The organism is Streptomyces changchenzhani (assembly GCF_039766235.1).
In the GTDB taxonomy this organism is placed as follows: Bacteria; Actinomycetota; Actinomycetes; order Streptomycetales; family Streptomycetaceae; genus Streptomyces.
On the sequence record NZ_JBDHNH010000008.1, the window covers coordinates 277,793 to 388,991 of the forward strand.

Below are 111,199 nucleotides of genomic sequence, written 5' to 3' on the forward strand. Positions count from 1 at the left end.
ATCCGCTCCGCCTCCGCCACCGAGGGCCGCTCCGCCGGCTCCTTGCGCAGCAGCGCGGTGATCACCGGGCCGAGGGCGCCCGCGTGGCGGGTGGGCAACGGCTCTTCGGCGACCACCGCCTGGAGGGTGCTGATGGGCGACGTACGCCGGAAGGGCGATCGTTCCTCCACCGCCGTGTAGAGCGTCGCGCCGAGCGCCCACAGGTCGGAGGCGGGGCCGGGGTCGGCGCCGCGTACCCGCTCGGGCGCCAGATAGTCGATGGAGCCGATGAGTTCACCGGTCCTGGTGATCGTCGCGTCGCCTTCGATCGCGGCGATCCCGAAATCTGTGAGCAGCACACGGCCGTCCTTCGCGAGAAGTACGTTGCCGGGCTTGACGTCACGGTGCAGCACCCCGGCGGCGTGCGCGGCGCGCAGGGCGCCGAGTACGTGCAGGCCGACGCGGGCGGCCTCGGCCGGTGCCATCCGGCCGCTCGCCTTGGCCGCGTCGGCGAGCGAGGGCCCGTCGACGTACTCCATGACGATCCATGGTCGGTCGTCGTGCTCCAGCACGTCGTGGACGGTGACGACGCCGGGGTGGTTGATGCGGGCGGCCGCCCGCGCCTCCTTCTGGGCGCGCGCGTGCAGAATCACCCGGTCCGCCTCCGCCACATACAGACCGGCCGTCAGCTCCTTCACCGCGACGGTCCTGTGCAGCACCTCGTCGTGAGCGCGCCACACGCGTCCCATGCCACCGCTGCCGATGCTCTCGCCCAGCCGGTAGCGTCCCGCGAGAAGCAGGCCCGCCGCTATGCCCTGTGAGTGATCCACGTCCCTGCCCGCCCCGTGTCTACGGCTGCCAGATTACGGAGCGGAATACGGTCATGGAACCTCGGGATGCTCACGATTGGACACGACGGTCCGATCGTCCGGCCGGCCACGAGCCGGTGGCCGGCTCTCAGCCCGTCACCCGGTAGGACTCCGAGGCCTGTTCGTAGATCTTGGTGATCTCGTCGCGCTGCGCCTCGGGACCGATCACCTGGACGACGTGATAGCGGCCACCGACGATCATCGCGAGGTTCCGTACGTACACATCGCGGCCACTGCTGTCCTTCCAGGTGAACTGCCCCTCGGCCATGGACTGCCGGCCCACCTCGATGCGGCGCAGCCCGCTGGACGTCGCCCAGGAGGAGTCGCGGACGGCCTGCAGCTCCCGCTCCTCCTTCAGCTGGTAGTCCATCGGGTCGCTGCCACCGTCCTTGACGGAGTCCCGGCCGGGGACGATCAGCAGCTCGAAGTCACCGCCCTGGTACCGCACTTGCCCGGCGTCGTTGACCGGGCGCCGCCGCCAGTCCTTGTCGACGGCTATCTGGAATCCCTCGGCGTCCTTGCGCAGCGCGTACCCCCCGGCGATGTCACCGGCGGGGACGGAGGTCTGCGGCTGCTGCGCGGTGGGGGTCTTCTTCGGGGACGCGGCGGGTGGCGGCGCCGAGGCCGTGCCGCCGGACGCACCCGGGGTGTTGGGCGCGGAGGTGCGCCTGCCCTCGTCCTTGCCCGCGCTCCGCGGGTCCTTCTCGCCGGACTTGGGCATGAAGACCATCGCGTACACGAGCGCGGCGACCAGGCCGAGGAGGATCACCACAAGCAGCGTGCGGCCGAGCGAACCGGCACCGCCGCGCTGCTTCTTCTGGATCCGCGGCTCCTTTATCCGCGGCTCCCTGGGTGGCCGCGGGGCCCTCGGCGGGGCCTGCGGCCTGCTCTCCTGACGGCTCTCCTGCCTGAGGTCCTGCCTGCTCTCCTTCTTGGACAGCCTGGTGGGCCGGGCCGCGTTCGTCGCTTTGACCGGCTTGACCGACTTCGCCGGCTTGGCCGACTTGGACTTCTTGTGGCGGTGGCGGCCGTGGTTCGAGTCGGCGGACGAGCCGGGCCGACGCCTGCGTACGAGCTCGCCCCGGCGGCGTACGACGGGCAGCCGGGTGCTGTCGGCGGCGGGCAGCGGCACCACGGCCGTGCCGGCCTCCGGCTCGGGCGCCGAGCGCACGAGGGAGCGCAGCCAGCCGCGCAGCTCCTCGAAGTCCGGGCGCTCGGTGGGGTCCTGGCGGAGCAGAGACTCGACGACGGGGCGCAGCGGGCCGCACTCCTCGGCGAAGGCGGGCGGCTCGGCGCAGACGAGCTGCACCAGCTCTATGGCGCTCTCCTCCGGGTACGGGGCGTGCCCCTGCACCGTACGGAAGAGCAGCGCGCCCAGGGCCCAGAGGTCCGTCGAAGGGCCGATGGGCGGCGCCAGCTGCCAGTTGCTGTGGACGGACCCCGCCTGCTCGGGCGCCCAGCGCTCGGTGACGGCGCCGATGAGGGAGATACGGGCCTGCCTGGCGCGCTCGGCGGCGAGCGGGGTGGCGGGGCCCCGGTACGCGGGGAGCCCGCCGCCCGCGACGTACTCGTCCCACCGCCCGGTGGCGGCGGGCGCGGCCTGCGGTGCGGGGGCCGGGGCCTGGTGGCGCAGGCCGTCGGCGCGCAGCCCGTCCCCGGCGGCCCCGACGCGCGGCACCGCCCCGTGCCAGCTGCCCTCGGAACGCCCGGCGTCGGCCTCCCGGCCGAGCCCTGCCCCGCCCGCGTCCCCGGCGCCGCGCGGGGTCTCGCCGCTGCGGGCGGCTCCGGACCCGCGCCGGGTCCCGGTCGTCCGGGCCGCGCCGGGGCCGAAGGTCCCGGTGGCACCGGTCGCGCCCGCTTTCCCGGGCTCGGGCGCGTCCTGCCAGGTCCCGGCCAGCTCGGACCGGCGCGGCGGCACGGCGGGGCGGGGGCCGGGATGAGGATCGGCGTCGGAGCCGTAGCCATAGCCGGGGTCCGTATAGGCATCCGTATCGCCGTCGGCATCCGCATCCGCATCCGCGTCCGGATCGGCAGCGGGGCCGCGGCCGGGGCGGGCACCGAAGTCGAAGCCAAAGCCGGAGTCGCGGCCAGGCCCGGCGCCACGGCCGTAGTCGGCATCACGGCCGTAGTCGGCGTCGGCGTCGCGACCGGGACCGGCGCCGAGTTCGTGTCCGGCGCCAAGTTCATGTCCGGGGACGAAGTCGGACCCGGGACCGAAGTCGGACCGGGCGTCAGCATCGCCGCCCGCCCCCGCCCCGGGCCCGGCCACCGGCAGGAAATCGCCGTAGGGCGTGCGCTCCGAGCCACCACCATCGCCGTAGGACGCGCGCCCGCCCACCCCGTCCCCGTATGACGTGCGCTCCGGGTCGGGCTCCCCGTACGGGCTGATCGCCCGGGGTCCACCGACCGGCCGTGGCGCGGGGCGCTGCACGGGGAAGGGCCCGGTGTCGGCCGGGCGCCGCTCCTCGCCGACCCGGGCCGCCGCGCGGGCACCGGCGCGGTACGCCGCTATGGCCCCGGCGCGCGCCGCCCGCACATCCGCGGCCGCACCCGCACCCGCACCCGACGGCAGCGCGACGCGGCCACCCGACGGAGTGCCGCCGTACGGGCCTTCGCCCCCGGCGTCCGACGCCGGCCGCGCCGAACCGCCGGCCGCCTGCGCTTCGTACCCGGTGGGTCCGGCGCTTTCCGAGTTGTCACCGGGGCCGGGCTCACTGCCCGGACCCGGCCCGCCCCAACTGCCGCCGCCATCGGTCTCGTCGTCGTCCGCGTCGGGCGACACCGGCACCGGCGCGTACCCGCAGAGCGCCTCCTCCGCGGCCCCCGCCGCCAGCCCCGTCAGCACAACACGGCCGTCGTCGCAGACGAGCACCGTGCGCGTGGTGATGTTGCGGTGGGTCCAGCCGTGCGCGTGCAGCACCCGCAGTGCGGTGAGCACGTCGGAGCCGATCTCGGCCGCCCGGTACGGGGTCAGCGGCTGCTCCGCGAGCAGCGCAGCCAGCGGCCGCGCCGCCACCAACTCGCTCACCACCCACAGCGAACCGCCCTCGGCGAACACGTCGAAGACCTGGTCGAGCCTGGGGTGGTCGGGAATCTGCGCGGCGGCCTGGGCCGCCTCGATCGCGCGCCGCACCGCCGGATCCGTGGGCCGACGCGTCGTCCGCCCGGCGGCCCGTCGCTGCGCGGCCGTCCCGCCGCCCTCGCCGTCGAGGAACTCCGCGTCCACGACTTCCGGCAACGGCACCTGGCGGACCAGGACTTCCTGCCCGCTGTAGGTGTCGAAGGCGCGCGTCTCCACCAGGTCGTACTCGTCGGACGGGGGCAGGGGGAGGCGATAGCGGTCGGCAAGAACCCGTCCCGCATAGTCGTCCACGACGCCTCCCCAGAGCGCGCTGTCCCCCGGCCCAGGACCGCACCAACCCGTCATTTCTGGTCGGTTTCCGTACAGCTACCGCCCATTGCGGCTGCGTACGGTCCACAACTTCTCACGATACGTGGCAGGACCCGGTCGCGCGGCCGGTCACCGCAACCGGGTCGCCCGCCCCTGCCGTTCTGCCCGTCAGTCCTTGGGCTTGAACGTGTCGAACGCGGCCTTGCGCAGGGTCCGGCACTCGTCGCCGTTCCATTCGCTCGCCTTGCAGCTGACCATGATCGAGTAGCCGTGCCCGGCATCCACCTTGAAGCCGCGGTTCAGCACATGCACCTGCTGACCCTGCTGCTCCCGCTCGAACTCCCAGTCGGCGGTGGTGGGATACCCGTTGTAGTCGACGGGCCTTATGCCGAGGTGCTTGTAGTTGTTGCTGCTGGCGGCGACACCGAGCCTGGCGGCCTCCCAGGCAGCGCGGGCGTCACCCCCGGGAGTGGCCGTGAAGTCGACCTGGACCCGCGGGAATCCGCCGTTCTTGTTGTATATGCCGCCGGAGTTCTGACCGGCTATGTCGTTGCGCTTGAAGTCCTTGGGCAGCGCCATGGTGAAGTGGAAGCGGCTGTCGCTGACCGTCTTGTACCCGGCGGGCACAGCGCCGTCCTTCGACGCCCCGCCGGTGTCCTTGCCCTTGCCCTTGTCCTTGCCGGAGTCCGTGCCCTTGTCCGGGTCGTCGCTCTGCCCCGCACCCGCGCCCTGGCCCTCGCTCTGGCCCTGCTTGTCGTTCTTGCCGTCGTTCTTCTTGCCCTCGTCGGCCGTGGCACCGCTGGACGCGGACGCACCGGCCTTCGGCTTGTCCTTGTCGCCGCCGCCGTCGCCTTCGTCGCCACCGGCCAGCGCGACACCCAGCAACGTGCCGACCACGGCAAGCGCGGCGAACACCGCGATGATGACCAGCGTACGGCGGGGCACCACATCGGTGAGCGAGGCCCGCGGCGGCTTCGGCCCGGCCGCGGACGGCGACTGAGCCTGGGACTGGGACCGCGCCGACGCCTGCGCCTGCTGCGGCCGTTGCTCCGACCTGGCGGCCTGGGCCGCCGCCGCCGCACCGCGTGCCGACTTCAGCGCGCCGCGCATCCGGTCCGCCGCGCCGCCCTCGGCCTTGGGAGCGGCCTCGGGCACGGGCGGCAGCGCCACCACCCGCGTCGCCTCCGGCGACGGCTCGTCCGGCGTCTCGGGCCGGTGGATCACGTCGTTGAGCAGCGCACGCGCGGCGGGCTCGTCGAGCCGCTGCGCGGGGTCCTTGGCGAGCAGGCCGTAGATGACCTCTTCCAGCTCTCCCGCGTTCTTCGGCGGGTCGAGCGGCTCGGTCATCACGGCCGTCAGGGTCGCGATGGCCGACCCCTTGTCGTACGGAGGCATGCCTTCGACCGCCGCGTACAGCAGACCGCCGAGCGACCACAGGTCGGCGGCGGGGCCCGGCTTGTGACCACGGGCCCGCTCGGGCGAGATGTACGAGGGGGCGCCGACGAGCATGCCCGTCGAGGTGACCGACGGGTCGCCCTCCACCTGGGCGATGCCGAAGTCGGTCAGCACGACCCGTCCCTCGTCGGAGATCAGCACGTTGGACGGCTTCACATCGCGGTGCAGGATGCCCACGCGGTGCGCGGCGCGCAGTACGTCGAGGATGGCCAGGCCCACCTCGGCGGCACGATGCGGCGTCAGCAGCCCGTCCTCGCGCACCGCGTCGGCCAGCGACTTGCCCTCGATCAGCTCCATGACGATCCACGGGCGGTCGTCCTCGTCGACCACGTCGTAGACGGTCACCGCGCCGTTGTTACGGATCCGGGCGATCGCCTTGGCCTCACGCAGGGTGCGCGTGATGAGCCGACGCTTCTCCTCCTCGTCGATGCTGGTGGGGAAGCGCAGCTCCTTCACCGCGACGGTGCGGCCCAGCGTCTCGTCGACAGCGCGCCAGACCGTGCCCATGCCGCCCCGGCCGAGCACCTCGCCGAGCCGGTACCGCCCAGCGAGAAGACGTCCCTCGGTGTCCTTGGACTTCTCCGCCTCCGACATGCGTCCCCTCTGCGATCCCTGATCTTCGCCCGCGATGGCTGCGTCCAGGGTGATGCAGTAACCCGCCCTGGCAGAGCCTTCATTGTCCCTCACCCCGGGACCGATCGTGGTCCCGGGTCGGCCGGCCCGTTCCACAAGGCCGACGAATGGGACCCTGCCCAGGTCACAGCACCGCCGGGGGAACCGGATCCGTACCGCGAACGAACCTGCCCGCGCCGGACCCGAGTTCCCCCTTCTCCTGACGTCATGCATGACGTCACCCGCCCAACCACCCCCCGGGCCCCGCCGGACCCACCCGTCCCGCGGACCGCTATTGGATCGGCGGCACGATGTCCGGCGCGCCGAGCCTGGCCGCGTCCGCCGTCAGGTCGTCCGGCTGCCGCTGCGACTCCCGTTCCGCCTCGACCCGCTTCTCGTAGTGCTCGACCTCTTTCTCGATCTGCTCCTTCTCCCAGCCGAGCACCGGCGCCATCAACTCCGCGCACTCCCGCGCGCTGCGTGTCCCCCGGTCGAAGGTCTCGATCGAGATCCGGGTACGACGCGTCAGTACGTCGTCGAGGTGACGGGCACCCTCGTGCGAGGCGGCGTACACGATCTCCGCCCGCAGATAGTCGTCCGCCGCGGCCAGCGGCTCCCCCAGCGTGAGGTCGGCCGCGATCAGCTCAAGCAGCTCCTCGGCCAGCGAGCCGTACCGGTTCAACAGATGCTCCACGCGCACCACATGGAGGCCGGTCCGCGCCGCGATCCGCGCACGGGCGTTCCACATGGCCCGGTAGCCCTCGGCCCCGACGAGCGGCACGTCCTCGGTCACGCACTCGGCGACCCGCTGGTCCAGCGCGTGCACCGCCTCGTCCACGGCGTCCTTCGCCATCACGCGGTACGTCGTGTACTTGCCGCCCGCGACGACCACCAGCCCGGGTACCGGATGCGCGACCGTGTGCTCCCGCGAGAGCTTGCTGGTGGCGTCCGACTCGCCGGCCAGGAGCGGCCGAAGGCCGGCGTACACGCCCTGCACGTCGTCGCGGGTGAGCGGCACCGAGAGCACCGAATTCACATGCTCAAGCAGGTAGTCGATGTCGGCGCTGGACGCCGCCGGATGGGCCTTGTCGAGGTCCCAGTCGGTGTCCGTCGTCCCGACGATCCAGTGCCTGCCCCACGGGATGACGAACAGCACGGACTTCTCGGTCCGCAGGATCAGCCCGGTCGAGGAGTGGATCCGATCCTTGGGCACAACGAGGTGAATGCCCTTGGACGCCCGCACATGGAACTGCCCGCGCTCCCCGATCAGGGCCTGGGTGTCGTCCGTCCACACCCCGGTGGCGTTCACCACCTGCTTGGCCCGGATCTCGTACTCGCCGCCGCCCTCCACGTCCTGCACCCGCGCGCCGACGACGCGCTCGCCCTCCCGCAGGAAGCCGATGGCCCGCGCCCGGTTGGCGACCCGGGCGCCGTACTGCGACGCCGTACGCACCAGCGTCGCCACATAGCGCGCGTCGTCCACCTGCGCGTCGTAGTACTGCAGGGCCCCGACCAGCGCGTCCTTCTTCAACGCGGGCGCGACCCGCAGGGCGTGCTTGCGCGTCAGATGCCGGTGCAGGGGCAGCCCGCGCCCGTGCTTCGACAACATCGACATCCCGTCGTAGAGCGCCACGCCCGAACCGGCGTAGAACCGCTCCCAGCCCTTGTGCTGCAAGGGATAAAGAAAGGCCACGGGCTTGACGAGATGTGGCGCGAGACGCTCCAGGAGCAGCCCGCGCTCCTTGAGTGCCTCGCGTACGAGTGTGAAGTCGAGCATCTCCAGATAGCGCAGGCCGCCATGGATCAGCTTGCTCGACCGGCTCGACGTGCCCGAGGCCCAGTCACTCGCTTCGACCAGTCCGGTGGCGAGCCCACGGGTGGCGGCGTCGAGAGCCGTCCCCGCACCGACCACTCCGGCGCCCACGACCAGCACGTCCAGTTCACGCTCGGCCATCGCTGCGAGCGCTTCGGCGCGCTCCGCAGGTCCCAGTGTCGCTGTCCTCACTGCTGCCTCCCGTAGTGCTCGGGGTGGTCGGGGTGGTCGGGATCAAGTCCCCACCCCTTGATTCTGTCCGTGCTCCCCGTCTTCAGCCACCGCCTGTGGACAACACTCCCGCACCCCACCTTCCCGCAATGCGGCATAACGGTCATATTTACGCCTAGTCTGACATTGCGCTCGCTCGAATTGTCCACAGGGCTTGCGCGTTGCCTCCCCTCCGGCTATTGGGAAGGACGGCCCACCACCGTGCCCGCAGATCTCGCCGTCATCGGACTCGGCCACCTCGGCCTGCCCCTCGCCCAGGCCGCCGTCGCCGCCGGCATCAGCACCATCGGCTACGACACCGACCCGCGCGCCCTCGCCGAGCTCGCCGCGGGGCGCATCCCGGGCGGCTCCCTCACCGCGGCCGAGCTGCGCCGCATGCTCGCCGGAGGATTCCGGACCGTGACGAATCCGGCGGAGCTCGGCCGGGTCCGTACCGCCGTCATCTGCGCCCCCACTCCGCTCGGCGCGGACCGCACGCTCGATCTGAGCGCCGTCGGCGACGCGGCCCGCGCCCTCGCGGCGCATCTGCGCCCGCACACCACCGTGCTGCTGGAATCCGCCGCGTACCCCGGCACCACGGATGAATACCTGCGCCCGATCCTCGAAGAGGGATCACGGCTGCGCGCGGGACGCGACTTCCACCTCGCGTACTCGCCCAACCGCATCGACCCCGGCAACCGGCTGCACGGCTACGCCAGCACCCCCAAGGTCATCGGTGGCCTCACCCCCGCCTGCACCGAGTCGGCCGCCGCGTTCTACGGGCGCCTCACCGACAAGGTGGTCCGCGCCCGGGGCCCGCGCGAGGCGGAGACCGTCGGCGTACTCGAAACGAACTACCGGCACGTCAACATCGCCCTGGTCAACGAGATGGCCGTGCTCTGCCACGACCTCGGCGTCGACCTCTGGGACGTCGTCCGCTGCGCCGAGACCAAGTCCTTCGGCTTCCAGGCCTTCCGGCCAGGACCCGGCGTCGGCGGCCACGGCGTCCCGGTCGACCCGAACTACATCCCGCACAGCAGCCGCACCCCCGGCCACCCCCTGCGCATGGTGGGGCTCGCCCAGGAGATCAACGGCCGCATGCCGCAGTACGTCATCCAGCGCTGCGCCACCCTGCTCAACGAGCACGGCAAATCCGCCCGGGGCGCCCGCGTCCTGCTCCTCGGCGTCACCTACAAGCCGGACCTCGCCGACCAGCAGGGTTCCCCGGCCCAGGAGATCGCCACCCGCCTGATGGACCTGGGCGCCCAGGTCGGCTACCACGACCCGTACGTCCTGGACTGGCGCGTGCGAGACGTACCGGTCCCCCGCGCGGACTCCCTCTACGAGGCCGCGGCCAATGCCGACCTGACCGTCCTGCTCCAGCAGCACCGTACGTACGACCTTCAGGGCCTCGCCGTGAAGGCGCAGCTCCTGCTGGACACCCGCGGCGCATCCCCGACGGGCACCACCCACCGCCTCTGAGACCCGAATTCCCGGGCCCCTGTCGTACCGGACTGCTAGCCTGCGGCGTTACTTATCGCACATCCGTACGCACAAGTCCCTCGGGGGAATTCTCACCATGACCCAGCCCATTCAACCGCCGCCGTCCGGCAACCCCTTCGCCGACGGCGCGTACCCGAACGCCCCGGCCCCCGCCCCGGTCCGCGACAACCTCGGCCTCGGCCTCGCGGCGGCCTTCGGTGTCGCGCTGGTCAGCGCCGGGATCTACGGTGCGATCGTCGGAGCCACCGAGTACCAGATCGGCTTCGCGGCCGTCGGCGTCGGCTACCTGGTCGGCTTCGTCGCGGGCAAGGTCGGCGGCCGCAACCCGGCGCTGCCGGTGGTGGCCGCGATCCTGTCACTGGGAGCGGTCTACATCGGCCAGCTGCTCGGTATCGCGATCTTCCTCGCCGACAGGGCCGACGCAACGGTGTCGGAGCTCTTCTTCGAAAACCTCGACGTCCTGATGGAGGCCTGGAAGTTGGAGGCAGGCGCGATGACCTTCGTCTTCCTGGCCATCGGCGCCTTCGCCGCCTTTTCGGCCGCGAAGAAATCCGCCGCCTAAGCACCGCCGGTATACGCGAGGGGGCCCGGATCACATTGTGGTCCGGGCCCCCTCGCGCACCTGTCACTGCACGCGTCAGCGCTTGTGCTCCGACGGCGAGACCGTCACCTCGACGCGCTGGAACTCCTTGAGCTCGCTGTAGCCCGTCGTCGCCATCGAGCGGCGCAGCGCGCCGAAGAGGTTCATCGAGCCGTCCGGGGTGTGCGACGGGCCGAGGAGGATCTCCTCGGTCGTGCCGACCGCGCCCAGGTCCATGCGCTTTCCGCGCGGCACGTCCTCGTGCACGGCCTCCATGCCCCAGTGGTGACCGCGGCCGGGCGCGTCCGTCGCGCGGGCCAGCGGGGAGCCCATCATCACGGCGTCCGCGCCGCAGGCGACGGCCTTGGGGATGTCGCCGGACCAGCCGACACCGCCGTCGGCGATGACGTGCACGTAACGGCCGCCGGACTCGTCCATGTAGTCGCGGCGGGCCGCGGCCACATCGGCGACCGCGGTCGCCATCGGCACCTGGATGCCGAGCACGTTGCGCGTGGTGTGCGCGGCGCCGCCGCCGAAGCCGACGAGCACGCCCGCCGCGCCGGTGCGCATCAGGTGCAACGAGGCGGTGTACGTCGCGCAGCCGCCCACGATGACCGGGACGTCGAGCTCGTAGATGAACTGCTTGAGGTTGAGCGGCTCGGCGGCGCCCGACACGTGCTCGGCGGAGACCGTGGTCCCGCGGATCACGAAGATGTCGACACCCGCGTCGACAACGGCCTTGGAGAACTCGGCCGTGCGCTGCGGCGACAGCGCGGCGGCGGTGACCACACCGGAGTCACGCACCTCCTTGATGCGCTGCCCGATCAGGTCCGCCTTGATCGGGGCGGCGTAGATCTCCTGGAGGCGGCGGGTCGCGGTCTCCCCGTCCAGCTCGGCGATCTCCTGGAGCAGCGGCTCCGGGTCCTCGTACCGGGTCCACAGACCTTCGAGGTTCAGCACTCCGAGGCCGCCGAGCTCACCGATGCGGATCGCGGTCTTCGGAGAGACCACCGAGTCCATCGGAGCGGCCAGGAACGGCAGCTCGAAGCGGTAGGCGTCGATCTGCCAGGCGATCGAGACCTCCTTCGGGTCCCGGGTGCGCCGGCTCGGCACAATGGCGATGTCGTCGAACGCGTACGCCCTGCGGCCGCGCTTGCCGCGCCCGATCTCGATCTCAGTCACGTGTGGTGGCCTTTCCCTCTTGGTCTGCGCGTCCAGTATCCCCGACACGCGGCAGAGGGGCGGTCCCGGTCACCCGGGCCCGCCCCTCAGTCGGGACTACGTTACTTCCTGCTGTAATTCGGTGCCTCGACCGTCATCTGAATGTCGTGCGGGTGGCTCTCCTTGAGGCCCGCCGAGGTGATCCGGACGAACCGGCCGTTCTCCTGGAGCTCCGGGATCGTCCGGCCGCCGACGTAGAACATCGACTGGCGCAGACCGCCCGCGAGCTGGTGCACGACGGCGGACAGCGGGCCGCGGTACGGCACCTGGCCCTCGATGCCCTCCGGCACGAGCTTGTCGTCGGCGCCCACGCCCTCCTGGAAGTACCGGTCCTTGGAGTACGAGACGCTCTGGCCGCGGGACTGCATCGCGCCCAGCGAGCCCATGCCGCGGTACGACTTGAACTGCTTGCCGTTGATGAAGAGCAGCTCGCCCGGCGACTCCTCGCAGCCCGCGAGCAGCGAGCCGAGCATCACGGTGTCCGCGCCGGCCACGAGGGCCTTCGCGATGTCGCCGCTGTACTGGAGGCCGCCGTCGCCGATGACCGGCACCCCGGCCGGCTTCGCGGCGAGCGAGGCCTCGTAGATCGCGGTGACCTGCGGGACGCCGATGCCGGCGACGACTCGCGTCGTACAGATGGAACCGGGTCCGACACCGACCTTGATGCCGTCGACACCGGCGTCGATCAGCGCCTGGGCGCCGTCACGCGTGGCGACATTGCCGCCGATGACGTCGACTCCGGACGCGTTCGACTTGATCTTGGCGACCATGTCGCCGACCAGCCGGGAGTGCCCGTGCGCCGTGTCGACGACGACGAAGTCCACGCCGGCCTCGATGAGCGCCTGGGCGCGCTCGTACGCGTCACCCGCGACACCGACGGCCGCGCCGACGAGCAGGCGGCCTTCCCTGTCCTTGGCTGCGTTCGGGTACTTCTCGGCCTTGACGAAGTCCTTGACCGTGATGAGGCCCTTGAGGATGCCCGCGTCGTCGACCAGCGGAAGCTTCTCGATCTTGTGGCGGCGCAGCAGCTGGACCGCGTCCACGCTGGAGATGCCGACCTTGCCCGTGACGAGCGGCATCGGCGTCATGATCTCGCGGACCTGGCGCCTGCGGTCCGTCTCGAAGGCCATGTCGCGGTTGGTGACGATGCCGAGCAGCTTGCCCGCCGCGTCCGTCACCGGCACACCGCTGATGCGGAACTTCGCGCACAGCTGGTCGGCGTCGGCGAGGGTGGCGTCGGGGCGCACGGTGATCGGGTCGGTGACCATGCCCGACTCGGAGCGCTTGACCAGGTCGACCTGGTTGGCCTGGTCGGCAATTGACAGGTTGCGGTGGAGCACGCCGACACCGCCCTGGCGGGCCATCGCGATGGCCATGCGGGCCTCGGTGACCTTGTCCATCGCGGCCGACAGCAGCGGGACGTTCACCCGTACGTTCTTGGAGATGTACGAGCCGGTGTCGATCTGGTCGGGGGCCATGTCCGACGCGCCAGGCAGCAGCAGCACGTCGTCGTAAGTCAGCCCGAGCATCGCGAATTTAGCGGGCACTCCATCGACGTTGGCAGTCATGACACCTTCCCAAATGGTCTTGCTCGGCGCGGATGTCCATGCTAACGGGACTCCAGGGTGTCTCATTCCACGATCAAGATCACCAAGTGGGCCTGTACGTTCACACAGCCGCGCCACCGCACCACCGCCGGGCCACCGCACCACCACCGCCGGGCCACCGCACCACCACCGCCGCGCCACCGCCCTCACCGGCGTCCGCCCGCCTACTGGCCGGCGAGCGCCCGCAACCGGCTGAGCGCCCGGTGCTGCGCCACCCGAACGGCGCCGGGCGACATCCCCAGCATCTGCCCGGTCTCCTCGGCGGTCAGCCCGACCGCCACCCGCAGCACCAGCAACTCGCGCTGGGCCTGGGGAAGATTTGCCAGAAGTTTCTTGGCCCACTCGGCGTCGCTGCTGAGCAGCGCCCGCTCCTCGGGCCCCAGCGAGTCGTCCGGCCGCTCCGGCATCTCGTCGGAGGGCACGGCCGTCGAGCCGGGGTGGCGCATGGCCGCCCGCTGGAGATCGGCGACCTTGTGCGCGGCGATGGCGGAGACGAAGGCCTCGAAGGGCCTGCCGGTGTCCTTGTAGCGCGGCAGCGCCATGAGGACCGCGACACAGACTTCCTGCGCCAGGTCCTCCACGAAGTGACGGGCATCACCGGGCAGCCGGCTCAGCCGGGTGCGGCAATACCGCAGGGCCAGCGGGTGAACGCGGGCCAGAAGGTCGTGGGTAGCCTGCTCGTCCCCTTCGACCGCGCGGCGGACGAGGGCACCGATCACCGTCGTCTCGTCGTCGCGCATCGGTCCATGGTGCCTTGACGCCGAACCATCCGCGCTGCCACGCCCGTAGTTGTGCACTGAAGCGTTATGAGCAGGTACGCCGGAAGTCATCTCCTGCGCCCTCCCCTCCCGCTCGACCGAATCGTCCCCGAGGAACTCCACACCTCAAGGATGCGGCATCGGCGACGGAACGAGTCGCGGACGTCCGCCACCCCGTCCGCCCGATGGCGGACGGGGAACGCCGTACCCGCGCAACTGCGCACGGGACATCCCTCAGCGGACCAGGCCCCAGCGGAATCCGAGCGCCACGGCGTGCGCGCGGTCCGAGGCGCCGAGCTTCTTGAAAAGCCGCCTGGCGTGCGTCTTGACCGTGTCCTCGGAGAGGAACAGCTCGCGGCCGATCTCTGCGTTGGAGCGGCCGTGACTCATGCCTTCGAGCACCTGGATCTCACGCGCAGTGAGCGTCGGCGCCGCACCCATCTCGGCAGACCTGAGCCGGCGCGGGGCGAGCCGCCAGGTCGGGTCGGCCAGCGCCTGGGTGACGGTCGCACGCAGCTCGGCGCGTGAGGCGTCCTTGTGCAGATAGCCCCGAGCACCCGCGGCGACCGCGAGCGCGACCCCGTCGAGGTCCTCGGCGACCGTGAGCATGATGATTCGGGCGCCCGGGTCTGCGGAGAGCAGCCGGCGCACGGTCTCGACGCCGCCCAGACCGGGCATGCGTACGTCCATCAGAATCAGGTCCGAGCGGTCGGCGCCCCACCGGCGGAGGACTTCCTCACCGTTGGCCGCTGTCGTCACACGCTCGACACCGGGCACGGTCGCAACCGCGCGGCGGAGCGCCTCTCGGGCAAGCGGGGAGTCGTCGCAGACGAGGACGGATGTCATGACCGTCCTCCGCAGCTGATGCGCGTCACCTTGGGCCTCCAGGCTGGTACATATTTCGTCACCTGTGCGGTTGACACTCTCGGACAACTGCCCGATCGCTTGTTCTTTCAACCGCCTCGCACATTCAACGACGGTCACCCGAAAGAGTTACGGGTCGGACGAACGCCTTCAGCACTCTACGTAAGGGAACCGTCGCGCAGAAGCGCGCCACCGTCTGCCACGCCGCCGAAGTAAAGCTATGCCCCATTCGGCGGCTTTTCTTCCGTTTTGCTGGTGTCTGTGACTAGATTCGACATCAGTCATATTTACATCTACTTGCACAAGCGGATGAAAGCTCAGTCCGGCGCGACCAGACGCAAGGGGACAAGCAATGGCAGATTTCTCCCGCCTTCCCGGACCCAACGCCGATCTGTGGGACTGGCAGCTGCTCGCGGCCTGCCGCGGAGTGGACAGCTCGCTCTTCTTCCACCCGGAGGGGGAGCGCGGCGCGGCCAGGAGTGCGCGCGAGACCTCGGCGAAGGAGGTCTGCATGAGATGCCCGGTACGCGCGGAGTGCGCGGCGCACGCCCTCGCGGTGCGTGAGCCCTACGGCGTGTGGGGCGGACTGACCGAGGACGAGCGCGAGGAGCTCATGGGGCGGGCACGCAACCGCCTGATCTCGGCGTCGCCGGCCACAGCGGCGGCGACGAGGGCCGCGAGCATGAGGTCCGGCCCGACGGCGACCGCGACCACGGCCACGGCCAGGTGGCTGCAGTAACGTTTCTGCACCCCGCAGCCGCCCGACGCCTCAGCGGCGCCCAGTGCCGCTCAGCGGGCGGCGGCCAGCGCGAGCTGGTCGAGCGTGGCCGCGACCGCCGGGACCTGGGCCAGGTCGGGAAGGGTGAGCGCCACGATCTCGCGCAGCACGGCCGGCTCCACCGTCACGGTGCGTGCACCCTTGGGCCGTACGGACTCCATGGCCAGCTCCGGCAGGACCGCGACCCCGAGCCCGGCCGCGACCAGGCCGATCACGGCCGGATAGTCGTCGGTCGCGAAATCGATGCGCGGTACGAAGCCCGCGCTCTCGCACACCTCGATCAACTGCCTGCGACAGCGCGGGCAGCCGGCGATCCACGCCTCGTCGGCCAGCTCGCCGATGCCGACCTGGCCGGCGTCGGCGAGCCGGTGCCCCTCGGGGACCAGGCCGACGAGACGGTCGGTCAGCAGGGGGCGTACGACCAGGTCGTCCCAGTCCTCGGTGGCGCCACCGGGACCATAACGGAAGGCCAGCGCCACATCGCAGTCGCCCTCGCGCAGCATCTCCACCGAGCGCGGGGGCTCCGCGTCGACCAGCGAGACACGCGTGCCGGGGTGGGCGGCGCGCAGGGCGGCCAGCGCGGTGGGGACCAGCGTCGAACTGCCGCTGGGGAAGGAGACCAGGCGCACCCGGCCGGCCCGCAGGCCCGCGATGGCGGCAACCTCCTCCTCGGCTGCGGTCAGCCCGGCGAGAATGCCCGCCGCGTGCCGCACCAGGACCTCGCCGGCCTGGGTGAGGCGCATCTCGCGGCCCAGCCGGACGAGGAGCGTGGTGCCCGCGGAGCTTTCGAGTGCCTTCATCTGCTGGCTGACGGCCGGCTGGGTGCAGCCCAGTTCGCGCGCGGCGGCGGAGAAGGAGCCGGTGGACGCGACGGCGCGCAGGACACGGAGATGACGGGCCTCGATCATGCTCCGAGCATAAGTGACGCTTGGGGTAGGCGGGCAAAATCGAGTAGATACTTTGAATGTCGGGCCATTAGCGTTCCCTCATGAAAGTCATGAGGGTCATGCAGGTCTTGAAGGTCCTGAACGTCGTGGACGTCACGGGGGTCGTGAACGGCGCGAGGGGCATGAAGGCATGAAGGTTCTGACAGTGAACGCGGGGCCGGCGAGGACCGTCGGGTACACCGACGCCCCGGGCGGCAGGTCCGGGATCGACAAGCGGCCGGTCGACGGGCCGGTACGGGTGTTCGTGCCCGGCACCGCAGGGGCGGGAGGCAGCGGCGTCGAGGGTGACACGGTGTGCGACGCGCGGTTCCACGGCGGCGCGGACCGGGCCGTGTACGCCTTCGCCCGCGAGGACCTCGATGAGTGGGAGCGGGAGCTCGGGCGCCCGCTCACCAACGGCTCGTTCGGCGAGAACCTCACCACCGCCGGTCTTGATGTGACCAACGCGCTCGTGGGCGAGCGCTGGCGCGTCGGCCCCGACGTGGTGCTCGAAGTCACCGGCGGACGCATCCCCTGTCGTACGTTCGCGGGCTTCCTCGGCGAGAAGGGCTGGGTCAGGCGCTTCACGCGGGCCGGGGCGACCGGCGCACTGCTGCGGGTCATCGAGCCCGGCGTGCTCCGCGCGGGAGACCCGGTCGAGATCGTGCACCGTCCTGACCACGACATCACGAACGCGCTGTTGTTCAGGGCCGCGACGACCGACCGGGAGCTGCTGCCGAGCACCCTGGTGGCGGCCGATTGGATGGAGTCAGGACTGCTGCGCGTGGCGCGGGACTACACCGCCAAGTACGGCGCCTGAACCGGGGCTTGGAGCCGGTCGGTTCGCGGTCGCGGAGAAGTGCGGGAGAAGCGGCGCCCGGCGAGGTCGGGCGGGCGACCTAGACGCTCACCCGGGGCACTAACGTGCCCCCTATGACGACAGCATTGATTACCGGAGCCACAGCGGGCATCGGCGCCGCCTTCGCGCGGCGCCTCGCCACGGACGGGCACAACCTGGTGCTGGTGGCCCGTGACGCCAAGCGGCTCCACGAGCAGGCGACCGAGCTGCACGACCGGCACGGCATCGAGGCGGAGGTGCTGACCGCCGACCTGTCCACGGAGGACGGGATCGCAGCGGTCGAGGCGCGCCTGTCGGACCGTAAGCAGCCGGTGGATCTGCTGGTCAACAACGCCGGGTTCGGCAACAAGGGGCGCTTCCTCGAAGTACCCATGGCCGACGAACTGACCATGCTCAAGGTGCACTGCGAGGCCGTGCTGCGGCTGACCGCGGCGGCTTGCGTCGGCATGAAGGAGCGGGGCAGGGGCGGAGTCGTCAATGTCGCGTCGGTCGCGGCCTTCGTACCGCGCGGGACTTACGGCGCGTCGAAGTCGTGGGTCGTGCAGTTCACCCAGGGCGTGGCGCGTGACCTGTCCGGGTCGGGCGTGCGGCTGATGGCGCTGTGCCCCGGTTTCGTACGGACGGAGTTCCACGAGCGGGCCGGGATGGGGACGGACAACATCCCGGACTGGATGTGGCTCGACGCGGACAAGCTGGTGTCCTCGGCGATGGGCGACCTGGCGCGCGGGAAGACCCTGTCGGTGCCCGACCCCCGGTACAAGGCACTGATGGGCGCGGTGAAGCTGGCGCCGCGTGGCCTGCTCGGTGGGATCAGCTCCAGGACCGGCCGCAAGTACGGACCTCAGTAGCCCCTGGCCCCCCTCCCCACACTCTGCCCGCCCATGGGTGGCCATGGGCGTCGAATGATCGAAAATACCTGCGGGGCCGGTCATCGGGCTGCTGGCCCCCTCCGCCACGTACTACTTCGCCGAGGTGATCCGGGGGGCGCACGAGGCCGCGGCGCGCGCCGGGGCGCGGCTGATCCTGCGGATCTCCGACTACCGCCCCGAGGAGGACCGTTCGGGCGCCGAGGGGCTGCTGGCAGCGGGCGCGGAGGGGCTGCTGGTCGCGCCCGGCTGGCGGAGTCCCGACGACCCCGCCGAGACCCCGAAATCAGACGGGGAAACCATGTCATCCACCACCTGCACGCGCACTTGATGTTCGTCACCAAGTACCGGCGCGAGGTCTTCAACAGCGAGATGCTGACGCGCTGCGAGACGATCATGCACGACGTGTGCGAGAGCTTCGGCACGGAGCTGCGCGAGTTCAACGGCGAAGGTGACCACGTGCACCTGCTCGTCCACTACCCGCCCAAGGTCGCCCTGTCCAAGCTGGTCAACAGCCTCAAGGGCGTCAGCTCGCGGTACCTGCGGGCGGAGTACACCGGCCGGATCAACCAGATCGGCATGGGCCCTGTGTTCTGGTCCCCGTCGTACTTCGCAGGGTCCTGCGGCGGCGCACCGCTGGGACCGCGGCCTCGCCGTGACGTCGGCCGCCGCCGCCAACGCCCTGCCCGTCGCCGAGTACACGCTCGCCGCGATCCTCTTCGCCGGCAAACGCGTCCTGCGCTCCGCCTACCGCTACCGCGCCCTGCGCACCGACCACGACTGGCACCACGAACTCGAAGACGCGGGCAACTACCGCCGCACCGTGGGCATCGTCGGCGCCTCCCGCATCGGCCGCCGCGTCATCGAGCTGCTGCGCCCCTTCGACCTGCGGGTTCTGCTGTACGACCCGTACGTCACCCCCGCCGAGGCCGCGGCTCTGGGCGTCGAGCTCACCGGCCTCGACGACCTGTGCGCCCGCAGCTCCGTCGTATCGGTCCACGCCCCCCAGCTCCCGGCGACCCACCACATGATCAGCGCCGGCCGGCTCGCCGCCATGCCGACCGGCGCAACCCTGATCAACACCGCCCGCGGCTCCCTCATCGACGAGTCCGCCCTGCTCCCCGAACTCGTCCCCGGCCGCCTGAACGCCGTACTGGACGTGACGGACCCCGAGCTGCCGCCGCCCGACTCACCGTTGTACGAGCTCCCGAACGTCCTTCTGACCCCCCACATCGCGGGCTCGCTCGGCGACGAGCTCCACCGCATGGCCGACCGGTCCCTGGACGAGCTGGAGCGTTACGCCGCTGGACTTCCCTTCGCCGACCCCGTGCACCCCGCGGCCCTGGATCACTCTGCGTAACCTACCCACGCGGGTGCATTCTTCACTAAAATGGGCATATCACCTCCACCACCGGGAGACACCATGAAATTCGTACAGATTGTCGACTACAAGACCGAGCGGTTCGACGGCATGAACCAGCTCATGGACCGGTGGGTCGAACAGACCAAAGGCAAGCGGACCGCCACCCACAGCGTCATAGGCAAGGACCGCTCCGACGGTTCCCACTTCGTCGAGATCGTCGAGTTCCCGTCGTACGAAGAGGCAATGAAGAACTCCCAGCTGCCGGAGACCGACCAGATCTTCCAGGAGATGGTGGCGCTCTGTGACGGGATGCCGTCGTTCACCGACCTCGACGTGGTCCGCGACGAGCAGCTGAACACTGCGGCCTCCCGCCGCTTCTTCCACGAGGTGGCCGTCGGAGGCAACCTCGACGTCATCGACGAGCTGTTCGCGGCCGACTACAAGGACCACGACATCATGAAGGAAGAGGAGACCGTGGTCGGGTCCGACGTCATCCGCAGCGACGTGACCGGCTGGCGCGAAGCCTTCGACTTCACCTTCAACCTCGACAGGCAGATCGCTGAAGGCGACGACGTAGTGACGTTGTGGACCTGGGTCGGCACCCACAGGGGCACCTTCATGGGCATCGCCCCCACCGGCCAGCAGTGCAAGATGACCGGCACCACGGTCTTCCGCTTCCACGACGGAATGATCCAGGAAGGCTGGTGGCACTTCGACGCCGTGGGCCTGATGCGGCAGCTCGGCGCGCTGGGCTGAAACGGAAATGCAGGAAGCCCCTGTTCCCGCCGCCGAGCGGCAGGAACAGGGGCTTTCGTACGACGCGTCAGACGTCAGACGTCACAGACGTCAGTGGGAGTGGCCGTGACCGGCGTCGCCCTCGTCGTCGGCAGGCTTCTCGACGACCAGGGTCTCGGTCGTGAGCAGCAGCGACGCGATGGACGCGGCGTTCTCCAGCGCGGAGCGGGTGACCTTGACCGGGTCGATGACGCCGGCCTTCACCAGGTCGCCGTACTCGCCGGTCGCGGCGTTGAAGCCCTGGCCCTTTTCGAGGTCGGCGACCTTGGAGGTGATGACGTAACCCTCAAGACCGGCGTTCTCGGCGATCCAGCGCAGCGGCTCGACAGCGGCGCGGCGGACGACCGCCACACCGGTGGCCTCGTCGCCGGTCTTGCCGAGGTTGCCCTCAAGGATCTTGACGGCGTGCACCAGAGCGGAGCCACCACCGGAGACAATGCCCTCCTCGACCGCGGCGCGGGTCGCGGAGATGGCGTCCTCCAGACGGTGCTTCTTCTCCTTGAGCTCCACCTCGGTGGCTGCGCCGACCTGGATCACGCACACGCCGCCGGCCAGCTTCGCAAGGCGCTCCTGGAGCTTCTCGCGGTCCCAGTCGGAGTCCGTGGACTCGATCTCGGCCTTGATCTGGTTGATCCGGCCGGTCACGTCCTCGCTCTTGCCGCCACCGTCGACGATCGTGGTGTCGTCCTTGGTGACGGTCACGCGACGGGCGGAACCGAGCACGTCCAGGCCAGCCTGGTCGATCTTGAGGCCGACCTCCTCGGCGATGACCGTGGCGCCGGTCAGCGTCGCGATGTCACCGAGCATGGCCTTGCGGCGGTCGCCGAAGCCGGGGGCCTTCACCGCGACCGCGTTGAAGGTGCCACGGATCTTGTTGACGACGAGGGTGGAGAGCGCCTCGCCCTCGACATCCTCGGCGATGATCAGCAGCGGCTTGGAGCCACCCGCCTGGATGACCTTCTCCAGGAGCGGCAGCAGGTCCTGGATCGAGCCGATCTTGCCCTGGTGGACGAGGATGTACGGGTCGTCGAGGACGGCCTCCATACGCTCCTGGTCGGTCACCATGTACGGCGAGAGGTAGCCCTTGTCGAAGGCCATGCCCTCGGTGAAGTCGAGCTCCAGGCCGAAGGTGTTGGACTCCTCGACGGTGATGACACCGTCCTTGCCGACCTTGTCCATCGCCTCGGCGATGAGCTCGCCGACCTGCGGGTCCTGGGCGGAGAGCCCGGCCACAGCGGCGATGTCGGCCTTGTCCTCGATCGGACGGGCGGTCGCGAGGAGCTCCTCGGACACGGCCTTGACCGCGGCGTCGATGCCCTTCTTCAGGGCGGCCGGGGAGGCGCCGGCGGCGACGTTACGCAGGCCCTCGCGGACCAGCGCCTGCGCCAGCACGGTGGCGGTGGTGGTGCCGTCACCAGCTACGTCGTTGGTCTTGGTCGCCACCTCCTTCACGAGCTGGGCGCCCAGGTTCTCGAACGGGTCGTCGAGCTCGACCTCGCGGGCGATCGTGACACCGTCGTTGGTGATGGTGGGGGCGCCGAACTTCTTGTCGATGACGACGTTGCGGCCCTTGGGGCCGATCGTCACCTTCACCGTGTCGGCAAGCTTGTTGACGCCGCGCTCAAGGGCACGACGGGCGTCCTCGTCGAACTTCAGGATCTTCGCCATGGGAGCTGTTCATTCCTCTCAAACGTCACACGAACTGCGCCCCGGACCGCCCGGCAATTGCAGGGAGGCCAGGGGCGCAGATCAAAAGGCGATGCTTCGGTGAATTACTTCTCGATGATCGCGAGCACGTCGCGAGCCGAGAGGACGAGGTACTCCTCGCCGTTGTACTTCACCTCGGTGCCGCCGTACTTGCTGTAGAGCACGACATCGCCGACGGTGACGTCGAGCGGGAGGCGGTTACCGTCCTCGAAGCGGCCCGGGCCCACGGCCAGGACGACGCCCTCCTGGGGCTTCTCCTTGGCTGTGTCCGGAATGACCAGGCCGGAGGCCGTGGTCTGCTCGGCATCGAGCGGCTGGACCACAATGCGGTCCTCAAGCGGCTTGATGGCAACCTTGGAACTGGCTGTCGTCACGATCCGGTCTCCCCCTTCGGAGATCTCACGGGGTTAACAAATTTGGGGTGGCGACCAGGTGGGCCCGTCGTCGCGGGAAGCCGGACCTGCCAGTCGCACTGTTGGCACTCACCATCGGAGAGTGCCAGAACTGAGACTATGACGCGGTTAGCACTCGGTCAAGCGGAGTGCCAATCAAGAGCCGCCGAGCGGGGTCCGGCCGGGGCCGGATACGGGCTGCGGGCGGCAGCCCCGGCCCGCGACCGCACTGCGGTTCGATCTCGGGGCGCGGTGCGAGGTGCGGTTCGAGGCGCGGTATGAGGTGCGGTACGAGACGCGCCGCGATCTCGATATGGACAACGCCCCACAGGAGCGTGCGGTTCCGCAGGACAGTGCGGGCATGTCCGCCGGGAGCTTCCAGCCGGTCGCGGCCCTCGTGAACTGCCTGAATCCGCCTGATCGCGGCCGGCCTGGGGCGCGACGGCTACCGGGAGGGCCGCCCCGAATGACCTGAATCCCCCATGTCCCCGAGTCCACGCCCTCGTACGACCGTGGCGACACCGGCCACCAGTGCCGCAGCGGTGGCGACAGCAGCGGGTGCCAGGACAGCGGCGGCCGGGACTCCCGCCCGGACTCCCACCCCGGCTGCCGCCCGCGGTCCTCGACGGAGGGGCGTGCGGGTTTACCGACCGGGGGCGCGGGGTGCGGAGCAACCGCCCCCGGCGCACCCCAACGCCCGTGCGCCGGGGCGGGGACAGCCGAGGGGGGCGCGTCGGCCCGCGCGGTCGCCTTCGGCGCCACGCTGCGTGCCGCCTTCCTCCCCAGCCGCTCGATCGGGTCCACGGACTGCGCACACCGGTGAGCAGGAGCGCACCGGCCGCCACAAGTCCGGTCAGCAGCCGGTGCGCGTGTCTCACAGGTAGTCCTCCAGTTTGGCCACGGCGTAACCCTTGTCGGTGATTGTCTTCATGACTCGACGGATCATGTCCGGCATTGAGCCCTTCCAGTCTTCGCGGCCCCGGAAGTGGGTGAGGACGATGTCACCGGGGTGCAGGTCCCGGTCCCACTCCCGCCACTCCATCCGGTCGGGAAACGCCTCGGCGGCCCACAGGGGCACGGCCTTGACGCCGCAGGACCGGGCGGCGCGCAGGGTGTCGGCGTTGTAGTTGCCGTACGGCGGCCTGAAGAGCGGGGGCCGCTTGCCGTACTGCTTCTTGATGACGTCCTGCTGACCGCAGATCTCGCGCCTCTGCTGCGCGTAGGAAAGGCCGGGCAGGTAGCGGTGGTTGAGGGTGTGGTTGTGCAGGGAGACACCGCGGTCCTGCATCTTCTTGAAGTAGCCGTAGTCCCCGCGCGCCAGGTAGTCACTGAGGAAGGCGCTGTACGGGATGTCCAGCTCGGTCATCATCCGCAGCAGCTCGGGGTCCTTCTCCGCGCCGTCGTCGATCGTCAGGAAGACGACCCGCTCCTTGACCGGAACGGTGGTGAAGACGGGTGGCAGTCCGGGTCCGGCCCCGAAGCCCTTGCGCGTAGTGATCCGCGGCTTCGTCGCGGGCGGCGCGGGCGCGACCAGCGGGACCTTGTCGAGGCGCCACTTCCTGGCCGCGGCGACCCGCGCGGTCTGGGCGCGCCGGATCGCCTCGGCGTAGTCGGCGATCGAGCGCGCGGGCCCGGCGGGGAGCACCTGTCCCGGCTGGCCGGGGGCGGGCTTGGCCGCCTTCCGGCCCGTTGTCGCCGGGTCGCTGGTGGCGCAGCCGGAGCCGATCGCGGTGACCAGGAGCAGGGCCAGGGCCATCAGGCCCTTACGGCGCCTCGTGCCCCACTTTCTTGTCATTTCTTCTTTTTGTCGTACTAGTTGCATGGCGCTGGATCCTGTCAGCGCGCGGGCCCGCGACCCGGCCGACACCGCGACGCGGCGCGCGCCGTCCCCCGGCTGGCCCACAATTGACCGGGTGAACGCCCTCGATCCCCCCGACGCCCTGGAATCCTTCACCGCCCTGCGCACCGAAGAGGGCCGCGCCCTGCTCACCGCCCTCCGCGACCACAGCCCCGCCGAGGAACTGGCCACCGCGACCCGGCTGCGCCGCGATCATCCGGCCGCGCTGGTCTCGGCGGCGCTGGGCCAGGCACGGCTGCGGCAGCGGGCGGTGGCGAAATTCGGCGCGGAGGACGCGTACCGGATGTTCTTCACGCCGAACGGCGTCGAGCAGGCCACCCGCACCGCCGTCGCGACGTACCGCGCGGAGCGCTTCACCGCGCTGGGCGTGCGGAGCGTGGCCGACCTGTGCTGCGGCATCGGCGGCGACGCGATCGCGCTGGCCCGCGCCGGGATCTCGGTGCTGGCCGTCGACCGCGACCCGCTGACGGCCGAGGTCGCCCGCGAGAACGCGGCGGCGCTCGGCCTGTCCGCCCTGATCGAGGTCAGGTGCGCGGACGTCACCGGCATCGACACCTCCCCGTACGACGCGGTCTTCGTCGACCCGGCGCGACGCGGCGGCCGGGGCCGCATCTTCGACCCCGAGGCGTACTCCCCGCCGCTGTCCTGGGCGATCGAGGCGGCCCGTACGCCCGCGCACGCCGCACTCAAGATCGCTCCGGGCGTTCCGCACGAGGCGGTCCCCGACGACGCGGAGGCCGAGTGGATCTCGGACGGCGGGGACGTGAAGGAGGCAGTGCTCTGGTTCGGCACGGCCCCCAGGACGATCCGGGCCACCCTCCTCCCCGGCCCGCACACCCTCACCGGCACCGGCCTGCCCGACCCGGCACCGGGCCCGGTCGGCCGCTACCTCTACGAGCCGGACGGCGCGGTCGTGCGCTCCCATCTGGTGGCGGAGGTCGCCGAGCAGGTCGACGGGCGCCTGATCGACGAGACGATCGCGTACATCACGGCGGACGGCCTGCATCCGACGCCGTACGCCACGGCCTACGAGATCACCGACCAGCTCCCCTTCGGCCTGAAGAGGCTGAAGGCGTTGCTGCGGGAGCGGCAGGTCGGGATTCTGACGGTGAAGAAACGGGGGTCGGCGGTCGAGCCGGAGGAGCTGCGGCGCCGGATGAAGCTTCAGGGGCGGAATTCCGCGACGGTGTTCCTGACAAGGGTGGCGGGCGCCCCGACGATCCTGATCGGGCATCCGGTGACGGCGGGCGGCTAGTGCGTTGGCCACGAACGTGTGCCGGGTCTGGTCATGCGGCCTTGGGGCGTGGGTGGCCCCAGCGTTGCTGGCGTTCGCTGCGGACCTTGGCGCGTTCGCGGCGCTGGGCGGCCAGGACGTCGGGGTGCCGCGCGTTGGCGTTGCGCCACCGCAGGTAGTCCTGGAGCTTGCGGGCGAGGACGGTGTGGTTGGGGTGGTTCGAGTTGGCCATGACGAAGTTGCGCAGGGGCCCGAACTGCGCCTCGATCGGGTTGGCCCACGACGCGCTCGTCGGCGTCAGGCACAACTCGACCTTGTTCTTCTTCGCCCAGGTCCGGATGGTCGGGGTCTTGTTCGCCGACAGGTTGTCCATGATCACGTAGACAGGGGCGCCGTCGGGGCGAGCGGCCCGGATCGACTTCAGCGCCGAGAGGCTGTGGTCACCGCCCTTGCGGCGGCGGGTCACTCCCCACAGCTGGTCGTCGCCCAGGGAATAGCAGCCGTGGAAGTACCGGATGCCGTGGGTGCGGTGATAGGTGGCCGGCAGCCGGTCCGGTTTCTTCTCCTGGGCCCAGCCGGAGCCGTGGCAGGGGCGGATCGACAGCGGGCCGAACTGGTCGAAGGCGAAACACCGGTCCGGGAAACGACTGGTCACGTGCTCGATGCGGTCGAGTTTGGTGTCCTTGTCGGGATCCTTGGACTCCTTCCAGGTGCGGGTCCGCTGGAAGGAGATCCCGTTCTCGCGCAAGATCTGCCGCAGCCGTTCCCGGCCGATCTTCACCGTCCTCACCCGGTTGCGGGCCAGGTAGTCGGTGAGCTTGCGAAGGCTCCAGTGCGTGAAGGGACGTCCCAGCGTGACCGGGCGGGTCCGGGCCGTCGCGATGATGAACTCGCGTTCGTCATCGCTGATCAGGCGGGGACGGCCTCCCGCCCACCGAGGGTCCAGCGCGGCCAGGCCCTCCTCGTTGAACGCGTGGATCACGTCCCGGACTGTGTCCTCGTGCGCGGCGACCAACTGCGCGATCGCCGTCACGGTGGTCCCCGACGCCGACGCCATGATGATCAGTGCCCGACGCACCCGCACGGACTCGTGGCGGCCCCGCCGAACGATCTGCTGCAGCCTCTGCCCCTCTTGATCAGTCAACCGTCGCGCCCTGACCGGCTCTGCCATCTGCGACCTCACTCATCCTCAACAACAACTACGTTGCATCCAGAGTGAAGCCGACCGACCCCAGCACCCTAAACATCGATCAGCGTGTCGCCAGACCCGGCGAACGTTCGTGGCCAACGCACTAGGGATGCGGGCAACCAAGGGCTGCGGGCGCCTGCGGCGGGCTTGTCTCCCACCCGCCCCTTCCCGGAACTGGGGGCCAAGCCCCCAGACCCCCGGACGGGCTGAATAGGGTGCGGCGGCGGCCGACGACGTCGGCGATCCGGCCACCGAGCATGAACCGGCCGCCGAAGGTGAGCGCGTAGGCATTGACCACCCAGGGCAGCCCCTCGTCCGTGAAGCCCGGCAGCACCGGCAGCGGCGGCAGCAGCAGCCAACGCCCTTACTGCACAGCCGAGTTCGTCATGCTCGATGCGATCATCGAGGGAGCCGTGATCAAGCGGCGGGGCTGACCTCGACCGACTCGAAGCGCCACCGGTGCACGGCCCGGCTGATCAAGTGGTCGGCGGGCTCGGGGAGTTCGGGCAGATCCGCGTCGTACGGCGCGTCCCACCAGGTCAGGACCAGCACCCGGTCCTGCGGCGCCCGCAGGTGCTCGCGGCGCACCGGCTCCGCCGCGAGCACCTGGGCGTGCACCCACTCCAGCAGTTCGGGGCCCTTGCCGTCGACGGCGCGGGCCTCCCACATCAGCGCGACGGTCATGAGTACAGGTTGTCCTTACTGATCTCGTGCACGTGATCGTGACTGTGCGCATGGCCGTGACCGTGACCGTGACCATCGCCACCCCCATGCCCACGGCCCGGTACGTGCGGCTCGGTGACCGGCAGCGAAGAGTCCGCCGACAGGTCCCAGTCCGACGGCGCCCGGTTGCGCTTCACCATCTCCGCGCCCAGCGCCGCCACCATCGCCCCGTTGTCCGTGCACAGTCCGGGCCGGGGCACCCGCAGCCGGATGCCGGCCCGCTCGCAGCGCTCCGCCGCGAGCGCCCGCAGCCGCGAGTTGGCGGCGACACCGCCACCAATCATCAGGTGGTCGACGCCCTCGTCCTTGCAGGCCCTGACCGCCTTGCGGGTCAGGACGTCGACGACCGCCTCCTGGAAGGACGCCGCCACATCGCGCACCGGCACGTCCTCGCCCGCCTTGCGCTTCGCCTCGATCCAGCGGGCGACGGACGTCTTGAGCCCCGAGAAGGAGAAGTCGTACGGCGCGTCACGCGGCCCGGTCAGACCGCGCGGGAAGGCGATCGCCTTCGGGTCGCCCTCGCGCGCGAGCCGGTCGATGACGGGACCGCCGGGGAAGCCCAGCTGAAGCACCCGCGCGATCTTGTCGAAGGCCTCGCCCGCCGCGTCGTCGATGGTCGCGCCCAGCGGCCGTACGTCCGAGGTGATGTCGGGGGCAAGGAGCAGCGACGAGTGGCCGCCGCTCACCAGCAGCGCCATCGTCGGCTCGGGCAACGGCCCGTGCTCCAGCTGGTCGACGCAGATGTGCGAGGCCAGATGGTTCACGCCGTACAGCGGCTTGCCGAGGGCGTACGCGTACGCCTTCGCCGCCGAGACGCCCACGAGCAGCGCGCCCGCGAGACCGGGGCCGGACGTGACCGCGATGCCGTCCAGGTCGGAGGCCGCGACCCCGGCCTCCTTCAGCGCGCGCTCGATGGTCGGGACCATCGCCTCCAGATGGGCCCGCGAGGCGACTTCGGGGACCACCCCGCCGAAGCGCGCGTGCTCGTCGACGCTGGACGCGATCGCGTCGGCAAGGAGCGTGTGGCCGCGGACGATGCCGACACCGGTCTCGTCGCAGGAGGTCTCGATGCCGAGGACGAGCGGTTCGTCAGCCATGGTGAATCTCGGTTCCTTGTACGGGGTTCGCCGGGTTTCCCGGGTCGGTGAGTCGCATCACGAGCGCGTCGACGTTGCCCGGCTGGTAGTAGCCGCGCCGGAAGCCGATCGGCTCGAAGCCGAAGCGCTCGTACAGCTTCTGTGCGCGCTTGTTGTCGACGCGTACTTCGAGCAGCACCTCGGTGCACTCGAAGGCGGTCGCGTGGCCCAGCAGATCGGTGAGCAGCCGGGCACCGAGCCCGGTCCCCCACTGGTCGCGGGCGGCAGCGATGGTCTGTACGTCGCCGAGTCCGCCAACGGCGGCAAGACCGGCGTACCCGACGAGCCTGCCGTTCGCGCCGTCCTCGTGGGGCGCCTCCGCGACCACATAGCGGCGGGTCGCCCGCGGCCCGCGCGCATGGGCGAGCTCCGACCAGAACATGCCCGGCGACCATGCGTCGTCCGGGAACAGCTCATGCTCCAGGGCGAGCACCGCGTCGATGTCCCACCAGCGCATCTCGCGCAGCACCGCGGTCACTTCGGGGTGACCACCTTGTAGTTCTTGGGCACCTGCGCGTCGGGCCTGCGCAGATACAGCGGCAGCGGCGGCAGGAACTCCTGCCCCGCCGCCAGCATCCCGGCGGCCAGCGAGGCCAGCGCGCCCGCCGACTGGTGCTCGGGGCCGCGCGCGTCGGGGAAGGAATCGGGGTAGAGGAGCGCCCCCGCGCCGACCACCGGCAGTCCGGCGAGCTCGTCGGCGATGTCGGCGGGCCGGTCCACGGCGGGCTCCGAGACGCGGGTGCGGGCGTCGTCGTACCGCGCCCAGTAGACCTCCTTGCGCCGCGCGTCCGTCGCCACCACGAAGGGCCCGGTCAGCCCCGACGCGTACGCGAGGCCGTCCAGCGTGCACAGCCCGTGCACCGGCACTCCCAGGGCGAGACCGAAGATCTCCGCCGTCGCGAGGCCGACGCGCAGCCCGGTGTACGGGCCGGGTCCGACGCCCACCACCACACCGGTCACGGCAGCGAGTTTCAGACCGGCCTCGGTGAGCACCCGGTCGACGGTGGGCAGCAGCAGCTCCCCGTGCCGGCGCGCGTCGACCTGATCGGCTTCGGCGACGACGGAGCGACCGTCGTGGAGGGCTACGGTGACGGCGGGCGTGGCGGTATCAACGGCGAGCAGGAGCACACAAACAGCCTACGGCCCGCACACGGGTGGGGTGTCCGGCCTGACACCCGTAGCACGGCGTCCCATGGCTCCCGCCGCCTGCTGCTAACGTCACCCCAAAGCCGCGCGCCGTACGAATATGAGCGCGAATACGAGCGCTGGTCGCTCACGAACATGAGGTGGAGCAAGGTGGCAAGGAGCAGCTCGGGAATCGTGGCCGGGCTCACCGCGGCGGCCCTCGCGGCCGTCGGTTTCCTCGCCTACCAGGCGTCGGCGAACGTACCCGCCAACCTCGCGGCGCCCAGCAGCTCCCCGTCGGTCAGCGCCTCCCCCAAGGAGAAGGCCACCGGCAAGGACAAGAGCAAGGGCGCGCTCGCGGTCCCGGCCCAGTCGGGCGCGGGCGTACGGGTCGTCTACGCGCTCGGCGACAAGCGGGTGTGGCTGGTGGGCGAGCCGGGACAGAAGCCGCAGACCTTCGAGGTCATGCCGAGCACGGTCAGCCCGCCGCCCGGCACCTATCGGGTGACCTCACGTTCGGGGGCCGTCACCGGCTCGGACGGGGTGCAGATCGAGCACGTCGTGCGGTTCACGAACGTCGAGAATGTGTCGATCGGCTTCAGCTCGGCGGTCGACGGGACGATGCAGACGCCCAACCCGGCCACCAAGACGGGTGGCGTCCGGATGAAGCGGGCGGACGGCAACGCGATGTGGTCCTTCGCGACCGTGGGCGCCAAGGTCGTCGTCGTACCGTAGTCCGGCCTGCCGGCCTGCCTGGACCGGCTTACGCCGCGTCGCACCGCTCCTCGGCCTGCGTGGCCGGTGCGGGGCGCGGGGCTTCTTCGCTCTCCGCACGCCCGGGTGTCGGCGGGGTGGACACTGCGGTGGCCGCCGCGCACGAGGCGAGCAGGTCACGCATGGACAGAGGCCGTGGCGCTTCGCGATCTGAAGTCGTCATGGATGTCTCCTGGGCTCCGGGAGCAGGCCTGGTTAGGTAGACCTAACCATGTCTCGGTACCCATGTGACCATGCCCGGTGCCGCCGACGCAACATCTTCCCGACGGCTTGTCGGAACGTACGGGAGAATCAGACCCCCAGAGCCGCCAGGTCCTCCCCGGCCCAACGCGCTCCGACGCCGGTCAGCGTCACCTCGCGTACGTCGTCCGAGTCGCTGTCCGGGTCACTGTCCGCGTCACTGTCCGCGTCACTGTCCGCGTCGGTACCCGTGTCGGTACCCGTGTCCCCCATGGCCCGGCCGATGACCACATGCAGCCGGTTCTCGGACAGCTCCTCGACCTTGCCCTCGCCCCACTCCACGACGATCACCGAGTCCGGCAGCGAGATGTCGAGGTCGAGGTCCTCCATCTCGTCGAGCCCGCCGCTCAGCCGGTACGCGTCCACATGCACCAGCGCCGGACCGTCACCGAGCGGCGGGTGGACCCGCGCGATCACAAACGTCGGCGAGGTGACGGCGCCGCGCACGCCGAGCCCCTCGCCGAGGCCGCGCGTCAGCGTCGTCTTGCCCGCGCCGAGCCGGCCGGTGAGCATCACCAGGTCGCCGGGGCGCAGCAGCTTCGCGAGGCTGCGGCCCAACTCCTGCATCCGGTCGGGCGACTTGACGGTGAGGGCGGCGGTGACGGCCGCCGCGTCCGTGGATCCGGCGTCAGCGGCCGGGCTGTGCGGTGGTTCCATACGAACCAACGTTAGCGGCTGCCGGTACGGCGCCCACGCGGGCCAGCAGGTCCGCGAGCCGGTCGGTGACCACCTCGGGATGCTCCAGCATGACGAGGTGCCCGGCGTCCGGGACGATCACCAGCTCGGAGTCGGGCAGCAGGTCCACGATGCCCTCGCTGTGCTCGCTCGGCGTCACCAGGTCCTTGTCGCCCGCCAGCACGAGCACCGGCACCTCGGCGAAGATCTCCAGCGCCTGGGTCTTGTCGTGGTCGAGGAAGGCCGGGTAGAACTCGGCGACCACATCGATCGGCGTCCCCTCGATCAGCCGCTCCGCGAACCGCGCGACCGCCGGGTCGACGTCCTTCGAGCCGAACGAGTAGCGCTTGATCAGGCCCGCGAAGAGGTCGGCGGTGGCCCGCCGGCCGCGCTCGACGATCTCCGCCTGCGCGCCCAGCGCGTTCAATACGCGCGGCAGCACCCGGCGCACGGCGTTCATCCCGGCGACCGGCAGGCCGAAGTTGACCTCGCCGAGTTGCCCCGACGACGTACCGACGAAGGCGACACCGACGACGCGCTCGCGGATCAGCTCGGGGTACTGGTCGGCCAGGGCCATCATCGTCATGCCGCCCATCGAGTGACCCACCAGGACCAGGGGCCCCTCGGGTGCGGCGGCGTCGATGACCGCCTTGAGGTCGCGGCCCAGCTGGTCGATGGTGACCGCCACACCCTGCGCCTGCGCCACACCGCGCGCCGAGCGGCCGTGACTGCGCTGGTCCCAGTGGACCGTACGCACCACTCCGCGCAGCGCGGCACGCTGGAAGTGCCAGGAGTCCTGGCTCAGGCAGTAGCCGTGGCTGAAGACGACCGTGACCGAGGCCGGGTCCTTGCGTCCGAAGAGCCGGCGCTTGCGCGGGGCCGACGCGCCGCCGTCCGGCTCGACCTCGTCCACCTCGTAGTAGATCTCGGTGCCGTCGTCAGCGACGACCCGTCCCGGCATGCCACGCAGCGAGCCGTACGGGCCCGCCGAATCGAGCGCGAGCCGCGCCTTCTTGCGCAGGCCCCGGCCGACGGTCAGCCGCTCGATCGCGACACCGGCCGCGGCGCCCGCCGCGACCACGCCAATCGCGGCGCCGGCGACACCCGCCCGACGCCAGTTGCCGGCGGCGGCAGCGGTGACCGCCTCGACCGCCACCTCCACCACGCTCGGCGCGCTGCTCTCGCCCACGGTGCCGTTCTCCTAGCTCTGGGACCGGCTTTCGGCTGATCCTGTCGACCGACTGCCCGGTCGACCGACTGACTGCCTGGCTGCCTGGCTCTCTAGCTCTCTCTAGCTCTAGCTGGCTCTAGCTGGCTCTAGCTGGCTCTAGCTGGCTCTAGCTGTCGGGGTCCTCATGCACATAGACGCGCGGAACCCGCGATCCGATGCGCGTGACAATTTCGTACGCGATGGTGTCCGCCGCCCGCGCCCAGTCCTCGGCCGTCGGCTCGCCCCGGTCGCCGGGGCCGAACAGCAGGGCCTCGGCGCCCGCCTCCAGCGTGTCGCCGTCCGCACCGAGGTCGACCACGAACTGATCCATCGCCACCCGGCCCGCGATCCGCCGCCACTTGCCGCCGACCAGCACGGGTGCGGTGCCGGACGCGTGACGCGGGATGCCGTCGGCGTACCCGGCGGGGATCAGGGCCAGCGTCGTCGCGCGGTCCGTGACGTAGTGATGCCCGTAACTGACGCCGTGACCCGTCGGAACCTGCTTGACCAGTGCCACGGACGCGGCGAGCGTCATCACGGGCCGCAGCCCGAGGTCGGCGGACGTCCCCAGTTCGGGGCTCGGCGAGACGCCGTACATGGCGATCCCGGTGCGCACGAGGTCGAGGTGTGTCTCGGGGAGCGTGAGCGTGGCCGGGGAGTTGGCGATGTGCCGCACCTCGGGGGTCAGGCCCTCCTTCTCGGCGTACGCCACCATCTCCTGAAACAGGGCCAGTTGGGCGGCGATCGACGGATGGCCCGGCTCGTCGGCGCAGGCGAAGTGCGACCAGAGGCCGGTGACCCTGACCGTGCCTTCCGCCTCGGCGGCGAGGGCGTGGCGCACCAGCTCGGGCCAGTCGGCGGGCTGGCACCCGTTGCGCCCGAGTCCGGTGTCGGCCTTGAGCTGCACCCGCGCCGTACGACCGACCGCGCGCGCGGCGTCCACGGCCTCCGTGAGCGCCCACATCCCGCTGACGGCCACGTCGATCCCCGCTTCGACGGCCGCGCCCCAGGGCCCGCCCGGCGTCCACAGCCAGCACAGCAACGGCCCGTCGAACCCGGCGGCGCGCAGGGCCAGCGCCTCCTGAGGCGTCGCGGTCCCCAGCCAGGTCGCCCCGGCATCGAGGGCCGCCCGCGCGCAGGGCACCGCGCCGTGCCCGTACGCGTCCGACTTCACCACGGCCATGAGCTGGGCATGGGGCGCACGGGCACGCAGAGCACGCACATTGGCGCGCAGCGCGGCCAGGTCGATCTCGGCGCGGACGCGCATGGGGGTCTGGGTCATCGCGGTCATCGCGCCAAGTGTCTCAGAGCCCTACGACACCCCTGCCGACCCGGAGGCCGAGTCTCCCGGCGACCCGCCCCCCCCCTCAGCCCACCACCCCCCGCCACACCCCCGGCAACGCCGCCGCCACATCATGCGCGGCCACCGGCGCCCCGGCCGCCGCCCGCCGGCCCGCCAGCCCGTGCAGATACGCCGCCACCGACCCCGCGTCCACCGCATCCAGCCCCGCCGCCAGCAACGCGCCCGCAAGGCCCGACAGGACGTCACCGCTGCCGGCCGTCGCCAGCCAGGGCGTCCCGGTCGGGTTCACCCGGACCGGCGCGCCCTCCACACCGCCCGCCGGAGCCACCAGCGTCGTCGAGCCCTTGAGCAGCACCGTCGCCCCGTACATCGCGGCCAGCTCCCGCACCGAGACCAGCCGCGCCGACTCCACCTCCTCGCGGGCCACACCGAGCAGCGCCGCCGCCTCCCCCGCGTGCGGAGTGAGCAGCGTCGGCGCGCTGCGGGCCCGCACTGTCGCGGGGTCCAGCGGGCGCAGCCCGTCCGCGTCCACCAGGACGGGCACGTCGGACGCCAGCACATCTCCGACGACGCCCTCCGCGTCGTCACCGAGCCCCGGCCCGACAACCCACGCCTGGACCCGCCCCGACTTCCACGGCGGCCCCGCGTGCACCAGGACCTCGGGGTAACGGGCGATCACCGCGTCCCCGCCGGGCCCCACGTACCGCACGGCCCCCGCCCCGCCGCGCAGTGCCCCGGCCACCGCAAGCACCGCCGCACCGGGATACCGGGCCGACCCGGCCACCACGCCGACGACACCGCGCCGGTACTTGTCGCTCTCCGCACCCGGCGCCGGCAGCAGCGCCGCCACGTCCGCGTGCTGCAACGCCTCCACGTCGGCCTCGACCGGCAGATCGAGCCCGAGGTCGACCAGGTGCGTGGCGCCCGCGTACTCCCGCGCCGGGTCGATCAGCAGCCCCGGCTTGTACGTACCGAAGGTGACCGTCGCGTCGGCCCGCACACACACGCCCCGCACCTGCCCGGTGTCCGCCTCGACCCCGCTCGGCAGGTCGACGGCGACCAGCACCGCGCCCGTACCCCGCGCGGCCTGCGCGGCCCGCACCAGCGCCACCGCGTCCTCGCGCAGCCCGCCCCGCCCGCCGATCCCGGTAATGCCGTCGACGACGAGGTCGGCGCGTGCGAGGGCGGCATACGGATCCCCGGGCACCCGCCCCCCGGCCGCCCGCAGCGCCGCGAGCCCGCCCGCGTGGGCCCGGTCGGGGGCAAGCAGCACGGCCGCCACCCCCGCACCGCGCCGCGCGAGCCGCGCCCCCGCGTACAACGCGTCGCCGCCGTTGTCGCCGCTCCCGACGAGCAGCACGACCCGGGCCCCGTACACCCGCCCAAGCAGCCCCGCGCAGGCCGCGGCGAGCCCGGCCGCGGCCCGCTGCATGAGGGCGCCCTCCGGGAGCCGCGCCATGAGCTCGCGCTCGGCGGTCCGTACGGTCTCCACGCTGTACGCACGACGCATCAGAAACTCACCTCGACAACTCACCCTTCAACGGCCCACTCGACCCACTCGACCCACTCAACGGTCCACGGTCCAACCACCCCGTACCCGCCCGCTCACCCCTCAGCGATCACCACCGCGGAAGCCACCCCCGCGTCATGGCTGAGCGACACATGCCACGACCGCACCCCGAGCGCCTCCGCCCGAGCCGCCACCGTCCCGCACACCCGCAGCCGCGGCTGCCCGCTGTCCTCGACGTACACCTCCGCGTCCGTCCAGTGCAGCCCGGCCGGCGCCCCCAACGCCTTCGCCAGGGCCTCCTTCGCCGCGAACCGCGCGGCGAGCGAGGCGATCCCGCGCCGCTCACCGCTCGGCAGCGTCAACTCCGCCTCCACGAACAGCCGCTGCGCCAACTGCGGCGTGCGCTCCATGGACGCCCGGAACCGCTCGATCTCGGCAACATCGATGCCGACCCCAATAATCACGCGCTCACTCAGCCGTCATGGAAAGGGCAACCGCCATGGAAGGGGCAACCGGCGCAGAAAGGGCAACCGTCATAGAACTGGCCTGATACATCCCGGCAGCCTACGACGCGCCCCGCTCCCCACCGGGGACCCGGACAAGGCGCGACCCCGCCCCCGGCGGAGATGCCGGGACGGGGTCGGTCGCAGTCGAAGCGCACTCGGTCGAGCTTCGCCACCTGCGCGTCGATGACCGTCGTGGGGAACTCCGCCTTGCCCGCACCCACCCACGCACACGACCACGCACACCCACGCACCCACGCACGCACTCACCCACGCCCACACACCCACGTGACCGAGCACACCACCCACTCCGCCCCCGTACCCCCGACAATGTTCCTGTGATCACTTCGGCGCCACGCAACACCCCCCGCCGGGCAGACGCCTCCCCCTATCTGGACCTCAGCCGGGCGGAGTGGAGCGCCCTGCGCGAGAAGACCCCGCTGCCCCTGACCGCCGAGGAGCTGGAGCGGCTGCGCGGGCTCGGTGACGTCATCGACCTGGACGAGGTGCGGGACGTCTACCTCCCGCTGTCCCGGCTGCTCAACCTCTACGTACAGGCCACCTCGGGCCTGCGCGGCGCCCTCAACACCTTCCTCGGCGACGGGGGCAACGGGCACGGCGCGCAGCGCGGCACCCCGTTCGTCATAGGGGTCGCCGGAAGCGTCGCCGTCGGCAAGTCCACCGTGGCCCGCCTCCTCCAGGCGCTGCTGGCCCGCTGGCCCGAGCACCCGCGCGTGGAGCTGGTCACCACCGACGGCTTCCTCCTCCCGATGGAGGAACTGGAGCGGCGCGGCCTGATGGCCCGCAAAGGCTTCCCCGAGTCGTACGACCGCCGCGCCCTCACCCGCTTCGTCGCAGACATCAAGGCGGGCAAGGACGAGGTCACCGCGCCCGTCTACTCGCACCTGAAGTACGACATCCTGCCGGGCGAGCGCCTCACCGTCCGCCGCCCCGACATCCTGATCGTCGAAGGCCTGAACGTCCTGCAGCCCGCCCTCGCCGGCAAGGACGGCCGGACCAGGGTCGGTCTCGCGGACTACTTCGACTTCAGTGTGTACGTCGACGCGCGCCCCGAGGACATTGAGCAGTGGTACCTCAACCGCTTCCGCAAGCTGCGCGCGACGGCCTTCCAGAACCCGTTCTCGTACTTCAGGAAGTACACCGAGGTCTCCGAGGACGAGGCGATGGAGTACGCCCGCAGCACCTGGCGCACCATCAACAAGCCGAACCTCGTGCAGAACGTGGCGCCCACCCGCGGCCGTGCCACTCTGGTGCTGCGCAAGGGCCCCGACCACAAGGTCCAGCGGCTGTCCCTGCGCAAACTCTGAAGCACCCCCAAGCCCACGACCGACTCAAGCCCGGAGCCCGTACGTGCTGCATCTGCGACTGATGATCCCGGCCGACCGCACCGAGGAGGTTGTCGCCCTCGTCGAGTCGACCGTCGGCGCGACCCACCTCGCCGTGATCCCGGGCGCCTCCCGCGACCCCCAGGGCGACCTGGTGTTGTGCGACGTCGCCCGCGAGGCCGGGGACGGGCTCATCGGCGCCCTGCGCGGGATCGGCATCGACGAGAGCGGCTCGATCGCCGTCGAGGACATCGACCTGTCACTGTCGGCCCGCGCCGACCGGGCCGAGGAGGACGCGCCGGGCGAGGGCGCGGACGCGGTGCTGTGGGAGCACCTGGCGGACGCCACCCACGAGGAGTCCACGCTCAGCGCCACCTACCTCGCGTTCCTGGCGCTGGCGACGATGATCGCGGCCTGCGGTGTGGTGCTGGACAACGCGATCCTGGTGGTGGGCGCGATGGCGGTCGGCCCGGAGTTCGGCCCGCTCGCCGGTTTCTGCACGGCGATCGTGCAGCGCGCCCCTCGGCTGGCCCTGCGCTCGATGATCGCCCTGATCGCGGGCTTCGCGGCGGCGATGGCGGTGACGGTCGCGTTCAGCTTCTTCATGGACGCGGTCGGGCTGTTCAGCGAGGCGAAGCTGGACGGCGAGCGGCCCAACACGGGCTTCGTGTACGCCCCGGACTGGTTCTCGTTCGTGGTCGCCGTTCTGGCGGGCGCGGCCGGCATGTTGTCGCTGACCTCGGCCAAGTCCGGCGCCCTGGTCGGCGTCGCCATCTCGGTGACGACGGTGCCCGCCGCGGCCAATGCCGCCGTCGCCCTCAGCTACGGGGACCTGGGCCAGACCTGGGGCTCGTCCCAACAGCTCCTGCTGAACCTGCTGGGCATCGTCGTCGCGGGTACGCTCACGCTGCTCATCCAGAAGTACTTCTGGTCCAGGCAGCGCGAGCGCACGGCGCGCAAAGAGACGAAAATCTAGCCCAGCGCCGACTTCACGACGTCGGCCAGCCGGCCGGCCACCGCCTTCGCCTGCTCGATGTCGGCCGCCTCGACCATGACCCGTACCAGCGGCTCGGTGCCTGAGGACCGCAGCAGCACCCGGCCCGTGGCGCCGAGCTCCCGCTCGGCGTCGGTGACCGCGGCCGCCAGCTCGGCGGAGGTGTTGACGCGCGACTTGTCGACGTCGGGCACGTTGATGAGGATCTGCGGCAGCCGCGTCATGACACCGGCGAGATCGGCGAGCGTACGGCCCGTCGCGGCGATCCGCGCGGCCAGCATCAGCCCGGTCAGCGTGCCGTCACCGGTCGTCGCGTGGTCCAGGACGATCACATGCCCGGACTGCTCGCCGCCCAGTGCGTATCCCTCGGCCTTCATCGACTCAAGGACGTACCGGTCGCCGACGGCCGTCTGCACGAGCGCGATGCCCTCGCGCTCCATGGCGATCTTGAAGCCGAGGTTCGACATGACGGTGCCGACGACGGTGTCCTTGCGCAGCTGCCCGGCCTCGCGCATGGAAAGCGCCAGTACGGCCAGGATCTGGTCGCCGTCGATCTCGTTGCCGTCGGCGTCCACCGCGAGGCAGCGGTCGGCGTCGCCGTCGTGCGCGATGCCGAGGTCCGCGCCGTGCTCGACGACGGCGGCCTGGAGGAGCCCCAGGTGCGTGGAGCCGCAACCGTCGTTGATGTTGAGCCCGTTCGGGTCGGCACCGATGGTGACGATCTCGGCGCCGGCCCGTGCGAAGGCCTCGGGCGAGACACGGGAAGCCGCACCGTGCGCCTCGTCGAGCACGACCTTCAGGCCGTCGAGCCGGTTCGGCAGGATACCGACCAGGTGCGCGATGTACTGGTCGAAGCCCGACGCGTAGTCCGTCACCCGGCCGACGCCGGAGCCGGTCGGCCGCGCCCAGGGAGCGCCGGTGTTGTGCTCCTCGTACAGCGACTCGATGCGGATCTCCAGCTCGTCGGCGAGCTTATGACCGCCGCGCGCGAAGAACTTGATGCCGTTGTCCGGCATCGCGTTGTGGCTGGCCGAGAGCATCACGCCGAGGTCCGCGCCGAGCACACCGGTGAGGTACGCGACCCCGGGTGTGGGCAGTACGCCGACGCGCAGGACGTCCACGCCCGCGCTCGCGAGGCCCGCCACGACGGCGGCCTCCAGGAACTCCCCAGATGCACGGGGGTCACGCCCGACCACTGCTGTCGGCCGATGGCCCTCGAACGTGCCCACCTCGGCGAGTACATGCGCCGCAGCGACCGACAGACCGAGCGCGAGCTCCGCTGTCAGGTCCGCGTTGGCGACACCGCGCACACCGTCCGTGCCGAAGAGTCGTCCCACTGGTGTCCTCCGAAAAGCTCCGAGAAAAAGTCTCTTGGCTGCCCGAAACCGTTGTACGCCGGGCATGCCGATAAACGAACGCCCCGGCAGCACACAATGTGCCGCCGGGGCGAAACGTCTTGATCAGCCGAGCTGGCCAAGTAAGCCAGGCCAGCCGAGCAAATCGAGCAAACGGATTAGCGCTTGCTGTACTGCGGGGCCTTACGGGCCTTCTTGAGACCGGCCTTCTTGCGCTCGACCGCACGGTCGTCACGGCAGAGGAAGCCGGCCTTCTTCAGCGGGGCGCGGTTGTTGTCCACGTCCGCCTCGTTCAGCGAGCGGGCCACACCGAGGCGCAGGGCGCCGGCCTGACCGGAAACGCCGCCACCCGAGATACGGGCGACAACGTCGTAGCGGTTGTCGAGCTCAAGCACCTTGAAGGGCTCGTTGACTGCCTGCTGGTGCACCTTGTTCGGGAAGTAACCCTCAAGGGTGCGACCGTTGATCTTCCACTTGCCGGTGCCCGGAACGATCCGGACGCGGGCAATGGCGTTCTTACGACGGCCCAGACCTGCGGCCGGCTGCGGGTCGCCGAAGCGGCCCGCCAGCGACTCGCTGGTGTACTCGCCCTCGACCGGCACCTCGGACTCGAAGGTGGTGACCTCGGCGAAGGTCTCTTCGACCTCGGCCTCGGTGCCCTCGGCGGGGGTCTCAACAGTGGACTCGGCCACGATGCTCCTCAGAATTCTTTACGTCTTAGGGGGTGTGGCCGGAACTACTGCGCGACCTGGGTGATCTCGTACGGAACAGGCTGCTGAGCAGCGTGCGGGTGCTGATCGCCCGCGTAGATCTTCAGCTTCGAGAGCACCTGGCGACCCAGGGTGTTCTTGGGGATCATGCCCTTGATGGCCTTCTCTACGGCCTTCTCGGGGTTCTTCGCCATGAGCTCGTCATAGCGGACAGAACGCAGACCGCCCGGGTAACCGGAGTGGCGGTAAGCCATCTTCTGGGTCTTCTTGTTGCCGGAGAGGTGGATCTTCTCGGCGTTGATGATGACGACGAAGTCGCCCATGTCCATGTGCGGGGCGTAGATCGCCTTGTGCTTGCCCCGCAGGAGGATGGCGGCGGTCGTCGCCAGACGGCCCAGGACGATGTCCTGCGCGTCGATGATGTGCCACTGGCGCGTGACATCGCCGGGCTTGGGGCTGTACGTACGCACGGTCGTAGCCTTCGCTTCTTCAGAGTGAGGATCCCCGGACTCCGTGAGGAGCATGGGGACGGGTCCTGACAGGTCGCCCGGACGATCACGACAGCCTTGGCCGCATTCGGGGACGCAACCCGTCCGCATGCCGCTGGTCATCGTTCCGGTTAACCGGCGTAAGGGCCCCTCGCGTGAGAACGACCAAGCCAATACGCATAACGAACTGGAAGCTTACCTGGACCACCCGTACGGGTCAAAACGCACCCGGGGCGGCGCCTCCGGAGCCTCTCACGCCCCACCATCGGCGGGCCTCCGTCACCGCGCCCGCTCCACCCGCCGCTCGTCCCACACCGGCTCCGTGGTCTCCCGTACGACCCCGTCCGACCCGAACACCAGATACCGGTCGAAGGCCTTCGCGAACCAGCGGTCATGGGTGACGGCCAGCACAGTCCCGTCGTACGCCTCAAGGCCCTCCTGGAGGGCCTCCGCCGACTCCAGGTCCAGGTTGTCCGTCGGCTCGTCGAGCAGCAGCGCGGTGGTGCCCTCAAGCTCCAGGAGCAGGATCTGGAAGCGCGCCTGCTGCCCGCCCGAGAGCTTCTCGAAAGGCTGGTCGCCCTGCCTCTCCAGCTCGTAGCGCCGCAGCACCGACATCGCACCGCCCCGGTCCTTCGCGTGCTCCGTCCACAGGATGTCGACGAGCGTGCGCCCCAGCAGCTCCGGATGCGCGTGGGTCTGCGCGAAGTGCCCCGGCAGGACCCGCGCGCCCAGCTTCCACGTCCCCCTGTGCTTTACGTCCTCGCCGGCGAGGAGCCGCAGGAAGTGCGACTTCCCCGAGCCGTTCGACCCCAGAACGGCGACGCGCTCGCCGTAGAAGACCTCCAGGTCGAACGGCTTCATCAGACCGACGAGCTCAAGCCCCTCGCAGGTCACCGCCCGCACCCCGGTACGACCGCCCCGCAGCCGCATTTTGATGTCCTGCTCGCGCGGCGGCTCGGGCGGCGGCCCCGCGTCCTCGAACCGCTTGAAGCGGGTCTGCATCGCCTTGTAGCGCGACGCCATGTCGGGGCTGATCGCCGCCTGGTTCCGCAGCCGCAGCACCAGCGCCTTCAGCCGCGCGTGCTCCTCTTCCCAGCGCCGCTTGAGCTCCTCGAACCGCGCGAAGCGCTCCTTGCGCGCCTGGTGGTACGTACCGAACCCGGCGCCGTGCACCCACACATCCGTACCGGCGGGCCCCGGCTCCAGGCTCACGATCTTCTCGGCGGCCCGCGCCAGCAGCTCCCGGTCGTGGGAGACGAAGAGGACCGTCTTACGGGTCTCCTTCAGCTGTCCCTCCAGCCAGCGCTTGCCGGGCACGTCCAGATAGTTGTCGGGCTCGTCGAGCAGCAGTACCTCGTCGGGGCCCCGCAGCAGCGCTTCCAGTACGAGCCGCTTCTGCTCGCCGCCGGACAGCGTCCGCACCTCGCGCCACTGCGCCTGCTCGTAAGGCACCCCGAGCCCGGCCATGGTGCACATGTCCCAGACCGTCTCGGCCTCGTAGCCCTGCGCCTCGGCCCAGTCGCTGAGCGCCTGCGCGTACGCCATCTGCGTGGCTTCGTCGTCCCGCGTCATCATGGCGTGCTCGGCCGCGTCGACCGCGGCGGCAGCCGTCCGGATCCGCGGCTGTGCGACGGAGACCAGCAGGTCACGTACGGTCCGCTCGTCGCGCACCGACCCGACGAACTGCGACATCACGCCGAGCCCGCCGCTCACCGACACCGAGCCGCCGTGCGGCTGGAGCTCCCCCGCGATCATCCGCAGCAACGTCGTCTTGCCGGCGCCGTTCGCGCCCACCAGGGCGACCACCGCGCCCTCCCCCACCCGGAACGAGGCGTCCGCGAGCAGCACCCGCCCGTCGGGGAGGTAGTACTCCAGATGCGCAGCCTCAAGATGTCCCATGCTCCGCATTCTGACCGCCGACCGGCCCATCGCCCAACCGGATTAAGATGCGCAGGATCGCTGTGCCGTCCCGGGGGACACGGGCACAGCACGGAGCGGCACGACACGGCGGGGTGAAGGTCAGTGAGTTTTGGGCAAGGGGGGCCGTCCTGGGGAGGCCCCGAAGGGCAGCGACCCGATCCGTACGCGTCCCAGCAACCCGATCCGTACACATCGCGGACATCGGACGCCGACACCCCGGACTGGGCGGCACTGGCCGACGCGTCGGCCTCGCGCGCCCGGCGCAGGAGATGGATGTACATCGGCGGCGGCGTCCTCGCGACGGCGGTCGTCGGCGCGATCGTCGCGACAGCCGTGGTCTCGGCGGGCAGCGGCTCCACCGACGACAGCAACTCGGCGAGCAGCCTGCCGAGCCCCGAGACCCTGCCCACGGAGAGCGACGGGCCCGGCCCGTCCTTCTCCTCCCAGGCACCGCCTCCCCCGCCCAACCCCAAGGACTTCATCTCCAGCGCGAAGAAGGACAAGGCACCGCTCGGCGCCGACACCCTCTTCCCCGGCGAGAAGCTGACGATGGCCGACAACCGCGTCTACGCCCAGGGCGCAACGAACCGCACCACGAGCTGCCCGGCCGCCACCCAGGGCGCGCTCGGCCCCGTACTCGCCAACAACGGCTGCGACCAGGTCATCCGCGCGACCTACAGCAGGGACGGCGTCGCCGTCACCGTCGGCGTCGCGGTCTTCGACACCGAGGCGCAGGCCCAGAAGGCGAAGCAGCAGGCGAGCGGCGGCCTCGCCTCCCTCCCCGGCTCCGGCGTCCCCACCTTCTGCCGGGGCGGCTCGGTCTGCCGCAAGACCACCAACGCGTACGGCCGCTACGCCTACTTCACCGTCGGCGGCTTCACCAGCGGCAAGAACGTCACCCGCTCCGACAAGGGCGTCTTCACGGCCGGTGACGACATCGCCGAGTTCACCTTCCGTCAGATCCACAAGCGCGGAAGGGCCCAGGCGTCAGCAGCAGCCACCGCTCCCGCCGGGCAGTGAGCGCATGTTGCGGGCCTCGCGGCTGCGCGCGGCCAGCAACTCGTCGGCGGGATAGCCGACTTCCTCCAGCGTGAGGCCGTGCGGGCGTACGACATGGACGGCGGAGTCCCGTACGCCCGCACCAAGCACCTTCCCGGGCCATTCCACCGGCCGGTGCCCGTCGCCGACGAACAGCATCGCGCCGACCAGCGAGCGCACCATGTTGTGGCAGAAGGCGTCGGCCCGCACGGTCGCGGTGATGATCCCGTCCGCGCCCCGCTCCCAACTCAGCTTCTGGAGCGTACGGATGGTCGTCGCGCCCTCGCGCTTCTTGCAGTACGCCGCGAAGTCGTGCTCCCCGAGCAGCCGCTCGGCGGCGGCGTTCATGGCGTCCACGTCCAACGGCCAGTCGTGCCACAGCACATGGCCGCGCAGCAGCGGATCGACGCCGCCCACATGGTCCGTGACCCGGTACGCGTAACGCCGCCAGATCGCCGAGAAGCGCGCGTTGAAGCCCGCGGGGGCCTCGGTCACCCTCCACACCCGTACGTCGTGCGGGAGCCGCCCCGCGAGCCGCCTGGGCAGCTTCTCGCGGTGCTCCTCCCACACGTCGGCCGCCACATCGAACTGCGCGACCTGTCCGCGCGCGTGCACACCCGAGTCGGTGCGCCCGGCGACGGTCAGGGAGACCGGCTCGGGCAGCCGCATCACGGTCTGGAGCGCGGACTCCAACTCGCCCTGGACCGTGCGCCGTTCCCGCTGCTTCGCCCAGCCCGAGAAGTCCTTTCCGTCGTACGAAAGATCCAGCCGTACCCGTACGAAGCCGGGCTCCACGTCATCGCTCACCAGTGAATCCTCTCAACCTCTGCTCAACACAGAACGGGCCCGCACCGCCCCGAAGGGTGGTGCGGGCCCGTCCCAGTGGTCTTCAGAACACCTGAGTGTCCAAGGACTACTTGGACTCCTCGGCGGCCTTGTCGGCCGGCTTGGCGTCCTCGACCTTGGCGTCCTCGACCTTGGCGTCAGCCTTGGTGTCCTCAGCCTTGGTGTCCTCGACAGCCGCGTCCTTCTTGAGGCTGTCTTCCTTCACCGCGCGCTTTGTCGCAGCCTCGGCCTCACCGGTGGCGGCCTGCGCCACGGTCAGGGCCTCGACGAGCTCGATGACAGCCATGGGAGCGTTGTCGCCACGACGGTTACCGATCTTGGTGATGCGCGTGTAACCACCGGGGCGGTTCTCGTAACGCGGGCCGATCTCGGTGAAGAGCGTGTGCACGATGCTCTTGTCCGTGATGGTCTGCAGAACCTGGCGACGGTTGTGGATGTCTCCACGCTTCGCCTTGGTGATCAGACGCTCGGCGACGGGGCGCAGGCGGCGGGCCTTGGCCTCCGTCGTCGTGATGCGACCGTGCTCGAACAGCGCCTTCGCGAGGTTGGCGAGAAGGTGACGCTCGTGCGCAGCGCTGCCGCCCAGACGGGCGCCCTTTGCGGGCTGAGGCATGGTGTTTCTCCTTCATGTCTGCACCGGCCGTATCAGGTACCGATGTCAGTTACCGGCGAACTAATGCGCGCCGGAAGTGTGGAACGTGCTGGAAATCAGTACTGCTCGGTCTCGACGAAGCCCGCGTCCGCGTCGTCGTCGGCGCCGAAGGCGTCGGCGGCGGCGGTCGGGTCGAATCCGGGCGGGCTGTCCTTGAGGGCCAGGCCCATGCCGGCCAGCTTCGCCTTGACCTCGTCGATCGACTTCGCACCGAAGTTGCGGATGTCGAGCAGGTCGGCCTCGGAGCGAGCCACGAGCTCACCCACGGAGTGGATGCCCTCGCGCTTGAGGCAGTTGTACGACCGAACGGTGAGCTCAAGCTCCTCGATCGGCAGGGCGAGATCGGCGGCGAGCGCGGCGTCCGTCGGGGACGGGCCCATGTCGATGCCCTCGGCGTCGATGTTGAGCTCGCGTGCCAGACCGAACAGCTCGACCAGCGTCTTACCGGCGGACGCCATGGCGTCGCGCGGCCGCATGGCCTGCTTGGTCTCGACGTCGACGATCAGCTTGTCGAAGTCGGTGCGCTGCTCGACACGGGTCGCCTCGACCTTGTACGTGACCTTGAGCACCGGCGAGTAGATCGAGTCGATCGGGATGCGCCCGATCTCCTGACCGACCTGCTTGTTCTGGACGGCGGAGACGTAGCCGCGACCGCGCTCGACGGTCAGCTCCATCTCCAGCTTGCCCTTGCCGTTGAGCGTCGCGAGAACGAGGTCCGGGTTGTGGACCTCGACGCCGGCCGGCGGGGCGATGTCAGCAGCGGTGACCAGGCCGGGACCCTGCTTGCGCAGGTACATCACGACCGGCTCGTCGTGCTCCGAGGAGACGACGAGCTGCTTGATGTTCAGGATGAGGTCGGTCACATCCTCCTTGACGCCCGGCACGGTGGTGAACTCGTGCAGGACACCGTCGACCCGGATGCTGGTGACAGCGGCGCCGGGGATCGAGGAGAGGAGCGTACGACGCAGGGAGTTGCCGAGGGTGTAACCGAATCCCGGCTCCAGCGGCTCGATAACGAACCGGGAGCGGTACTCGTCTACGACCTCTTCGGTCAGCGAGGGGCGCTGAGCGATCAGCATGGGAATTCCTCCAGTGTCTTGGCACCCGCTATTTGATGCCAGTTACTACAAGGGTACGGGCGGCACGGCCCAAAGGGGTCGTACCGCCCGTGTGCAACGCGAGAAACGAGAAGGTCGGTCTTCACACTGCCCGCACTGCAACCAGATCAGACGCGGCGACGCTTGGGAGGGCGGCAGCCGTTGTGCGGGGTGGGCGTGACGTCCTGGATGGACCCGACCTCAAGGCCAGTGGCCTGGAGGGAGCGGATCGCGGTCTCACGGCCGGAGCCGGGACCCTTGACGAAGACGTCGACCTTGCGCATGCCGTGCTCCTGCGCGCGACGGCCGGCGGACTCGGCGGCCATCTGTGCGGCGAACGGAGTGGACTTGCGCGAGCCCTTGAAGCCGACATGGCCGGCGGAGGCCCAGGAGATCACGTTGCCCGAGGGGTCCGTGATCGAGACGATGGTGTTGTTGAACGTGCTCTTGATGTGGGCGTGCCCATGAGCGACGTTCTTCTTTTCCTTGCGGCGCACCTTCTTGGTGGCGCCCTGACGGCCCTTAGGAGGCATGTTTTCTCCTGGCGTGGAGGTGATCGGTCCTACAGCGAAGACCGCTGGTTAAGCGTCCGGCTGAGGACTACTTCTTGCCCGGCTTCTTCTTACCGGCGATAGCACGACGCGGACCCTTGCGGGTACGAGCGTTCGTGCTGGTGCGCTGACCGTGCACCGGCAGGCCGCGGCGGTGACGCAGACCCTGGTAGCAGCCGATTTCCACCTTGCGGCGGATGTCGGCCTGGACCTCACGGCGGAGGTCACCTTCGGTCTTGAAGTTGACATCCACGTACTCGCGGAGCTTGACCAGGTCCTCTTCAGGCAGGTCACGCACGCGAACGTTGGGGTCGACACCGGTGGCGGCAAGGGTCTCCTGAGACCGCGTGCGCCCGATGCCGAAGACATAGGTGAGGGCGACCTCAATGCGCTTTTCGCGCGGGAGGTCAACGCCTTCGAGGCGTGCCATGCATGGCTCCTGTTGGTTCGGAGGTCTTCCGCAGAGCCGTTCCGTGGCCGCCGGACGCTCCCCAGAAGGGAGTGGTACGGACCAGGTCCCCGGCCTCCGCCGGAGGTGTCAGCACCCGCTGGGGGCACTGGGCACTGCGTATATACATTTACTTCGCTTGCGTCGCGCGAAGAGCTGCGAGATGCAGGGGGTCGTGCGTCAGCCCTGGCGCTGCTTGTGGCGCAGGTTTTCGCAGATAACCATGACCCGGCCGTGACGGCGGATCACCTTGCACTTGTCGCAGATCTTCTTGACGCTCGGCTTGACCTTCATGAAATGTCAGGTTCTCCGGGTCAGTGCCATCGCCCCGCTGAAACACGAGACGGCAGCAAGATCTACTTGTACCGGTAGACGATCCGGCCACGCGTCAGGTCGTACGGAGAAAGCTCCACGACGACCCGGTCATCCGGGAGGATGCGGATGTAGTGCATACGCATCTTGCCGCTGATGTGCGCGAGGACTTTGTGACCGTTCTGCAGTTCCACCTTGAACATTGCGTTCGGGAGGGACTCGATCACGGTGCCCTCGATCTCGATGGCACCTTGCTTCTTGGCCACGCTTCGCCCTTCGAATCGGCTACCTTGATCGACTCCCGCTCCGCATGCGGACATACGGGTACACGGGAGCCGACGAGTCAGTCTACGTCAGGCCCCTGGAAAAGACGAATCAGGGATGATTGCCCAACAGTCAAGATCATTAAGCGGTTCAGGCGAGTGGATCCGGGGCGGTAGTCACGCCGTACTCCGCCAGCTTCGCCCTGCCCCCGACCCCTTTTTCACGCCGCCCTCGCGGGCTCGGCGCCCAGGGGCGCCTCACAAGCTTCGCGCGGCTGCGCCGGACTCCGACCGGCAGGAGGTCGGCCGGCCCGGCCCTCAGGCCAGCGGGTCCGGCGCCGTCGTCACGCCGTACTCCGCCAGCTTCGCCTTGCCCCCGTCGACCGCGGTCAGTACCAGCGGGCCCTCTTCGGTCAGTGCCACCGAGTGCTCCCAGTGCGAGGACCAGGTGCCGTCCGTGGTGACGACCGTCCAGTTGTCCTCAAGGACGTCCGTGTGGGCCGTGCCGAGGCTCACCATCGGCTCGATGGCGAGGCAGAAGCCGGGAATCAGCTTGGGGCCCTTGCCGCGCTTGCGGGCGACGTAGTTCAGCAGGTGCGGGTCCATGTGCATCTCGGTGCCGATGCCGTGGCCGCCGTAGTCCTCGATGATCCCGTACTTACCCGTCGCCGGACGCGGCTGGCGGCGGATGTAGGACTCGATGGCCCTGGAGATGTCCACCAGCCGGTTGCCCAGCTTCATCGCCGCCAGACCGGCCCACATGGACTCCTCGGTCACCCGGGAGAGCTCCACCAGCTCGGGCGCGTGCCCGGTCCCCACGAACGCGGTGTACGCCGCGTCGCCGTGCCAGCCGTCGATGATCGCGCCGGCGTCGATCGAGATGATGTCGCCGTCCTTCAGGACCGTCTTCTCGTCCGGGATGCCATGGACGACCACCTCGTTGACCGAGGTGCAGATGGTCGCGGGGAAACCGCCGTACCCGAGGAAGTTCGACTTGGCGTCGTGCTCCGCGAGCACCTTGCGGGCGACCTCGTCCAGATCCCGGGTGGTGGCGCCGGGCACCGCTGCCTCGCGGGTGGCCGCATGGACCGCGGCGACGACCAGCCCCGCCTCGCGCATCTTCGCGATCTGCTCGGGGGTCTTGATCTCCACCATCACTGTGCCTTCCACGTTCGCTGTATCTGCCTGCTCAACAGTACGGCCGCGGCGTCTCTCGGACACCGCGGCCGCAACCGTCGTAACTCTTGTCGCTTGATCAGTGCGCGTCGGACTACTTCTTCAGTGCGTCCATCGCGCGCCGGGTCACTTCGTCGACCTTGCCGAGCGAGGAGATCGTGACCACCAGGTTCTGCGCCTTGTAGTGGTCAATGATCGGCTCGGTCTCGCTGTGGTAGACCTCCAGGCGACGGCGGACCGTCTCCTCGCTGTCGTCACCACGCTGGTACAGCTCGCCGCCGCAGGCGTCGCAGACGCCTTCCTTCTTGGGCGGGCTGTACGTCACGTGGAAGACGTGAGCCGAATCGTTGCGGCAGATGCGGCGACCCGCGATCCGCTTCACCACCTCGTCCTCGGAAACCTCAAGGTCCAGCACGGCGTCCAGCTTCTGGCCGTCCGTCTTCAGCGTCTTGTCGAGCGCCACGGCCTGCGAGACGTTCCTCGGGAAGCCGTCAAGGAGGAAGCCGTTCGCGGCGTCCTGCTGGGCCATGCGGTCCTTGGCCATCCCGATGGTGATCTCGTCCGGCACCAGGTTGCCGGCGTCCATGTACGCCTTCGCCTGCTTGCCGAGGGCAGTGCCCCGGCTGATGTTGGCGCGGAAGAGGTCGCCCGTGGAGATGTGCGGGATCGACAGGTTCTTGGCAAGGAACGCAGCCTGCGTTCCCTTGCCGGCACCAGGCGGCCCGACGAGGACGATTCGCATCAGCGGAGGAACCCTTCGTAATTGCGCTGCTGGAGCTGGCTCTCGATCTGCTTCACGGTCTCCAGGCCCACACCCACGATGATGAGGATGCTTGTCCCGCCGAACGGGAAGTCCTGGTTCGCGCCGAAGCCCGCCAACGCCATCGTCGGCACAAGAGCAATCAGGCCCAGATACAGCGAGCCCGGCCAAGTGATCCTGTTGAGCACGTAGCTCAGGTACTCGGCAGTGGGGCGACCTGCCCGGATGCCCGGGACGAAGCCACCATACTTCTTCATGTTGTCGGCAACTTCCTCGGGGTTGAACGAGATCGCCACATAGAAGAAGGCGAAGAACACGATCAACAGGAAGTAGGTGGCGATGTAGATCGGCTTGCCATCAACGAAGTTCGCCTGGATCCACGTGCCCCAGCCGCTTTTTCCACCGCCGCCGAACTGGACGATCAGCGTCGGGATGTAGAGCAGCGACGAGGCGAAGATGACCGGGATCACACCGGCCTGGTTGACCTTCAGCGGGATGTACGTAGACGTACCGCCGTAGGACTTCCGGCCGATCATGCGCTTCGCGTACTGCACCGGGATCCTGCGCTGAGCCTGCTCGACGAAAACCACGAGGCCGACCATGGCGAAACCGACCAGGATCACGATGCCGAACTCGATCCAGCCGTCCGCGAGTTCGCCCTGCTTCTTGATGGCCCACAGCGCACCCGGGAAGCCGGCTGCGATCGAGATGAACATCAGGATCGACATGCCGTTGCCGACGCCGCGGTCGGTGACGAGCTCACCGAGCCACATCACCACGGCAGTTCCGGTGGTCATGGTGACCACCATGACCAGAGTGATGAAGATCGACTTATCGGGCACGATGTTGGCAGCGGCTGGGCAGCCGCTGAACAGTGCGCCGGTACGGGCGGTCGCCACCAGGCCGGTGCCCTGGAGGATGGCGAGCGCCACCGTCAGGTAGCGGGTGTACTGAGTGATCTTCGCTGTACCTGACTGTCCCTCCTTCTTGAGGGCTTCCAGCCGGGGAATCACTACCGTCAGCAGCTGAAGAATGATGCTCGCTGTGATGTACGGCATGATGCCGAGCGCGAAGATCGTGATCTGCAGCAGTGCGCCACCGCTGAACAGATTCGCCAGACCGAGGAGGTTGTTGCCCGACTGGGCCTGGTCAAGGCAGAGCTGCACGCTCTTGTAACTGACCCCGGGGACCGGGATATGGGCGCCGAGCCGATACAGCACGATGATGCCGAGCGTAAAGAGCAGCTTCTTACGCAGGTCGGGGGTCTTGAACGCCCGGGCGAACGCGGTGAGCACGGTGCCTCCTGCCCCTCCCACTTCTTATGTGGAAGGGCTCGTCGAATACAGGGCCACGGCTCTGGGCCGTTGCGCAGCGTCCTGCCACGCACCGCAGCGGACACACACACAGAGGGGCCAGCATAGCCACAACTGATCCTAGGAACTCTAACAACGCCAGGCGCGAACTCCAGCCAGGAGTCGTGAGGCGGTCGGCACACGACCTCATCCCGGGGCCGGGACGGGCAGTTCAGCCGCCGTCCCCACCGAACCACGGGCGACAACAGCGCCCCTGCCACCCCCGCCGCCGGTGAACTCCGGGGCCACCAGGGATCACCCGGCACGGGCGGGGCATCTCGTCATCATTCCGTTGACGGCCGCCCCGCTTTCGCCACTCACCCGCTTTTGCGCGCGGCCGGAAATCAGCGGCCGGGCCCTTACGAGCTGCCGGGAGTTGGGCCCCCGGACGACCGCGATGTCCGGACATCAGCGGCAAGTCCGGCGCGAGTTGCGTACATCACCGATCAGGCCGGCCTCGCGCCCGGCCGGTGAATTTACCGCCGCATTACCCGGGACCGTATTGCGCTTTCACGCCCCGATATCGAGCGGATAACCGACGGAAAGAACCGTGTTTGACGTTCGCCGGGATATACCGCCATTCCCGCAGGGCCGGAAGGGTGCGGGCGCTGAGCCACGTAACGGCAGCGCTCACGGCCTCGCGGTGGCCCCGTGCACCGGTTCGCGGAGGGCATGAAAAAGCCTGGCCGGCTGCCCACCGCAGAGCGGATGGGCAGCCGGCCAGGCTTCAATGCCGTGCTGGTCGGTCGCCGACTAGATGAGCTCGGTGACCGTGCCGCCGGCAGCGGCGACCTTCTCCTTGGCGGAAGCGGAGACGGCGTCAACCGTCACCTGCAGCGCCACGGTGATCTCGCCGGCGCCGAGCACCTTGACGAGCTGGTTCTTGCGCACCGCGCCCTTGGCGACCAGATCGGCCACCGTGACCTCTCCACCCTCGGGGTAGAGAGCGCCGAGCTTCTCCAGGTTCACGACCTGGTACTCGGTGCGGAACGGGTTCTTGAAGCCCTTGAGCTTCGGGAGACGCATGTGGAGGGGCATCTGCCCGCCCTCGAAGCGCTCCGGAACCTGCGTACGGGCCTTCTGGCCCTTGGTGCCACGACCTGCGGTCTTACCCTTGGAGCCTTCGCCACGACCCACACGGGTCTTGGCGGTCTTGGCGCCCGGGGCAGGCCGGAGGTTGTGGACCTTCAGCGGGCTGTTTTCAGCCATGTCAGTCGACCTCCTCAACCGTTACGAGGTGGCGGACGGTGTTAGCCATGCCGCGGAACTCGGGACGGTCCTCCTTGACAACCGTGTCGTTCAGGCGCTTGAGCCCGAGCGAACGCAGGGTGTCGCGGTGGTTCTGCTTGCTACCGATGAACGACTTCGTCTGCGTGATCTTGAGGCGGGCCATTACGCACCCGCTCCCAATGCACGTGCACGAAGCAGAGCCGCGGGGGCGACATCCTCGAGGGGCAGACCACGGCGAGCCGCGATCTCCTCGGGACGCTGCAGACCCTGAAGGGCCGCCACGGTCGCGTGCACGATGTTGATCGGGTTCGACGAACCGAGCGACTTCGACAGAATGTCGTGAACGCCGGCGCACTCGAGCACGGCACGCACCGGGCCACCGGCGATAACGCCGGTACCGGGGGACGCCGGCTTGAGCAGTACGACGCCCGCAGCCTTTTCACCCTGGATCGGGTGGGGGATGGTGCCCTGGATACGCGGAACCTTGAAGAAGGTCTTCTTCGCCTCTTCAACGCCCTTGGCGATGGCCGCGGGAACTTCCTTGGCCTTGCCGTATCCGACACCTACGGTGCCGTCACCGTCGCCCACCACGACCAGCGCGGTGAAGCTGAAGCGGCGACCACCCTTGACAACCTTGGCAACACGGTTGATCGCAACTACGCGCTCAACGTAAGCGGTCTTCTCGGCAGGGCCACCGTCGCGACCCTTCCGGTCCCGCCGCTCGCCGCCACCGGCACCGCTTCCGCGGCGCTGGGGTCCAGCCATTGGATTTACCTCTCTCTGTTACGTCCGTTAGTCCCGGAATCGGGGCTTAGAACTTCAGCCCGGCTTCGCGGGCGGCGTCAGCCAGAGCGGCAATGCGCCCTGCGTACCTGTTGCCACCACGGTCGAACACGACGGTCTCGATGCCCGCAGCCTTCGCACGCTCGGCGACAAGCGCGCCGACCTGCTGAGCCTTGGCGCTCTTGTCCGCCTCGCCACCGCGGATCGAGGAGTCCAGGGTCGACGCCGACGCGAGCGTGTGGCCCGCGATGTCGTCGATGACCTGGGCCACGATGTTGCGGTTGGAGCGTGTCACGACCAGGCGAGGACGTACCGGCGTACCGGAGACGTGCTTGCGGACGCGGATGTGGCGGCGCTTGATGGCGGCGCGCTTGTACGCGTCGCCCTTGGCAATCTTTACACCGTATGCCATGGCTTACTTACCCGCCTTTCCGACCTTGCGGCGGATAACTTCGCCGGCGTACTTGACGCCCTTGGCCTTGTACGGGTCGGGCTTCCGCAGCTTGCGGATGTTAGCGGCGACCTCGCCGACCTTCTGCTTGTCGATGCCCTCGACGCTGAGCTTCGTGGGCGACTCGACCTTGAAGGTGATGCCTTCGGGAGCCTCGATAACGATGGGGTGGCTGTATCCGAGCGCGAACTCCAGGTTGGAGCCCTTCGCCTGGACGCGGTAACCCACACCACTGATTTCGAGCGCCTTGCTGTAACCCGCGGTCACGCCGGTGATCATGTTCGCCACCAGCGTGCGGGACAGGCCGTGGAGGGCCCTGTTCTGACGCTCGTCATTCGGACGAACGACGTTCAGAACGCCGTCCTCGCCCTTGGAGACCTCGATCGGCGCAGCGACGGTGTGCGAGAGGGAACCCTTGGGGCCCTTCACCGCGACCGTGCGGCCATCGATGGTGACGTCCACACCGACGGGAACCTGGATGGGGAGCTTGCCGATTCGCGACATTAGCTTTTCCTCCGTTCCCGACTACCAGACGTAGGCGAGGACTTCCCCACCTACGCCCTTCTTGCCTGCCTGCTGGCCGGTCAGGAGGCCGTGGGAAGTGGAGATGATCGCCACTCCCAGGCCGCCCAGAACCTTCGGCAGACCGGTGGACTTCGCATATACACGCAGACCCGGCTTCGAGATGCGCTTGATGCCGGCAATCGAACGCTCGCGGTTCGGGCCAAACTTCAGCTCAAGAACGAGGTTCTTGCCAACTTCGGCGTCCTCGACCTTCCAGCCGGTGATGAAGCCCTCCTGCTGGAGGATCTCCGCGATGTGCGACTTGATCTTGCTGTGCGGCATACCGACGGTGTCGTGGTACGCCGAGTTCGCGTTACGCAGACGCGTGAGCATGTCTGCGATTGGATCAGTCATGGTCATGTAGTGGCCTTCGGCCTCTCTCGCCGGGGTTTCCTGTATGCGCCATCCCTCTCCCTACTCAGAGGCAGGACGGGTGCGGTGCGGGGACCTACGGCGTAGTAAGTCGGTCAGGGCGGCAGGCGCCCAACCCCACAAGCCTACGGCATGCGGAGGAGGGCTCCCACCGACCAGATACTTACCGAGAGCACGAGGTAATCAGTACGCCCAAAGGGCAGTACTGACTACCAGGAGCTCTTGGTCACGCCCGGCAGCTCGCCACGGTGGGCCATCTCACGAAGGCACACGCGGCACAGGCCGAACTTGCGGTAGACGGAGTGCGGCCGGCCGCAGCGCTGGCAACGCGTGTACGCGCGCACAGCGAACTTGGGCTTGCGGGCCGCCTTAGCGATCAGAGCCTTCTTCGCCACGGTCAGTTCTCCTTGAACGGGAAGCCGAGGTGACGAAGGAGGGCACGGCCCTCGTCGTCATTGGTCGCCGTGGTGACCACGGTGATGTCCATGCCCCGGACCCGGTCGATCTTGTCCTGGTCGATCTCGTGGAACATGACCTGCTCCGTGAGACCGAAGGTGTAGTTGCCACGGCCGTCGAACTGCTTCGGCGACAGACCACGGAAGTCACGGATACGCGGAAGCGCGAGCGACAGCGTACGGTCCAGGAACTCCCACATGCGGTCACCACGGAGGGTGACGTGGCAGCCGATCGGCTGACCCTCGCGCAGCTTGAACTGCGCGATGGACTTCCGGGCCTTGGTGACAGCAGGCTTCTGGCCGGTGATCGTGGTGAGGTCGCGAATGGCGCCATCGATCAACTTGGAGTCGCGGGCTGCGTCGCCCACACCCATGTTGACCACGATCTTGACGAGGCCGGGGATCTGCATGACGTTCTCGTAAGAGAACTCTTCACGCAGCTTGCCCGCGATCTCCTCGCGGTAGCGCAGCTTGAGGCGCGGTGCGGTGGTGGTAGTCATCAGATGTCCTCACCGGTCCGCTTGGCAACGCGGATCTTGTTGCCCTCGTCGTCAAAGCGGAAGCCGACGCGAGTGACGACCTTCTTCCCGTCCTTCTCAACAACCAACTGCACGTTGCTGACATGGACCGGAGCCTCGGTCGTCACAATGCCGCCGGTCTGCGAACCGCGAGCGGTCTGGCCGGCCTTCGTGTGCTTCTTGACCCGGTTGACACCCTCGACCAGGACGCGGCTCTCGCGGGGGATGGCCAGAATGACCTTGCCCTGCTTGCCCTTGTCCTTACCGGTGATGACCTGAACCAGGTCGCCCTTCTTGATCTTCATGCTTACAGCACCTCCGGCGCGAGCGAGATGATCTTCATGAACTTCTTCTCGCGCAGCTCACGGCCCACCGGGCCGAAGATACGGGTGCCGCGAGGGTCGCCGTCGTTCTTCAGAATGACGGCGGCGTTCTCGTCGAAGCGGATGTACGAGCCGTCGGGACGGCGACGCTCCTTGACCGTGCGAACGATGACCGCCTTGACGACGTCACCCTTCTTCACATTGCCACCGGGGATCGCGTCCTTGACGGTGGCGACAATGACGTCGCCGATACCCGCGTAGCGGCGACCCGAGCCACCGAGAACACGGATGGTGAGAATTTCCTTCGCACCCGTGTTGTCGGCGATACGAAGTCGCGACTCCTGCTGGATCACGTCTATCTCCTGATCGTCTGCCGGTTCCCGGCGAGGGGGCCCCTTGCGGGGCGCCCCTCACCGAGCCTGGCGGAACTGACCTGAGCCGAAAAGCTCAGGAATTATTACTTGGCCTTCTCAAGGACCTCGACGATGCGCCAGCGCTTCGTCGCGGACAGCGGCCGGGTCTCCATCAGGAGGACACGGTCACCGATACCCGCGGCGTTGGCCTCGTCGTGTGCCTTGAGCTTGTTCGTACGGCGGATGACCTTGCCGTACAAAGCGTGCTTGACACGGTCCTCAACAGCGACGACGACGGTCTTGTCCATCTTGTCGCTGACCACAAGGCCCTCGCGGGTCTTGCGGAAGCCGCGCTGCTCGTTCGCGTTCGTCTCAGTCACAGTCTTCTCGCTCATCAGGCGCTCTCCACCGTCTCGATGCCCAGCTCGCGCTCACGCATCAGGGTGTAGATCCGGGCGATGTCCTTACGGACGGACTTGAGCCGACCGTGATTTTCGAGCTGCCCGGTCGCCGCCTGGAAGCGGAGGTTGAACAGTTCTTCCTTTGCCTCACGAAGCTTCGCGACGAGGTCCTCGTCGTTCAGCTCGCGCAGCTCAGTCGCCTTCGTACCGGCCACCATCACGACTCACCTGCCTCGCGCCGCACGATCCGGCACTTCATCGGAAGCTTGTGAGCAGCGCGGGTGAGCGCCTCACGAGCAATCTTCTCGTTCGGGTAGGACAACTCGAACATCACACGACCGGGCTTGACGTTCGCGATCCACCACTCGGGAGAACCCTTACCGGAACCCATGCGGGTCTCAGCAGGCTTCTTCGTCAGGGGGCGGTCCGGATAAATGTTGATCCAGACCTTTCCGCCACGCTTGATGTGGCGGGTCATCGCGATACGAGCAGCCTCGATCTGGCGGTTCGTCACGTATGCCGGCGTCAGCGCCTGGATGCCGTACTCACCGAATGCGACCTCAGTGCCACCCTTTGCCATACCGCTGCGCTTGGGGTGGTGCTGCTTGCGGTGCTTGACCCTACGAGGGATCAGCATGTCGGTCAGGCCTCCGTTCCAGTGCTCTCAGCCGGAGCAGCTGCGGCGGGAGCGTCGGCCTTGGGGGCCTCCGCTGCCGGCGCGGACTGCTGCGGCTTGCGGCCGCGGCCGCCACGCTCGCCACCGCGGGCTCCGCCACGGCCACCGGCCGGACGGTCGCCGCCACCGGCGGGACCGCCACCGGTTCCACCACGGGCCGGGCGGTTACCCGCACGGGCCGCGGCGTTCTCGGCGCGGACCTCGGCGATGTTCTTGACGTCGCCCTTGTAGATCCAGACCTTCACGCCGATACGGCCGAAGGTCGTCTTGGCCTCGAAGAAGCCGTAGTCCACGTTCGCGCGCAGGGTGTGCAGGGGCACACGGCCTTCGCGGTAGAACTCCGAGCGGGACATCTCGGCGCCGCCGAGGCGACCGCCGCACTGAATCTTGATGCCCTTGGCGCCGGCCTTCATCGTGCCCTGCATGCTCTTACGCATGGCGCGACGGAAGGAGACACGGGAGGAGAGCTGCTCGGCAACGGCCTGAGCAACCAGCTGCGCGTCCATCTCGGGGTTCTTGACCTCGAGGATGTTCAGCTGCACCTGCTTGCCCGTGAGCTTCTCGAGGTCGCCGCGGATGCGGTCGGCCTCGGCGCCACGGCGGCCGATGACGATGCCCGGACGCGCGGTGTGGATGTCCACACGCACACGGTCACGGGTGCGCTCGATCTCAACCTTCGAGATGCCGGCGCGCTCCATGCCGGACGTCATCATCCTGCGGATGGCGACGTCTTCCTTGACGTAGTCCTTGTACAGCTTGTCGGCGTACCACCGCGACTTGAAGTCCGTGGTGATGCCGAGGCGGAACCCGTGCGGGTTTACCTTCTGGCCCATTACCGGGTTCCTTCCTTGCTGCTGACGACCACGGTGATGTGGCTGGTCCGCTTGCGGATCCGGTAGGCACGGCCCTGCGCACGCGGACGGAACCGCTTCAGGGTCGGGCCCTCGTCCACGTACGCCTCGCTGATAACCAGCGACTTGGCGTCCGTGTGGTCGTAGTTGTGCGCGGCGTTGGCAATGGCGCTGTCAAGCACCTTGCCGACCGGCACGCTCGCGGCCTGCGCGGCGAAACGCAGGACTGCCTGAGCATCCGTGGCATCCATGCCCCGGATAAGGTCCACCACGCGGCGGGCCTTCATGGGCGTGACGCGGATATAGCGCGCCTGGGCCCTGGCTTCCATGGTTGTCCCTTCGGTGTCGTTCATAGTCTTCGCACCCCGCCTTAGCGGCGCTTCGACTTGCGGTCGTCCTTGACGTGGCCGCGGAAGGTGCGGGTCGGCGCAAACTCGCCGAGCTTGTGGCCGACCATGGACTCGGTGACGAACACCGGGATATGGATCTTGCCGTTGTGCACCGCGATGGTGTGACCCAGCATTGCCGGGATGATCATCGAGCGCCGGGACCAGGTCTTGATAACGGTCTTGGTGCCAGCTTCGTTCTGGACGTCCACCTTCTTGATGAGGTGTCCGTCGACGAAGGGCCCCTTCTTGAGACTACGCGGCATCTAAACCCGCTCCTAGCGCTTCTTGTTCGACTTGCGGCGGCGGACGATGTACTTGCTCGATGCCTTCTTCGGCGAGCGAGTACGACCCTCCTTCTGACCCCACGGGCTGACCGGGTGGCGACCACCTGAAGTCTTGCCCTCACCACCACCGTGCGGGTGGTCGACCGGGTTCATCGCCACACCGCGAACGGTCGGGCGAACGCCCTTCCAGCGCATACGGCCGGCCTTGCCCCAGTTGATGTTCGACTGCTCGGCATTGCCGACCTCGCCAATAGTGGCGCGGCAGCGGATGTCGACCAGACGGACCTCGCCCGACGGCATACGAAGGTGCGCCATGGCGCCTTCCTTCGCCAGCAGCTGGACCGAAGAACCCGCAGAACGGGCAATCTTCGCTCCGCCGCCGGGACGCATCTCGATGGCGTGGATGGTCGTACCCACCGGGATGTTGCGCAGCGGCAGGTTGTTACCGGGCTTGATGTCGGCGCCGGCGCCGTTCTCAACCTTGTCGCCCTGCACCATCTTGGCCGGAGCCAGGATGTAGCGCTTCTCGCCGTCTGCGTAGTGCAGCAGCGCGATGCGCGCGGTGCGGTTCGGGTCGTACTCGATGTGCGCGACCTTGGCCGGCACGCCGTCCTTGTCGTGACGACGGAAGTCGATCACTCGGAAGGCACGCTTGTGTCCGCCACCCTGGTGGCGAACGGTGATCCGACCGGCGTTGTTACGGCCGCCCTTGCTGTGCAGCGGGCGAACCAGCGACTTCTCCGGCGTGGACCGCGTGATCTCGACAAAGTCGGCTACGGAGGAGCCACGGCGGCCCGGCGTAGTCGGCTTGTACTTGCGGATTCCCATTTCTCAGTCCTCGTCCGATTCCGGACGACTCGACCTCCGTCAGGAGGTCGGGCCGCCGAAGATGTCGATACGGTCGCCCTCGGCGAGGGTCACGATGGCGCGCTTGGTGTCAGCACGCTTGCCGAAACCGGTCTTGGTCCGCTTGCGCTTACCCTGCCGGTTGATCGTGTTGACCCCGGTGACCTTGACCGAGAAGACCGCCTGAACGGCTTCCTTGATCTGGGTCTTGTTGGTGCCGGGCGAGACGATGAACGTGTACTTGTTCTCGTCCAGGAGCGCGTAGCTCTTCTCGGACACAACCGGCCTGACAAGAATGTCACGCGGGTCCGTGAAGGCCTTGCTCGGCGGGACGGGCTCGGAAGCTACCGTCTCCCGGCGCGCCTTGGCGTTACGGGCAGCCTTGGCAGCCTTGGCAGCCTTGGAAGCAATGCTCGGGTGTCGCGTAGCCATCAGGCTTCGCTCCCTTCGGTCTCAACGGCCTTGGGGCCAGACACGAAGGACTCGAAAGCGGCCTGAGTGAAGACCACGTCGTCCGAGACGAGCACGTCGTACGTGTTCAGCTGGCCCGGCGCCAGGAGGTGCACCTGGGGCAGGTTACGGGCGGACAGCCACGCGGCCCTGTCGGAACGCTCGGCGATCAGGAGCACGTTCTTACGCTCGCTGATCTTGCCCAGCAGTGCCTTGGCGGCCTTCGTGGAAGCCGAACCCTCGACCACGTCGGTGACGATGTGGATACGAGCGTTGCGGGCCCGGTCGGAGAGGGCACCGCGGAGCGCGGCAGCCTTCATCTTCTTGGGGGTCCGCTGCGAGTAGTCACGCGGGTGCGGGCCGTGTACGACGCCACCGCCCACGAACTGCGGCGCACGGGTCGAACCCTGACGGGCTCGGCCGGTGCCCTTCTGGCGGTACGGCTTGCGGCCGCCGCCTCGGACCTCGGCGCGAGTCTTGGTGCTGTGCGTGCCCTGACGGGCAGCTGCCAGCTGTGCGACTACGACCTGGTGGATCAGCGGAATGCTGACCTTGGCGTCGAAAATCTCCGCGGGGAGCTCGACGGTCCCGGTCTTGTCGCCTGCAGGCGAAAGGATGTCAATGGTGCTCATCGGTTCCTCAAACCCCCTTGGCCGCGGTACGGACCAGGACGAGGCCACCGTTGGGACCAGGAACCGCTCCCTTGATCAGGAGCAGGCCCTTCTCCGCGTCAACGGCATGCACGGTCAGGTTCTGGGTGGTGACGCGCTCGTTACCCATACGGCCTGCCATACGCATGCCCTTGAAAACGCGACCCGGGGTGGCGCAGCCACCGATCGAGCCGGGCTTGCGGTGCATGCGGTGGGCACCGTGGGATGCGGGGCCGCCCTTGAAGTTGTGACGCTTCATGACACCGGCGAAGCCCTTGCCCTTGCTCTTGCCCGTGACGTCAACCTTGACGCCGGACTCGAACAGATCGGCAGTGATCTCCTGGCCGAGCGTGTACTCGCTGGCGAAGGAGGTACGGAGCTCCACCATGTGGCGGCGCGGGGTCACATCGGCCTTGGCGAAGTGGCCCTTGAGGGGCTTGTTCACCTTGCGAGGGTCGATCTCGCCGAAGGCGATCTGGACCGACTCATAGCCGTCACGGTCATTCGTGCGGACCTGGGTCACGACATTGGGCCCAGCCTTGACGACGGTCACCGGAACGATCCGGTTGTTCTCGTCCCAGACCTGGGTCATGCCGAGCTTCTCGCCCAGGATTCCCTTAATCTGCTTTGCCATCGTTCCCGCGCCTCTCAGAGCTTGATCTCGATGTCAACGCCGGCCGGAAGGTCCAGGCGCATCAACGAGTCAACGGTCTTGGGCGTCGGGTCGAGGATGTCGATCAGGCGCTTGTGAGTGCGCATCTCGAAATGCTCGCGCGCGTCCTTGTACTTGTGCGGCGACTTGATGACGCAGTACACGTTCTTCTCAGTGGGAAGCGGCACCGGGCCCGCGACTGACGCACCAGTTCGCGTCACCGTCTCGACGATCTTCTTCGCCGAGGAATCGATGACCTCGTGGTCGTAAGCCTTGAGCCGGATGCGGATCTTCTGTCCCGCCATGGCTACTTCGTAGTCCTGTCTTTCGTCACGCCCTGGAGCCCGGGGGGTCTGACGCTCTTCAGAGTCCGTACTCCGAAAACCGCTGTTCTGGACCGACCCACGCGGTCGGGCGTGTCGCATCCCCTCTACGAAAATCTCCCGAAGAAGATCCCAACCAAGGGGGTGCGGGGCCGAAGACCGCGCAGTGCTCAATGAAGAGCGTCGGGGGCAGAACACCCACCGGGAGCCTGGTCTGCACCCCGCAACGCTTCCCGAAAGATTCCCGTACGTCCGCCCCAGCGCTGCCCAGAGGGCAGTTGGGACGACGAGTACTGTGGGACTAGCTTTCAGTTCTCCCGACGAGAGACGCGCAGCATCGGCACTCAACCGAGCAACCTGAACAGTGTGCCATATGGGTCAGTGCGGACGCCAATCGGGGCGATAAAGCGTACCCCATGGTCGATACGGGTCAGGTTTTAGCCGCGTACGGGAGGAACTGGGCCCAGACGGTCGGCGCGAAGGCGAGCGTGAGCCGGGGGCCGGGCGGGTTCTTGGAGTCGCGGACGTGGACCGAGCTGGGGGACGCAGCGACCTCGACGCACTCATTGCTGTTGCTGCTGTCGCTATAACTGCTCTTGAACCACTCCAGCTCGGAGGTGTCCCCGGCAGAGGTCTTGCGGATCATGTCTCTCCCAGCACTTGCTCGATAAAGGCCAGCGATTCCCCTGGTGGGAGCGCCTGAGCCCGGATGATGCCACACCGCAGCTCAATGATCCGGAGTTGTTTCGGATCGGAGACCGGGCGGCTGCCGAAGTCCCCCTCGGAGCGCCCCACCGCCGTACCGTCGCCGAACTTCAGCACCTGCATCTCCCCGCCCATGCCAGCGTGGTCATCCCGGACCGTCGGCATCACCTGGAGCTCAACGTTTCGCAACTGCCCTAGTTCCAAGAGGCGTTCGAGCTGTTGGCGCAACACCATTCTGCCTCCGAGAGAGCGGCGCAGCGTCACCTCTTCCTGAACGAAGCTCAGCTCCGGAGCAGGCGACCGTTCGAAAATGGACTGTCGAGCCACCCGAGCAGCCACCAGCCTCTCCACCTCGTCACGCGAGAAGGCAGGCCGACGCATCCCGAACAACGCCTCCGCGTACTCCCGCGTCTGCAACAGCCCGTGAATGTTGTGGTTCCCGTAGGCCGCCAGCTCAACCGCCTGCGCCTCCAGCTTCGCCAACGCCCGGACCTTCTTCGGGTACCGGGCCTCCGCCACATCCCGTTTCATCGCGGAGAGCTTGCCGTTCGCGCCCAGGACCTCGTCCGCCCTGTCCAGAAACTCGGGGCGGGGAATCCTCTTCCCGCCCTCCACCTTGTAGACCTGGTCCTCGCCGTACCCGATCGCCGTTCCGAACTCCCCCGCGCGCATCCCCGCCGCTTCTCGCCAGACCTTGATCTGGCGGCCCACCGCTGCGACCACGGCCGCTCCCGATTCGTCCTCGGGGTCCACGTCCCAGCCGGGCTCGTCCGCCCCGCCGTCTTCGCGCTCCGTACCGTCCACGCTCATCCCGCGCCCACCTCCGACGTACCGACCCAACCCGTCCTCAACGCCTGTGCGTACCCAACAGGTCACCCCGGACAGCCCGGACAACGCCGGACAAGCACTGGACAGTCACCGTACGCAAGCGCGTCATCACTGTTCACGGTACGCACGCACGGCCACGCTGAGTGACATGAACCGAGAACTCACCCAACCCGGCACCGGCACGCGGCAGTTCGCCATCCAGCTCTCCGCCACCCGCCGGGGCGCCAGGCTCGCGCGGCTGCTCGCGGTCGAGGAGCTGCGCTCCTGGGGGCTCCCCCTGGAGACGCCCGCGCACGTCATCGCCGAGCTGGCGGCGAACGCCGCACTGCACGGGCACCTGCCGGGGCGGGACTTCCGGCTCACGCTGGCCGTCGTGGGCGACGACGTACTGCGTATCGAGGTGATCGATCCGCGCGGCGACCGGCTGCCCGCGCCTGTGCAGGAGCCGGCCGAGGGCGAGTCGGGGCGTGGGCTGCTGCTGGTCGAGGCGCTCGCCGACCGCTGGGGAGTGACTCCGGGGCCCGCGCCCTGCAAGACCGTATGGGCGGAAATCGACCTGCCCACCGGATCGCGACAGCCGCGACCCGGTGGGCCGCGACCCGGGAACCCACGACATGTAGTTCTTTAAATCCCGGAGGGGAAAATACCCTTACCAACCCCTCCAGCCTCCCGTCACCCACACGGGTGATCTGTGGCAACTGGGCTGGATTTCCGGCCGGTTGGCGGGCATATGCTCGGTCCAACAACCACAGACATGCGACGGCCCCCGGCCGGGACTGGCATCCCGATCGAGGGCCTGACCAACAGGAAGTGACACCTTCCCGATGGCTTCAAAGCACTTTAACGCGCCCTCGCGCGCGTCGTCCGCCGTTCCCGGCGGCGGTCCCCGATCCGGTGTTGTTCACGTCAATGTGCGGCACAACAGCCGCTACACCGTGGTCGGCAACCACCTGGCCCAACACCGCGAACTCTCACTCCTCGCGATCGGGCTCGCCGTCCATATCCAGTCGCTGCCGGTCGGCGCGCCGATCGGCATCAAGTCCCTGACGGCCCGCTTCCCGGAGAGCGAGCACCGCATCGCGGGCGCGCTGCGGGAGCTGGAGACGTACGGCTACCTGGAACGCACCCGGGAGCGCCTTCCCAGCGGCAAGGTCGTCACCCGCACGGTGTCGTACAACCAGCCGGGCGCGGAACCCACCGAACCGGCCGCGCCCGAGCCCCCGGCGGCCCAGCCCGCCGCGCAGGAGCCCGCACCCACTGCCCCGGCGCGACCACTCCCCCAGCCCCGCTCCGCCGACCTGGCGCGACACCGCACGGCAATGGACCTGCTCACAGACCTGCACCGGCACGACCCCCGGCTGCTGCTCGCCGAACGGGACGTACGCCGCCTCGCGCCGGGCGTCGAGGCTTGGCTGGAGGCCGGGGCCAGGCCCGGCGCCGTACAGCGAACCCTGACCGCGACCGTCCCGGACAACCTGAAACACGCGGCGGGGCTGCTCGCGTACCGCCTGGCCGAGCTGATGCCGCCGTTCCTGCCGACACCCCCACAGGCGGTACGCCCGGACCCACTCCAGAACTGCGAAACCTGCGACCGCGCGTTCCGAGCCCCCGCACCGGGCCACTGCCGCGACTGCCTCGCTGAGGCGGCCTGATGAGCGGGCGCACACCGCACCGGTATCGGGCTATGCGGGAGTTCGTTCAGTCGATGGACGACACCCTTCCCGGCAAGTTCGAGATCACGAAGGAGGGGATCGTCCACGACCTGATGGCTCCGAATCCTCCCCACGAGCTGACCAGAGCCCGGATCAGCCGCCGCCTGGAGCGGGTCATGCCGGACGGGTTCGTGGCACACACGGGCGCTCCCGACGTGGAAAGCGGGCCGGAAGGCATCATGCGCCTTCCCGACCTCATCGTGATCGCCCTCGCCGACATGGAAGGCCAAGGCTCCTTCGATCCGCGTTCGCTCATCGCCGCCGTCGAAGTCGTGTCCCGTTCCAACCCGGACAACGACTGGGTGAACAAGATGCGGGACTACCCGCTCCTCGGCATCCCCACCTACGCGATCTTCGACCCGCGCACGGGCACAGGCGCGGTCCTCTCCGAGATCCACCCGACGGCGCAAGGGCCGCGCTATGCCACGCGCAAGGACTTCATCTACGGCGAGGACGTCACCGTTGGCGACTGGACGATCTCGACCGAGGGCCTGCCGCGCTACGCGTAGAGCCGGCGGAGATCCCCCTGACCGATGGGTCACCCCAAATGAGTGGTCATATGCCAAAGGCAAGTGCCGGAGGCATTTCTGAACCTAGGTTCCCGTACATGGTCAGTTCATCCCATGAGGCCTCGCACCGGATCTTCCAGGACCGCCCCGAGCTCCTCACGCCCGTCTTCCGAATCCTGGGCGTACCCCTGTCCGACAAGCCATCCGTCGAGGTGCTCACCCCGGATGCCACCGAGATCCGTCCGTTGGAGCGCCGAGTGGACAGCGTGCTGCGCGTTCATCCACCCGGAGAAGACAGATTCCTGCTCGCCATCGAAGCGCAAGGTCGGCGTGACCCGGACAAAGCGTCCAGCTGGACGTACTACCTCGCCTATCTCCAGGCGAAGTACGACATGCCGGCCCTTCTCCTGGTCGTCTGCCAGGACGAGTTGACCGCCGAATGGGCAGCGGGGCCTTTCAGGGTCGGGGTGAAGGGCTGGACAGCCCTGAGCACCCACCCTCTTGTCCTTGGCCCCAACAATGTCCCCAGGATCACCGATCCCGCCGAGGCGGCGCTGGACCTCCCACTGGCGACCTTCTCCGCCATGACGCATGGAAAAGACCCGAACGTCACGGCCATACTGAAGGCGCTGGTGACCGCTTTGGGGCGCTCGAAAACGCGCTCCATCAGGTACTACGCGGAAATGCTGGAAATCGGCCTGGGGGCGACCCCGGCACGGGACATCTGGAGGAACCTGATGAATGAAGCCAGCTACTTCCCTGGTCGCGGGACCCTGGTCGAGGAGACCTACCTCAGGGGCGAAGCTGATGGCGAAGCCAAGGGGAAAGCCGAGGGGAAAGCCGATTCGATCCTGCAGCTACTGGCTGCCCGCAGTGTCCCCGTCTCGGACGCTGCCGCACAGCGGATCACCGACTGCACCGACCTCAACACCCTGAACCGGTGGTTCGGCCGCGCGGTCACCGCCGAAGCCGCCGAGGAACTGTTCACCGAAGCAGACCAGGCGGAGAGCACCGAGTAATGAGAGCGAAGGTGAACGGCAGCTACTTCCCCGGCCACGGCACCCTCGTCGAGGAGACCTACCTCAGGGGCGTAGCCAGCGGTGAAGCCAGGGGCAGGGTCAAGGCGATCCTGCGCCTGTTGAACCACCGCAGCATCCCCGTCCCCGAGGCCCTCGCCCAGCGGATCACCGACTGCACCGACCTCGACACCCTGGACCGCTGGCTCGATCGCGCGGTCACCGCCGACGCCGCCGAGGAACTGTTCGTCGAAGAGGAGACGGCCGCACCCGAGGCCGCCGAGTAGCCCCACTCCCAGGCCGCTCCGCCGGGTCGCCGCAACCGCGACCCGGCGGGTCACCCCAAGCCCCAGCCACGGCGCCCAAGCAACCTCCTCCCCCGAATCTTCGTCAAGCTTCACGGAACGCAGCGAAAGGGACCGGCCGCTGCGGGGGAAGCGGACGGGGCAGTGGCGTTGACCAGCGCGAATGAACAGACGGCAGGCTCTCCTGCGGTGCATACGTCCGGGCCCGCCCGGCGGGCCCTGATCGTCGCCGCCGGTGCCGCCGCCCTTGCCTCGTGCTCCGTGCCCGCGCCGCGCCGTACGACCCCCGCCGCCGATCCCGCGCCCGGGAAGCCGATCGCACGATCGCGGCACGCGCTGGTGTTGCAGATCCTGGCGCACCCGGACGACGACCTGTACTTCATGAACCCGGACACCCAGCACACGCTGGACTCCGGCGTCCCGCTGGTCAGCGTGTATGTGACCGCCGGTGAGTCCAAGGGTGTCAACAGGATCCCCGGTGAGCCGCACCCCGCCGGGGACAAGTCGGCGTACTCCTCCTCCCGGCTCCAGGGGCTGCGGCAGGCGTACGCGACCCTGCTTGGCCTCCCCCGGTTCACGCCATGGAAGCGGTCTGTCATCACACTGCGCGGTGCGCAGCGCGCAGAGCTCAACACGCTTACGCACAACGGGCGTCGGGTCGAGATGATCTTCCTTAATCTGGCCATGTACACCACGTGGGGGCGCCTCGGCCTGCCCAGCCTGTGGGAGTCCCGGGGGCTTTCGCTGCGCACTGTTGTGGCCGACAACTCGCCGCTGCAGAAGGCGAGTTCGTACGCGTACGACGAGCTCATCGACGTACTCGCCGGGCTCCTTGAGCACTACCGGCCCACCCTGGTGCACACCCTCGATCCCGACCCCGACATCCAGCAGAGTGACGAAGCCACCCGGCGCCGGGACGACGAGCAGCGCGGGCACTCCGACCATGCCGACCACACCGCCGTCGCGTCCTTCGCCTGGGCCGCGATGATCCGCCGGGTCGCCGAGGCCACCAAGGACGGGGGTGACGTGCCCGGCTTCGTCGCCACGGCCTTCCGCGGTTACTACAACCATCACTGGCCGAAGAACCTGCCGGGCAAGGTGCTGCGTGAGAAGGCCGCACACCTCGTCTCGTACGGCGGCGATCCCGGCTGGGAGTGCGGGAACGCGGCGGGCTGCGGCGACTACAACGTCGGCGGCGACCGTCCGCTCGCCAGCCGCAAGGGTTGGATCCGCTCCACCCACTACCGCTACCCCGGCGCCCGTCCCGTCGTCTCGACCGAGTCCGACGGGCGGCTGACGGCCTACAGCGTGCTGGGCCTGCGGGTCGCACGGCACCGGGAGAGCGCGCCGGGCAGCGGCGCATGGGGGCCGCCGGACGACTTGGGCGGCGGGCCGCTGGCCCCCGCGCTCGGGGCGGCGGCGCTCGACGACGGCAGGCAGCTGCTGTTCGGGCTGCGGTTCGCCGCGCTGGCCGGCCACGGCGCTGCCAACACCCGCGAGATCGTGCTGCTCGAACAGCGCACGCCCGGTGGGGAGTTCGGCGCCTGGACGGGCCTGGGCAACCCGGAGAAGCGCCCGGACCGAGGCCGTCGTATCGGCTCGCCCGTCGCCGTGGCGGCCCCCGACGGGCGGGTCCATTTCTTCGTACGCAACGCGGATCAGGGCATCAGTACGCGGGTACGGGACACCGCCGGGCACTGGGACGCCTGGCGCGACCTGGGCGGCGGTGAGGTCCAGGACGGGCTGGCGGCGGTGGCTGACGGCGAAGGCCGCGTCCATGTGTTCGCGGCCGGACGCGACGCCGTGCACCACTGGACGCAGGACGCACCGGGCACGCCGGTCCGGTCACGCCCCGCGCCGGGCCTGCCCGCGCCCGGGGACTCCCCCACCGCCCTGGCCGCGCCGGACGGCGGCATCGACCTGGTCTACCGGCGGCCCGCGACGGCCCGGCTCACGAAGGTCCGGGTCGGTGGCGGCAGCCGGGGGCGCCTGCGCTTCGACGGGTACGGGGCCCTGGACGCCGTAACGGCCCCTTCGGGTCCCGTCCTGCTGGGCCGGGACGAGCGGGGGCGGGTTCAGCTGCTTGCGGGGGGACGCCTGGTACGACGTAAAGGAGGGCCTGCCGCCCTGGAGGGAGCCGCGCTGCACCTCGGGCCCCGGGGCCCGGTCGTGGTGGGTATCGGAGCGGACGCGATGCCCTGGCTCTGGCGGCCGTAGAAGCCCGTACATACAACAGAAGGGCCCCTGTACCGCCGCGAACGGCAGTACAGGGGCCCTCCTTGGTGCTCAGATCGAGCAACCAGGTCAGAACACCAAATTACTTGGTGATCTTGGTGACCTGGCCGGCGCCGACGGTCCGGCCACCCTCACGGATGGCGAACTTCAGGCCCTCTTCCATCGCGACGGACTGGATGAGGTTGACGGTCATGATGGTGTTGTCACCAGGCATGACCATCTCGGTGCCCTCGGGAAGGGTCACCACGCCCGTTACGTCCGTGGTGCGGAAGTAGAACTGCGGGCGGTAGTTGTTGAAGAAGGGGGTGTGACGGCCACCCTCGTCCTTCGACAGGATGTAGGCCTGGGCCTCAAACTCGGTGTGCGGCGTGACCGAACCCGGCTTGATGATGACCTGGCCGCGCTCGACGTCCTCGCGCTTGATGCCGCGGAGGAGGAGGCCCACGTTCTCGCCGGCCTGACCCTCGTCGAGCAGCTTGCGGAACATCTCGATACCCGTGACCGTGGTGGTGGTCTTGGTCTCCTTGATGCCCACGATGTCAACAGTCTCGTTGACCTTGAGGATGCCACGCTCGATACGACCGGTGACGACCGTGCCACGACCCGTGATCGTGAAGACGTCCTCGATCGGCATCAGGAACGGCTTGTCGACATCGCGCTCGGGCTGCGGGATCGACTCGTCGACGGCCTTCATGAGGTCGAGAACAGTCTGGCCCCACTCCTTGTCGCCCTCAAGCGCCTTGAGCGCCGAGACCTTGACGACCGGAAGGTCGTCGCCCGCGTACTCGTACTCGGAAAGGAGCTCACGAACCTCAAGCTCAACGAGCTCCAGGATCTCCTCGTCGTCCACCATGTCGGCCTTGTTCAGCGCGACAACGATGTACGGAACGCCGACCTGGCGGGCCAGGAGCACGTGCTCCTTGGTCTGCGGCATCGGGCCGTCGGTCGCGGCGACGACGAGAATGGCGCCGTCCATCTGCGCCGCACCCGTGATCATGTTCTTGATGTAGTCCGCGTGGCCGGGGCAGTCGACGTGCGCGTAGTGACGCGACTCCGTCTGGTACTCCACGTGCGAGATCGAAATCGTGATACCGCGCTGGCGCTCTTCGGGAGCCTTGTCGATCTGGTCGAAGGCCGAGGCCTCGTTCAGATTCGGAAACGCGTCATGCAGCACCTTGGTAATGGCGGCCGTAAGGGTCGTCTTACCGTGGTCGATGTGACCGATGGTGCCGATGTTGACGTGCGGCTTAGTCCGCTCGAACTTTGCCTTCGCCACTGGATCCTCCTGCGGAGTGGTTCTGTACGCCTTGCTTCATCGGCGCCAGGTGATCTTTGCTGGGATGCCGACCGCCGGGGGATCTCCCACACGGTAATGCCGGAAAATCCCGGCGGTCGGTGTCAAGCCTAAAACGGGCACTCGGGGGAGCTACTCGCCCTTGGCCTTCGCAATAATCTCCTCGGCGACGTTCCGCGGAACCTCGGCGTAGGAGTCGAACTGCATCGAGTAGCTTGCGCGACCCGAGGTCTTGCTGCGGAGGTCTCCGACGTAGCCGAACATCTCCGAGAGGGGCACGAGGCCCTTCACGACGCGAGCGCCGCTGCGCTCCTCCATGGCCTGAATCTGGCCACGGCGGGAGTTGAGGTCGCCGATCACATCGCCCATGTAGTCCTCGGGCGTAGTGACCTCGACAGCCATCATCGGCTCAAGGAGCACGGGAGAGGCCCTACGGGCACCCTCCTTGAACGCCTGCGAACCGGCGATCTTGAAGGCCAGCTCCGAAGAGTCGACCTCGTGGTAGCCACCGTCGAGAAGGGTGATGCGAACACCGACCATCTCGTAGCCGGCCAGGATGCCGAACTTCATGGCTTCCTGGGCACCGGCGTCCACCGAGGGGATGTACTCCCTGGGGATGCGGCCACCAGTGACCTTGTTGATGAACTCGTAGGACGCGTCGCCACCCTCGATGGGCTCCATCGAGATCTGCACCTTCGCGAACTGGCCAGTTCCACCAGTCTGCTTCTTGTGCACATAGTCGATGCGGTCGACCTTCTTACGGATCGTCTCGCGGTAGGCGACCTGCGGCTTGCCGACGTTCGCCTCGACGCGGAACTCGCGCTTCATGCGGTCGACGAGCACCTCGAGGTGAAGCTCGCCCATACCACCGATGATGGTCTGGCCGGTCTCCTCGTCGGAGTGAACCTGGAAGGAGGGGTCCTCCTCCGCGAGGCGCTGGATAGCAATACCCAGGCGCTCCTGGTCACCCTTGGACTTCGGCTCGATGGCGACCTGAATGACCGGGGCCGGGAAGTCCATGGACTCCAGGATGACCGGCTTCTTCTCGTCACAGAGCGTCTCACCCGTGGTGGTCTGCTTCAGACCCATGACGGCGACGATGTCGCCGGCGCCCACCGAGGGGATCTCCTCACGCTTGTTCGCGTGCATACGGTAGATCTTCCCGATGCGCTCCTTCTTGCCCTTCACCGAGTTCAGCACCGCAGTGCCGGCCTCAAGGCGGCCCGAGTAAACCCGGACGAAGGTGAGCTTTCCGAGGTGCGGGTCGCTCGCGATCTTGAACGCAAGACCGGAGAACGGCTCGTCGTCGGACGGCTGACGCGAAATGATCTTCTCGGGGTCCTTGACGTCGTGACCCTCAATGGCGTCGACGTCCAGGGGAGAAGGCAGGTAGCGCACAACCGCGTCGAGCAGGGGCTGAACGCCCTTGTTCTTGAACGCGGTACCGCAGAACACCGGGGAAACCGTGATGGAGTCCGCAGTGCCCTTGGAAGCCAGGGTGATACGACGAATCGCGGCGTAAAGCTGGTCCACGGTGGGCTCCTGGCCCTCCAGGTACAGCTCCATCATCTCGTCGTCGTGCTCGGAAACAGCCTCAAGCAGCTTGCCGCGCCACTCGTCAGCTGCCTCGACGTGAGTGTCCGGGATGTCGACTACGTCGTACATCTCGCCCTTGGTGGCTTCGGCCTGCCAGACAAAGGCCTTCATCGTCACGAGGTCGACGACGCCCTTGAAGTCAGCCTCAGCACCAATGGGGAGCTGCATGACCAGCGGCACCGCACCGAGGCGGTCCACGATCATGTCCACACAGCGGTGGAACTCGGCGCCGGTGCGGTCGAGCTTGTTGATGAAGCAGATACGCGGCACGCCGTAGCGGTCCGCCTGACGCCAGACAGTCTCGGACTGCGGCTCGACTCCCGCCACACCGTCGAACACGGTGACAGCACCGTCGAGGACGCGGAGCGAACGCTCCACCTCGACGGTGAAGTCGACGTGACCCGGGGTGTCGATGATGTTGATCGTGTGATCAACCTCATCGAGCGGCCAGTGGCAGGTCGTCGCGGCAGACGTGATCGTGATGCCGCGCTCCTGCTCCTGCTCCATCCAGTCCATCGTCGCTGCGCCGTCGTGGACTTCACCGATCTTGTAGCTCACACCGGTGTAGAAGAGGATCCGCTCGGTGGTGGTCGTCTTACCCGCGTCGATGTGGGCCATGATCCCAATGTTGCGGACCTTGGCCAGGTCAAGCGAAGTGGTGGCCATAAGGCTCAATCTTCTCTCGGTCTCGATGGGGAAAGCGACTACCAGCGGTAGTGCGCGAAGGCCTTGTTCGACTCGGCCATCTTGTGGGTGTCCTCGCGCTTCTTGACAGCAGCGCCAAGACCGTTGGAGGCGTCGAGCAGCTCGTTCATGAGGCGCTCGGTCATGGTCTTCTCACGGCGGGCGCGGGAGTAACCCACGACCCAACGCAGCGCGAGAGTGCCCGCACGACCGGGCTTGACCTCGATCGGCACCTGGTACGTGGCGCCACCGACACGGCGGGACTTGACCTCAAGAGACGGCTTTACGTTCTCAAGGGCACGCTTCAGCGTGATGACCGGGTCGTTACCGGTCTTCTCGCGGAGGCCTTCCATGGCGCCGTACACGATCCGCTCGGCAGTGGAACGCTTGCCGTTGAGCAGGATCTTGTTGATGAGGGAGGTGACAAGAGGAGAGCTGTAGACCGGGTCAATGATGACCGGGCGCTTCGGGGCGGGGCCCTTACGAGGCATTCTTACTTCTCCTTCTTGGCGCCGTAGCGGCTGCGGGCCTGCTTGCGGTTCTTGACACCCTGGGTGTCAAGGGAGCCGCGGATGATCTTGTAACGAACACCCGGCAGGTCCTTCACACGGCCGCCACGCACGAGCACGATCGAGTGCTCCTGCAGGTTGTGTCCCTCACCCGGGATGTAAGCGGTGACTTCGATCCCGCTGGTCAGACGCACACGCGCGACCTTACGCAGGGCCGAGTTCGGCTTCTTCGGGGTGGTCGTGAACACTCGCGTGCAGACGCCACGGCGCTGGGGCGAACCCTCAAGCGCGGGCGTCTTGTTCTTCTCGACCTTGTCTTGCCGGCCCTTGCGGACCAGCTGCTGGATCGTAGGCACTACTTCTCCGGTTTCTGTGTGCCGATCACTGTGAAACTAACCTGGAACACCACCGACCCACGCGGTCGGGTGTGTCGAACACTGCGAACAACCCCGCGGAACAGAGAAGCAGCAGATTGCGGCGAAATCGCCCTGGCTCATGGGACGGACATAGGCACGTCCCAGAGCCCAGGCACACCCCAGGCACAAGGGTTGAGCGTACCTACCTCATCGACTCTGGTCAAAACAAATGCTCCGCACCCAACACGCCGTACTTCCCACGAGGTCGCACGCGGCCGTTAAACGTGATCCTTTACGGCCGGGCACCAACAGCGTGGGAGGAACCGCAGTAAATGCGCCCTGACGCCCTCACAACGCCGCAGGGCGGCCACCCCGTGAAGAGTGACCGCCCCGTGGACGTACTGCTCGTGCTGTCCGGTCCTACTGGTTGTACGGACCGTAGTCGTAGTCCTCCAGCGGAACCGCCTGGCCGGAGCCGGTGCCGAAGGGCGAGTAGTCGATGTCGTCGTAACCGACGGCCGAGTACATCGCTGCCTTGGCCTCCTCGGTCGGCTCGACCCGGATGTTGCGGTAACGGGCGAGGCCCGTACCGGCCGGGATGAGCTTGCCGATGATGACGTTCTCCTTGAGGCCGATCAGGGAGTCCGACTTGGCGTTGATCGCCGCGTCGGTCAGAACCCTGGTCGTCTCCTGGAAGGACGCCGCCGACAGCCACGACTCGGTCGCCAGCGAGGCCTTGGTGATACCCATCAGCTGCGGACGGCCGGAGGCCGGGTGGCCGCCTTCCGTGACCACACGACGGTTCTCGCCCTCGAAGCGACCGCGCTCGACGAGCTCGCCCGGAAGCAGCTCGGCGTCGCCCGACTCGATGATCGTCACGCGGCGCAGCATCTGCCGGATGATGATCTCGATGTGCTTGTCGTGGATCGACACGCCCTGGCTGTTGTAGACCTTCTGGACTTCGCCGACCAGGTGGATCTGGACCGCGCGCTGACCGAGGATCCGCAGGACGTCGTGCGGGTTGGTCGCACCGACGGTGAGCTTCTGGCCCACCTCGACCGCGTCGCCCTCGCCCACCAGCAGACGAGCACGCTTGGAGATCGGGAACGGCGTCTCTTCGCTGCCGTCGTCCGGGACGACGACGAGCTTCTTCGTCTTCTCGGTCTCCTCGATACGGATGCGGCCGACCGCCTCCGAGATCGGGGCGACACCCTTGGGCGTACGAGCCTCGAAGAGCTCGACGACTCGGGGCAGACCCTGCGTGATGTCGTCACCCGCCACACCACCGGTGTGGAAGGTACGCATCGTCAGCTGGGTACCGGGCTCACCGATGGACTGGGCGGCGATGATGCCGACCGCCTCACCGATGTCGACCAGCTTGCCGGTGGCCAGCGAACGGCCGTAGCAGAACGCACAGGTACCGACCGTGGACTCGCAGGTCAGGACCGAGCGGGTCTTGACCTCCACCACACCGTGCAGGATCAGCTGGTCGATGAGCACGTCACCGAGGTCGACATTGGCCGGCGCGATGACCTTGCCGTCGATGACGACATCCTCGGCGAGCATGCGTGCGTACACGCTCGTCTCGACGTCGTCGGTCTTGCGGAGGATGCCGTCGGCACCCTTCTCCGCGATCTTCAGCTTGAGGCCACGGTCGGTACCGCAGTCCTCTTCACGGATGATCACGTCCTGCGAGACGTCCACCAGACGACGGGTCAGGTAACCCGAGTCGGCGGTACGCAGGGCGGTGTCGGCCAGACCCTTACGGGCACCGTGGGTGGAGATGAAGTACTCCAGCACCGACAGGCCCTCACGGAACGACGCCTTGATGGGACGAGGAATCGTCTCGTTCTTGGCGTTCGACACCAGACCACGCATACCGGCGATCTGACGCATCTGCATCATGTTTCCTCGGGCACCCGAGTCAACCATCATGAAGATGGGGTTCGTCTTGGGGAAGTTCGCGTTCATCGCCTCGGCAACCTCATTGGTTGCCTTGGTCCAGATCGCGATGAGCTCCTGAGTGCGCTCTTCCTTGGTGATGAGACCGCGCTCGTACTGCTTCTGGACCTTCTCGTCCTGGGCCTCGTAGCCCTTGACGATGGCCTTCTTGGCCTCCGGGACGACGATGTCCGAAACGGCGACGGTGACGCCGGAACGGGTCGCCCAGTGGAAGCCGGCCGCCTTCAGGTTGTCGAGCGTTGCCGCCACGATGACCTTGGGGTAGCGCTCGGCCAGGTCGTTGACGATCTCGGAGAGCTGCTTCTTGCCCACCGAGTAGTCGACGAACGGGTAGTCCTCGGGCAGCAGCTCGTTGAAGAGCGCGCGACCCAGCGTCGTACGCAGCCGGAAGGCGTCACCCTGCTGCCACTCCGGGTCGCCCTCTTCGCGCACCGGCGGGGTCCAGCCGCGCGGCGGGATGGTGCCCACCGGGAAGCGGATGTCGACCTTCGCCTGGAGCGAGAGCTCACGGTTGTCGAACGCCATGGTGGCCTCGGCGCTGGAGCCGAAGGACCGGCCCACGCCGATGACCTTGCGCTCCTCCTCGTCCGTGGTGAGGAAGAAGAGACCGAGCACCATGTCCTGGGTCGGCATGGTGACGGGACGACCGTCTGCCGGCTTCAGGATGTTGTTCGAGGACAGCATCAGAATGCGGGCCTCGGCCTGTGCCTCTGCCGAAAGCGGCAGGTGCACGGCCATCTGGTCACCGTCGAAGTCCGCGTTGAACGCGGTGCAGACGAGCGGGTGGATCTGGATGGCCTTGCCCTCGACCAGCTGGGGCTCGAAGGCCTGGATGCCGAGGCGGTGCAGCGTCGGCGCACGGTTCAGCAGAACCGGGTGCTCGGCGATGACCTCTTCGAGTACGTCGTAGACGACCGTGCGGCCGCGCTCGACCATGCGCTTCGCCGACTTGATGTTCTGCGCGTGGTTGAGGTCCACCAGGCGCTTCATCACGAACGGCTTGAAGAGCTCCAGCGCCATGGCCTTGGGCAGGCCGCACTGGTGCAGCTTCAGCTGCGGGCCGACGACGATCACGGAACGCGCGGAGTAGTCCACACGCTTACCGAGAAGGTTCTGACGGAAACGACCCTGCTTGCCCTTGAGCATGTCGCTCAGGGACTTCAGCGGGCGGTTACCGGGACCGGTGACCGGGCGACCACGGCGACCGTTGTCGAACAGTGCGTCGACGGCCTCCTGCAGCATCCGCTTCTCGTTGTTCACGATGATCTCGGGGGCACCGAGGTCAAGGAGACGCTTGAGGCGGTTGTTGCGGTTGATCACGCGGCGGTACAGGTCGTTCAGGTCGGAGGTCGCGAAGCGGCCACCGTCCAGCTGCACCATCGGACGCAGGTCCGGCGGGATGACCGGCACGCAGTCCAGCACCATGCCCTTGGGCTTGTTGCTGGTCTGCAGGAACGCGGAGACGACCTTGAGGCGCTTGAGCGCACGGGTCTTCTTCTGGCCCTTGCCACTGCGGATGATCTCGCGGAGGCGCTCGGCCTCCTCTGCGAGGTCGAAGGTCTCCAGACGCTTCTGGAGCGCCGCGGCGCCCATGCAGCCGTCGAAGTACGTGCCGAAACGGTCACGCAGCTCGCGGTAGAGCAGCTCGTCGCCCTCAAGGTCCTGGACCTTGAGGCTCTTGAAGCGGCTCCACACCTCGTCGAGACGGTCGATCTCGCGCTGCGCACGGTCACGCAGCTGCTTCATCTCACGCTCGGCACCTTCGCGCACCTTGCGGCGTACGTCGGCCTTGGCGCCCTCGGCCTCAAGCTCGGCCAGGTCGGTCTCAAGCTTCTTGGCACGGGCTTCGAGGTCCGAGTCGCGACGGTTCTCGACCTGCTGGCGCTCGACGGAGACATGTGCCTCCAGCGAGGGCAGGTCGCGCGTCCGGCGCTCCTCGTCCACGAATGTGATCATGTACGCGGCGAAGTAGATGACCTTTTCGAGGTCCTTCGGCGCGAGGTCGAGCAGGTACCCGAGGCGCGAAGGAACGCCCTTGAAGTACCAGATGTGGGTGACGGGAGCGGCCAGCTCAATGTGGCCCATCCGCTCACGACGCACCTTGGCGCGAGTTACCTCGACGCCGCAGCGCTCGCAGATGATGCCCTTGAAGCGGACACGCTTGTACTTGCCGCAGTAGCACTCCCAGTCCCGGGTAGGACCGAAGATCTTCTCGCAGAAGAGTCCGTCCTTTTCGGGCTTGAGCGTGCGGTAGTTGATGGTCTCCGGCTTCTTCACTTCGCCGTGCGACCAGGTCCGGATGTCGTCCGCGGTGGCGAGGCCAATCCGCAGCTCGTCGAAGAAGTTGACGTCGAGCACTTGTCGTCAATCCCTCTTTCGGGGTCGAGTCTCAATCATGGTCTGAACGGGTCCGGGGAGAGCCGGCCGCCGCGGTGAAGCGGCGACCGGCCAGCCCGTCAGACCTCTTCGACGCTGCTCGGCTCACGCCGGGACAGGTCGATACCGAGCTCCTCCGCTGCGCGGAAGACGTCCTCGTCCGTGTCGCGCATCTCGATGGACATGCCGTCCGAGGACAGCACCTCCACATTGAGACAGAGCGACTGCATTTCCTTGATGAGCACCTTGAAGGACTCAGGAATGCCGGGCTCGGGGATGTTCTCGCCCTTGACGATGGCCTCGTAGACCTTCACGCGGCCGGTCACGTCGTCGGACTTGATGGTCAGCAGTTCCTGGAGGGCGTAAGCGGCGCCATAAGCCTCAAGCGCCCACACCTCCATCTCACCGAATCGCTGGCCACCGAACTGGGCCTTACCACCCAGCGGCTGCTGAGTGATCATCGAGTACGGACCGGTCGAACGGGCGTGGAGCTTGTCGTCGACCAGGTGGTGGAGCTTCAGGATGTACATGTACCCGACCGCGACCGGCTCCGGGAAAGGCTCGCCCGAGCGGCCGTCGAACAGGTTGGCCTTGCCGGACGGCATGACCATCCGGTTGCCGTCGCGGTTCGGGATCGTGTGCTCGAAGAGACCGGAGATCTCGTCCTCGCGCGCACCGTCGAAGACCGGGGTCGCGACGTTGGTGCCGGCGCCGACCTCGTCGGCGCCGATCACCTTCAGACGCTCCATCCAGTCCTCGCTGCCCTCGACCTTCCAGCCCTGACTGGCGAGCCAGCCCAGGTGGATTTCGAGGACCTGTCCCGGGTTCATTCGGGACGGCACACCCAGCGGGTTGAGGATGATGTCGACCGGGGTGCCGTCCTCCATGAACGGCATGTCCTCGATCGGCAGGATCTTCGAGATGACGCCCTTGTTGCCGTGACGGCCGGCAAGCTTGTCACCATCGGTGATCTTGCGCTTCTGCGCGACGTACACGCGAACCAGCTGGTTCACGCCCGGCGGCAGCTCGTCGCCCTCCTCGCGGTCGAAGACCCGCACGCCGATGATCTTGCCGATCTCGCCGTGGGGCACCTTCAGCGAGGTGTCGCGCACTTCGCGCGCCTTCTCGCCGAAGATCGCGCGGAGCAGACGCTCCTCCGGGGTCAGCTCGGTCTCGCCCTTGGGCGTGACCTTGCCGACCAGGATGTCGCCTGCGACAACCTCGGCACCGATACGGATGATGCCGCGCTCGTCGAGGTCCGCGAGGACCTCCTCGGAGACGTTCGGGATGTCCCGGGTGATCTCCTCCGGGCCGAGCTTGGTGTCGCGGGCGTCGACCTCGTGCTCCTCGATGTGAATCGAGGAGAGGACGTCGTCCTGCACCAGACGCTGGCTGAGGATGATCGCGTCTTCGTAGTTGTGGCCCTCCCACGGCATGAATGCCACGAGCAGGTTCTTGCCGAGTGCCATCTCACCCTGCTGGGTGGCGGGACCGTCGGCGAGGACCTGACCCTCTACGACCCGGGCGCCCTCGTCGACGACAACCTTCTGGTTGACCGACGTGCCCTGGTTCGAGCGGGAGAACTTGGCGATGCGGTACGTGGTGTACGTACCGTCGTCGTTGGCGACGGTGATGTAGTCCGCGGAAACCTCCTGGACCACACCCTCCTTCTCCGCCTTGATGACGTCACCGGCGTCGACCGCACAGCGGTATTCCATGCCGGTGCCGACGAGCGGCGCCTCGGACGTGATCAGCGGCACGGCCTGACGCATCATGTTCGCGCCCATGAGCGCGCGGTTTGCGTCGTCGTGCTCAAGGAACGGGATCATCGCGGTCGCGACCGACACCATCTGGCGCGGCGAGACGTCCATGTAGTCGACGTCGTCGCCGGGGATGTAGTCGATCTCGCCGCCGCGGCGGCGGACCAGGACGCGGGACTCCTCGAAGCGCATGTCCTCGGAGAGCGTCGCGTTGGCCTGGGCGATGACGAAGCGGTCTTCCTCGTCGGCCGTCAGGTAGTCGACGTCATCGGTGACGAAGCCGCCGGTGACCCGGCGGTACGGCGTCTCGATGAAGCCGAACGCGTTGACGCGACCGTAGGACGCGAGCGAGCCGATCAGGCCGATGTTCGGGCCTTCGGGGGTCTCGATCGGACACATGCGGCCGTAGTGCGAGGGGTGCACGTCACGGACTTCGAAGCCGGCCCGCTCGCGGGAGAGACCACCCGGGCCAAGCGCCGACAGGCGGCGCTTGTGGGTGAGACCCGACAGCGGGTTGTTCTGGTCCATGAACTGCGACAGCTGGCTGGTGCCGAAGAACTCCTTGATGGAGGCGACGACCGGCCGGATGTTGATCAGGGTCTGCGGCGTGATCGCCTCGACGTCCTGAGTCGTCATGCGCTCACGCACGACGCGCTCCATCCGCGCCAGGCCCGTACGGACCTGGTTCTGGATGAGCTCGCCGACGTTACGCAGACGACGGTTGCCGAAGTGGTCGATGTCGTCGGTCTCGACAACGATCGACCGGCCGCTCTCGCCGACCGTCTCGACCTCGCCGGCGTGCAGCCGGACCAGGTACTTGATGGTGGCGATGATGTCCTTGCTGGTGAGGACACCCGCGTTCAGCGGCTCGTCCGCGCCGAGCTTCTTGTTCACCTTGTAGCGGCCGACCTTCGCGAGGTCGTAGCGCTTCGGGTTGAAGTAGAGGTTCTCGAGCAGCGTCTGAGCAGCCTCACGCGTCGGCGGCTCGCCGGGACGCAGCTTGCGGTAGATGTCGAGCAGTGCGTCGTCCTGGCCCTGGGTGTGGTCCTTTTCCAGGGTGGCGCGCATCGACTCGTACGCGCCGAACTCCTCAAGGATCTGCTCGGTCGTCCAACCGAGAGCCTTGAGCAGGACGGTGACGGACTGCTTGCGCTTGCGGTCGATGCGAACACCGACCATGTCGCGCTTGTCGATCTCCATCTCCAGCCAGGCACCCCGGGAAGGGATGATCTTGGAGGCGAAGATGTCCTTGTCGGACGTCTTGTCGATGGAGGAGTCGAAATAAACACCCGGCGAGCGGACCAGCTGCGACACAACGACACGCTCGGTGCCGTTGATGACGAAGGTGCCCTTGTTCGTCATGAGCGGGAAATCGCCCATGAAGACCGTCTGGGACTTGATCTCGCCGGTCTCGTTGTTGGTGAACTCGGCGGTGACGAAGAGCGGAGCGGCGAACGTGAAGTCGCGCTCCTTGCACTCGTCGATCGAGTTCTTGGGCGGCTCGAAGCGGTGGTCACGGAAAGTCAGGGACATCGACCCGGAGAAGTCTTCGATCGGCGAGATCTCCTCGAAGATCTCTTCCAGACCTGACTTGGTGGGGACGTCCTGTCCGCTCTCGAGAGCGGCCTCGACGCGAGACTTCCAAGCGGCATTGCCGAGCAGCCAGTCAAAGCTCTCGGTTTGCAGCGCAAGGAGGTTCGGAACCTCGAGGGGCTCCTTGATCTTTGCAAATGAGATGCGCAGCGGGGCGGTGCTGGCGCCGTTGTTCGTATTGGAGGTCGAGGCGTTGCGCGAGGCGGCCAAGAGGGGGTCCTTCCGAGGGCTCGGACTCACTACGCGCGTACCGGTCCCAAGATGGGCACAGCGACAGACAACCCCAAAAGGGGTAGCCGGTCATCAATGCTCAAGCTTTGGGCATGCCCCTGGTGACGGGCAGGAGGCAGCTAACAGGCAGCGCAAAGGGTCAGTGTAGCCACTTGGCCCACTGATGTCCAGAGCGGGCTGTTGGAGACCCTCGCTGTACTCAACTCCTGCTGCAAGCCACGCGCTGCTAGCGCATATCAGTACTGCCCTCTGCGTCGCCGATCCATGCCTCGGATGCGGATCGGTGTGAACGACGCGTCCTGAGAATTGCGCGCCTCGTGCGGTTCGTCAAGGCCCCCCGCCCTCCGTGGAGATCGTCGCCGCCCGCTACTGCGGAGTACGACCCGGAGAACGGCGCTCGGACACCGTCAGGCACACGGCGATGATCACCCTACTCGTCGCGGGGCGAAGAGCAAGGGAAGCGCCGCGGGAACGCCTAAGGGCGACCACCCGGATGGGTGATCGCCCTTAAAGCTGGAGCAGCTGAGTCAGAGACTCAACAAGGTCACTTGACCTCGACAGACGCGCCCGCGCCCTTGAGGGACTCGGCGGCCTTCTCAGCGGCCTCCTTGGCGACCTTCTCGAGGACCGGCTTCGGAGCGCCGTCGACGAGGTCCTTGGCCTCCTTCAGACCCAGCGAGGTGAGCTCACGCACAACCTTGATGACCTGGATCTTCTTCTCGCCGGCACCGGTGAGGATGACGTCGAACTCGTCCTGCTCCTCCGGGACCTCGGCGGCGGGGCCGGCGGGGCCGGCGGCGGCGACGGGGGCAGCAGCCTTGACGTCGAACTTCTCTTCGAAGGCCTTGACGAACTCAGAGAGCTCGATGAGGGTCAGGGTCTCGAACTGCGCGAGCAGCTCGTCCTGGGACAGCTTCGCCATGATGGCGTCCTTCCACTAATTCGGCAGGTGCCGGGTGTATATGGAGGCGGGCGTACGGGCCCGCTGTGGCCAAAGGGCGGGAGTTACTCCGCCACCTCGGCCTCGGCGGGAGCCGGCGTACCGGCACCGCCCTGCTCGACCTTGGCGCGAAGCGCGTCCGCGGTGCGGACGAACTCCGTGAGAGGAGCCTGGAAAGTCGCCGCGGCCTTGGCCATCGACGCCTTGATTCCACCGGCCACCTTGGCGAGCAGAACCTCGCGGGACTCAAGGTCCGCGAGCTTCTTGAACTCATCAGCGGTCAGCGCCTTACCATCAAGGACACCGCCCTTGATGACGAGGTTGGGGTTCTCCTTGGCGAAGTCACGAAGACCCTTCGCCGACTCCACCGGGTCACCGGTGACGAAGGCAACCGCCGTCGGACCCACGAACAGGTCGTCCAGCGTGTCGATCCCGGCCTCGTTGGCCGCGATCTTGGTCAGCGTGTTCTTCACCACGGCGTACTGGGCGTTCTCACCGAGTGAACGGCGCAGCTCCTTGAGCTGAGCCACGGTGAGACCCCGGTACTCGGTCAGCACGGCGGCGTTCGAGCTACGGAACTTGTCCGTGAGCTCGGCTACCGCGGCAGCCTTGTCGGGCCTTGCCATAGAGCGTCGGCCTCCTTCCGGGTGATGAGGACCGCTCAGAAGGGGCTGGGCAAAACGAAACGCCCCGGCGCAGGCGCACGGGGCGGGCTCAACCGGAATGAATCCCGGGAACATTTCCACGAATCACCTGTGCAGGACGTCCGCGCCTGGCGGATCCTTCGGCCGCCGTACCTTCTTACGAAGACACAGCAACGACCAGCGGTCTTTGGCTTCTTCCGAAGACTACGCGAACGGATCCACGTCAGGCAAATCGCCTCCGTGGCCCCTCTCGCGCCCGGCGGATGCCCCCGGGTGCCCGGGACACGAAACCGGGCCCCACGCCTCCGGAGAGGTGCGGGGCCCGGCTACAGCACGCGGTCCGCGGCTGCCGTCAGGATCAGACGGCGGCCGGGTCCTCCTCGACGAGGAGGTTGCGGGTGCGGTTGGAGTCCAGCGGGATGCCGGGGCCCATCGTGGTGGCCAGGGTCGCCGTCCTGATGTAGCGGCCCTTCGCGGCGGACGGCTTCAGACGAAGGATCTCGTCCAGCGCCGCGGCGTAGTTCTCCACCAGCTTGGTCTCGTCGAAGGAGACCTTGCCGATGATGAAGTGCAGGTTCGAGTGCTTGTCGACGCGGAACTCGATCTTGCCGCCCTTGATGTCCGTGACAGCCTTCGTCACGTCCGGGGTGACCGTTCCGGTCTTCGGGTTCGGCATCAGACCACGCGGGCCGAGCACGCGGCCGAGGCGGCCGACCTTGCCCATGAGGTCCGGGGTGGCGACGACGGCGTCGAAGTCCAGACGGCCCTTCAACACCTCGTCGATGAGCTCGTCGGCGCCGACGATGTCGGCGCCCGCGGCACGCGCTGCCTCGGCACGGTCGCCGGTCGCGAAGACCAGGACCCGGGCGGTCTTGCCGGTGCCGTGCGGGAGGTTCACGGTGCCACGGACCATCTGGTCGGCCTTGCGCGGGTCGACACCCAGACGCATGGCGACCTCGACGGTGGCGTCGAACTTGGTCGCGGAGGATTCCTTGGCGATACGGACAGCCACGAGCGGGGCGTAGGTGCGCTCCCGGTCGATCTTGGCTTCCGCAGCGCGGTAGTTCTTGCTGCGCTTCACTTCTGCTCCTGTTGGTATGGAGATGGAGTCGTGGTGCGGACCAGCGCTTGGCCCTACCACTGAGGTGCTACAGGGACGGTCAGCCCTCGACCGTGATGCCCATGGACCTGGCGGTGCCGGCGATGATCTTCGACGCGGCTTCCAGGTCGTTGGCGTTCAGGTCGGGCATCTTGACCGTGGCGATGTCGCGGACCTGGGCGCCGGTGAGCTTGGCGACCTTGGTCTTGTGCGGCTCGCCCGAGCCCTTGTCCACACCTGCGGCCTTGAGGATCAGCTTCGCGGCCGGCGGAGTCTTCGTGATGAAGGTGAAGGAACGGTCGTCGTAGACCGTGATCTCCACCGGCACGACCATGCCACGCTGCGACTCGGTCGCGGCGTTGTAGGCCTTGCAGAACTCCATGATGTTGACGCCGTGCTGGCCCAATGCGGGACCGACCGGCGGCGCCGGGTTGGCCGCACCGGCATTGATCTGGAGCTTGATCAGCCCTGTGATCTTCTTCTTCTTCTTGGGAGGCATTGCTCTCTCCGGGTCCTAGTGAGAGTTTTCAAGCCATCCGTCCGATCAACCGGACGAAGGCATACCGCACAACAATAACGGGTAGAGCTGTGCAGGCTGAAACCAAGCAGGTCAGACCGGCTTTGAGAGCCGATCTGACCTGGTCGGAAGCGGGGGGTCCGGAAGGTGTCAGTTCTTCTGGATCTGTTCGAAGCTGAGCTCGACCGGGGTCTCGCGGCCGAAGATCTCGACGAGACCCTTGACCTTCTTCGAGTCGGCGTTGATCTCGTTGATCGTCGCCTGGAGGGTCGCGAAGGGGCCGTCGGTGACGGTGACCGAGTCGCCCACCTCGAAGTCCAGTACCTGGACCTCGACCTTGCGGGACGGAGCCGGCTTGCCCTCGGCCTCGGCAGCCTCGCGGGCTGCCTTCTCTTCGGCCTCGGGGGCGAGCATCTTGACGATCTCGTCCAGCGTCAGCGGGTACGGGTCGTAGGCGTTGCCCACGAAGCCGGTGACCCCGGGGGTGTTGCGGACAACGCCCCAGGACTCGTTGGTGAGGTCCATGCGGACCAGGACGTAACCGGGAAGCTTGTTCTGGCGAACGTTCTTACGCTCACCGTTCTTGATCTGAGTGATCTCTTCCTCGGGCACTTCCGCCTGGTAGACGAACTCCTCGACGTTCAGCGAGACGGCGCGCTGCTCCAGGTTGGCCTTCACGCGCTTCTCGTACCCGGCGTACGTGTGGATGACGTACCACTCGCCGGGCAGGGCGCGCAGCTCCTCGCGGAGCACGGCGGTCGGGTCGGCCGGTGCCTCGGGGGCCTCCACGGCCTCGTCCTCGGCGAGCTCGGCGTCCTCGGTCGCCTCGGCGACGACGACCTCGTCCTCGGCGTCCACCTCTTCGGCAGCGGCGACGGCGACGACCTCGTCGGCCGCCGGGTCGGCGGTCTCTTCGGCGTTGACGACTTCCTCGGCGCCGGGGGTGTCCTCGGGGGACTCGATGTGCACTGCGGCCTCTTCGGCCGGCTCGCCGGCAGCGGCGTCGGCCGCCTCGGCCTGGTCCGGGTCTACAGCGTCAGCCGCCTCGACAATGTCGAGTTCGTCCTCTGCGGACTCGAAGCTCACGCCCGACTCAGCGGCGTCGTTCAGGTTCGGGTCAGACACGGTGGCTGCTTCTTCCTGGATACATATGGGTGGAACGTGCGAAAGGGGCGCCCGGAGGGGCGCCCTACGCCGGGTCAGCCGAAGACGTATTTGACGACTTCGGCGAAGCCCATGTCGATCACGGTAACAATGCCGATCATGACGACGACGAAAACAATCACCACGGCGGTGTAGGTCGTCAGCTGATTGCGAGTCGGCCAGACGACCTTGCGCAGCTCGGCAACGATCTGGCGGTAGAAGAGCGCGAGACGGCCCACAGGGCCCTTCTTGCCGCGCTTGCCGCCCTTGCGGGACTTCTTCTTGGAATCCGGCGCATCGTCCTGGGCATCAGGCATGTCGATGGAGCCCACGGCGTCCGTCACGCTTCTCACCTGATTCCGGGTCGTGGCCTTGCCGCGCCCGGTCGAGCCGCACGGCAGTCCATAGAAATACGTACATGCGCACACATCCCGGCGAAGGAGTGTGTAGCAGGGCCGGAGGGACTTGAACCCCCAACCGCTGGTTTTGGAGACCAGTGCTCTACCAATTGAGCTACGACCCTTTGTGGTTCGCCCAACCTACCGCATCCGACCGAGTGCACGGAGTGCGCACGGCGGTGTGGTCGGTGAGGGCCAACGACAGGTGAGTGTACGTGGTCGTAGGCCCGGCGTCGAACAGAAAGCTCCCGTCCACCCTTTGAAACCTGTGTGCCGTGCGGGTTTCCCGTCTGGGACGATGGGCCGTATGAGCGCTGCAACTCCTCCCACCGAGCGCCGGGTTTCCGCCCGAATCGGCGCGATCTCCGAGTCCGCAACCCTTGCCGTCGACGCCAAGGCCAAGGCCCTGAAGGCGGCGGGCCGTCCGGTCATCGGCTTCGGCGCCGGCGAGCCCGACTTCCCGACGCCCGGATACATCGTCGAGGCCGCGATCGAGGCCTGCTCCAACCCGAAGTACCACCGCTACACACCCGCGGGGGGGCTCCCCGAGCTCAAGGCCGCGATCGCCGCGAAGACGCTGCGTGACTCGGGCTACGAGGTGGACACCTCGCAGATCCTGGTCACCAACGGCGGCAAGCAGGCCATCTACGAAGCCTTCGCCGCGATCCTCGACCCGGGCGACGAGGTCATCGTCCCGGCGCCGTACTGGACGACGTACCCCGAATCGATCCGACTCGCAGGCGGTGTCCCCGTTGACGTCGTTGCCGACGAGACCACCGGCTACCGGGTCTCCGTCGAGCAGCTGGAGGCCGCCCGTACCGAGCGCACGAAGGTCGTGCTCTTCGTATCCCCGTCCAACCCGACGGGCGCCGTCTACAACGAGGCCGACGCAGAGGCGATCGGCCGCTGGGCCGTCGAGCACGGTCTGTGGGTGCTGACGGACGAGATTTACGAGCACCTCGTCTACGGCGACGCCAAGTTCACCTCGCTGCCGGCAATCGTGCCCGAGCTGCGCGACAAGTGCATCGTGGTCAACGGCGTCGCCAAGACGTACGCCATGACCGGCTGGCGTGTCGGGTGGCTCATCGGCCCGAAGGACGTCGTCAAGGCCGCCACGAACCTGCAGTCGCACGCCACGTCCAATGTCTCCAACGTCGCGCAGATCGCGGCGCTGGCCGCCGTCTCCGGCAACCTGGACGCGGTCGCCGAGATGCGTACTGCCTTCGACCGCCGCCGCCACACCGTGGTGCGGATGCTGAACGACATCGACGGCGTGCTGTGCCCGGAGCCGGAGGGTGCCTTCTACGCGTACCCGTCGGTGAAGGCACTGCTCGGCAAGGAGATCCGCGGCAAGCGCCCGGCCACCACGGTCGAGCTCGCCGCGCTGATCCTGGACGAGGCCGAGGTCGCCGTCGTACCCGGCGAGGCCTTCGGTACGCCGGGCTACCTGCGGCTTTCCTATGCGCTGGGCGACGAGGACCTGGTCGAGGGTGTCTCGCGGATGCAGAAGCTCCTCGCGGAAGCGCGCGACTGATCCTGGCTCCACTGTGACGGGCTCCCGGCTCCGGCCGGGGGCCCGTTTCTGCGTTCGGGCATCTACTTCGTTGGGAGAAAGGCGCTTCCCGGCGGCGCGTGCGTGCGGCAAGATCTTGGGATGTTGGCCTCACCAGGGGGACACCCCCTTCATCCTTCGAGTGTCTGTGCCCGCGACCCGGCCGCCGACCGGGACCTGCGTCTGCTGCCGAAGGCTCATCTGCATCTGCATTTCACCGGGTCGATGCGGCCCGCGACCCTGATCGAGCTGGCCGACAAGTACGGCGTACACCTGCCCGAGGCGCTGACCGGCGGGGAGCCGCCGAAGCTGCGGGCCACCGATGAGCGGGGCTGGTTCCGCTTCCAGCGGCTGTACGACATCGCACGGTCCTGCGTGCGGTCGCCGGAGGACATCCAGCGGCTGGTGCGGGAGGCGGCCGAGGAGGATGTGCGGGACGGCTCGGGCTGGCTGGAGATCCAGGTCGATCCGACGTCGTACGCGACCACGCTCGGCGGGCTGATCCCGGCGCTGGAGATCATCCTCGACGCGGTGCGTAGCGCGGCCCGGGAGACCGGCCTGGGGATACGGGTGGTGGTCGCGGCGAACCGGATGAAGCATCCGCTGGACGCGCGGACCCTGGCGCGCCTCGCGGTGCGGTTCGCGGACCACGGTGTCGTGGGCTTCGGGCTCTCCAACGACGAGCGCCGCGGCATGGCCAGGGACTTCGACCGCGCCTTCGCCATCGCCCGCGAGGGCGGCCTGCTGGCGGCGCCGCACGGCGGGGAGCTGACCGGCCCCTCGTCCGTACGGGACTGCCTGGACGACCTGCACGCCTCACGGATCGGGCACGGCGTACGGGCGGCCGAGGACCCTAGGCTGCTGCGCCGGCTCGCGGAGCGCGGAGTGACCTGTGAGGTGTGCCCGTCGTCGAATGTGGCGCTGGGTGTCTACGAGAAGCCCGAGGACGTACCGCTGCGGACGCTGTTCGACGCCGGGGTACCGATGGCGCTGGGTGCGGACGACCCGCTGCTCTTCGGTTCGAGGCTGGCGGCGCAGTACGAACTGGCCCGCCGCCACCACGCCTTCACGGACGCGGAACTGGCGGAGCTGGCGCGGCAGTCGGTACGGGGCTCGGCGGCGCCGGAGGACACGAAGGCGAAGCTGCTGGCGGGGATCGAGGCATGGGTGCGGAGCTGAGGGTGAAGGCCCGGCTGCGGCCGGGGGCGCAGCCGCTAGACCCGGAGCACTTCAGCCCGTCCGGCGTTTGAGGACCGGGACCGGGACGTGGAATCGGCCCGCGTTCCCCCACCCCGCCCACTCCTGGCCGTCCGGCGCTTGAGGACCGGGGTCCGGGGCGGAGCCCGGTTGTGGGAAGGGGCGGGTAGGGGCGGGCAGGGGAACAGCGCCGCAGGCAACCCGCACCGCAGCCGCCCCGCACCCGCACGGCCCCGCCCCCTACAGGCTGACGCCCACCATCACCGGCTCGTTGACCAGCGTCACCCCGAACGCGTCCCGAACCCCGACCACAACCTCCCGCGCGAGCGCCAGCAGATCCTCGGTCGTGGCCGCGCCCCGGTTCGTCAGAGCCAGCGTGTGCTTGCCGGAGATACGGGCCGGGCCCGTCCCGTATCCCTTGGTGAAGCCCGCCTTGTCGATGAGCCATGCCGCGGACGTCTTGGTGAGCCCCTCCCCCGCCGGAAACGCGGGCGGGGCGACCTCGGGGCCGAGCCGGTCGCGCACCCGGGCGCGGAACGCCGCGTACTCCTCGGCCGTCAGGATCGGGTTGGTGAAGAAGGAGCCCGCCGACCAGGTGTCGTGGTCATCGGCGTCCAGGACCATGCCCTTGCCGGCCCGCAGCCTCAGCACCGTCTCGCGCGCCAGAGCCGCCGCGACCCGCTCGCCCGCGCGGACCCCGAGGACGCGCGCGGTCTCGGGGTATTTGATGGGCGCCGAGAGCCCGCCCGCGTCCTCCAGCTCGAAGCGGACGCGCAGGACGACGTAACGCGCGGGGTCCTGTTTGAAGCGGCTGTGCCGGTACGAGAAGTCGCACTCGGCGTTGGAGAGGGTGACCGTCTCCAACGTGGAGCGGTCGTACGCGACGACTTCGGTGATGGTGCTGGAGACTTCCTGGCCGTACGCCCCGACGTTCTGGATCGGCGTCGCGCCCGCGGAGCCGGGGATACCGGCGAGGCATTCGACGCCCGCGAGCCCCGCCTCGACGGTGCGGGCCACCGCGTCGGTCCAGACCTCGCCGGCCGCCAGCTCCAGCGACGCGCCGTCGAGGTCGTAGCCCCGGGTGGCGATGCGCAGGGCGGTGCCGTCGAAGCCCTTGTCGCCGATGACCAGGTTGCTGCCGCCGCCGATGATCAGCAGCGGGGTGCCCGCGGCGTCGGCCTCGCGCACGGCGGCGATCACCTCGGCGTCGGTGGTGGCCGTGACGAGGCGGCTGGCGGGGCCGCCGAGACGGAAGGTGGTCAGGGGGGCGAGGGGGGCGTCGTGAAGTTCCTGCACGGGCACAAGAGTACGGTCCGTGGCCCCACCGCTCGGGCGGGGCCACGGACCGTACGCACGCACCGTCGGCTCAGACGCCGACGGGCACCTGCTCGTCGGCCACGGCCTCGGCCGGCGGGACCTGCGCCTTGCCGCGGCCCGGGATCAGCAGGGCGACCAGCGCTGCGACGGCCACCGCCGCCGCACCGATCCACAGCGCGGGGACGGTGCCGTCGGTGAAGGCCTGGCCGGACTCGTAGCCGCCCCGGGCGGCGAACACCGCGCCCAGGACCGCGATGCCGAGCGCGCCGCCGACCTCGCGCAGCGCGTTGTTCGCGCCGGAGGCGATGCCCTGCTCGGCGGGGCGGACGCTGGACATGACCACGCTGGCGGCCGGGGCGAAGTACAGGGCCATGCCGATGCCGCTGATGATCAGGCCGGGGAGCTGGGCGGCGTACGAGACGCCCGGTTCCAGCACGAGGGCGAAGAGCCCGAGGCCGACGGCCTGAAGGGCGAGGCCCGCCACGACGACCGGCCGGCCGCCTATCCGGTCGGAGACATAACCGGCGATGGGCGCGACGATCAGCGGCATGGCGGTCCACGGGAGCATCCGCAGCCCGGCCTCGGTGGGCGAGTAGCCGGCCACGCCCTGGAGGAACTGGGCGAGCAGGAAGATCGAGCCGAACATCCCGAGGAACATCAGCAGGCTCGCGATATTGATCCCGAAGAAGGCGCGGCTACGGAAGAGCCGCATGGGCAGCATGGGGTTCTTGTGGGTGAAGCCGTGGCGGACGAAGCCGATGAGGAGCGCGGTGCCGATGATCAGCCCGGCGAGGACCGGGGTGCTGGTCCAGCCGTCGGCCTGGCCGTTGACCAGGGCGTAGACGATCCCGAAGAGGCCGCCGCTGACGAGGAGCGTGCCGGGTATGTCGATGCGGGCGTTCGGCGCGTACGACTCGTCGAGGCGCAGCCGGGCCAGCGGGAGCAGGGCCAGGCCGATCGGAACGTTCAGCCAGAAGATCCACTGCCAGGAGATGTGCTCGGTGAGGCTGCCGCCGACGAGCGGCCCGCTGGCGACGGCGAGGCCGGTGACGGCGCTGAAGATGCCGAGGGCGGCGCCGCGTCGGGCGACGGGCACGGCCGCGGTGAGCAGGGTGAGGGTCAGGGGCATCATCACCGCGGCGCCGACGCCCTGGACCGCGCGGGCGGCGATGAGGGCGTCGATGCCGGGTGCGAGGGCGGCCGCGGCGGAGGCACCGGTGAAGATCACCAGTCCGGCCATGAAGAGCTTGCGGCGGCCGAAGCGGTCGCCGAGGGCAGCGCCGAACATCAGCAGGACGGCGAAGGTAAGGGTGTAGGCGCTGACCGTCCATTCGAGGTCTTCCAGCGCCCCGCCGAGGTCCTTGCGGATGGACGGCAGGGCAGTGGTGACGACGAGGTTGTCGAGGGCCGCCATGAAACCGGCGACGCTGGTGATGACGAGGGCCCAGACGGCGCTCCCGCGCCGGGCTGCTTGCTGCTGCATGACTCCCCCAGAGGGTTAGCTATTGATTACTAACTTTTACGGGCACAGGAACCCCGCCCGGGCGCAGACGAGTGACCGGCGTGCGCGGGTCACTCGTCTTGGGCTTCTTCTTTGGGCTTCTTTTCGGACGGCTTCTTGGACGGCTTCTTGGGCTGCTTTTTGGGCTGCGCGGCGATGTAGAAACCGGACCACATCCGGTGGTCACTGGGAAAGCCCAGCGAGACCAGGACGTTGATGAGCATGCCGTAGGCCAGGAAGGTCGTGGTCTCGTTCACGTCCGCGCCGAGACCCAGATGGACGGCGTCCCAGAGCTCCAGCCAGCCGGCTCGCACCTGCTGCCCGAACTCGTGGTCTCCGGCAGACTCCGCCGCGGCCACCGCGACGTACATCTGCATCTGCATCATCAGCTTCTCCGGATCACCGGCGATGAGCTGCTGATACGCCGCCGCCATCGCCTGCAGGGCCTCCTCGCCCTCCAGACCCTCGGCGGCCTCCTGGAAGACGCGCCGGGTGTCGGCCAGGCAGCGGGACGAGGCGGCGAGGAAGATGGCCTGCTTGTTCGTGAACAGACGGAAGAGGTACGGCTGCGAGACGCCCACCCGGCGGGCGATCGCCTCGGTGGAGGTGCCGTTGTACCCGCTGCCGGCGAACTCGGTGATCGCCGCGCGGATGACGCTCTCGCGCCGCTCGTCTGCACTCATCCTGACCATACGAGTAAGTTAGTGGCCAATCACTAACCCTGTCAAGTAACAGTAAGGGGCACCCTCCAATAGAAGGTGCCCCTTACTCAACAATGTCACTCTCTGTCAGGAATCTCCGTCAGGGCTCCCTGCCCGGACTCCCCGTCAGGACCCCCGTCAGGCAAGACGGACGACAGCGCGGGACATGCCCAGCACCTTCTGTCCCGCGCTCTTCGCCGTGAGGTCTATCCGCACCTGATTGCCGTCCAGCTTGTCGGCGACCTTCGCGGTGACCTCGATCAGCGCACCCTGGTCGTCATTGGGTACAACGACGGGCCTGGTGAACCGCACGCCGTACTCGACGACCGCCGCCGGGTCGCCCGCCCAGTCGGTGACCACCCGGATCGCCTCGGCCATGGTGAACATGCCGTGCGCGATGACGTCGGGCAGCCCGACCTCCTTGGCGAACTTCTCGTTCCAGTGGATCGGGTTGAAGTCGCCGGAGGCGCCCGCGTACTGCACGAGCATGGCGCGCGTCGCAGGGAAGGACCGCGCGGGCAGCTCGGTGCCGACCTCGACGTCCGTGTAGGAGATCTTCGCCGTCATCACGCCTCCTCGGCGGCGGCACGCGCCACCAGCTTCGTCCACGCCGTCACCACGTGCTCGCCGGCCTCGTCGTGGACCTCGCCGCGGACGTCAATGATGTCGTTGCCCGCCATCGACTTGATCGCCTCGATGGTCGAGGTGACCGACAGGCGGTCCCCCGCGCGCACCGGGCGCTTGTATGCGAACTTCTGGTCGCCGTGCACCACACGGCTGTAGTCCAGACCCAGCCGGGGATCCCGGACGACATCCCCGGCGGCCTTGAACGTGATCATGAAGACGAAGGTCGGCGGGGCGATCACATCGCTGTGGCCGAGAGCCTTGGCGGCTTCCTGATCCAGGTACGCCGGATTGGTGTCGCCCACCGCCTCGGCGAACTCACGGATCTTCTCCCGGCCGACCTCGTACGGCGCGGTGGGCGGATAGGCCCGCCCCACAAAGGACTGGTCGAGCGCCATGGACTCGTACCTCCTGATGAATCGTCGGGACAGACAGTCGGTGTCGGGACAGACAGTCGATGCAGACAACCGTCGGGACAAACGACACGAGGCCGCCCCCGAAGTGGGGACGGCCTCGCATACGAGCCTGTATTTAGCGCGTTTCGCGGTGCGCAGTGTGCGCCTTGCAGCGCGGGCAGTGCTTCTTCATCTCAAGACGGTCCGGGTTGTTACGCCGGTTCTTCTTGGTGATGTAGTTCCGCTCCTTGCACTCCACGCAGGCCAGCGTGATCTTCGGGCGGACGTCGGTGGCAGCCACGTGAGTGCTCCTTGGACGGACGGTGGACGGATGAACGTAAAACGGAAGAACGCATAAAAGAGTAGCCGATCGAAGGACCGACCCCACAATCGGCTACCGTGTGTAGCGGTGACCGGACTTGAACCGGTGACACAGCGATTATGAGCCGCTTGCTCTACCGACTGAGCTACACCGCTTTGATGGGCGGATCACCCGCCCGAAGACGGGATCACCGATCACCAGAGCCCCAATACGGAATCGAACCGTAGACCTTCTCCTTACCATGGAGACGCTCTACCGACTGAGCTATTGGGGCGAGCGATGAAGACATTACACGGTCGCCCACCGATCGCCCAAATCCGTTTCGCGGCCCTCACCACAAGGGTCGCGTACGCCACTCGCGCCCCCTCCGGTACGACTTTTCGGCTCCTCCCAGAAGGCGGGTTGACGGACCCCTAGGCTCGACTCACGCTGCGTGATCTTGATCTTGCCCGCCCTCTTGATCTTGCACGCCCGAGCCCCACCAGGAGCCCGATGTCCGACAGCCAGCCACAGCATCCCCGCCCCTCGGGCAACTCGGGAAATGCGGAGAACTCAGGCACCTCGGGGGCCCTGGGAAGCGGCGGCGGTGCCCCCGGCTCGGACACCGGCTCACTCCTGCTGTGCGGCGCCCGTCTGACCGACGGCCGCACCGTGGACGTCAGGCTCGGCGCCGGGCGCATCGAGGCGGTCGGCACCGCGGGCAGCCTGCCCATGTCGGGTGCCCGGGTCGACCTCGCCGGCTATCTCCTGCTGCCTGCCCCCGCCGAGCCGCACGCCCACAGCGACACCGCCCTGTCCGCCGACGACGGCGGACCGGTGTCGTACGCGGCCGAGGACGTCCAGCGCCGCACCACAGAGGCCGCGCTGCTGCAACTCGGCCACGGCGCGACCGCCCTGCGCTCACACGTGCGGATCGGCGATGTGCAGGGGCTCGGGCCGATGGAGGCGGTGCTCCAGTCCCGGCGCTCGCTGCGCGGCCTGGTCGACCTGACCGCGGTCGCCGTGCCCCGGCTGCTCACCGGGATCGCCGGGGCCGACGGGCTCGCGATGCTGCGGGACGCCGTGAAGATGGGCGCCGGCGTCGTGGGCGGCTGCCCGGACCTGGACCCCGACCCGGCGGGCTACGCGGAGGCCGTCCTGGAGATCGCCGCCGAGCACGGCTGCCCGGTGGATCTGCACACGGAGGGTGACGATCCGGCGCGGCTGGCCCGGCTCGCCGCGATGGCCGGCGGGCTGCGGCCCGGCGTCGTGATCGGCCCCTGCGCCGGCTTGTCCCGCCTCCCCCTGGCCGCCGCGTCGCGCGCGGCGGACCAGTTGGCGGCGGCCGGGGTGACCGTGGTCTGCCTGCCGCAGGGCGACTGCGCGGGCCTGGAGCGGCGGGGCAGCGGATCGGCCCCCGTACGGCTGCTCCGGGCGGCCGGGGTACGGGTCGCCGCGGGCAGCGGGGCCCTGCGGGACGTCGCCAACCCGGTCGGGCGGGGCGACCCCCTGGAGGCCGCCTACCTACTGGCCTCGCAGGGCGGGATGCGGGCGCCGGACGCGTACGGGGCGGTGAGTTCGGCGGCGCGTGAGGCGATGGGGCTGCCCGAGGTGCGGGTGGAGGCGGGGTTCCCCGCCGAGCTGGTCGCCGTGCGGGGGGAGCGGCTGACGGGCGTGCTGTCCCTGGCGTACAGCCGCATCGTCATCCACCGCGGGCGGGTGGTGGCCCGTACCAGCGCGGTGCGCGAGTACTGCGACTCGGCGGTCGCCGTCGCGCTCGATCTGCCCCGTCAGGGGCGAATCGAGCCAGGCCCCTGAGCACGGCCGCGCCCGTGCGCGTACCGTCGGAATCATGCGCATTGTCATCGCAGGTGGACACGGTCAGATCGCACTGCGGCTTGAGCGGTTGCTCGCCGCACGCGGACATGGGGTCGCGGGCATCATCCGCAACGCCGATCAGAGCGACGAGCTGCGGGCGGTGGGCGCCGAACCGGTCGTACTCGACCTGGAATCGGCCTCCGTCGAACAGGTCACGGAGGCGCTGGGCGGCGCCGACGCCGTCGTCTTCGCGGCGGGCGCGGGGCCAGGCAGCAGCGCCGAGCGCAAGGAGACGGTGGACCGCGACGCAGCCGTGCTCTTCGCGGACGCGGCGGAGCGGGCGGGCGTGCGCCGCTACGTCATCGTGTCGTCGATGGGCGCGGACGCGAAGCATCCGGGCGACGAGATCTTCGACGCGTATCTGCGCGCCAAGGGCGCGGCCGACGACGCCGTACGCTCCCGGGCGCGCCTGGACTGGACGGTCCTGCGGCCGGGCGCGCTGACCAACGACGCAGGGACCGGGCTGGTGACGCTCGAGGCCTCGACGGGGCGTGGGCCCGTACCGCGCGACGATGTGGCAGCGGCCCTGGCGGAGCTCCTGGAGACACCATCGACGGCGGGCCTGACCCTCGAACTCATCAGCGGTGCGGTGCCGGTCGCGGTCGCGGTGAAGGACGTCGCCGGTAACTGACCGCCTCGCGGCATCCGAACGTCCCCGGTATCCAACGTCCCCGCTATCCGGGGGTGCCCGGGGTATCGCCGCCGGTAGGTGAACGTCTCGTGCCAGCCGATGAGTTCCGGGCCGCGCCGGTGTCCTGCAAGGACAACTTCCCTGCGTCACGAGGAATCCCTTGCCGCCCGAGCACACAGCAGCGATTGAACGGCCCGAGCCAACCGTCATCGAGCGGGGCGAGCAGCCCTATGCGGCGATCAGGGGGCAGCTGACCATGGAGAGCTTCGGCCTGATCGCCGACCGGATGCCGGAGCTCTTCGCCTGGGTGGCCGCACACGGAACCGAACCGGTCGGCGGACCGTTCTTCCGGTACAACGTCATCGGTGCGGACGGGCAGTTGGAGGTCGAGGCCGGCGTGCCGGTCTCGACCTCCCCGGAGACGGAGGGTGACGTCCTGGTGGGCCTGCTGCCCGCGGGGCGGTATGTGACGGTGACTCACGTCGAACATCCGGACCAGCTGGTCGAGGTCACTGAGCGGCTGCTGACCTGGGCGGCGGAGCGTGACCTGGAGTGGGACCTGGTGCGGACCGTGGACGGGGGCGAGCGGTGGGCCTGCCGCCTGGAAATCTTCAAGACGGACCTGCGCGTGGAGCCCGATCCGGCGAAGTGGGAGGCGGAGGTCGCCTTCCGGCTCGCGGACAGCCTCTGACCCGGTCGCGGACCCGGACCCGGTCGCGGTCCCGGTCCCGGTCGCGGTCCCGGTCCCGGTCCCGGTCCCGGTCTGCCATCCGCTGCGCGGCGGCGGCTGCCCGACCTCTGCGGCACACACGAAAAACCCCCTTGGGACTGCATCTCTGCAGTCCCAAGGGGGTTCCCTACATGTGGCGGCGCCAGGATTCGAACCTGGGAAGGCTAAGCCGGCGGATTTACAGTCCGCTCCCATTGGCCACTCGGGCACACCGCCATGGGATGTCGCCGCTGGAGTGGACCGCCTGGGCGGTGCTCCGTGGCAACGACGCAAACGATACCTGATGCCCGGGGGTGCTACGCCACTGGATTGATCAGCGCTCCGGGCGGGCGGGGGTGGCTAGGCTTGCGGGAGCGGTTGGGGGCGGCCCGGCCGCGTACGGCGCCCAGCAGAGGCATCGATACCAAGCACCCGATACAAGGAGCCACAGGACATGGCCGACTCCAGTTTCGACATCGTCTCGAAGGTCGAGCGGCAAGAGGTCGACAACGCCCTCAACCAGACCGTGAAGGAGATCGCTCAGCGCTACGACTTCAAGAACGTCGGGGCTTCGATCGATTGGTCCGGCGAGAAGATCCTGATGCAGGCGAACTCCGAGGATCGCGTCAACGCGATCCTCGATGTCTTCCAGAGCAAGCTGATCAAGCGCGGGATCTCGCTGAAGGCGCTGGACGCCGGTGAGCCGCAGCTGTCCGGCAAGGAGTACAAGATCTTCGCGTCCATCGAGGAGGGCATCTCCCAGGACAACGCCAAGAAGGTGGCGAAGATCATCCGCGATGAGGGCCCCAAGGGCGTCAAGGCACTGGTGCAGGGCGACGAGCTGCGGGTCAGCTCGAAGAGCAGGGACGACCTGCAGACGGTGCAGGCGCTGCTCAAGGGCAAGGACTTCGACTTCGCGCTGCAGTACGCGAACTACCGCTGACTACCGCTGACCTGGCGGTTCGCAGCACGGCGGGGGTGGGGGCGGCTTGGCCGGCGCCACCCCCGCCGCGATGTCCGAATCCCGCCGGACATGGCGGAGCGGGCGTCGCAGACTCGTCGTATGCGGATGCAGATGCGGATGCGCGGATGTGTCCGGGTGACGACGTGTTGTGGTGAAGGAAGGAACTGGCGATGACGGTCTACGCGACCATGGACAGCCCCCTGGGCGAACTGCTGCTGGTCGGCGAGGAGTCCGCGACCGCCGCCGGTGGTACCGCGCTGGCCTCGCTGTCCGTGCCGGGGCAGAAGGGCGGGGCCGTCGTCCAGGACGGCTGGCACCACGCCCCTGGCGCCTTCGACGAGATCGTGCGGCAGGTACAGGCGTACTTCGGCGGGGAGCTGACGCACTTCGACGTGGAGTACGCCGCCGGCGCCGGCACGGACTTCCAGCGGCGGGTGTGGGAGGCGCTGGACGGCATTCCGTACGGGACCACCACGTCGTACGGGAAGCTCGCCGAGGGAATCGGGGTGTCGCGGGCCGGGGTGCGGGCGCTGGGGACCGCGATCGGGCGCAATCCGCTGCTCGTCGTGCGGCCGTGCCATCGCGTGATCGGCGCGGACGGCTCGCTGGCCGGTTACGCGGGCGGCCTCGACCGCAAGCGGCAGCTGCTGGATCTCGAAGGTGGCAGGGCAGGGGCGTGACGGGGCTGTTCCCGCGTCCCCGGGTGCTGGTGGCACCGGGGGCGGTGCATGTGCCCGGTTGGCTGTCTGTGGCGGAGCAGCGGGCGTTGGTGGGGGCGTGCCGCGAGTGGGCGCGGGGGCCCGTACCGATCCGGCACACCCGGCTGCCGAACGGCGGGGTCATGTCGGTGCGCACGGTGTGTGTCGGGTGGCACTGGCAGCCGTACCGGTACACGCGCACGGCGGACGATGTGAACGGTGCGCCGGTCGCGCCGTTCCCCGACTGGCTGGCGGAGCTTGGGCGCCGGGCGGTGGTTGAGGCGTACGGCGAGGAGGCAGGTCCCGGCGGGCCCACGTACGCGCCGGACACCGCGCTGGTGAACTTTTACGACGGCGACGCGCGGATGGGCATGCACCAGGACAAGGACGAGAAGTCCAGGGCTCCGGTGGTGTCGCTGAGCATCGGCGACACCTGTGTCTTCCGCTTCGGGAACACCGAGGGGCGCGGACGGCCGTACACCGATGTGGAGTTGGCCTCGGGGGACCTTTTCGTGTTCGGCGGGCCTTCGCGTTTCGCGTACCACGGTGTGCCGAAGGTGGTGCCGGGGAGCGGGGATCCGGCGACGGGGATGGCCGGCGGGCGGCTCAACCTCACGTTGCGCGAGACCGGGCTCGGGTAGCCGCAGCTCGTTCACTGCGGCTCGGGCAGGCCGGCTGGTTCTCAGCGCGAGCGTGAGTTGCCGAAGAGGAGCCGGTAGGCGATCAGGAGGGCCAGCGCGCCGCCGATGGCCGCTGCCCAGGTCGCCCCGTCGTAGAACTCGTTGGAGATGGGGCGGTCGAGCCAGCGGGCCGAGGCCCAGCCGCCGATGAACGCGCCCGCTATGCCGATGAGGGTGGTGCCGATCAGGCCGCCCGGGTCGCGGCCCGGGAGCAGGATCTTGGCGGCGGCTCCGGCCAGCAGTCCGAGGATGATCCAGCTGATGATGCCCATGCCATGAGCCCCTTTCGTGGTGGTGCGTCTCGGGTAGCTCGTAGTTCGCAGCTCGTACGTGGAGACGCCCGGGGGCGGGGATGCGGTTGCGCAGCTCAGCGAGGTGCGGTGCACGACACAGGGGACACAAAGGCATGGCTGGTGCCCGTGGCCCCCGTGTGCCCGGCTACCGGGGGCGAAGGGCTGGCCCGTCGGGACGATTTCGTGTAGCACCCCGATACTGGTCAGGGGCGGACCCCGCCCCTGACCAGCGCGGAAGGGCAACACATGAAGCTCCTGAGCCTTCTCCTCAACATCCTTTGGTTCGTCTTCTGCGGGTTCTGGATGGCCATCGGCTACACCATCGCGGCGATCATCTGCTTCATCTTCATCGTGACCATCCCGTTCGGCGTGGCCTCGCTGCGCATCGCCGGGTACGTCCTGTGGCCGTTCGGCCGGACCACCGTTGATCGACCGGGCGCGGGCGCACCCTCGTTCATCGGCAACGTGATCTGGGTCGTCTTCGCCGGCTGGTGGCTGGCGCTCGGCCACCTGCTGACGAGCATCCCCCTTTTCGTGTCCATCGTTGGCATCCCCTTCGGCTGGGCGAACCTGAAGCTCATCCCGATTTCGCTGATGCCGCTCGGGCGGGAGGTCGTCCCGACGGACGAGAAGTTCGGCGCACGCTAGCGCTCCCCCGACACAACGGTGTCCCCGGTTTGCTTCATCCGGGGGCACCATCTCTGGTGGCAACGCCCGTGCCCCTCTGGGTTCCTGCGCTGCTACCGCAAATGGCCGTTGAAGGGCGGATTGACCCCCGCGTGCTGACGCTCCCCACTGACCGCTGAGGGCCGGCCAGATGACGTTGAGGATTGTCTTCAGGGTCAGTGACCTGCCATTTGTTCGAGCCGGGCGATGCGCTCCGCCATCGGCGGGTGGGTGGAGAACATCTTGGCCATGCCCTGGCCGGGGCGGAAGGGGTTCGCGATCATCATGTGGCTCGCGGCCTCGATCCGCGGCTCGGGCGGCAGCGGCAACTGCTTCGTACCGGCGTCGAGCTTGCGCAGGGCGCTCGCGAGGGCGAGCGGGTCACCGGTGAGCTGGGCGCCCGCGGCGTCCGCCTGGTACTCGCGGGAACGGCTGACGGCGAGCTGGATGACGGTGGCGGCCAGGGGGCCCAGGATCATGATCAGCAGCATGCCGACGATGCCGGGGCCCTCGTCGTCGTTGGACCGGCCGATGGGGATCAGCCAGGCGAAGTTGACCAGGAACATCACCACGGAAGCGAGTGCGCCGGCCACCGACGAGATCAGGATGTCCCGGTTGTAGACATGACTGAGCTCATGGCCGAGGACGCCGCGCAGCTCGCGCTCGTCGAGGATCCGCAGGATCCCGTCCGTGCAGCAGACGGCGGCATTGCGCGGGTTACGCCCGGTCGCGAAGGCGTTGGGGGCCTGGGTCGGGGAGATGTACAGGCGGGGCATGGGCTGGCGGGCGGCCGTCGAGAGCTCACGGACCATGCGGTACAGCTGCGGCGCCTCGAATTCGCTCACCGGGCGTGCCCGCATGGCACGCAGGGCCAGCTTGTCGCTGTTCCAGTACGCGTATCCGTTGGTGCCGACCGCGATGACAAGCGCGACGATCAGGCCCGTACGGCCGAAGAAACTGCCGATGAGGATGATGAGCGCGGACAGTCCCCCGAGGAGTACGGCAGTCCTCAACCCGTTGTGCCGGCGGTGCACGGTACGCCCTCCAAGTGGTGCGGCGGGGAACCCCTTGCTGGGTGGGTTTGGTGGGTGGGGTGCTGGGTGGGGTGGGTGCTTCCACATCCAGTGGAGCCTTCCTCACTGGTCAACGCCAGGCGAGGAGGGCTAGTTCCCTTGTGCGCGGGCGCGCGGGGCCGACAGTCCGTGGGCCGTACGGGAAAAGGGCCCCGGGGTGTGCGGCCTACTGCCCGGGGGTGCGGCCTACTGGAAGAGGTCGCCGGTGGCGAAGCGCAGCACCAGCTGGGGGGCGCCGGACAGGGCGATGCCCGCGACGGCCGTGAGAGTGATGGCGACGGTGACCGGCATGGGCACCGCGTGCTTGATCCGCGCGCCCGGGGCGTCGGTCCTGCTGTCCGGCGCGTCCCCGTCCTCGGCCCCTGCGGGTGCGCGGAAGAGGGCGGTGGTCCACTGGAGGTAGTAGTAGAGCGCGATGACGACGTTCACGGCCATGATGACGGCGAGCCAGCCGAGGCCCGCGTCGACGGCCGCGGAGAAGACCGTGACCTTGGCGAAGAGCCCGATGATGCCGGGCGGCAGGCCCGCCAGGCAGAGCAGGAAGAAACCGAGCGCCAGGGCCGCGAGAGGGTGGGTGGCGTACAGGCCGCGGTAGTCGGCGATCCGGTTCAGCGGGTTCGTACGGGCCACGAGGGCGGCGACCGCGAAGGCGCCCAGGTTCACCACGGCGTACATCAGGGCGTACGCGACGGTGGAGCCGATCTGGTCGTCGCTGGAGTAGGCGGCGGCCGCGATCGGGACCAGCAGGTAGCCGGCCTGTGCGACGGAGGACCAGGCCAGCAGGCGAACCGCGCTGTACGCGCGCGTGGCGGACTGGCGCAGGGCCGCCACATTGCCCACGGTCATGGTGAGCGCGGCGAGCACGGCGATCGCGGGGCCCCACACGTCCGCGTACGAGGGGAAGGCGACGACGGTGACGAGGATGAGCCCCGTGAAGCCGACCGCCTTGCCGACGACGGACAGGTAGGCCGCGACGGGCAGGGGCGCGCCCACGTAGGTGTCGGGGACCCAGAAGTGGAACGGCACGGCGGCCGTCTTGAAGGCGAAACCGACGAGCGTCAGGGCGACACCCGCCTTGGCGAGGGTGTCCAGCTGCGCCGGTACGTCGTCCAGGCGGGTGGCGATCTCCGTGAGGTGCAGGGTGCCGGTCGTCGCGTACACGAAACTGACGCCGAGCAGCATCACGGCGGTCGCGGTGACGGAGGACAGGAAGAACTTCAGCGCCGCCTCCGAGGAGAGGCGGTCACCGCGCTTGAGCCCCACAAGGGCGAAGGCGGGCAGCGAGGCCACTTCGAGAGCCACCACGAGAGTGGCGAGGTCCCGCGAGGCGGGCAGCAGGGCGGCGCCCGCCGCCGAGGACAGCAGCAGGAACCAGAACTCCCCCGCCGGGAGCTTCTTCGTCTCGGTCAGTGAGAGCAGCGCCGTGAGCAGCGCGCCGCCGAGCACCAGCAGCTGGATGACCAGCGTGAAGTAGTCCGCGGTGTAGCTGCAGACAGCGGCGTCGGAGGTGAGGCAGAACGTCGAACGGTCTCCCTCGCGCAGCGGCAGCAGGGCGAGCAGTGCCAAGGCGAGACCCGCGATCGAGATCCACCCGAGCAGCTGCTTCCTGTTCTCGCGTACGAAGAGGTCGGCGACCAGGACGAGCAGGCCCACCGCCGCCGTGATCGTCGGCGGTGCGATCGCCGCCCAGTCGACCGACTGGACGAGGCTGGCTGCGCTTTCGGCGGCCACGGTCACGACTTGCCTCCTGCGAGGAGCTTCTGCACGGCCGGGTCGGTGAGGCCGAGGAGGACCGCGGGCCAGAGTCCGGCGAGGACGGTGAGGGCGACGAGCGGGGTCCAGGCGGCGAGCTCGTAGCCCTGGATGTCGGCGATGGGCTCGGGGGTTTCGCGCTGCTCCCCCATGCAGACCCGGCGTACGACGAGGAGCAGGTACGCGGCGGTGAGCAGGGTGCCGATGCCGGCGATCACCATGAAGGTCAGGAAGGCGGGGCGGCTGAGGCCTTCGGCGGGCTGGAAGGCGCCGAACATCGTGAGCATCTCGCCCCAGAATCCGGCGAGTCCGGGCAGCCCGAGTGAGGCGACGGCGGCGAAGGCGAGCAGGCCGCCGAGGCGGGGAGCCCGGCCGTAGAGGGCGGCGCCGGTGGCTCCGGCGAGGGTGTCGAGGTCCGCGGTGCCGTAGCGGTCCTTGAGCGCGCCGACCAGGAAGAACAGCAGGCCGGTGATCAGACCGTGGGCGATGTTGGCGAAGAGCGCGCCGTTGACGCCGGTGGGGGTCATGGACGCGATGCCGAGGAGCACGAAGCCCATGTGGCCGACGGATGAGTACGCGATGAGGCGCTTGAGGTCGCCCTTGGCGCCCTTGCGGGCGAGGGCGAGGCAGGCGAGGGACCCGTAGATGATGCCGACGACCGCGAAGGCGGCGAGGTACGGCGCGAAGGTGTGCATGCCGTCGGGGGTGATGGGGAGCGCGATGCGGACGAACCCGTACGTGCCCATCTTGAGCAGGACGCCCGCGAGGAGGACCGAGCCGACGGTCGGGGCGGCGGTGTGAGCGTCCGGGAGCCAGCTGTGCAGTGGCCACATCGGGGTCTTCACCGCGAGCCCGATGCCGATCGCGAGAACGGCTACGACCTGCACCGATGTGGTCAGTCCGCGGCCATTGTCAGTGGCGAGTGCCACCATGTCGAATGTGCCCGACTTCAGTCCGATGAGGAGGAGACCGAGCAGCATGACGACGGAGCCGAGCAGCGTGTAGAGGATGAACTTCCAGGCGGCGGCCTGCTTCTGGGCGCCGCCCCAGCGGGCGATCAGGAAGTACATCGGGATGAGGACCATCTCGAACGCCAGGAAGAACAGCAGCAGATCGAGGACTGCGAAGGTCGCCAGGGTGCCGGACTCAAGGACGAGCACCAGGGCGACAAATGCCTTCGGGGATGGGCCCGCAGGCATCTTGAAGTAGCTGTAGAGCGCGCAGAGGAAGGTCAGCAGCGCGGTCAGTACGAGAAGGGGGAGCGAGATGCCGTCGATGCCGAGGTGGATCCTGACGTCGAGCGCCGGGATCCAGCTGATGTCGGTCGTGGCCTGCATCTTCGACGGGTGGGCGTGGTCGAAGCCCAGGGCCAGGACCACGGCGGCGATGAGGATCGCGCCGGTGACGACCATGCCGTGGCGGAGCACGGCCTGGTCGGGGTTCTTGCCCTTGAGCCCGGGAGGGGCGGGCAGAAGCGCGGCGACGGCGCCGACGAGCGGGGCGACGACGATGAATGCCAGGAGGAACTGCATCACGGACGGGCTGATATCGATCACTGCTCACGCTCCGACGGCGGCGACGATGACGGCGGCGATCGCCAGGACGACGGACCCGGCGAGCAGTGCGCTGAGGTAGGTCTGCACATTGCCGGTCTGGGCGCGGCGGACGCCCGCGCCGAGCAGGCGCGGGATGGTGCCCGCACCGCGTACGTAGGTGTCGACGACCTCGCGGTCCAGGAAGCGGACCAGCTCGGCGGCCGCCAGGACGGGCCGTACGAAGAGGGTGTGGTAGACGGCGTCGAGGTGGAATCCGGCGGCGGCGTGGCGGTGCAGCGGGCCGAGCAGGAGTCGGCCGGGGTCCGCCGGGTCGGGGGCCGACGCGATGTCGCCGTAGGCGGCGGTGTGGGTGGCGATGGCTTCCGCCTCGGAGGCCGCCGGGTCGGCGTCGGGGTGGGCGGCGACGGCGCCGATCGGGGGCCGGACCGCGGCCATGGCCGTCGTGTGCCGCCAGGCGCCGTAGGTGACGAGGCCGCCGACCAGGGCGACGCCGGTGCCGAGGACGGCGGTGGTGACGGTCGGGGTGAGGGAGTGGACGTCGAACCAGCCTGCGAGTTGGCCGACGGTGAGGCCGAGGCCGAGTGAGGGGACGGCCAGGAGCCACAGCACGCCGTTCATGGCGAGTGGCTGCTTGCCGTGGTCCGGCGCGGCGGGGCCACGGCCGCGGAAGGCCAGCAGCCACAGGCGGGTGGCGTACGCGGCGGTGAGGAGGGCAGTGAGGAGGCCCGCGACGAACACGGTCCAGCCGACGCCGGAGGGGACGCCCTGGGTGTCGCCGAGGGAGGCGTGCTCGGCGGCGACGAGGACGGCTTCCTTGGAGAAGAAGCCGGCGAAGGGCGGGATCGCGGCGAGTGCCAGCAGGGCGATCGTCATCGTCCAGTAGGCGTCGGGAATCTGCTTGGCGAAGCCGCCCATGCGGGACATGGCGGCCAGCGAGTTGGTGCCGGCGGCGTGGATGATCACGCCCGCGCCGAGGAAGAGGAGCGCCTTGAAGGCGCCGTGGGTCAGGAGGTGGAAGACGGCCGCGCCGCGGTCACCGACGGCCAGGGCGCCGGTCATATAGCCGAGTTGGCCGATGGTCGAGTAGGCGAGGACACGCTTGATGTCGTCCTGGGCCAGGGCGGCGAGCGCCGATCCGACCATGGTGACGGCGGCCATCACGGCGAGGACGGTCAGCGCCGCTGCGGAGGACGCGAAGACGGGGAGGAGGCGGGCCACGAAGTACACACCGGCGGCGACCATTGTCGCGGCGTGGATCAGCGCGGAGACGGGCGTGGGGCCCGCCATCGCGTCGGGCAGCCAGGTGTGCAGCGGGAACTGCGCCGACTTGCCCGCGACGCCCGCGAGAAGCAGCAGCGCGATCAGGGTGGGGTGGTCGAGGCCCCGGTCGCCGACCACGTCCAGGATCGTGGAGATCCGGAAGGAGTTCGCGTCGGCGGCCAGCGCGAACAGGCCGAACAGGAAGGGGACATCACCGAGCTTGGTGACCAGGAAGGCCTTCAGGGATGCGGCGCGGGCCTCGGGCGTCTCCCAGTAGTGGCCGACGAGGAAGTACGAGCAAATGCCCATGATTTCCCAGCCGACCAGGAGCACCATCAGGTCGCCGGAGTAGACGACGAGCAGCATCGCGGAGGTGAACAGGGAGACCAGGGCGGCGTACGAGGGGTAGCGCGGGTCGTCGCGCAGATAGCCCGTCGAGTAGATCTGCACGCAGGTCGCGACGACCCCGACCAGGACGGCGACCAGGACCGCGAAGCCGTCGAGGTGCAGGGCCAGGTCGATGGGGACCGAGCCGGTGGGGGTGAGCCGGGTCGAGGCCTCAATGTCCTTGCCGCCGCCCTGGCGTACGGCGACGAGCACGGCCAGCACGGCGGCGGCCACGGTCGGCAGTACGGCCAGGGGCCGCACGAACCCGGGGGCGGTGCGGCCGAGCAGCAGGCCGGCCACGGCGCCCAGGAACGGAAGGAGCGGAACGAGGACGGCGAGGGTCGTGATGGTCACGCGGCGGCCTCAGCCTTCTGTGCCGGGGCGGAAGCTTCGTCGTCGGGGCCTTCGGCGGTGTCGCGGAGCCGGTCGATGTCCGAGGTGCCGCGGTTGCGGTAGACCATCAGGACGATCGCCAGGCCGATGCCGATCTCCGCCGCGGCGATGGCGATGGTGAAGAGCGTGAGTGCCTGGCCGGAGTGCAGGGTGTCGCGGAGCCAGACGTCGAAGGCGACGAGGTTGAGGTTGACGGCGTTGAGCATCAGCTCGACGGACATCAGGACCAGGATCGCGTTGCGGCGCGCGAGTACGCCGTACAGCCCGGTGCAGAAGAGGAGGGCGGCGAGCACGGCGGGATAGGCGAGGTGCATCAGCGCTTGTCCTCCGGGGCGGTGTCGGCCGGGGTGGTGGCGGCGTTCGGGTCGTCCGTGTCCTTGTCGTCGGTGTCCTTGTCGTCGGTGTCCTTGCGGGAGAGGACGATCGCGCCGATCAGCGCGGCCAGCAGCAGGACCGAAAGAGCCTCGAAGGGCAGCACCCAGTGCTGGAAGAGGATCTCGCCGGTCACCTTGGTGGAGCCCTGCGCGGGCCCGTCCAGGTCGATCCAGGTCGTACGGAACGCGTCGACGACCACCCACACGAGCGCGGCCGCCGCGGCGAGGGCCACGGCGAGCGCGACCCAGCGGTTGCCCGAATCGGCGTCCGGGGAGCGGCCGATGGGGGCCTTGGTGAGCATCAGCCCGAAGAGAAGGAGGACCACGACGGAGCCGACGTAGATCAAGACCTGGACCCAGGCGATGAACTCGGCCGTGAGCAGGAGGTATTCGACGGCGATGCCGCCGAGCGCCACGACCAGCCAGAGGGCGGCGTGCACCAGCTGCTTGGTCGTGACCGTGATGACGGCCGCGCCGAGGGTGGCGATGCCGACGAGCAGGAAGGCGATCTCGACGCTGGCCGGGGAGAGAAAGCCGTGTTCGGCGGCGGCGGAGGCGGCAAGGTGGCTTACTCGGTGGCTCATTCGGTGGCCCCCTCTTCGCGCTGTCCCTGCTCGGCTGTGGGCTCACCCGCGGCATGTTCCTGCCGGGGTGCCTGCTCCGGGGCCGCCTGTGGCTGGGCCGCCTGTGCCTGGGCGGCCTGGTCCTGGGCCGCTTGCTCCTGGGCGGCTGCGAGCTTGTCGGCGGTCTTGCGGGCTGCCGCGATCTCCTTCGGCTCCTCGGCCGCCGGATCCAGCGCGGGCGGCGCGGGCACCGTCCACATCCACTCGCGGAGCTTGTCCCGCTCATGGGTCAGCTCGTGAATGTCCGTCTCCGCGTACTCGAACTCCGGGGACCAGAAGAGCGCGTCGAAAGGACACACCTCGATGCAGATACCGCAGTACATGCAGAGCGAGAAGTCGATCGCGAAGCGGTCCAGGACATTGCGGCTGCGCTCGCGGCCGCCGGGGGCGGCGGCCGGGAGGGTCTCCTTGTGGGAGTCGATGTAGATGCACCAGTCGGGGCACTCACGGGCGCAGAGCATGCAGACCGTGCAGTTCTCCTCGAACAGACCGATCACGCCGCGCGAGCGGGGCGGGAGTTCGGGCTGGACGTTGGGGTACTGCGCGGTGACGGTCTTCTTCGTCATGGTGCGGAGCGTGACGGCCAGGCCCTTGGCGAGGCCGGACCCTGGGATCGGAGCCATTACTGGATCGCCACCTTCACGATGCCGGTGAGCGCGATCTGCGCGAGAGCGAGCGGGATGAGCACGGTCCAGGCGAGCTTCTGCAACTGGTCCTCGCGCAAGCGCGGGTAGGTGACGCGCAGCCAGATGACGCCGAAGGCGAGGATCGCGGCCTTCAGGAGCGTCCAGACCCAGCCGAGGCCGTCCGCACCCCACGGGCCGTGCCAGCCGCCGAGGAACAGGACGGTGGTCAGACCGCAGAGGACGACGATTCCGGCGTACTCGGCGAGCAGGAAGAGAGCGAAGCGGAGGCCCGTGTATTCGGTGTACGCGCCGAAGATGATCTCCGAGTCGGCGACCGGCATGTCGAACGGCGGGCGCTGGAGTTCGGCGAGGCCCGCCACGAAGAAGACGAGCGCGCCGACGATCTGCCACGGCAGCCACCACCACTCGAAGGCGTTGAGGATGCCGGGGAGGGAGACCGTACCGGCCGCCATCGCCACGGAGGCGGCGGTGAGCAGCATCGGCAGTTCGTACGCAAGCAGCTGAGCGGCGGTGCGCAGGCCGCCCAGGAGGGAGAACTTGTTGGCCGATGCCCAGCCTGCCATCAGCGAGCCGAGCACACCGATGCCCATCACGGCGAGCACGAAGAAGATGCCCGCGTCGACGACCTGTCCGACCGCGCCCTCGCTCGGGCCGATCGGGATCGCGACGAGGACGAGGAGGTACGGGAGGAGGGCGACGGCGGGCGCGAGTTGGAAGATGCGCCGGTCGGCGTTGGCCGGGACGATGTCTTCCTTCTGGGCGAACTTCACACCGTCCGCGACGAGCTGGGCCCAGCCGTGGAAGCCGCCCGCGTACATGGGACCAAGCCGGCCCTGCATGTGCGCCATCACCTTGTGCTCGGCCTGGCCCACGACGAGGGGGAGCACCAGAAATACGGCGAAGACGATGAGCAGCCGGAGGGCGACATCGAGTACGTCGTTCACGCGTCGCTCCCTCGTTCGTCGGCGGGACGGTCCACGTCGGCGTGGGTGTCGGTGTCGGTACTTCCGGTCGATTCGGCCGAGCCGGTCGCTTCGGTGTCCGGAGCACCGTCGGCCCCTTCGGCCGTGTCCGTGCCCGTGCCCGTGCCCGGAAGGTTGTGCCACGGGGTGTCCGTGGAGCGGGCGGGCGGCGTGGGCCGGGTCGGCGGCGGCTCCGGCGCGGGTGCCTGCGGCCCTGACGGCGGGGTCTGCGCCGGGGCTTGCGGGGTGTCCGGAGCCTGCACCGACGGCGGCGCGGCCTCCGATGCCTGCTCAGCGTCCGGCGTCTGCCCGGCCTCCTGCGTCTGCCCGGCCTCCTGCCCGGCCTGGCTAGCCGAGCCCGTGCTCACGCTGCGGGCTCGGCGTGGCGGGCGGTCGGCCGCCGCAGCTCCCGCAGCACCTGATCCCGCAGCACCGGCCGCGCCCGCGCGCGGGGTGCGGGTCGGGCGGGACGGGGCCGGGGGGAGTTGGCCCTTCAGCGGGCCCCATTCGTTCGGGTCGGGGACGCCCGGCGGCAGCATCTGGCGGCGCTTGGGGCCGCCGTGGTCGGACTCCCCCGGCTCCTTCGCGCCCGGCCATGCCTTGGCGACCCGGGCCGCGAGGACGAAGTCCTTGCGCAGCGGGTGGCCTTCGAAGCCGTCCGGCAGGAGGAGCGGGACGAGGTGGGGGTGGTCCGTGAAGTCGACGCCGAACATCTCGTGCGTCTCGCGCTCGTGCCACCCCGCGCCCGCGTAGATCTCCACGGCGCTGGGGACGACGGGCGCCGAGTGCGGGACGGTCGTACGGATGAGGAGACGGCGTACCCGGCGATTTTCCAGGGCCACGACATGGGCGCAGACCTGGAAGCCGGTGCCCGGCTCGTCGACCGCGCTCAGCCAGTCGAAGTAGGTGCAGCCCAGCTTGTCGCGGGCGATCTCCAGGGCCGCGACCCACGAGCCGATCGGAACATCGACGGTGAGCAGGTCGTAGGCGTGGCCGGCCGTGGCCTCCTCGCCGAAGATCTCGGTGACGGCGTCCGGGAGGGTGTCGTACGGAGTCACCGTGTTCGCGTTCGGGTCACTCACTTCGCGTCGTCCTCCCCCGGAGCCGAAGCGGGAACAGGAGTAGTGGAAGTAGTGGGAGTAGCGGGAGAAGCGGGCGCCGGCGGCGGTGTGAGCAGGCCGCTCTGCAGCGCGGCGGCCGACGGGGGCCGGCCGTAGCCGTAGCGCTCGCTCAGCGACTCGCGGGAGATCTTTTCCTGGAGCTTGAGAATGCCCTGGAGCAGCGCCTCGGGGCGGGGTGGGCAGCCCGGGACGTACACATCGACCGGGATGATCTGGTCGACGCCCTTCGTCACGGAGTACGAATCCCAGTACGGGCCGCCGCAGTTGGAGCAGGCGCCGAAGGAGATGACGTACTTGGGCTCGGGCATCTGCTCGTACAGCCGCTTCACGGCCGGGGCCATCTTGTCCGTCACCGTGCCGGAGACGACCATCAGGTCCGCCTGGCGCGGGCCCGGCGCGAAGGGGATCACGCCGAGGCGGATGAAGTCGTGGCGCGCCATGGATGCCGCGATGAACTCGATCGCGCAGCAGGCGAGTCCGAAGTTGAAGACCCACAGGCTGTAGCGGCGGCCCCAGTTGAGAACCACCTTCATGGGTTCCGGCGCGAGCCGTGAGAGCACTCCCAGACGCTGTGGCTCCGGCAGATCAACAGGGGTCACGCCCATTCGAGGACGCCCTTCTTCCA

Annotated in this window: 117 protein-coding genes, 4 tRNA genes and 3 pseudogenes (2 of these 124 cut by a window edge); 30 read left to right on the plus strand and 94 right to left on the minus strand. The window is 68.7% G+C overall.

Features of this window, described 5'->3' with window-relative positions; genetic code table 11:
• The 4 genes from ABCR94_RS25350 to ABCR94_RS25365 form a co-directional block, all read right to left on the minus strand.
• On the minus strand, window positions 1-809 hold the 5' portion of the coding sequence (locus ABCR94_RS25350) for a serine/threonine-protein kinase (protein WP_347122341.1). It extends 802 nt beyond the left edge of the window; only the first 809 of its 1,611 coding nucleotides appear in the window; it begins with the start codon at window positions 807-809; its stop codon lies beyond the left edge, outside the window.
• A gap of 127 nt (window positions 810-936) precedes the next feature.
• Window positions 937-4,221, minus strand: a complete 3,285-nt coding sequence (locus tag ABCR94_RS25355; protein ID WP_347122342.1) for a serine/threonine kinase C-terminal domain-containing protein — start codon at window positions 4,219-4,221, stop codon at window positions 937-939.
• Window positions 4,222-4,407: 186 nt separating this feature from the next.
• On the minus strand, window positions 4,408-6,288 hold the full coding sequence (locus tag ABCR94_RS25360; RefSeq protein ID WP_347122343.1) for a serine/threonine-protein kinase: 1,881 nt from the start codon (window positions 6,286-6,288) through the stop codon (window positions 4,408-4,410).
• Between the two features lie 310 nt (window positions 6,289-6,598).
• Window positions 6,599-8,311: a glycerol-3-phosphate dehydrogenase/oxidase gene (locus ABCR94_RS25365; protein WP_347122344.1), complete on the minus strand. Its 1,713-nt coding sequence runs from the start codon at window positions 8,309-8,311 to the stop codon at window positions 6,599-6,601.
• A gap of 240 nt (window positions 8,312-8,551) precedes the next feature.
• On the opposite strand from ABCR94_RS25365, the gene ABCR94_RS25370 reads away from it, so the two are divergent.
• Window positions 8,552-9,811, plus strand: a complete 1,260-nt coding sequence (locus tag ABCR94_RS25370) for a nucleotide sugar dehydrogenase (RefSeq protein ID WP_347122345.1) — start codon at window positions 8,552-8,554, stop codon at window positions 9,809-9,811.
• Between the two features lie 97 nt (window positions 9,812-9,908).
• A complete protein-coding gene (locus ABCR94_RS25375; protein WP_347122346.1) occupies window positions 9,909-10,394 on the plus strand; it encodes a hypothetical protein in 486 nt (161 codons plus the stop codon).
• A gap of 75 nt (window positions 10,395-10,469) precedes the next feature.
• Here the strand turns inward: ABCR94_RS25375 and ABCR94_RS25380 are convergent, their stop codons facing one another.
• From ABCR94_RS25380 to ABCR94_RS25395, 4 genes are all read right to left on the minus strand, one after another.
• Window positions 10,470-11,594, minus strand: coding sequence for a GuaB3 family IMP dehydrogenase-related protein (locus ABCR94_RS25380; RefSeq protein ID WP_347122347.1), 1,125 nt, complete (start codon window positions 11,592-11,594; stop codon window positions 10,470-10,472).
• A gap of 101 nt (window positions 11,595-11,695) precedes the next feature.
• On the minus strand, window positions 11,696-13,201 hold the full coding sequence (gene guaB, locus ABCR94_RS25385; protein WP_347122348.1) for an IMP dehydrogenase: 1,506 nt from the start codon (window positions 13,199-13,201) through the stop codon (window positions 11,696-11,698).
• 203 nt (window positions 13,202-13,404) lie between these two features.
• Window positions 13,405-13,980, minus strand: coding sequence for a sigma-70 family RNA polymerase sigma factor (locus ABCR94_RS25390; RefSeq protein WP_347122349.1), 576 nt, complete (start codon window positions 13,978-13,980; stop codon window positions 13,405-13,407).
• Between the two features lie 252 nt (window positions 13,981-14,232).
• The gene (locus ABCR94_RS25395) at window positions 14,233-14,844 is read right to left on the minus strand and encodes a response regulator transcription factor (RefSeq protein WP_003948568.1); all 612 of its coding nucleotides are present in this window, start codon (window positions 14,842-14,844) and stop codon (window positions 14,233-14,235) included.
• A 370-nt stretch (window positions 14,845-15,214) separates the two neighbouring features.
• Between ABCR94_RS25395 and ABCR94_RS25400 the strand changes: the two genes are divergently transcribed.
• Window positions 15,215-15,601: a WhiB family transcriptional regulator gene (locus ABCR94_RS25400; protein ID WP_347122350.1), complete on the plus strand. Its 387-nt coding sequence runs from the start codon at window positions 15,215-15,217 to the stop codon at window positions 15,599-15,601.
• A 50-nt stretch (window positions 15,602-15,651) separates the two neighbouring features.
• On the opposite strand, the gene ABCR94_RS25405 is transcribed toward ABCR94_RS25400, so the two are convergent.
• Window positions 15,652-16,548, minus strand: coding sequence for a LysR family transcriptional regulator (locus ABCR94_RS25405; RefSeq protein WP_347122351.1), 897 nt, complete (start codon window positions 16,546-16,548; stop codon window positions 15,652-15,654).
• 169 nt (window positions 16,549-16,717) lie between these two features.
• Here ABCR94_RS25405 and ABCR94_RS25410 point away from each other — a divergent pair, with 169 nt between their 5' ends.
• From ABCR94_RS25410 to ABCR94_RS25435, 6 genes and pseudogenes are all read left to right on the plus strand, one after another.
• Entirely contained in the window at window positions 16,718-17,386 is a 669-nt protein-coding gene (locus ABCR94_RS25410) for an MOSC domain-containing protein (RefSeq protein ID WP_347122352.1), read from the plus strand.
• A 113-nt stretch (window positions 17,387-17,499) separates the two neighbouring features.
• Window positions 17,500-18,273 carry an SDR family NAD(P)-dependent oxidoreductase gene (locus tag ABCR94_RS25415; protein ID WP_347122353.1) on the plus strand — a complete coding sequence of 258 codons (774 nt, stop codon included), beginning with the start codon at window positions 17,500-17,502 and terminating at the stop codon, window positions 18,271-18,273.
• A gap of 73 nt (window positions 18,274-18,346) precedes the next feature.
• A pseudogene (locus ABCR94_RS25420) lies at window positions 18,347-18,562 on the plus strand (DNA-binding transcriptional regulator); the annotation flags it as partial.
• A pseudogene (tnpA, locus tag ABCR94_RS25425) lies at window positions 18,541-18,930 on the plus strand (IS200/IS605 family transposase); the annotation flags it as partial. The pseudogenes ABCR94_RS25420 and tnpA, both read left to right, overlap by 22 nt.
• A pseudogene (locus ABCR94_RS25430) lies at window positions 18,929-19,651 on the plus strand (hydroxyacid dehydrogenase); the annotation flags it as partial. The pseudogenes tnpA and ABCR94_RS25430, both read left to right, overlap by 2 nt.
• A gap of 63 nt (window positions 19,652-19,714) precedes the next feature.
• Window positions 19,715-20,410 (plus strand): ester cyclase, encoded by a 696-nt coding sequence (locus ABCR94_RS25435; RefSeq protein WP_347122354.1) that lies wholly within the window; start codon window positions 19,715-19,717, stop codon window positions 20,408-20,410.
• A gap of 90 nt (window positions 20,411-20,500) precedes the next feature.
• Here ABCR94_RS25435 and groL read toward each other — a convergent pair whose 3' ends face one another.
• The 3 genes from groL to ABCR94_RS25450 all read right to left on the minus strand — a co-directional run bounded on the left by groL (window position 20,501) and on the right by ABCR94_RS25450 (window position 24,343).
• Window positions 20,501-22,117 carry a chaperonin GroEL gene (gene groL, locus ABCR94_RS25440; protein ID WP_347122355.1) on the minus strand — a complete coding sequence of 539 codons (1,617 nt, stop codon included), beginning with the start codon at window positions 22,115-22,117 and terminating at the stop codon, window positions 20,501-20,503.
• Between the two features lie 104 nt (window positions 22,118-22,221).
• On the minus strand, window positions 22,222-22,530 hold the full coding sequence (groES, locus tag ABCR94_RS25445) for a co-chaperone GroES (RefSeq protein ID WP_077796719.1): 309 nt from the start codon (window positions 22,528-22,530) through the stop codon (window positions 22,222-22,224).
• Window positions 22,531-23,422: 892 nt separating this feature from the next.
• Window positions 23,423-24,343 carry a polysaccharide deacetylase family protein gene (locus tag ABCR94_RS25450; protein WP_347122356.1) on the minus strand — a complete coding sequence of 307 codons (921 nt, stop codon included), beginning with the start codon at window positions 24,341-24,343 and terminating at the stop codon, window positions 23,423-23,425.
• Window positions 24,344-24,452: 109 nt separating this feature from the next.
• On the opposite strand from ABCR94_RS25450, the gene ABCR94_RS25455 reads away from it, so the two are divergent.
• Window positions 24,453-25,661, plus strand: a complete 1,209-nt coding sequence (locus ABCR94_RS25455; RefSeq protein WP_521977857.1) for a class I SAM-dependent methyltransferase — start codon at window positions 24,453-24,455, stop codon at window positions 25,659-25,661.
• A 31-nt stretch (window positions 25,662-25,692) separates the two neighbouring features.
• Here ABCR94_RS25455 and ABCR94_RS25460 read toward each other — a convergent pair whose 3' ends face one another.
• The gene (locus ABCR94_RS25460) at window positions 25,693-26,811 is read right to left on the minus strand and encodes an IS630 family transposase (protein ID WP_347116969.1); all 1,119 of its coding nucleotides are present in this window, start codon (window positions 26,809-26,811) and stop codon (window positions 25,693-25,695) included.
• Between the two features lie 308 nt (window positions 26,812-27,119).
• On the opposite strand from ABCR94_RS25460, the gene ABCR94_RS25465 reads away from it, so the two are divergent.
• On the plus strand, window positions 27,120-27,263 hold the full coding sequence (locus ABCR94_RS25465) for a hypothetical protein (RefSeq protein WP_347122520.1): 144 nt from the start codon (window positions 27,120-27,122) through the stop codon (window positions 27,261-27,263).
• Here the strand turns inward: ABCR94_RS25465 and ABCR94_RS25470 are convergent.
• The 4 genes from ABCR94_RS25470 to tsaB are packed head-to-tail and all read right to left on the minus strand — an operon-like array spanning window position 27,247 to window position 29,816.
• On the minus strand, window positions 27,247-27,513 hold the full coding sequence (locus ABCR94_RS25470; protein ID WP_347122358.1) for a hypothetical protein: 267 nt from the start codon (window positions 27,511-27,513) through the stop codon (window positions 27,247-27,249). The genes ABCR94_RS25465 and ABCR94_RS25470 overlap by 17 nt on opposite strands.
• Complete coding sequence (gene tsaD, locus ABCR94_RS25475; protein ID WP_347122359.1) at window positions 27,510-28,649, minus strand: tRNA (adenosine(37)-N6)-threonylcarbamoyltransferase complex transferase subunit TsaD; 1,140 nt, start codon at window positions 28,647-28,649, stop codon at window positions 27,510-27,512. Before tsaD ends, ABCR94_RS25470 begins: the two co-directional genes overlap by 4 nt.
• On the minus strand, window positions 28,642-29,145 hold the full coding sequence (gene rimI / locus ABCR94_RS25480; protein WP_347122508.1) for a ribosomal protein S18-alanine N-acetyltransferase: 504 nt from the start codon (window positions 29,143-29,145) through the stop codon (window positions 28,642-28,644). The genes tsaD and rimI overlap by 8 nt, the downstream gene beginning before the upstream one ends.
• 17 nt (window positions 29,146-29,162) lie before the next feature.
• Complete coding sequence (gene tsaB / locus ABCR94_RS25485; RefSeq protein WP_347122360.1) at window positions 29,163-29,816, minus strand: tRNA (adenosine(37)-N6)-threonylcarbamoyltransferase complex dimerization subunit type 1 TsaB; 654 nt, start codon at window positions 29,814-29,816, stop codon at window positions 29,163-29,165.
• A gap of 153 nt (window positions 29,817-29,969) precedes the next feature.
• Between tsaB and ABCR94_RS25490 the strand changes: the two genes are divergently transcribed.
• A complete protein-coding gene (locus tag ABCR94_RS25490; RefSeq protein ID WP_521977773.1) occupies window positions 29,970-30,548 on the plus strand; it encodes a hypothetical protein in 579 nt (192 codons plus the stop codon).
• A 28-nt stretch (window positions 30,549-30,576) separates the two neighbouring features.
• Here the strand turns inward: ABCR94_RS25490 and ABCR94_RS25495 are convergent, their stop codons facing one another.
• The 6 genes from ABCR94_RS25495 to ABCR94_RS25520 all read right to left on the minus strand — a co-directional run bounded on the left by ABCR94_RS25495 (window position 30,577) and on the right by ABCR94_RS25520 (window position 35,989).
• Window positions 30,577-30,750, minus strand: a complete 174-nt coding sequence (locus ABCR94_RS25495) for a hypothetical protein (protein WP_347122362.1) — start codon at window positions 30,748-30,750, stop codon at window positions 30,577-30,579.
• A gap of 128 nt (window positions 30,751-30,878) precedes the next feature.
• Window positions 30,879-31,484, minus strand: a complete 606-nt coding sequence (tsaE, locus tag ABCR94_RS25500) for a tRNA (adenosine(37)-N6)-threonylcarbamoyltransferase complex ATPase subunit type 1 TsaE (protein ID WP_347122363.1) — start codon at window positions 31,482-31,484, stop codon at window positions 30,879-30,881.
• Complete coding sequence (locus ABCR94_RS25505; RefSeq protein WP_347122364.1) at window positions 31,456-32,691, minus strand: alpha/beta fold hydrolase; 1,236 nt, start codon at window positions 32,689-32,691, stop codon at window positions 31,456-31,458. The genes tsaE and ABCR94_RS25505 overlap by 29 nt, the downstream gene beginning before the upstream one ends.
• A gap of 148 nt (window positions 32,692-32,839) precedes the next feature.
• Entirely contained in the window at window positions 32,840-34,003 is a 1,164-nt protein-coding gene (gene alr, locus ABCR94_RS25510; protein WP_521977776.1) for an alanine racemase, read from the minus strand.
• A 76-nt stretch (window positions 34,004-34,079) separates the two neighbouring features.
• The gene (locus tag ABCR94_RS25515; protein ID WP_347122365.1) at window positions 34,080-35,525 is read right to left on the minus strand and encodes an NAD(P)H-hydrate dehydratase; all 1,446 of its coding nucleotides are present in this window, start codon (window positions 35,523-35,525) and stop codon (window positions 34,080-34,082) included.
• Window positions 35,526-35,620: 95 nt separating this feature from the next.
• Window positions 35,621-35,989 (minus strand): holo-ACP synthase, encoded by a 369-nt coding sequence (locus ABCR94_RS25520; protein ID WP_347122366.1) that lies wholly within the window; start codon window positions 35,987-35,989, stop codon window positions 35,621-35,623.
• Between the two features lie 377 nt (window positions 35,990-36,366).
• Between ABCR94_RS25520 and coaA the strand changes: the two genes are divergently transcribed.
• Window positions 36,367-37,356, plus strand: a complete 990-nt coding sequence (gene coaA / locus ABCR94_RS25525; RefSeq protein WP_347122367.1) for a type I pantothenate kinase — start codon at window positions 36,367-36,369, stop codon at window positions 37,354-37,356.
• Window positions 37,357-37,399: 43 nt separating this feature from the next.
• Window positions 37,400-38,350 carry a TIGR00271 membrane domain-containing protein gene (locus ABCR94_RS25530; protein ID WP_347122368.1) on the plus strand — a complete coding sequence of 317 codons (951 nt, stop codon included), beginning with the start codon at window positions 37,400-37,402 and terminating at the stop codon, window positions 38,348-38,350.
• On the opposite strand, the gene glmM is transcribed toward ABCR94_RS25530, so the two are convergent.
• The 4 genes from glmM to ABCR94_RS25550 form a co-directional block, all read right to left on the minus strand.
• The gene (gene glmM / locus ABCR94_RS25535) at window positions 38,347-39,705 is read right to left on the minus strand and encodes a phosphoglucosamine mutase (RefSeq protein WP_347122369.1); all 1,359 of its coding nucleotides are present in this window, start codon (window positions 39,703-39,705) and stop codon (window positions 38,347-38,349) included. The two genes, ABCR94_RS25530 and glmM, sit on opposite strands and share 4 nt — an antisense overlap.
• A gap of 176 nt (window positions 39,706-39,881) precedes the next feature.
• Window positions 39,882-40,415, minus strand: coding sequence for a 30S ribosomal protein S9 (gene rpsI / locus ABCR94_RS25540; RefSeq protein WP_347122370.1), 534 nt, complete (start codon window positions 40,413-40,415; stop codon window positions 39,882-39,884).
• 44 nt (window positions 40,416-40,459) lie between these two features.
• Complete coding sequence (gene rplM / locus ABCR94_RS25545) at window positions 40,460-40,903, minus strand: 50S ribosomal protein L13 (RefSeq protein WP_283521075.1); 444 nt, start codon at window positions 40,901-40,903, stop codon at window positions 40,460-40,462.
• A 297-nt stretch (window positions 40,904-41,200) separates the two neighbouring features.
• A complete protein-coding gene (locus tag ABCR94_RS25550) occupies window positions 41,201-42,829 on the minus strand; it encodes an ABC-F family ATP-binding cassette domain-containing protein (RefSeq protein WP_347122371.1) in 1,629 nt (542 codons plus the stop codon).
• A 114-nt stretch (window positions 42,830-42,943) separates the two neighbouring features.
• On the opposite strand from ABCR94_RS25550, the gene ABCR94_RS25555 reads away from it, so the two are divergent.
• Entirely contained in the window at window positions 42,944-43,861 is a 918-nt protein-coding gene (locus tag ABCR94_RS25555; protein ID WP_347122372.1) for a hypothetical protein, read from the plus strand.
• On the opposite strand, the gene truA is transcribed toward ABCR94_RS25555, so the two are convergent.
• The 33 genes from truA to ABCR94_RS25720 all read right to left on the minus strand — a co-directional run bounded on the left by truA (window position 43,829) and on the right by ABCR94_RS25720 (window position 63,422).
• A complete protein-coding gene (gene truA / locus ABCR94_RS25560) occupies window positions 43,829-44,686 on the minus strand; it encodes a tRNA pseudouridine(38-40) synthase TruA (RefSeq protein ID WP_347122373.1) in 858 nt (285 codons plus the stop codon). The two genes, ABCR94_RS25555 and truA, sit on opposite strands and share 33 nt — an antisense overlap.
• A gap of 106 nt (window positions 44,687-44,792) precedes the next feature.
• Entirely contained in the window at window positions 44,793-45,338 is a 546-nt protein-coding gene (rplQ, locus tag ABCR94_RS25565; RefSeq protein WP_347122374.1) for a 50S ribosomal protein L17, read from the minus strand.
• A 95-nt stretch (window positions 45,339-45,433) separates the two neighbouring features.
• Window positions 45,434-46,456 carry a DNA-directed RNA polymerase subunit alpha gene (locus ABCR94_RS25570; RefSeq protein ID WP_283521070.1) on the minus strand — a complete coding sequence of 341 codons (1,023 nt, stop codon included), beginning with the start codon at window positions 46,454-46,456 and terminating at the stop codon, window positions 45,434-45,436.
• Between the two features lie 146 nt (window positions 46,457-46,602).
• Window positions 46,603-47,007, minus strand: a complete 405-nt coding sequence (rpsK, locus tag ABCR94_RS25575) for a 30S ribosomal protein S11 (protein ID WP_347122375.1) — start codon at window positions 47,005-47,007, stop codon at window positions 46,603-46,605.
• A gap of 67 nt (window positions 47,008-47,074) precedes the next feature.
• The gene (gene rpsM / locus ABCR94_RS25580) at window positions 47,075-47,455 is read right to left on the minus strand and encodes a 30S ribosomal protein S13 (protein WP_283521068.1); all 381 of its coding nucleotides are present in this window, start codon (window positions 47,453-47,455) and stop codon (window positions 47,075-47,077) included.
• Between the two features lie 198 nt (window positions 47,456-47,653).
• The gene (rpmJ, locus tag ABCR94_RS25585) at window positions 47,654-47,767 is read right to left on the minus strand and encodes a 50S ribosomal protein L36 (protein WP_009740505.1); all 114 of its coding nucleotides are present in this window, start codon (window positions 47,765-47,767) and stop codon (window positions 47,654-47,656) included.
• A 62-nt stretch (window positions 47,768-47,829) separates the two neighbouring features.
• A complete protein-coding gene (gene infA, locus ABCR94_RS25590; protein WP_003956442.1) occupies window positions 47,830-48,051 on the minus strand; it encodes a translation initiation factor IF-1 in 222 nt (73 codons plus the stop codon).
• A 315-nt stretch (window positions 48,052-48,366) separates the two neighbouring features.
• Window positions 48,367-49,203 carry a type I methionyl aminopeptidase gene (gene map / locus ABCR94_RS25595; RefSeq protein WP_347122510.1) on the minus strand — a complete coding sequence of 279 codons (837 nt, stop codon included), beginning with the start codon at window positions 49,201-49,203 and terminating at the stop codon, window positions 48,367-48,369.
• 115 nt (window positions 49,204-49,318) lie between these two features.
• Window positions 49,319-49,966 carry an adenylate kinase gene (locus ABCR94_RS25600; RefSeq protein ID WP_347122376.1) on the minus strand — a complete coding sequence of 216 codons (648 nt, stop codon included), beginning with the start codon at window positions 49,964-49,966 and terminating at the stop codon, window positions 49,319-49,321.
• Entirely contained in the window at window positions 49,966-51,279 is a 1,314-nt protein-coding gene (gene secY, locus ABCR94_RS25605; protein ID WP_347122377.1) for a preprotein translocase subunit SecY, read from the minus strand. Before secY ends, ABCR94_RS25600 begins: the two co-directional genes overlap by 1 nt.
• Before the next feature lie 810 nt (window positions 51,280-52,089).
• A complete protein-coding gene (rplO, locus tag ABCR94_RS25610; RefSeq protein WP_347122378.1) occupies window positions 52,090-52,545 on the minus strand; it encodes a 50S ribosomal protein L15 in 456 nt (151 codons plus the stop codon).
• Window position 52,546: 1 nt separating this feature from the next.
• Window positions 52,547-52,729 carry a 50S ribosomal protein L30 gene (gene rpmD, locus ABCR94_RS25615; protein ID WP_283521063.1) on the minus strand — a complete coding sequence of 61 codons (183 nt, stop codon included), beginning with the start codon at window positions 52,727-52,729 and terminating at the stop codon, window positions 52,547-52,549.
• The gene (gene rpsE, locus ABCR94_RS25620) at window positions 52,729-53,331 is read right to left on the minus strand and encodes a 30S ribosomal protein S5 (RefSeq protein ID WP_347122379.1); all 603 of its coding nucleotides are present in this window, start codon (window positions 53,329-53,331) and stop codon (window positions 52,729-52,731) included. Before rpsE ends, rpmD begins: the two co-directional genes overlap by 1 nt.
• A 46-nt stretch (window positions 53,332-53,377) precedes the next feature.
• Complete coding sequence (gene rplR, locus ABCR94_RS25625) at window positions 53,378-53,761, minus strand: 50S ribosomal protein L18 (protein ID WP_347122380.1); 384 nt, start codon at window positions 53,759-53,761, stop codon at window positions 53,378-53,380.
• 3 nt (window positions 53,762-53,764) lie between these two features.
• A complete protein-coding gene (rplF, locus tag ABCR94_RS25630) occupies window positions 53,765-54,304 on the minus strand; it encodes a 50S ribosomal protein L6 (protein WP_347122381.1) in 540 nt (179 codons plus the stop codon).
• 21 nt (window positions 54,305-54,325) lie between these two features.
• Window positions 54,326-54,724 carry a 30S ribosomal protein S8 gene (rpsH, locus tag ABCR94_RS25635; protein WP_283521059.1) on the minus strand — a complete coding sequence of 133 codons (399 nt, stop codon included), beginning with the start codon at window positions 54,722-54,724 and terminating at the stop codon, window positions 54,326-54,328.
• Between the two features lie 221 nt (window positions 54,725-54,945).
• Window positions 54,946-55,131, minus strand: a complete 186-nt coding sequence (locus ABCR94_RS25640) for a type Z 30S ribosomal protein S14 (RefSeq protein WP_004571834.1) — start codon at window positions 55,129-55,131, stop codon at window positions 54,946-54,948.
• 2 nt (window positions 55,132-55,133) lie between these two features.
• Window positions 55,134-55,691 (minus strand): 50S ribosomal protein L5, encoded by a 558-nt coding sequence (gene rplE, locus ABCR94_RS25645; protein ID WP_028812366.1) that lies wholly within the window; start codon window positions 55,689-55,691, stop codon window positions 55,134-55,136.
• The gene (gene rplX / locus ABCR94_RS25650; RefSeq protein WP_347122382.1) at window positions 55,691-56,014 is read right to left on the minus strand and encodes a 50S ribosomal protein L24; all 324 of its coding nucleotides are present in this window, start codon (window positions 56,012-56,014) and stop codon (window positions 55,691-55,693) included. The genes rplE and rplX overlap by 1 nt, the downstream gene beginning before the upstream one ends.
• Window positions 56,015-56,016: 2 nt before the next feature.
• Complete coding sequence (gene rplN, locus ABCR94_RS25655; protein ID WP_073768975.1) at window positions 56,017-56,385, minus strand: 50S ribosomal protein L14; 369 nt, start codon at window positions 56,383-56,385, stop codon at window positions 56,017-56,019.
• A gap of 104 nt (window positions 56,386-56,489) precedes the next feature.
• Complete coding sequence (gene rpsQ, locus ABCR94_RS25660; RefSeq protein WP_347122383.1) at window positions 56,490-56,780, minus strand: 30S ribosomal protein S17; 291 nt, start codon at window positions 56,778-56,780, stop codon at window positions 56,490-56,492.
• Complete coding sequence (gene rpmC / locus ABCR94_RS25665) at window positions 56,780-57,004, minus strand: 50S ribosomal protein L29 (protein WP_138894199.1); 225 nt, start codon at window positions 57,002-57,004, stop codon at window positions 56,780-56,782. The genes rpsQ and rpmC overlap by 1 nt, the downstream gene beginning before the upstream one ends.
• A complete protein-coding gene (gene rplP, locus ABCR94_RS25670) occupies window positions 57,004-57,423 on the minus strand; it encodes a 50S ribosomal protein L16 (protein ID WP_119286204.1) in 420 nt (139 codons plus the stop codon). Before rplP ends, rpmC begins: the two co-directional genes overlap by 1 nt.
• Before the next feature lie 5 nt (window positions 57,424-57,428).
• On the minus strand, window positions 57,429-58,295 hold the full coding sequence (rpsC, locus tag ABCR94_RS25675; protein ID WP_283521056.1) for a 30S ribosomal protein S3: 867 nt from the start codon (window positions 58,293-58,295) through the stop codon (window positions 57,429-57,431).
• Complete coding sequence (gene rplV / locus ABCR94_RS25680) at window positions 58,295-58,642, minus strand: 50S ribosomal protein L22 (RefSeq protein WP_283521083.1); 348 nt, start codon at window positions 58,640-58,642, stop codon at window positions 58,295-58,297. Before rplV ends, rpsC begins: the two co-directional genes overlap by 1 nt.
• A 41-nt stretch (window positions 58,643-58,683) precedes the next feature.
• Complete coding sequence (gene rpsS / locus ABCR94_RS25685; protein ID WP_347122384.1) at window positions 58,684-58,965, minus strand: 30S ribosomal protein S19; 282 nt, start codon at window positions 58,963-58,965, stop codon at window positions 58,684-58,686.
• A 12-nt stretch (window positions 58,966-58,977) separates the two neighbouring features.
• Complete coding sequence (rplB, locus tag ABCR94_RS25690; protein WP_347122385.1) at window positions 58,978-59,814, minus strand: 50S ribosomal protein L2; 837 nt, start codon at window positions 59,812-59,814, stop codon at window positions 58,978-58,980.
• Between the two features lie 39 nt (window positions 59,815-59,853).
• On the minus strand, window positions 59,854-60,264 hold the full coding sequence (gene rplW / locus ABCR94_RS25695; RefSeq protein WP_347122386.1) for a 50S ribosomal protein L23: 411 nt from the start codon (window positions 60,262-60,264) through the stop codon (window positions 59,854-59,856).
• The gene (gene rplD / locus ABCR94_RS25700) at window positions 60,264-60,914 is read right to left on the minus strand and encodes a 50S ribosomal protein L4 (RefSeq protein ID WP_347122387.1); all 651 of its coding nucleotides are present in this window, start codon (window positions 60,912-60,914) and stop codon (window positions 60,264-60,266) included. The genes rplW and rplD overlap by 1 nt, the downstream gene beginning before the upstream one ends.
• Window positions 60,915-60,921: 7 nt before the next feature.
• Window positions 60,922-61,566, minus strand: a complete 645-nt coding sequence (gene rplC / locus ABCR94_RS25705) for a 50S ribosomal protein L3 (RefSeq protein WP_347122388.1) — start codon at window positions 61,564-61,566, stop codon at window positions 60,922-60,924.
• A gap of 14 nt (window positions 61,567-61,580) precedes the next feature.
• The gene (rpsJ, locus tag ABCR94_RS25710) at window positions 61,581-61,889 is read right to left on the minus strand and encodes a 30S ribosomal protein S10 (protein WP_014054162.1); all 309 of its coding nucleotides are present in this window, start codon (window positions 61,887-61,889) and stop codon (window positions 61,581-61,583) included.
• Between the two features lie 448 nt (window positions 61,890-62,337).
• Complete coding sequence (locus tag ABCR94_RS25715) at window positions 62,338-62,553, minus strand: DUF397 domain-containing protein (RefSeq protein ID WP_347122389.1); 216 nt, start codon at window positions 62,551-62,553, stop codon at window positions 62,338-62,340.
• On the minus strand, window positions 62,550-63,422 hold the full coding sequence (locus ABCR94_RS25720; protein WP_347122390.1) for a helix-turn-helix domain-containing protein: 873 nt from the start codon (window positions 63,420-63,422) through the stop codon (window positions 62,550-62,552). The genes ABCR94_RS25715 and ABCR94_RS25720 overlap by 4 nt, the downstream gene beginning before the upstream one ends.
• 166 nt (window positions 63,423-63,588) lie before the next feature.
• Between ABCR94_RS25720 and ABCR94_RS25725 the strand changes: the two genes are divergently transcribed.
• The 6 genes from ABCR94_RS25725 to ABCR94_RS25750 all read left to right on the plus strand — a co-directional run bounded on the left by ABCR94_RS25725 (window position 63,589) and on the right by ABCR94_RS25750 (window position 69,199).
• Window positions 63,589-64,068 carry an ATP-binding protein gene (locus ABCR94_RS25725; protein ID WP_347122391.1) on the plus strand — a complete coding sequence of 160 codons (480 nt, stop codon included), beginning with the start codon at window positions 63,589-63,591 and terminating at the stop codon, window positions 64,066-64,068.
• Between the two features lie 196 nt (window positions 64,069-64,264).
• The gene (locus tag ABCR94_RS25730; RefSeq protein ID WP_347122392.1) at window positions 64,265-65,092 is read left to right on the plus strand and encodes a helix-turn-helix domain-containing protein; all 828 of its coding nucleotides are present in this window, start codon (window positions 64,265-64,267) and stop codon (window positions 65,090-65,092) included.
• 53 nt (window positions 65,093-65,145) lie between these two features.
• On the plus strand, window positions 65,146-65,661 hold the full coding sequence (locus ABCR94_RS25735) for a Uma2 family endonuclease (RefSeq protein ID WP_347122393.1): 516 nt from the start codon (window positions 65,146-65,148) through the stop codon (window positions 65,659-65,661).
• Between the two features lie 50 nt (window positions 65,662-65,711).
• Window positions 65,712-66,680: a hypothetical protein gene (locus tag ABCR94_RS25740; protein WP_347122394.1), complete on the plus strand. Its 969-nt coding sequence runs from the start codon at window positions 65,712-65,714 to the stop codon at window positions 66,678-66,680.
• A complete protein-coding gene (locus tag ABCR94_RS25745) occupies window positions 66,680-66,964 on the plus strand; it encodes a hypothetical protein (RefSeq protein WP_347122395.1) in 285 nt (94 codons plus the stop codon). The genes ABCR94_RS25740 and ABCR94_RS25745 overlap by 1 nt, the downstream gene beginning before the upstream one ends.
• Before the next feature lie 168 nt (window positions 66,965-67,132).
• On the plus strand, window positions 67,133-69,199 hold the full coding sequence (locus ABCR94_RS25750; RefSeq protein ID WP_347122396.1) for a PIG-L family deacetylase: 2,067 nt from the start codon (window positions 67,133-67,135) through the stop codon (window positions 69,197-69,199).
• A gap of 100 nt (window positions 69,200-69,299) precedes the next feature.
• Here ABCR94_RS25750 and tuf read toward each other — a convergent pair whose 3' ends face one another.
• The 13 genes from tuf to ABCR94_RS25815 form a co-directional block, all read right to left on the minus strand.
• Window positions 69,300-70,493 (minus strand): elongation factor Tu, encoded by a 1,194-nt coding sequence (gene tuf, locus ABCR94_RS25755; protein ID WP_347122397.1) that lies wholly within the window; start codon window positions 70,491-70,493, stop codon window positions 69,300-69,302.
• A 150-nt stretch (window positions 70,494-70,643) separates the two neighbouring features.
• A complete protein-coding gene (gene fusA, locus ABCR94_RS25760) occupies window positions 70,644-72,773 on the minus strand; it encodes an elongation factor G (RefSeq protein WP_347122398.1) in 2,130 nt (709 codons plus the stop codon).
• A 38-nt stretch (window positions 72,774-72,811) separates the two neighbouring features.
• Window positions 72,812-73,282 (minus strand): 30S ribosomal protein S7, encoded by a 471-nt coding sequence (rpsG, locus tag ABCR94_RS25765; protein WP_283521039.1) that lies wholly within the window; start codon window positions 73,280-73,282, stop codon window positions 72,812-72,814.
• 2 nt (window positions 73,283-73,284) lie between these two features.
• The gene (rpsL, locus tag ABCR94_RS25770) at window positions 73,285-73,656 is read right to left on the minus strand and encodes a 30S ribosomal protein S12 (RefSeq protein WP_003948652.1); all 372 of its coding nucleotides are present in this window, start codon (window positions 73,654-73,656) and stop codon (window positions 73,285-73,287) included.
• Window positions 73,657-74,076: 420 nt separating this feature from the next.
• Window positions 74,077-77,976, minus strand: a complete 3,900-nt coding sequence (locus ABCR94_RS25775) for a DNA-directed RNA polymerase subunit beta' (protein ID WP_347122399.1) — start codon at window positions 77,974-77,976, stop codon at window positions 74,077-74,079.
• 98 nt (window positions 77,977-78,074) lie between these two features.
• Window positions 78,075-81,557 carry a DNA-directed RNA polymerase subunit beta gene (rpoB, locus tag ABCR94_RS25780; protein WP_347122400.1) on the minus strand — a complete coding sequence of 1,161 codons (3,483 nt, stop codon included), beginning with the start codon at window positions 81,555-81,557 and terminating at the stop codon, window positions 78,075-78,077.
• 565 nt (window positions 81,558-82,122) lie between these two features.
• Entirely contained in the window at window positions 82,123-82,500 is a 378-nt protein-coding gene (gene rplL / locus ABCR94_RS25785; protein WP_347122401.1) for a 50S ribosomal protein L7/L12, read from the minus strand.
• Between the two features lie 83 nt (window positions 82,501-82,583).
• A complete protein-coding gene (gene rplJ, locus ABCR94_RS25790; RefSeq protein WP_283521015.1) occupies window positions 82,584-83,144 on the minus strand; it encodes a 50S ribosomal protein L10 in 561 nt (186 codons plus the stop codon).
• A 376-nt stretch (window positions 83,145-83,520) separates the two neighbouring features.
• Window positions 83,521-84,243 carry a 50S ribosomal protein L1 gene (gene rplA / locus ABCR94_RS25795; RefSeq protein WP_347122402.1) on the minus strand — a complete coding sequence of 241 codons (723 nt, stop codon included), beginning with the start codon at window positions 84,241-84,243 and terminating at the stop codon, window positions 83,521-83,523.
• Window positions 84,244-84,322: 79 nt separating this feature from the next.
• Window positions 84,323-84,760 (minus strand): 50S ribosomal protein L11, encoded by a 438-nt coding sequence (gene rplK, locus ABCR94_RS25800; protein ID WP_283521013.1) that lies wholly within the window; start codon window positions 84,758-84,760, stop codon window positions 84,323-84,325.
• 168 nt (window positions 84,761-84,928) lie between these two features.
• Window positions 84,929-85,903 carry a transcription termination/antitermination protein NusG gene (nusG, locus tag ABCR94_RS25805; RefSeq protein ID WP_347122403.1) on the minus strand — a complete coding sequence of 325 codons (975 nt, stop codon included), beginning with the start codon at window positions 85,901-85,903 and terminating at the stop codon, window positions 84,929-84,931.
• A 74-nt stretch (window positions 85,904-85,977) separates the two neighbouring features.
• Window positions 85,978-86,265: a preprotein translocase subunit SecE gene (secE, locus tag ABCR94_RS25810; RefSeq protein WP_347122404.1), complete on the minus strand. Its 288-nt coding sequence runs from the start codon at window positions 86,263-86,265 to the stop codon at window positions 85,978-85,980.
• Window positions 86,266-86,371: 106 nt separating this feature from the next.
• Window positions 86,372-86,444 (minus strand) — tRNA-Trp (locus ABCR94_RS25815).
• Window positions 86,445-86,626: 182 nt separating this feature from the next.
• Between ABCR94_RS25815 and ABCR94_RS25820 the strand changes: the two genes are divergently transcribed.
• The gene (locus ABCR94_RS25820; RefSeq protein ID WP_347122405.1) at window positions 86,627-87,853 is read left to right on the plus strand and encodes a pyridoxal phosphate-dependent aminotransferase; all 1,227 of its coding nucleotides are present in this window, start codon (window positions 86,627-86,629) and stop codon (window positions 87,851-87,853) included.
• Window positions 87,854-87,973: 120 nt separating this feature from the next.
• Entirely contained in the window at window positions 87,974-89,050 is a 1,077-nt protein-coding gene (locus ABCR94_RS25825) for an adenosine deaminase (RefSeq protein WP_347122406.1), read from the plus strand.
• Between the two features lie 258 nt (window positions 89,051-89,308).
• Here ABCR94_RS25825 and ABCR94_RS25830 read toward each other — a convergent pair whose 3' ends face one another.
• The 8 genes from ABCR94_RS25830 to ABCR94_RS25865 all read right to left on the minus strand — a co-directional run bounded on the left by ABCR94_RS25830 (window position 89,309) and on the right by ABCR94_RS25865 (window position 94,202).
• Entirely contained in the window at window positions 89,309-90,427 is a 1,119-nt protein-coding gene (locus ABCR94_RS25830) for a UDP-N-acetylmuramate dehydrogenase (RefSeq protein ID WP_521977800.1), read from the minus strand.
• A 7-nt stretch (window positions 90,428-90,434) separates the two neighbouring features.
• Window positions 90,435-91,868, minus strand: a complete 1,434-nt coding sequence (locus tag ABCR94_RS25835; protein ID WP_347122408.1) for a DHA2 family efflux MFS transporter permease subunit — start codon at window positions 91,866-91,868, stop codon at window positions 90,435-90,437.
• 89 nt (window positions 91,869-91,957) lie between these two features.
• The gene (locus ABCR94_RS25840) at window positions 91,958-92,578 is read right to left on the minus strand and encodes a TetR/AcrR family transcriptional regulator (protein ID WP_347122409.1); all 621 of its coding nucleotides are present in this window, start codon (window positions 92,576-92,578) and stop codon (window positions 91,958-91,960) included.
• A 147-nt stretch (window positions 92,579-92,725) separates the two neighbouring features.
• Complete coding sequence (locus ABCR94_RS25845) at window positions 92,726-93,154, minus strand: MaoC family dehydratase (RefSeq protein WP_347122410.1); 429 nt, start codon at window positions 93,152-93,154, stop codon at window positions 92,726-92,728.
• Window positions 93,154-93,609 (minus strand): FAS1-like dehydratase domain-containing protein, encoded by a 456-nt coding sequence (locus ABCR94_RS25850; protein ID WP_347122411.1) that lies wholly within the window; start codon window positions 93,607-93,609, stop codon window positions 93,154-93,156. Before ABCR94_RS25850 ends, ABCR94_RS25845 begins: the two co-directional genes overlap by 1 nt.
• Before the next feature lie 133 nt (window positions 93,610-93,742).
• Window positions 93,743-93,907: a 50S ribosomal protein L33 gene (gene rpmG, locus ABCR94_RS25855; protein WP_006347275.1), complete on the minus strand. Its 165-nt coding sequence runs from the start codon at window positions 93,905-93,907 to the stop codon at window positions 93,743-93,745.
• A 103-nt stretch (window positions 93,908-94,010) separates the two neighbouring features.
• Window positions 94,011-94,083, minus strand: a tRNA-Met gene (locus ABCR94_RS25860).
• Between the two features lie 46 nt (window positions 94,084-94,129).
• Window positions 94,130-94,202 (minus strand) — tRNA-Thr (locus ABCR94_RS25865).
• 218 nt (window positions 94,203-94,420) lie between these two features.
• Between ABCR94_RS25865 and ABCR94_RS25870 the strand changes: the two genes are divergently transcribed.
• From ABCR94_RS25870 to ABCR94_RS25880, 3 genes are all read left to right on the plus strand, one after another.
• Window positions 94,421-95,725: an amidohydrolase family protein gene (locus tag ABCR94_RS25870; RefSeq protein ID WP_347122412.1), complete on the plus strand. Its 1,305-nt coding sequence runs from the start codon at window positions 94,421-94,423 to the stop codon at window positions 95,723-95,725.
• Window positions 95,726-95,759: 34 nt separating this feature from the next.
• Window positions 95,760-96,416, plus strand: coding sequence for an SDR family oxidoreductase (locus ABCR94_RS25875; RefSeq protein ID WP_347122413.1), 657 nt, complete (start codon window positions 95,760-95,762; stop codon window positions 96,414-96,416).
• 160 nt (window positions 96,417-96,576) lie between these two features.
• Window positions 96,577-97,107 (plus strand): GyrI-like domain-containing protein, encoded by a 531-nt coding sequence (locus ABCR94_RS25880; protein ID WP_347122414.1) that lies wholly within the window; start codon window positions 96,577-96,579, stop codon window positions 97,105-97,107.
• Between the two features lie 173 nt (window positions 97,108-97,280).
• Here the strand turns inward: ABCR94_RS25880 and ABCR94_RS25885 are convergent.
• Window positions 97,281-97,362, minus strand: a tRNA-Tyr gene (locus ABCR94_RS25885).
• Window positions 97,363-97,579: 217 nt separating this feature from the next.
• On the opposite strand from ABCR94_RS25885, the gene ABCR94_RS25890 reads away from it, so the two are divergent.
• The 3 genes from ABCR94_RS25890 to ABCR94_RS25900 all read left to right on the plus strand — a co-directional run bounded on the left by ABCR94_RS25890 (window position 97,580) and on the right by ABCR94_RS25900 (window position 99,428).
• A complete protein-coding gene (locus tag ABCR94_RS25890; RefSeq protein ID WP_347122415.1) occupies window positions 97,580-98,068 on the plus strand; it encodes a YajQ family cyclic di-GMP-binding protein in 489 nt (162 codons plus the stop codon).
• 191 nt (window positions 98,069-98,259) lie between these two features.
• Window positions 98,260-98,769 (plus strand): methylated-DNA--[protein]-cysteine S-methyltransferase, encoded by a 510-nt coding sequence (locus ABCR94_RS25895; RefSeq protein ID WP_347122416.1) that lies wholly within the window; start codon window positions 98,260-98,262, stop codon window positions 98,767-98,769.
• Complete coding sequence (locus ABCR94_RS25900; protein WP_347122417.1) at window positions 98,766-99,428, plus strand: alpha-ketoglutarate-dependent dioxygenase AlkB family protein; 663 nt, start codon at window positions 98,766-98,768, stop codon at window positions 99,426-99,428. Before ABCR94_RS25895 ends, ABCR94_RS25900 begins: the two co-directional genes overlap by 4 nt.
• Window positions 99,429-99,469: 41 nt before the next feature.
• On the opposite strand, the gene ABCR94_RS25905 is transcribed toward ABCR94_RS25900, so the two are convergent.
• Window positions 99,470-99,739, minus strand: coding sequence for a GlsB/YeaQ/YmgE family stress response membrane protein (locus tag ABCR94_RS25905; RefSeq protein ID WP_347122418.1), 270 nt, complete (start codon window positions 99,737-99,739; stop codon window positions 99,470-99,472).
• A 267-nt stretch (window positions 99,740-100,006) separates the two neighbouring features.
• Here ABCR94_RS25905 and ABCR94_RS25910 point away from each other — a divergent pair, with 267 nt between their 5' ends.
• The gene (locus tag ABCR94_RS25910; protein WP_347122419.1) at window positions 100,007-100,408 is read left to right on the plus strand and encodes a YccF domain-containing protein; all 402 of its coding nucleotides are present in this window, start codon (window positions 100,007-100,009) and stop codon (window positions 100,406-100,408) included.
• Window positions 100,409-100,602: 194 nt separating this feature from the next.
• Here ABCR94_RS25910 and htpX read toward each other — a convergent pair whose 3' ends face one another.
• The 11 genes from htpX to ABCR94_RS25965 all read right to left on the minus strand — a co-directional run.
• Entirely contained in the window at window positions 100,603-101,460 is an 858-nt protein-coding gene (gene htpX / locus ABCR94_RS25915) for a zinc metalloprotease HtpX (RefSeq protein WP_347122420.1), read from the minus strand.
• A 225-nt stretch (window positions 101,461-101,685) separates the two neighbouring features.
• Window positions 101,686-103,236 (minus strand): NADH-quinone oxidoreductase subunit N, encoded by a 1,551-nt coding sequence (locus tag ABCR94_RS25920; RefSeq protein WP_347122421.1) that lies wholly within the window; start codon window positions 103,234-103,236, stop codon window positions 101,686-101,688.
• The gene (locus tag ABCR94_RS25925) at window positions 103,233-104,783 is read right to left on the minus strand and encodes a complex I subunit 4 family protein (RefSeq protein WP_347122511.1); all 1,551 of its coding nucleotides are present in this window, start codon (window positions 104,781-104,783) and stop codon (window positions 103,233-103,235) included. The genes ABCR94_RS25920 and ABCR94_RS25925 overlap by 4 nt, the downstream gene beginning before the upstream one ends.
• A gap of 27 nt (window positions 104,784-104,810) precedes the next feature.
• On the minus strand, window positions 104,811-106,808 hold the full coding sequence (locus ABCR94_RS25930; RefSeq protein ID WP_347122422.1) for an NADH-quinone oxidoreductase subunit 5 family protein: 1,998 nt from the start codon (window positions 106,806-106,808) through the stop codon (window positions 104,811-104,813).
• The gene (gene nuoK / locus ABCR94_RS25935) at window positions 106,805-107,161 is read right to left on the minus strand and encodes an NADH-quinone oxidoreductase subunit NuoK (RefSeq protein ID WP_347122423.1); all 357 of its coding nucleotides are present in this window, start codon (window positions 107,159-107,161) and stop codon (window positions 106,805-106,807) included. Before nuoK ends, ABCR94_RS25930 begins: the two co-directional genes overlap by 4 nt.
• Window positions 107,161-107,805, minus strand: a complete 645-nt coding sequence (locus ABCR94_RS25940) for an NADH-quinone oxidoreductase subunit J family protein (RefSeq protein WP_347122424.1) — start codon at window positions 107,803-107,805, stop codon at window positions 107,161-107,163. Before ABCR94_RS25940 ends, nuoK begins: the two co-directional genes overlap by 1 nt.
• Entirely contained in the window at window positions 107,802-108,467 is a 666-nt protein-coding gene (locus ABCR94_RS25945) for a NuoI/complex I 23 kDa subunit family protein (RefSeq protein ID WP_347122425.1), read from the minus strand. Before ABCR94_RS25945 ends, ABCR94_RS25940 begins: the two co-directional genes overlap by 4 nt.
• Entirely contained in the window at window positions 108,467-109,435 is a 969-nt protein-coding gene (locus tag ABCR94_RS25950) for a complex I subunit 1/NuoH family protein (RefSeq protein WP_347122426.1), read from the minus strand. The genes ABCR94_RS25945 and ABCR94_RS25950 overlap by 1 nt, the downstream gene beginning before the upstream one ends.
• Complete coding sequence (locus ABCR94_RS25955; RefSeq protein ID WP_521977809.1) at window positions 109,432-110,535, minus strand: NADH-quinone oxidoreductase subunit C; 1,104 nt, start codon at window positions 110,533-110,535, stop codon at window positions 109,432-109,434. The genes ABCR94_RS25950 and ABCR94_RS25955 overlap by 4 nt, the downstream gene beginning before the upstream one ends.
• Complete coding sequence (locus ABCR94_RS25960; protein WP_347122427.1) at window positions 110,532-111,179, minus strand: NADH-quinone oxidoreductase subunit B; 648 nt, start codon at window positions 111,177-111,179, stop codon at window positions 110,532-110,534. The genes ABCR94_RS25955 and ABCR94_RS25960 overlap by 4 nt, the downstream gene beginning before the upstream one ends.
• Window positions 111,170-111,199, minus strand: the end of a protein-coding gene (locus ABCR94_RS25965; protein ID WP_347122428.1) for an NADH-quinone oxidoreductase subunit A. Its footprint extends 444 nt past the window's final position; 30 of the gene's 474 nt are visible here — the last part of the coding sequence; its start codon lies beyond the right edge, outside the window — the gene reads right to left on this strand; the stop codon is at window positions 111,170-111,172. Before ABCR94_RS25965 ends, ABCR94_RS25960 begins: the two co-directional genes overlap by 10 nt.

Excerpts from the sequence above, each read along its gene's own strand:
- ABCR94_RS25360 (WP_347122343.1), bottom strand. The coding sequence starts at position 6,288 with ATGTCGGAGGCGGAGAAGTCCAAGGACACCGAGGGACGTCTTCTCGCT.
- ABCR94_RS25375 (WP_347122346.1), top strand. The coding sequence starts at position 9,909 with ATGACCCAGCCCATTCAACCGCCGCCGTCCGGCAACCCCTTCGCCGAC.
- guaB (WP_347122348.1), bottom strand. The coding sequence starts at position 13,201 with ATGACTGCCAACGTCGATGGAGTGCCCGCTAAATTCGCGATGCTCGGG.
- ABCR94_RS25390 (WP_347122349.1), bottom strand. The coding sequence starts at position 13,980 with ATGCGCGACGACGAGACGACGGTGATCGGTGCCCTCGTCCGCCGCGCG.
- ABCR94_RS25395 (WP_003948568.1), bottom strand. The coding sequence starts at position 14,844 with ATGACATCCGTCCTCGTCTGCGACGACTCCCCGCTTGCCCGAGAGGCG.
- ABCR94_RS25400 (WP_347122350.1), top strand. The coding sequence starts at position 15,215 with ATGGCAGATTTCTCCCGCCTTCCCGGACCCAACGCCGATCTGTGGGAC.
- ABCR94_RS25405 (WP_347122351.1), bottom strand. The coding sequence starts at position 16,548 with ATGATCGAGGCCCGTCATCTCCGTGTCCTGCGCGCCGTCGCGTCCACC.
- ABCR94_RS25410 (WP_347122352.1), top strand. The coding sequence starts at position 16,718 with ATGAAGGTTCTGACAGTGAACGCGGGGCCGGCGAGGACCGTCGGGTAC.
- ABCR94_RS25415 (WP_347122353.1), top strand. The coding sequence starts at position 17,500 with ATGACGACAGCATTGATTACCGGAGCCACAGCGGGCATCGGCGCCGCC.
- ABCR94_RS25435 (WP_347122354.1), top strand. The coding sequence starts at position 19,715 with ATGAAATTCGTACAGATTGTCGACTACAAGACCGAGCGGTTCGACGGC.
- groL (WP_347122355.1), bottom strand. The coding sequence starts at position 22,117 with ATGGCGAAGATCCTGAAGTTCGACGAGGACGCCCGTCGTGCCCTTGAG.
- ABCR94_RS25450 (WP_347122356.1), bottom strand. The coding sequence starts at position 24,343 with ATGACAAGAAAGTGGGGCACGAGGCGCCGTAAGGGCCTGATGGCCCTG.
- ABCR94_RS25460 (WP_347116969.1), bottom strand. The coding sequence starts at position 26,811 with ATGGCAGAGCCGGTCAGGGCGCGACGGTTGACTGATCAAGAGGGGCAG.
- ABCR94_RS25470 (WP_347122358.1), bottom strand. The coding sequence starts at position 27,513 with ATGACCGTCGCGCTGATGTGGGAGGCCCGCGCCGTCGACGGCAAGGGC.
- tsaD (WP_347122359.1), bottom strand. The coding sequence starts at position 28,649 with ATGGCTGACGAACCGCTCGTCCTCGGCATCGAGACCTCCTGCGACGAG.
- rimI (WP_347122508.1), bottom strand. The coding sequence starts at position 29,145 with ATGCGCTGGTGGGACATCGACGCGGTGCTCGCCCTGGAGCATGAGCTG.
- ABCR94_RS25490 (WP_521977773.1), top strand. The coding sequence starts at position 29,970 with ATGAGGTGGAGCAAGGTGGCAAGGAGCAGCTCGGGAATCGTGGCCGGG.
- ABCR94_RS25495 (WP_347122362.1), bottom strand. The coding sequence starts at position 30,750 with ATGACGACTTCAGATCGCGAAGCGCCACGGCCTCTGTCCATGCGTGAC.
- tsaE (WP_347122363.1), bottom strand. The coding sequence starts at position 31,484 with ATGGAACCACCGCACAGCCCGGCCGCTGACGCCGGATCCACGGACGCG.
- alr (WP_521977776.1), bottom strand. The coding sequence starts at position 34,003 with ATGACCGCGATGACCCAGACCCCCATGCGCGTCCGCGCCGAGATCGAC.
- ABCR94_RS25515 (WP_347122365.1), bottom strand. The coding sequence starts at position 35,525 with ATGCGTCGTGCGTACAGCGTGGAGACCGTACGGACCGCCGAGCGCGAG.
- ABCR94_RS25550 (WP_347122371.1), bottom strand. The coding sequence starts at position 42,829 with ATGCGGAGCATGGGACATCTTGAGGCTGCGCATCTGGAGTACTACCTC.
- rplQ (WP_347122374.1), bottom strand. The coding sequence starts at position 45,338 with ATGCCTCAGCCCGCAAAGGGCGCCCGTCTGGGCGGCAGCGCTGCGCAC.
- ABCR94_RS25570 (WP_283521070.1), bottom strand. The coding sequence starts at position 46,456 with ATGCTGATCGCTCAGCGCCCCTCGCTGACCGAAGAGGTCGTAGACGAG.
- rpsK (WP_347122375.1), bottom strand. The coding sequence starts at position 47,007 with ATGCCTCCTAAGGGCCGTCAGGGCGCCACCAAGAAGGTGCGCCGCAAG.
- rpsM (WP_283521068.1), bottom strand. The coding sequence starts at position 47,455 with ATGGCACGCCTCGAAGGCGTTGACCTCCCGCGCGAAAAGCGCATTGAG.
- rpmJ (WP_009740505.1), bottom strand. The coding sequence starts at position 47,767 with ATGAAGGTCAAGCCGAGCGTCAAGAAGATCTGCGACAAGTGCAAGGTG.
- map (WP_347122510.1), bottom strand. The coding sequence starts at position 49,203 with ATGGTGGAGATCAAGACCCCCGAGCAGATCGCGAAGATGCGCGAGGCG.
- ABCR94_RS25600 (WP_347122376.1), bottom strand. The coding sequence starts at position 49,966 with ATGCGAATCGTCCTCGTCGGGCCGCCTGGTGCCGGCAAGGGAACGCAG.
- rplO (WP_347122378.1), bottom strand. The coding sequence starts at position 52,545 with ATGGCTGAAAACAGCCCGCTGAAGGTCCACAACCTCCGGCCTGCCCCG.
- rpmD (WP_283521063.1), bottom strand. The coding sequence starts at position 52,729 with ATGGCCCGCCTCAAGATCACGCAGACGAAGTCGTTCATCGGTAGCAAG.
- rpsE (WP_347122379.1), bottom strand. The coding sequence starts at position 53,331 with ATGGCTGGACCCCAGCGCCGCGGAAGCGGTGCCGGTGGCGGCGAGCGG.
- rplR (WP_347122380.1), bottom strand. The coding sequence starts at position 53,761 with ATGGCATACGGTGTAAAGATTGCCAAGGGCGACGCGTACAAGCGCGCC.
- rplF (WP_347122381.1), bottom strand. The coding sequence starts at position 54,304 with ATGTCGCGAATCGGCAAGCTCCCCATCCAGGTTCCCGTCGGTGTGGAC.
- rpsH (WP_283521059.1), bottom strand. The coding sequence starts at position 54,724 with ATGACCATGACTGATCCAATCGCAGACATGCTCACGCGTCTGCGTAAC.
- rplE (WP_028812366.1), bottom strand. The coding sequence starts at position 55,691 with ATGACTACCACCACCGCACCGCGCCTCAAGCTGCGCTACCGCGAGGAG.
- rplX (WP_347122382.1), bottom strand. The coding sequence starts at position 56,014 with ATGAAGATCAAGAAGGGCGACCTGGTTCAGGTCATCACCGGTAAGGAC.
- rpsQ (WP_347122383.1), bottom strand. The coding sequence starts at position 56,780 with ATGAGCGAGAAGACTGTGACTGAGACGAACGCGAACGAGCAGCGCGGC.
- rpmC (WP_138894199.1), bottom strand. The coding sequence starts at position 57,004 with ATGGTGGCCGGTACGAAGGCGACTGAGCTGCGCGAGCTGAACGACGAG.
- rplP (WP_119286204.1), bottom strand. The coding sequence starts at position 57,423 with ATGCTGATCCCTCGTAGGGTCAAGCACCGCAAGCAGCACCACCCCAAG.
- rpsC (WP_283521056.1), bottom strand. The coding sequence starts at position 58,295 with ATGGGCCAGAAGGTAAACCCGCACGGGTTCCGCCTCGGCATCACCACG.
- rplV (WP_283521083.1), bottom strand. The coding sequence starts at position 58,642 with ATGGAAGCCAGGGCCCAGGCGCGCTATATCCGCGTCACGCCCATGAAG.
- rpsS (WP_347122384.1), bottom strand. The coding sequence starts at position 58,965 with ATGCCGCGTAGTCTCAAGAAGGGGCCCTTCGTCGACGGACACCTCATC.
- rplB (WP_347122385.1), bottom strand. The coding sequence starts at position 59,814 with ATGGGAATCCGCAAGTACAAGCCGACTACGCCGGGCCGCCGTGGCTCC.
- rplW (WP_347122386.1), bottom strand. The coding sequence starts at position 60,264 with ATGGCTACGCGACACCCGAGCATTGCTTCCAAGGCTGCCAAGGCTGCC.
- rplD (WP_347122387.1), bottom strand. The coding sequence starts at position 60,914 with ATGAGCACCATTGACATCCTTTCGCCTGCAGGCGACAAGACCGGGACC.
- rplC (WP_347122388.1), bottom strand. The coding sequence starts at position 61,566 with ATGGCAAAGCAGATTAAGGGAATCCTGGGCGAGAAGCTCGGCATGACC.
- rpsJ (WP_014054162.1), bottom strand. The coding sequence starts at position 61,889 with ATGGCGGGACAGAAGATCCGCATCCGGCTCAAGGCTTACGACCACGAG.
- ABCR94_RS25715 (WP_347122389.1), bottom strand. The coding sequence starts at position 62,553 with ATGATCCGCAAGACCTCTGCCGGGGACACCTCCGAGCTGGAGTGGTTC.
- ABCR94_RS25720 (WP_347122390.1), bottom strand. The coding sequence starts at position 63,422 with ATGAGCGTGGACGGTACGGAGCGCGAAGACGGCGGGGCGGACGAGCCC.
- ABCR94_RS25725 (WP_347122391.1), top strand. The coding sequence starts at position 63,589 with ATGAACCGAGAACTCACCCAACCCGGCACCGGCACGCGGCAGTTCGCC.
- ABCR94_RS25730 (WP_347122392.1), top strand. The coding sequence starts at position 64,265 with ATGGCTTCAAAGCACTTTAACGCGCCCTCGCGCGCGTCGTCCGCCGTT.
- ABCR94_RS25735 (WP_347122393.1), top strand. The coding sequence starts at position 65,146 with ATGGACGACACCCTTCCCGGCAAGTTCGAGATCACGAAGGAGGGGATC.
- ABCR94_RS25740 (WP_347122394.1), top strand. The coding sequence starts at position 65,712 with ATGCCAAAGGCAAGTGCCGGAGGCATTTCTGAACCTAGGTTCCCGTAC.
- ABCR94_RS25745 (WP_347122395.1), top strand. The coding sequence starts at position 66,680 with ATGAGAGCGAAGGTGAACGGCAGCTACTTCCCCGGCCACGGCACCCTC.
- fusA (WP_347122398.1), bottom strand. The coding sequence starts at position 72,773 with ATGGCCACCACTTCGCTTGACCTGGCCAAGGTCCGCAACATTGGGATC.
- rpsG (WP_283521039.1), bottom strand. The coding sequence starts at position 73,282 with ATGCCTCGTAAGGGCCCCGCCCCGAAGCGCCCGGTCATCATTGACCCG.
- rplL (WP_347122401.1), bottom strand. The coding sequence starts at position 82,500 with ATGGCGAAGCTGTCCCAGGACGAGCTGCTCGCGCAGTTCGAGACCCTG.
- rplJ (WP_283521015.1), bottom strand. The coding sequence starts at position 83,144 with ATGGCAAGGCCCGACAAGGCTGCCGCGGTAGCCGAGCTCACGGACAAG.
- rplK (WP_283521013.1), bottom strand. The coding sequence starts at position 84,760 with ATGCCTCCCAAGAAGAAGAAGAAGATCACAGGGCTGATCAAGCTCCAG.
- ABCR94_RS25820 (WP_347122405.1), top strand. The coding sequence starts at position 86,627 with ATGAGCGCTGCAACTCCTCCCACCGAGCGCCGGGTTTCCGCCCGAATC.
- ABCR94_RS25825 (WP_347122406.1), top strand. The coding sequence starts at position 87,974 with ATGTTGGCCTCACCAGGGGGACACCCCCTTCATCCTTCGAGTGTCTGT.
- ABCR94_RS25835 (WP_347122408.1), bottom strand. The coding sequence starts at position 91,868 with ATGCAGCAGCAAGCAGCCCGGCGCGGGAGCGCCGTCTGGGCCCTCGTC.
- ABCR94_RS25840 (WP_347122409.1), bottom strand. The coding sequence starts at position 92,578 with ATGGTCAGGATGAGTGCAGACGAGCGGCGCGAGAGCGTCATCCGCGCG.
- ABCR94_RS25845 (WP_347122410.1), bottom strand. The coding sequence starts at position 93,154 with ATGACGGCGAAGATCTCCTACACGGACGTCGAGGTCGGCACCGAGCTG.
- ABCR94_RS25850 (WP_347122411.1), bottom strand. The coding sequence starts at position 93,609 with ATGGCGCTCGACCAGTCCTTTGTGGGGCGGGCCTATCCGCCCACCGCG.
- ABCR94_RS25870 (WP_347122412.1), top strand. The coding sequence starts at position 94,421 with ATGTCCGACAGCCAGCCACAGCATCCCCGCCCCTCGGGCAACTCGGGA.
- ABCR94_RS25875 (WP_347122413.1), top strand. The coding sequence starts at position 95,760 with ATGCGCATTGTCATCGCAGGTGGACACGGTCAGATCGCACTGCGGCTT.
- ABCR94_RS25890 (WP_347122415.1), top strand. The coding sequence starts at position 97,580 with ATGGCCGACTCCAGTTTCGACATCGTCTCGAAGGTCGAGCGGCAAGAG.
- ABCR94_RS25895 (WP_347122416.1), top strand. The coding sequence starts at position 98,260 with ATGACGGTCTACGCGACCATGGACAGCCCCCTGGGCGAACTGCTGCTG.
- ABCR94_RS25905 (WP_347122418.1), bottom strand. The coding sequence starts at position 99,739 with ATGGGCATCATCAGCTGGATCATCCTCGGACTGCTGGCCGGAGCCGCC.
- ABCR94_RS25910 (WP_347122419.1), top strand. The coding sequence starts at position 100,007 with ATGAAGCTCCTGAGCCTTCTCCTCAACATCCTTTGGTTCGTCTTCTGC.
- ABCR94_RS25925 (WP_347122511.1), bottom strand. The coding sequence starts at position 104,783 with ATGCAGTTCCTCCTGGCATTCATCGTCGTCGCCCCGCTCGTCGGCGCC.
- nuoK (WP_347122423.1), bottom strand. The coding sequence starts at position 107,161 with ATGCACCTCGCCTATCCCGCCGTGCTCGCCGCCCTCCTCTTCTGCACC.
- ABCR94_RS25940 (WP_347122424.1), bottom strand. The coding sequence starts at position 107,805 with ATGAGCCACCGAGTAAGCCACCTTGCCGCCTCCGCCGCCGCCGAACAC.
- ABCR94_RS25945 (WP_347122425.1), bottom strand. The coding sequence starts at position 108,467 with ATGGCTCCGATCCCAGGGTCCGGCCTCGCCAAGGGCCTGGCCGTCACG.
- ABCR94_RS25960 (WP_347122427.1), bottom strand. The coding sequence starts at position 111,179 with ATGGGCGTGACCCCTGTTGATCTGCCGGAGCCACAGCGTCTGGGAGTG.